The sequence below is a fragment of the Belliella marina genome, assembly GCF_042682445.1.
Taxonomy (GTDB): Bacteria; Bacteroidota; Bacteroidia; order Cytophagales; family Cyclobacteriaceae; genus Belliella; species Belliella marina.
The window spans coordinates 173,015-288,357 of sequence record NZ_JBHUHR010000022.1; the positions used below are offsets into that span (position 1 = coordinate 173,015).

Below are 115,343 nucleotides of genomic sequence, written 5' to 3' on the forward strand. Positions count from 1 at the left end.
GTTTGGCTAAAAGTGACTGATCAGGTACATGTCGCCACATGGGGGACTTACATCACCACTCCGGATATTTCTGGGAAGGAAGCTAAAGTCAATATCGCTACGACTATTGATAACGCTACTCAAAGCCCGGCGGAAGTTTTGGTGGAAAACCGGATTGTTGACGAGCAGGGAAAGAAAGTTGCAGAGGGAAAGTCTAAACTTGAGATCGGTAAATCAAAGCAAGAAACGCTACAGCAATCTTTAAAACTCCGTGAACCCCGGCTTTGGTCAATAGAAGAACCATACTTATATAAGATGGAAACCACCGTAAAAGTAAACGGTAAAACGGTGGATAGTTACACCACTCCGTTTGGTGTCAGGGAAATAAGGTTCGATCCAGATAAGGGCTTTTTCCTCAATGGAAAGAATATCAAAATGAAGGGCATGAACCTTCACCCGGATGCCGGATCTTTGGGTACAGCAGTGCCCGACAAGTCATACCTGCGCAGGCTTCAAATACTCAAGGAATATGGAGTCAATGCTATCCGTTGCTCCCATAATCCTCCCTCTTCGGAGTTTCTGGACATGTGCGATAGCCTGGGCTTTGTCGTGATTGATGAAGCATTTGATAAATGGAAAAGCATGTATTATGAGAAATACTTTGAGGACTGGTGGCAGTGCGATATGGAGGCTATGATCCTTCGAGATCGGAACCACCCTTCTATTGTTCTTTGGAGCATCGGAAACGAAACAGATGAACAGTACGATATAAGTGGGGAAGGTACAGCGCGTGCCATTATGCTAAGGGATTATGTCCATGGTCTGGATCCCAGCCGGTTGGTTACGGCAGCACTTCGGCCAGATCAGGAGAGAAGGCATAATATAAATGATTTTGCTCAAAGCCTGGATGTGGTTGGCTACAATTACCAGGAACCATGGTTGAAGGATGAAAAAGAACAATTTCCAGATCGGATTATCTACGTATCTGAAGCCTTTTCTTATTATCGCGGAAGAAAAGATAAGTTCAAAGCTTTTGACCCTGTTAATCCGTGGTATGATGTGGCAAACAATGATTTTGTGTTTGGCCAGTTCCTTTGGCCTGGGGTTGATTATTTGGGTGAAAGTAGAGGGTGGCCCAGCATCGGGCGAGTGAATGGTCTTTTTGATGTCTGCATGTTTGAAAAACCTGCTGCTGCATTTCACCGGTCCGTCTGGAACGATGAACCCATGGTAAGGATCGCAGTAGCCGATCAGTCATTGGATATGGACACAGGAAAACCTCACTGGAGCTGGCCTTTTCTGGCAGATCACTGGAATTTTCCCCAATACGAAGGGCACATCATCAAGGTAGAAACTACCACCAACTGCGATAGCGTAGAGGTAATCCTGAATGACGAATCTTTAGGTATTCGAAAAACCACTGATTTTCCAAACAATACAATTGAATGGCATGTCCCTTATGAAAAAGGCAAAATCGTAGCCAAAGGATACATGACTGGTCGGGAAGTAGCTTCTTATGAGTTGAAAACGGCCGGAAAACCTGCACAAATCCTACTGTCGGCAGATCGTACACAAATTTCCGCTGATGGCCAGGATTTGTCTCACATAGCGATCAGGATTGTGGATGAGAAAGGCGTGGTAGTTCCGGATGCGGACCGGACAATTACGGTAGAAGTATCCGGAAAAGGAAAGCTATTAGGTCTGGACAACGGAGACCTGAGAGACCCTTTTACCGGGAACTCCATTTCAACCTATTTCGGAAAAGCCCTGCTTACTGTTCAGTCTGACCGATCAAAAGGGCATATAACGGTAATTGTAAGATCTGAAGGTCTTCCGGAGACAATCTTTCGAATAACAACAGAATAACATGAAACTTACCGCAAACTCTAAATGCCTGATTTTCATGTTGGTTTTTGTGTTTTTGACATCAGGCATGTCATGGGGACAAAGTAGGGAGTCATTTGTCATTGCTTCGCCACAGACAACATCTCAGATAATTTTGGACAAGGGAGAGGAGTTGGTAGTCAATACAGCGGCAGAAGTATTTGCCAAGGATGTTTTCAATGTTTCTGGGGCATTACCTCAAATAGTACAAGCTGGATCGGCCAAATACCAGATAAAGGCAGGCACTTTGGGGGTAAACAATTCATTTGATCGGGAGTGCAGGGAATCAGGAATTGAGATAGATGCCCTCAGACCAAAATGGGAAGCTTATTGCATCAAAGGGAAAATAGATGCTGCCAATGGAAACAAGATACTGTATGTGGTGGGAAGTAATCCTAGGGGGACTGCGTATGGATTGATGGAATTAAGTAGGATGATAGGAGTTTCTCCATGGTATTGGTGGGCAGATGTGCCTGTCAAAAAGATGATGACTTTAGAAATTTCGGATAATGTATTTATCGAAGATTCACCCTCAGTAAAATACAGGGGGATTTTTCTCAATGATGAAGGTTGGGGCTTGTGGCCATGGGCCAAAAAAACCTTTGATCCAGAATTTGGGGATATTGGACCAAAGACATATGAAAAAATATTTGAATTGATGCTTCGTTTGCGGGCGAACCATATTTGGCCTGCGATGCATCCCAATACAAAATCATTTCAGTTGGTGGCAGAGAATAGGGAAGTGGCCAAAAAATTCGGAATCGTGGTGGGCTCAAGTCATGCTGAGCCTTTACTATTCAACAATGCCGGCCCGGAATGGGACTCCAGACGTGATGGTCCTTGGGATTATAACCGGAATAAAAACAAGATATTGGAAGTCCTCGAAAAACAAGTCGAAAATGCGAGTGCCTTCGAAAACATCTATACGATGGGCTTAAGGGGAATCCATGATTCGAAAATGCAAGGCATTGACTCCCCGGAAGAAGGAGCTGTCCTTTTGGAAAAGATATTTGAAGAACAGCGGAGCTCCGGTTTCAGGTACTGGACCTTGGTGGTAAAAAGTTCTGGATCCACTATAAACTACGGGTCATAAGTTAAACTAATGACCCGTTAAAAATCAGCAATTAATTTAATTTATGAGATATTTGATTTTATTAATCTTTCTTTCCTGTTCTGGAAAATCTGATCAGAATTCATGTGGCTATTTTTCAGAGCATGAGATTTCTATTGACACAATTCGAATTGAGGCAAATAATGAGATTTTGTATTTGAAAGGGGATATAATAGGTGCGGATGTAAGTAAAGACAAGAAATATCTCTACAATTTTAATCCATACGACCATACACTTGAGGAAATTAATTTAAATGAACATAGGTTAGATTGTAAAATCCCCTTTGACAGGGAAGGCCCAAATGGTACAGGTCAAATTACAAGTAGAATTCAAGTTTACGGAAAAGATAAAATTGTAATTCAAGGCAATGTTTTTTCAATGGATGGACAAAAGTTAACATCTGTAAACCCAAGAGATCTGTTATTAAATTGGGCTAATGGAGATTATCCTATTTCAAAGCCAATCTTTAATGATGAAATGGATAAACTTTTTACGGTGATCAATGATTTTGAAAATAAGAGAAATGTTTTAGGGATTATTGACATAGCAGACCAAGAGGTTTACGAGATACCGTTGGATAATTTCAAAGACTTCAAAAATTTTACTTTTACATTGCAGGGTGGAAGTGGAAGTGTGAGAACAACACCAAACCTTGACATGGATAAATTCGATTCAAAATTAGTAGTCTCCAACCAAGTAACGAGTACATTATTGGTGTATGATATTTCTTTAGATACCATGCATACAAAAAAATACCAGACCTCCTTATTTAATAATGAAAAGATAAATTCATATAAATTAACCCATGAAATTGAAGCTTGGGAAGATTACCAACTAGAGTATTCAAGATTTTATCAAGAAATAAATTTTCTAGCTCCATTTTGGGATGAGAAAAACCAAATCTATTATAGATTTTCTTTTAAAGAATTACCAACTGCCTCTAAAACAGTTGATCATATAAAATGTAAAGTTTACATCACAGCTTTGGACAAAGATTTTAACTTATTGGGTGAAATTGAAGTCCCAAAATTCACAAAAATCCCTATTGAAGGTACGTTTAGGAAATTCCCTAAACATTTTGCCAAAGATGGTAATATCTGGATTTTTGAGAATCTTATGGATGAAATGGGTTTCGTCAGAATAAACTTGAGTGAATCCTAAAATGTACTATATTGCAAACTGAATAACTAAAAGACCTGATATTACATCTATCAAAATGAATAAGATTCTGAGCTTATTTTTTTAAGTAATTCAAAAATATGGCAACAAGCACACCATTCTGCAGATACCAAATTTGGTTTTAAAACTTAATTTTATGAATCAAACCAGAACCCTTTCTCTACTTCTATTTGTACTCCTCTTTTCTTGCGGGCAAAAAGCGACAGATGATTTACAAAAAAACTTTTCCTATAAGCTGGACACAGTTCTGGTTGACTCCAAAGGGAAAAATCTGGATCTGACCAGATATATAACCAATTCAGATTTGGACGTTCAAGAAAGCGTTATCTATTTGTTCAATAAGTTTGATCATTCAATTGATGAAGTCAACTTGGATAAGCTTGAATATGTACAAAGCATCCCTTTTGAAAAAGAAGGCCCAAATGGCACTAGCTATATCAATTATATCTATGCGCTGGAGGATGACTTATTTTTTATCAAAGGGTCTGCTAAATCTGGAGTTTTCAATAAAAATGGGAGCATCCTGCAAAGTGCGGATTGGTCGAAAATAAATGGTGGGGAGGGTTTTCAAATGCTCAGAAACGAATTGGTATTGGAATATAGCGATTCTATGAAGGTTTTTGGATTAGCTTATGACTTAGATAGGAATGTTTATCTCGATGTTTTGTCCACTAGCGATAACACGAAAAATCGATTTGACATTGATCTAGAAAAGGCATATCAAGACAATGTTTTGGAACTTGATGATTCCGGAAACTATTTCTATATAGATCCCATGGTTCATCTTAAGGCAGAAAATGGTCATGCCATAGTCAGTCATGATTTTTCCAATGAAATTTACATCTTCAATACATCAGGGGAGCTTGTGAAAAAAGTCAGCTATGAGCCAACCATGACCCCTAAAAGTGTCAAGCAGATTGATAAAAAAGAGATCGTTTCAAGAGATGTTATAGAAAATACTTATCAGGGTTTTTTGGAGCAAATCAAATTCAGTGCTCCAGTTTGGGATAAATTAAATAAGAGGTATCTGCGCTTATCTGCCCAAAGGGTGTTTACTGATACTAAATTGGAAAATGCTTTCTTGCCTCAAGTAAAAGAGACGAAGATATTCCTTACGGTTTTTGATGAGGACTTCAACCTGATCTCGGAAGGGGAAGTTCTTGAGTTCAACTCAGAAAGCGTGAAATACTTTGCAAAAGATGGTATGCTTTGGTTCTTTACAAATGTGGATGACGAGTTGGGTTTCGTAAGGCTGAGCTTGGGAAATTAATGCCTCACTCAGGGCGGGAATCCCTCGCCTTTAGGCGAAGACTCTAGTGTATTTTTCTTTGTGAACTTGGTGTTTTTACTTGGTGATCCTTGTGGTAAAAATTAAACCACTAAGATCACCAAGTTTTTCACAAAGAACACTAAGTCTCGGATGCACTTTAGTAGCCTTTAGGCGAAACCAAACGTATCGGACTTTAGCCGATAGTAGTTTAGTCTCCACAAGCTTGTCTAATTCTCCTGCAATCCGCCCAAAAAATTCCGTATAACTTGATTCTTGCAGGGACTGTGTTGGCTTTGCTCAGGCTTTCTGAAGATCGTATTGTTAAGCTTTTTTTTCGGGGAGTGGTTGCCCTCCATCTTTTTTGCCCCTGTTTTGATGTTAAATCCATCTTGTCATAAGGGTTGTTTTTGAAAGAATAAGCCTATAATGGTACGTTAGCTAACTTCCTGCAGATGGTTGATTAAATTCAAACCTTAATATTTAGTGGAATTTGGTGAAAGTTTGCTTTTTCAGTAAATAAGTTTTAGTTTTAATGAAAACAAAAAAACTCAACCTTCGGGATGAAAGCTACGAAGTATAGCCTTTTGGTCTTATCAAGGAGCTTTATGTCTTACCTCATAGCATTTCTTTTTATGTATTCTTTAAATTTTGAAAATATGAAACTGTCTACCTTTCCAATTTTGTTTGCCCTCTTCATATTGATTTCATTTTCATGTCAACAGGGGAGTGTAGAAGAAAATAGTCAAGTTTTAACTTATTCCGTAGATACAGTTATCATAGATTCGAAAGGTAGAATTTTGGATGTGTCGGGGTATATGGTTGTTTCAGATCTGGATGATCATAAAGGAACCTTTTTTCTGTACAATCATCATGATCTTTCCATTGATGAAATCAACCTCGATAAGAAAGAGTTTGTCAAAACAGTTTCCTTGGATGCTGAAGGTCCCAATGGTGTAGGACCGTATATATTTGGGCTACAGTTTTTAGGGGATAACCTTTTGTTTGCCAAATCAGTACCATTTTCCTCAGTCGTCGATAGAAATGGTCATGTGGTTCAAAAGGTGAATTGGCTTACCACGAAGGATACGAATGGTATCCAGTTTGAAACCCCTCCGCCGAGATCAGAGTTGGTGGTGAACACTAAGGATTGGACGGTAGTTGGAACCAATCTTGACTTTAGGAAAAAGACTGCTTTTTTGGTTTTTTTTTCAGTCAAGGATAATCAGGTGAAAAATATAGATATAGATCCTAAGAATTCATTCAAAAATTATTTTTTGAGTGCTGATAACAGCTTTTATGATCCTTGGGTATTCCTTTGTTCTGATGAAAATCACATTTCCGTAAGCCATCTATATTCCAATGAAATAATCTTGTTAAATACAGAAGGTGAGATCGTTAAAGTAGTCAATTACGAACCAAAAATGACACCCAGTAGGGCGGATGTTCCCGAAACTTTGACGGGTACGCGCCAAGAAATTGGTAAGGAACAACAAAAACTTCTGGAGCAAGTCCGTTTTCAGGCACCGGTGTGGGATAGCAAACACAAGCGCTACTTCCGTTTGTCCGCAAAACGGATCTTCACGGACGAATCAGGAAATGTTGAAAATTCCCGACTTTCTAGGACTCAGGTTTTTTTGTCCGTGTTCGATGCAGAGTTTAACCTTATTTCGGAAATGGAACTTGTGGAGTTGTATGACGAGAATTACAAGTATTTTGCCAAAGACGGGAAGCTCTGGGTGTGTCAGAATTTCTTGGATGAACTTGGCTTTCTTGTGTTTGATTTTTAAAATATATTCACCAATTATTTCTAAATCCATGTCTATGGTTACATGATTTATTGGTTAGTCCTGCAACTGATAATGAATTATTTACAACTCAGGTGGCATTCAAATCAACTATAGGCTAAAAGTATATCTGGAAGAGTTCGGTACAAAAGTGATTTTATCAAATGAAGTAACGAATACGCTAATGTGGTAAGATGATGGGTTGGATTCTTAGTTTATAAAATCATACGATTGCCAAATACTATAGGAATTAAAATTTTAATAAAATGAAAATGCTAATTGTACACATTCTATGACATACAACTCCCGCTTTTCATAGACTCCGCAACTGTAGGACTAAAGCAGTTTTCAAAAAAATATTCATCGAACCGACTTTCTAATATGAAATACACTAATTTGATTTTGCTGGTTTTTTCCATTTCCCTGTATACGAATTGTGGAAATAAAAGTGATGTAGATTCGACAGCGGTTACCAATATTGTTGAGATCCATAAGGATTTTTTGTTTGGTGATTCGCCGGAATTTCAGATTGAAATTCTGGACACCATAAACCTTGAGGCTCCGGGAAATCCTGCACTTACCACCATCCAGGACTTAGCCTTCTCACAGCACTTTTTTCTCCTATTGGACAGAATACAGGGACTTTTAAAATTTGACAACAGTGGTAATATCCTACGGACAATCGGTGAAAAGGGAGAAGGACCTGAAGAATATATTATGCCCTATGCTATTCACTTGGATGAAAAGGAAAATGTTGTCCTTGTGGCAGATTGGGAGAAAAGGATTGTTATCTCCTATGACCTTGAGGGAAGCTTTAAAAGCTCAAGTCAAAGATTACCAGCGCACCCGATCTCTTTTTACAAAGATGATGATAACCTATTGGTAATTCAGGAAACCTTGAATGGTTCCAAAGAAAAAACCCGTCAGGTTTTGGTAAGTTCGATTGAACCAAAAAACCTTGAAGTCAAACATCAGGAAAGCCCACTTTACGGCTATCATTCAAATTACACAACTATCAATTCAATCCCCAGGATATTAAGTTGGGTAAAAAACACAAGCTTGTTTTATTTGCCAATTATTTGGGGAGACATATCATCCCATAGTGGCACGGATACGATCTTTAGAAAAGTGGATGATGACCTGGTCCCGGAATACCTGCTTGATTTGACAGGATTTGACAAGACACTTCAGTTGGGAATAAACCATGTCGTGTTGTCCGATAGTTATGCGTTTTTGCGTATTGTATATGACAATCGTTCCTATTATGTGGTAATTGATTTGGAGAACAACCGCCCCCTGATTCATTTAAGGCAACTATTTGGTAGGGAGTTGACAGAAGAAATCATTCCAAAGCCATTGAAAGGGGATCTGTTTTATTCCATATTACGTGACGAGGAAAATACAGTGGAGAAAAATCCACTGATTGTGTTTTATCGTTTGATATCTGCCCATAATTAGATTATTCGATTGAAGTATTGCATTTTGGAAGCAAGCAAATGAACTTTCCAATGAGAGAGTATGGGTTTCCTATGATAATTTGCTTTCAAAAATGCTGATTCCAAGATACTGGGTTTTATCACCAAATTGTTGTTAAATTTGAATCTTCCGCAAAGCTTGTTTTGCGGAAGATTTTGATTTCAAATGTGAAAGAGAGGATGATACCAAAGATATATTGCCTTATTGTTTTTTTGATGCTTCTTGATCTTTGTGCCAATGCCCAATACACTAATTTAAGGTTTGAGAATTTTTCCACAGTAGAAGGTTTGTCCAGCAGCACCTGTGTTGAGATATTTCAAGATAGCGAGGGCTTCCTATGGTTTGGGACCATTGATGGGCTGAATAGATACGATGGTTACGGGTTTGAAGTGTTCAGGCCTGTTTTGAATGATGCAAATTCGATAAGCAACAACAGGATCAATTCAATTGTAGAAGATAGCAGGGGCAATCTGTGGATAGGAACGGGAAATGGGCTCAATGTATTTGACAGGGAGACAGAGGGATTCCATAGAATTGAATTGCACAAAAGGAGGGCCAGTTCCAATGATACAAGAAATGTGGTCAACGACCTTTTTTACGATGCTGAGCATGAACATTTATGGGTAGCTACCAAAAATGGTTTAAGCCTGCTCAATTTGGGTGATGTTTCATCAAAGTCGTATACGAACCTGCTCTCGGGACATTATATCTCAAAGGCCAATGATCCTTTTTCTATAGATGACAATAATGTGACCAGTATTTTGAAGGATAAAGAGGGGGCTATTTGGATTGGTACAGATGGGCGGTACTTAAACAAGTATATACCGGAAACTGATAATTTCGAAAGAGTCCTTGTAGATGTCCCCAGTTCCTTTGACCTTGACCATCTCCCGAAGGTGGTTATGATTGACAATGGAGGGGATTTTTGGATAGGAAATGACCTTTCTCGATTGATCTTGTGGGATAGGAAAACCAACCGGTTTGTGAGTATCAATCCAGTGAACCATCATGTCCCGATCTTTGATATCTATCAGGATAAGAAAGGTATGATATGGCTTGTCACAGATGGTTTTGGTATATTTCTTTATGACAAACAAAGTGGACTTGTCCAACATATAGAACATAACCCTTCGGATCCTTTTTCTCTTCCCAACAATCAGGTGTCCACGATTTTGGAAGATAGGGACGGTATTTTTTGGATTGCTACTTACAATAAAGGGGTCAGTAAACTGGCACTTTCCAAGTCAATATTTGGACATTATTTTTACCAGCCCGGGAATCCAAATACCTTAAGCACACAGATTGCCCAATCGGTATTACAGGATAGCAAAGGAAACATTTGGATAGGTACTGATGGAGGAGGGCTGAATCTTTTTGAGGAAAATAGCAATACTTTTACACATTTCAGGTCAAAACCCGGAGATCCAAATACCTTGAGCTCTGACAAAATATTGTACTTGCTTGAAAGTTTTGATGGGAAACTGTGGGTCTGTACCTGGGATGGTGGCCTGAACAAGTTTGATCCGACTACAGGAAAGTCAAAGTTTTATAAACACACACCGGAAAACCCAAACAGCATAGGTCAGAATACAGTCTGGTGTGCTGCCGAGGATAGTTCGCATCGGGTTTGGCTGGGAACCCAATCGGCTGGCCTAAATTTATTCAACCCGAGCACAGGACATTTCAGCAAGTTTACCCATTCTCCGGGAGACAGCACTAGCATAATGAGCAACTTTGTCTTTTCTGTTTTTATAGATTCCAAGCAACGGTTGTTTGTAGGGACTGCCCTTGGGCTGAATGTTGTAGACTTGGACAAGCTGGATGGTTACATACCTTCCAATATACGATTTGAGGAAATAAGGCAACCGAATCTTCATGGAAACCGCGTTAACTATATCACAGAAGACAGTAGTGGGAATATTTGGATCGGTACTGATTTGGGCTTGCACAAACTCAACAACAGTCTTCAACTGATAAAATCCTATTCTACCCAAGATGGATTGTCCAATAACCTTGTCCTAGGCATAGTTGAAGACAAGGACAGATTCATGTGGATCACCACCAAAAGTGGCCTGTCACGTTTGGATCCTGATTCCCATGGTTTCAAAAATTTCAATATCCATGATGGTTTGCAGGGGATGGAGTTCCAAAGCAAGTCGATTGACAAGACCAGAGACGGTAGGATTATTGCCGGAGGGATTAACGGCTTCAATATTTTCCACCCAGAAGAAATACATCAGGGAACTGAAAAAGTTACCCCCATTATTACGGAATTTCGATTACTGAATAAGCAAGTGAGCGCTGGGGACACTGTCAATAACAGAATACTGTTAAAACAATCTATTGCCAACACAAAAAAGCTTGAGCTGAAACACTACGAAGGCCATGTTCAGTTTTCTTTTGTCGCACTGAACTATCAGAATCCTGAACGCATCCATTATGCATATCGCATGAAAGGGCTGGATGAGTCATTCATTGGAGTTGGACAGAACCGGACAGCAAATTATTCCAACTTGTCTCCGGGAAACTATGTATTTGAGGTAAAGGCTGCGGAGGATGGTTTATGGGGCGAGGCAACCGTAACCAGTATTATTATTTCTGTACTGCCTCCACCTTGGAAGACTTGGTGGGCATATACAATATATGTGATATTGTTGATCTTGGCTTTTTGGCTGGCAATCAGGTATTATACCCGCTTGGTAAAAGATGAAAAAGAGCGCGAGTTGGATCAAATGAAACTACGTTTTTTCATCAATGTTTCCCATGAATTCAGGACTCCTCTTACACTTATACTTAATCCGGTGGATAAGATCCTCTCGGCATTCAATGATCCCGAAGAAGTGAAGACTTCAGCCTATACCATCCAAAGAAGTGCTAGAAGATTGTTGAATTTGGTCAATCAGCTTCTTGATTTGAGAAAGATGGATCTGGGAAAAGAGCGGTTGCATACACTGAATGGGGATATTTTGAAATTCGGCAAGGATATTTTCTTATTGTTTGAGGATCTTGCCAACCTAAAAAACATTGATTTCAGGTTTGAAAGTGGTTTGAAAGAACTTCCTGCTATTTTTGATCCGGACAAGATCGAAAAAATCATCACCAATCTGCTTTCCAATGCACTCAAGTTTACCGAACCCGGGGGAAAAGTGGTTCTATCCATTTCCAAGCTGGGTCATGAAAACCGACATCAAAAGCTCAATATTTTTAAGCGGTCGACAACCCAGGAGATCATTGAAATCCGGGTCAAAGATACAGGTATAGGCTTTAAAAGAGAACATCTGAAAGATGTGTTCAGTAGGTTTTTTCATGTCGATAGTACCAAGACAGGCACAGGTATCGGGTTGAATTTTACCAAAGGGCTCGTGGAACTACACGGTGGTGAAATCCTGGTGGAAAGTGAATATCAGATCGGCAGTACTTTTATAGTCCGCCTTCCCTTAGAGCCAAAACTGAAGAAAAATCAAAAAAGCAAAATGGAAAGCATGGAAGTGGAAACCTACGGGTTTGACTTGAATGCAGTAAAATCGACAGAGTACGAGCTTTCGATTTCGGACAATGGAAAATCGGTGGAGACTGAGGATTTGACAAAGGGAACAACTGAAAGTGGGGGCAGGCCGGTTGTATTGATAGTCGAAGACAACAGGGAACTCAGGATACACCTGAAAAAGGAATTGAGTCGGAATTTTAAAGTCAGGGAAGCCAACAATGGAGCGGTGGGGCTTGAAAAAGTGTCCAAACTTTATCCTGATGTCATTATCAGTGATGTGATGATGCCGGAAATGGACGGGTTTGAGCTGTGCAGAAGGGTAAAAACAAATTTTGAAACCTGCCATATCCCGGTAGTCCTGCTTACAGCCAGAAGCCTGGAAGAGGACAGGATTGAGGGTTACAATACAGGCGCAGACGAATATTTGCCAAAGCCTTTTAATATCAATGTACTCCAGGCAAGGATTTTCAATTTACTGGAATCAAAAAAGAGGCTCAGGGACAAGTTTACTTCCGTCGGTGGCGTTTTGCCTTCCAGTGAGCTGACGACCAACAACCTGGATGAGGTTTTTCTAGATAAGGCTACCAAAGTAGTGCTTGAGAATATTGATAACCAAGATTACAGCCTGGATGAGCTTCTTGTTGAAATTGGCATCAGCCGGTCACAATTCTACAGGAAAATCAATTCCCTTACTGGGCAAAACCCCAGCAAATTCATCCGAACCATACGGCTGAAGTATGCTTCCGAACTGCTGTTGCAAAAACAGTATACTGTCAAAGAAATAGCATATATGTCTGGGTTCAATTCTACAGCCTATTTTGGAAAGACCTTCCGGGAATTGTTCGGCCAGACTCCCAACCAGTTTGTGGAAGCAAATGACAATCAATAGGAATGTGGCTTTAGCCAAAATTGAAAGACATCATTCAAGAAGATGGATTTGGTTTGGCTAAAGCCGGGGAAGATTTGGATTTATTTTTTCTCCAGCAATAGCAGGAGGCGATTAATGGGAATGAATGATTTTTTCTGCCAATGGTAACCAAATTCCCGAAGGATTTGACAGTCCTTCTTTTCACACACTCTTCTTCGGTACTCCATGCATTATACCATATGACTTGCATGTTGTTTTTTGGTTAGAAAATCCGATTTTCCTTCCAGAAGCTTATAAATCAGCTCTTTTGAATGAAAATGGATCATGGTTTATCAATCTTGAATTTTAATTTATATCCCCAAAATTGATTTCTCCCTAAAATTGTGGAAGCACTTTGGTGCGTTGAAAACAAAATTTAAATGAATGAATAAACCTTTAATTAACCATTAACCCAAAATAATTAATTATGAAAAGATTTACGCAATTGGGTGTAATCATGCTGTTTCTTATAAACATGCATGCCTTTGCACAAGAACAAGTCATAACGGGAGTTGTTCTTGATGAACATGGCCACAGCTTACCCGGGGCTACCGTAGTAAATAAAGGTACTACGAAGGGAACTGTCACCGATATTGACGGTAGTTTTCGCCTCGAAGTAGAAAAATCTGCCATACTGGTGGTTTCGTTTGTGGGCTATAAGCCAGAAGAAATAATTGTAGGAAATCAGACGGTTTTCAACATATCTCTTGAACCAGACATTTCCAGCCTAGAGGAAGTGATTGTAATAGGTTATGGTGAACAAAACAAAGCGACCCTTACGGGGGCAGTCGAACAGGTTTCCAGCAGAGTTTTTGAAGATCGTGCGGTGACAAACCCTGCACTTGCCCTTCAGGGGCAAACTCCCGGATTGGTAGTGACCCGTGGGTCTTCCAGACCCGGAAGGGAAGGGATCAAATTGGAGATCCGAGGAGCCACATCCGTCAATGGCGGATCACCATTGATAGTAATTGATGGGGTTCCGGCTGTGAATGACGAGGCTTTTTATAACATGAATCCGGATGATATAGAATCTATAAGTGTCTTGAAAGATGGTGCGGCTTCTATTTACGGATCACGGGCAGCCAACGGTGTACTCTTGGTGACTACCAAGCGAGGTACAGCCGGTGAGATTAAGGTGAATCTTACCAGTAATTTTCGGGTAAATACCATTGGAATCAGACCCGCTGTTCCCGGGATGAGAAAATATGCCGAGATGAATTTAGAGGCTACCGACGAGGACCTGGCATATGCCGGTACTGCATGGTATTGGGGCTGGGTAGACAGGGAGACGCTTGTGAGGATGCGGGATGAAGGTCCGGGAATATACACCACCCAATATTGGGGGGATATTTTCCTCGGAGAGGGCAACCGATTTGATGATATGTATGGTGCATCATTTTCACAGCAGACAAACCTGAGTGTTTCTGGGGGTACAGAAAGAGCCCAATACCGGATTTCTGCCGGATTTGCTGAAAACTTGGGCAACCTGAAACCAGCCTACGATGGGAAAGAGCAATATAACCTGAGATTTAACCATAACTATAAGATCTCTGATAGGATAAGGATTGAAACCGGTATGTCTTACTTTAGGTCCCGTATATCTGGACCTTCAGGAGGTCTTGGGATTACTTCTTTGGCTCAGGATCCTCCATTGTTCCCTGCCAAAAACCCATTTGGACAGTGGTACGCCAATTTTGGAATTGCAGGGAATAGGCATTCTGTAGCCAATGTCATTGATGGTGGTCGGGAAAACGCTTATGCCGATCAGCTAAAATTATCCATGGCGGCCACGTTTGATATTACCGATGACCTGAACTTCAGGGCAACAGCCAGTTTGGACAAGGAATTCTGGGACAGGGAAATATATAAAATAAATGTGCCCACATATACTTGGTTTGGTGAAAGAGCACCGGAGTCTGTCAATACAGTTTCCTCATTCGAGAAGATAAAGAGGGAGATTAGTTACGGAAACTATGGGGGTTTTCTGAATTATAAAAAATCTCTATGGAACGATCACCACATAACTATGATGGTAGGAACCACGGCGGAATTGAGGAAAACCGATGAGTTGCAGGGGTATAGACAGGGGTTTGAGGATAATGGTGTTTTTAATCTGAATGTGGCATCTCCTGAATTTAATGTGACCAATAGGGGGGCAGCCTCAAATTGGGGATTCCTTTCGTATCTCGGTCGATTCAATTACAATTATAAAGACAAATACCTGATGGAGTTGACAGGTAGGAGAGATGGATCCTCAAAATTCCACCCAGATTACCGCTGGTCAAACTTTGGCGGCGCATCTGTGGGCTGGGTCGTGACAGAAGAGTCATTTATGCAGGATGTCGGCGCCTTGGATTTTCTTAAGTTCAAAGCCAGTTATGGCGAAATGGGAGGACAGGTTGGTATAGGAAACCATGATTTCGCTTCTGCGGTAATATTGGGCTCAACCATTTTTGGCAGAAGTGCTTCCCTTCAGACAACTGCGGGAGTTGAAGGGCTTACCAGCCTTACCCGTACCTGGGAAAGGATAGGTGTGGCCAACTATGGGGTTGAATTTAGACTTTTGAACCATAGGCTTACAGGTGCTTTTGACTATTTCACCAAGAAGAATGATGGGATGCTGATCGCTGTAAACTATCCTGCCATATTGGGAGGAGCTGCACCAAAAACAAATAGTGGAGTCTTGAAAGTAAAAGGTTGGGAAGCAATGCTTTCATGGAATTCAAATGTTGGCGATTTCCAATACAATGTGTCTGTTAATATGAGCGATGCAAGAAATGAACTGCTCAGCATGGAAGGAGTCAATATATACAATGCGGGACTTAACAGTACCATACAGGGATATCCTTTGAACTCTTATTTCCTTTATCAAACAGATGGTTTTTTTGCCAATGAAGGAGAAGTGACGGCTTATTACGAACAGTTTAATAATGGGGGAGAGATTCCCAATGCCGATAACCAGGCCATACGATTACGCCCTGGAGACACCAAAAAAGTCGATCTGGATGGCAATGGCATCATCAGGGGACCCGGAACAACGGTGGAAGGTGACGGTGATGTCAAATTCATGGGCGATGCTGCCCCCCACTACACCTATGGCATTAATCTAGGTTTTCAATACAGGGGCTTTGATTTTGGTACTTTCTTTCAGGGAGTGGTTAACCAAAACGTTGTGAGAACTGACGGTATGGCCTATCCATTTGTCACAGTAGGAAATAACCAAACTACAGCGTACCAAGGCAAAACGTGGACGGAAGAAAACCCGGATGCAGCCTACCCAAGATTGACCCTGAATTCGGCCAGAGCCAATTGGAACTGGAGAAATAATGATTTTATGTTGCAGAACAATCGCTATATCAGGATGAAAACATTGGTCATTGGTTATACTTTTAGCAAACTGAATGTAGGTAAATACGCGGTGGATAGAGCCAGGGTGTATTTTTCAGGAAATGATTTGTTTGAATTGACAACTGTGAAAGATGGCTGGGATCCTGAGTTCGGTTCCAGTAGCAATAGCTCCTATCCTTTTAACAGGACTTATTCACTTGGTCTAAATATCACATTCTAAAAATTGAAAGCGATGAAAAAATTTAATTACATATTGATGCTGTTTGGGATTTTTGTTGTGACAGCTTGTGAGGACAAATTCCTGGATTTGGAAAGACCGGACGCATTGTCCGAGTCATCTTTCTATAAAACTGCAGAGCATTTTAGGGCCGGTGCCAATGGCTTATACAATGGCCTGTGGAGTTGGAGCTGGAATGTGGGCAATGCCCAACAGCTTCTTTTGGATAGGGGCTCTGACCTAAACCTATTTACGACTGATTATGGAAGAGGTAATATTTTTCCCGGAAATAAAGACCAGGTTTGGACCGAATCCTATAAAAATATCAGGGCGACCAATATCCTATTGGAAAAAGCCAATCAATACCCCGGAAACCCTGAGGAGATAGTGGAGTATGTTGCGGCAGCTAAATTTTTTAGGGCATATCATTATTTCTTTCTCCTTCAAAGGTTCGGAGGTGTACCTGTGGTAACAATCGTACTGGATGTTGATTCCCCCGAACTAATGGGTAAGAGGAACTCCCGGTATGAAGTGTTCTTCCAGATGAAAAGTGACCTAGAGGAGGCGATTGATGGCTTGCCCAATGAAGCCAATATAGCAGCGGATGATAAAGGACATATAAGCAGGGAAGCCGCACAATCTTTATTGGCCAAAGCGCTTTTATTTGAAGCAACTTGGGAAAAATATGTAGGAACTTCTACTGACGGAAATGGAACAACTGAAGGTGCGGGGTCTACAAAGCCAGCTGGATATCCTTCTATGGATGAAATGTTGCAACAGTCAGCGGGTCTATCAAAAGAAGTGATGGACAGTGGCAGTTTTGGGTTGTGGAATTACAACAATGAACTGAATAACTTGACCATGTACTATCTGTTTAACCTGGAAGATGCAGGCTCGAACCCGGCAGGCTTGGACAAATCCACTAATAGGGAATTTATATTTTATAGTAAATATGACTTTGTTCTACGCCAAGGAAGAACCAATATTAGTCACGCTTCTTATTACTCGTCTATCAACCAGAATTTTATGGACATGATACTCTGTACAGACGGGCTGCCGGTGGACAAATCTCCCCTGTTTCAAGGATATCAGACGGCTGAGAAGCAGTGGGAAAACCGTGACTACAGGCTATTTGCATATTCGGGCGGCAATGAAGACGAGGTCGTATTGCCAGATCCACCTACCTTGACGGAAACCGATGCCTTTCCAAATTTTTGGAATCGCAAGTTTAGGTCATATGATTACCCGAATTTCAGGGAGGCGAGTACGGAATCATCAGATTTCCCACATATCAGGTTGGCAGAGGTGTACCTGATCTATGCAGAGGCACTGTATGAACTGAATGGGTCTATCACTGATGCACAACTGAATGAGTCTCTTAACAAAGTGAGGGAACGCTCAGGTATAGCTCCTTTGACGAACCAATTGGCTACTGATTATGATCTGGATATTTTAGAGGAGATCCGAAGAGAAAGAACAGTGGAGTTGTTTCAGGAAAACAGCAGATTCAACGACCTAAGAAGATGGGGCATAGCAGAAGAGGTGCTGAATGCGCCAATTTTCGGACCTATTATAGAAGGTACTGATTATGAGGGCAACCCCGATTTGTACGATCCGTCGAAGTATCAATTTGGAGAAGCTGTAAAACAATATACTGCTGAGGGACCAAGGAGGGCTTTGGTAGTGGATCCGAGTTCGAACAGAAGCTGGTCCCGTGCAAATTACCTATTCCCTATTCCTGTAGAGGAGACCAATCTGAATAGAAATATTTTGCAAAACCCAGGTTATTAGATTGTTAATCAGAAGGTTTGCTTTTGGTAGGCAAAACACAACCTGCCATAAGCAAACCCTTAAAACATTCAAATCATAAAATCGACATTGAAAATTCAGACCGGAGCTTTAGGCTGACCGGGGATGGGTTTTTGATCAAAGATTCCAAAGTCTGCCCCAAGTATTAGGGGTGATCGTTGAAGAAAAACATTATACACAGATGAAAAAGAATAACCTAAAATATTATAAAGGATACCTGGCCTTTGTGCTGGGCATTGTCCTGACGACATCATGTCAGCCGGAATATGAACCGGAGATATATGCCTATCCTGAAATAGAAATTGATGCCGTTAGTCCGGCGAGTGGATATCCGGGAACAATCGTCAGGATCACAGGCAGGAATTTTGGAACACATCAGGATGCTGCACATGTAAGTTTCAATGGTGTGCCTGTAACAGAGTTTCTCAATTACGAAGATGGCCTTATGGAAGCAGTAGTCCCACCCTTGGCCAAGTCAGGCAAAATTTCAGTGCAAGTTTGGACACATTTAAAGGATTCTGTGGCTTCATACACAGTAATCCCACTACCCATAATTGAATCTGTTAAGTCTAATAGCATATTGGGACCTAACATTGCTCTTCCAGGAGATATCATCACTCTAGCAGGAAGTGGGTTTGGGACAGATGCATCTCTGTTTACCATAACATTTGCTGGTGATGTTGAAGCGGAAGTTATTCTTCCCGTAAAAGATGATGAGATTAAAGTTATAGCTCCGGAAGAATTCTCTACTGGAAATGTGTCCTATCTAGTTGGAAGTGTAAGTGTTGTTGGAAACCCAGTAATTATCAATCCCAATGCACCTGGAGATATTACCCCTTATTTTCTTGGCAATACCGGGGATATAGAGGGAGGCGGTCTATTTGTTCGTGGAGATGGAAAAGATGGTAGATGGGGTACCCTTGGGGCTCCTTGGATTACCAATACTGCAGCGCTTAATAAAGTAGAACAAGGATTGTCTGTAGGAGGATATGGAAGAGAGCAATGGAATGGCCAGCCCGGATACATTGCCTTTGAAACTTGGGGTGATACTCCGATTGTAAACGGAAAGGTTTATCAACCGACTTCCTTTGAATTGCCGGTTGGAAGCTATACGGTTTCATTTGAATACTATTCGGAAATTCAGACGAATTCATTTGTTCACTGTGTGGTGGCAAGTGGAGATAGTGGAATCCCTTCTTTGGCAGATTTATCCTCATCATTAGGATATGTAGAATTGGAGAATGATGCTGTTATTGGTGCATCTGCCCCCAGTGTAAGCGGGGTGAAGGAATTTTCTTTTGAGCTCGAAACTTCACAAAAGGTTTCGCTTGGTTTCTTGGCGAATATGAAGTGGAATGGTGCTGATCCTGGTAGTTATTGCATAATTAAATGGATTAAGTTAGTTAAAAACTAAACGAAAAAACAAAGGTTTTTTCAAAAGTATAGTGTTGAGTTATGTGTAGAATGATGTAAAGGGTGCTATTGTTTTTGCTCTTGGAGATGCAGAAAATATGATATTAGCTATAGCTATTTGACTATTGGATGAAGTAGCAGAAGTCAATAAAGACAAAACTTAGGATGTTGGAATACACCTAACTCAACACTGATTAACAGGAAACGTTTCCCCAAAATATTTTTACGGGAGAATGGTTCATTATCGCTTCACCATGCCTACAAGAGAATAGGTCAGTGTGAAGCAAGATTCAAATAATTTCACAACAACTACAATTTAAATTTTATGTTATGAAAAGTTACCTTACTACATTCATACTGTTAATTATTTTTATGGGCAATGCTTTATCACAGACATTTGTCCACCCAGGAGGCTTGCATACACTGGAAGACCTCAACCGAATGAAAGAAAAAGTCGCAGCAGGGGAGAGTCCCTGGGTAGAAGGCTGGAATACATTGGTTTCCGACTGGAAATCGAGTTCTACATATGGTATATCTGGCGGGGTTTTGGCAAATGCAAACCAGCGTCAAAATATGAACAGAGACGGACAAGCGGCTTATTTGAATGCGCTTCGCTGGTACATCTCAGGGGACGTGGCCCATGCGGAGAAGGCAATAAGCATATACAATGCCTACGCCAATACCGTCAACCAGATACCCTCTGGAGGAAATACGGATATCCTGGGGCTGGGAGGGATAGGTTTTACAGCTTTGGCCATGGGTGCTGAGATCATGAGGCTCTATGAGGGCTGGGCACCGGAAGACTTTGAGAAGTTCAAGTTCATGATGAAGGAGTATTTCTATCCTGTAAGTCACGACTTTCTTACCAATCACAATGGCCGCTGCCCTACTTATTATTGGGCAAATTGGGATCTGAACAATATTTCTGCCCTTATTGCCATCGGTATTCTGGTGGATGATCAGGATATATTCAACGAAGGGATTGAGTATTTCAAAAATGGGATCGGTGCAGGCAGCATCAAAAATGCTGTTCCTTTTGTTCAGGGAAATTTTGGTCAATGGCAGGAATCAGGTAGGGACCAGTCACATGGCCTGCTGGGTATCGGGTTGATGGCCAATACCTGTCAAATGGCCTGGAACCAGGGAGTGGACCTGTATGGCTACGATGACAACCGCTTTTTGAAAGGTGCCGAATATGTAGCCCGTACCGGTGCACTTTCGCTAGAAGCGCCGTTTTTTGAAGAATACAATAGCTGCAATAACCGGAGGCACCGCTGGGTAGCCATCAATGCCCTGGGAAGATATTTTGACCAGCCTGTTTGGGAAATAGTCTATAACCATTATGTGGTAAAACAGGGACTGGAAGCACCCCATGTCAAGGCCATGGCACTAAACATGAGGCTTTCCCAAAGTAGCAATGATCAATTGGGTCACGGTACGCTCACTTTCACTCTGGACAGTGATCAATCTCCACTGGATTTTGTGGCACCTCCCGGTCAATTGGATGGGCTCTTCGCAAATGAAGGTATGGGTAGGGTATATCTGCGCTGGAATGCACCTGAAGGCATGGATGCCAAAGGGTACACCATCAAGCGTTCCACTACCCCCGGTGGGCCATATGTAGAAATATCAAGTGGAAGTGGTAGCACCAACCCCCGGTATACCGATTCAAATGTGGAGAACGGCACGACGTACTATTACGTGGTTTCTGCGAATAACCGTGCCGGTCATGGACCGGACTCAGAAGAGGTCTCCGCTACCCCTGTGGAAGGAGGAGAAATATTGCCTATTGGATGGACCCGTGCAGACATAGGCAATTTGAGCATTGAAGGTGAGGCTGTATATGCTGAGGTCAATACCGGACACACTTTTATCACCACGGGAGCAGGTAGCGTTGGCGGAACTTCCGATGCTCTGGGATTCACCTATGGAATTGCTTCGGGGGATGTAACGCTCACCGCAAGGGTAGCAGACTTCGGAGGTTTGCAAAAAACAGGGATCATGATTCGTGAGTCTTTGGATCCCGATGCTAAGACCGTACTGATGAAAATAGGTGACGCGGGCTGGCGTGTCGCTGAAATGGGTGTGCGTACAGGAACAGGAACAAGTATGCAATGGATAGGTGGAAATCGCTATACCTGGCGTCCCGAAATATGGTTCAGAATATCCCGTACCGGGAATACTTTTACAGTGTATGAATCAAATAACAAAGATGTGTGGTTTGAAGTAGGCAGTCGCACCATAGAAATGGGTACTGAAGTCTATGTAGGTCTTTTCAATAGTTCCGGAAATACTACTTCATTGAACACTACCCGATATGAGCATGTCTCCATCACAGGACTTGATGGGGGCGTACCTGAAGCACCTTCCAATTTATCTGCATCATCTGGCAATACCCAGATTGAGCTGGATTGGGACGAAGTGATCGGTGCTTCCAGTTATACCTTAAAGCGCTCTGTGGCAATTGGAGATCCCTATGAAGTGTTGGCTACAAATCTTAATATTACCCAGTACACAGATAAAGGGTTGGAGAATGGGAAAACCTATTATTATGTGGTTTCTTCCAGCAGTCTTTCAGGGGAAAGTTCTGATTCCGAAGAGATAGCTGCCGCCCCGCAAATAGATATTGCACTGGCACCTGAAGAAGTAATAGCCAAATCGATATCAGGACAGCAAATCAACCTTTCCTGGAATGAAAGCATAAGTGCTACCAGTTATCATGTAAAGAGGGCGACAGAAAGTGGAGGTCCTTATACGAACATTGTCAGTGCGGATACCACTTCATTTAGCGATACCGATGTAAATTATCCTACCACTTATTATTATGTGGTATCAGCCATAAATGAACTGGGTGAATCAGAGGATTCTGAAGAAGTCAGGGCAACTCCCGGACAGTTGGCTTATTGGGAATTTGATGAAATGCAGGGCACTATGGCTGCTGATTCCTGGGGCAATAACGATGCTACATTGGGTTCAAGCGCATCATTTACAACCGGGCTTATAAATAATGGGGTTAAACTGAGTGGAAGTGACGGGTATGTGACGCTCCCTGAAGGGCTCGTAAGCCACTTGACGGACTTTAGCATCTCTACTTGGGTAAAGCTTGATCAAATAGCGAATTGGTCGCGTGTGTTTGATTTTGGCTCAGGAAGAGACAGTTTTATGTTTCTTACACCAAGCAATGGTGCCAACGGCAATTTGCGTTACGGTATCAATAATGGGGCAGGTGAACAGCTAGTCAATATTTCTTCTAGATTGGAAACGGATAGGTGGCATCATTTGGCACTTACCCAATCTGGCACTATAGCCATTCTATACTTAGATGGTGTAGAAGTAGGTCGTAACGAAAATATGACACTCAACCCATCTAGTCTGGGGTTTACTACACAAAACTGGATTGGCAAATCCCAATGGCCTGATCCTTTATTGGTAGGGAATGTAGATGATTTTAAGATTTATAGCAAGCCATTAAGCGTTAGTGAAATAAATGATATTGTTTCTGGATACCTTCCGCCTGTAGCACCAAAAAACCTGTCATTTGTTCCAGGAAATAACCAGATTACGGTAAGCTGGAATGACTCTGATGGAGATAGTTACAATGTGAAAAGGGCTACTGGGATCGAAGGTCCTTTTGAATTGATTGCAAATGTAACGGACACCACTTATACGGATACTGATGTGGTTAATTGTGTAGATTACTTTTATACTGTTTCAACTGTCAATAGCATCGGTGAGAGCGAGGATTCGCGACCTTCAAGTCCATTATTTGGTATGAAGCTTACAGGACTGTTAATTGGGACAAATGGATCTTGGGGCAATAATCCTGCAACAACCAAAGCAGCAGCCGTAGATGGAGATTTGGGTTCGTTTTTCGATGCTCCGACAAGCACTGCTTGGGTAGGGTATGATCTGGGCGTTGATGGTATGAGTGTTATTAAGACGATAAGGTATGCTCCCCGACCGAATGGTTACAATGTCCGCATGCAAGGTGGTCTGTTTCAGGGAGCTAATTCTCCTGATTTTAGCGATGCAGATACCTTGTTTACAGTCACCTCTGCTCCGGCTACGGGTGTGTATACCGACCAAGTCATTTCATCTGAAAAAGGATATCGATATGTTCGGTATTTATCTCCAAACGGATCAGGGAATGTATCTGAAATTGAATTTTGGGGGTTGCCTGCCATTTTACCGGAATTTAGTGGCGAGAATGTGATGGAAGGTACCTTCGATTCGGAATTCCATTATCCAATTGAAGCTTTGAACATGACCAAAGAATTTGAAGTAACGGGATTGCCGGAGGGTTTAAATATAGACAACTGTACAGGAATTATTTCCGGTATACCTAGTATGACAGGGGTTTTCCCGGTTGTCATTACAGCTACCAATTATTATGGTTCCACCACAGATGAGTTTGAGTTGACTATCAAAAAAGACCAAATAATCAGTTTCGATTCTATTCCTGCAACATACATTGGTAGCGCTGATTTCACACTTACTGCCGTTGCGAGCTCAGGTTTACCGGTCACTTTCAGCAGTTCAGATACCACAGTGGCTACCATTGTTGATGGAAACAAACTGCATATCAATGCGCTTGGTACGAGTGTTATTACGGCTTCGCAGGTAGGTGATAGTCTTCACCATCCTGCCATGGATGTGGACCAAAGTTTTTTATCTATCCCTTTAAACATTAGTGTCTTGCATAGAGATGGAGGGAATAATAATACAGCAAGCCAAAGCATTAAACCCCATCTGAAAATTGTCAATGAAAGTGGGGTAAATCTGGCAATGAATGAACTTACTGTTCGCTACTGGATTACACCGGAAAATTTCGCAGGAATCAATACCTGGGTAGATTATGCAGAAATGGGCAAAGAAAACATTGACATGGAGTATATCCCCCTTGATCAACCTCATCAAGATGCTTTCGGATATGTCGAATATCGATTTGATTCTTCACAGGATACATTGCTTGCAGGAAGTAGCTCTGGAGTAATCCAATCCCGTCTCAACAATCAAGACTGGTCTGACATGGACGAAACAAACGACCATTCCTACAAACCGAGTTTATCCTTTGAAGAAAATGAACACATCAGCATGTATAGGAATGGACATTTGGTGTGGGGAATTGAGCCTGAGAAAGTGGATCCAGAAACCGACCTACAGGTATATGCCAACCATAAAAAAGGTAAAAAGCATATCGGATTGACACTGGAAATTGCCAATAAAGGAAATATTCCCGTCAACTATGGGGAACTGAAATTCCGGTATTGGTTTACCAAAGAAGGTTCTGGGGATATGGTGGACGCAATTGATTATGTTGAGTTGGGAAGTGGGAATCTAAGCGGTCAGTTTATTGCCATGGATCCTGTAGCAAACCAAGCCGACCACTACTTTGAATTGGGTTTTGACCCGGTATTGGGTGCTTTCCACCCATTGAGTCAGACTGGGGAAATACAGCTCAGGCTATATGATTCCAACTGGTCGGTATTGGACCAAAGCAATGACCACTCCTACATGGGAAATAACCAGTTGGAGCTCAATGACCACATTACTGTTTACTATCAGGGACAATTGGTATTTGGTGTCGAGCCAATTGGGAATGTAGCGTTGACTGTATCAGAGCAGACCACTTATACCATCTATCCAAACCCACTCCAAGACGTGCTGCATATTGAAAGCAGCCAAATTCCACAAGGTGCTGTAGAAATCCTTATCTATAATAACAATGGAGAGGTCAAGGTAGCTATGGAGATGGATGCACAGCATATTGAAGTGGATGTATCCCGGTTGGGCAAGGGGATTTATGTACTTACCATACAGGATCAAGAACAAGTGCTCACCAAAAAACTGATCAAATAGCCCAATAAAACCAAGACTGGGATGAGCATCAACTAAACCAGCTTCTCCTGAATCAAACTTGTATGGAGACAAGTTTGATTCGGGAGAAGCCATTCCGACCTTTGGCACATGACAAGTTATGCTCATTGAAAATGAATTATAGATATATGAAAGAGGAATTTAGTACGGATTATCTATGGAAAGCTTTTTGTTTCCTTTTCCTTATTCTTCAATTAGCAGGAACAAAAGAGTCTTATGCACAGGATATGGGTGAAAAATATGCCTCCCAAGTATGGGTCAGTGACCAAGGGGACGGTACTTTTACCAATCCGGTGTTGTATGCGGATTATTCAGATCCAGATGTGGTTCGAGTCGGGGATGATTTTTACATGACGGTGTCTAGTTTCAACTGCATGCCGGGATTGCCTATTCTCCATTCCAAAGATTTGGTGAATTGGACGATTATCAACCATGCAGTACACAGGTTGATCCCCTATGAGGTTTATGAAGTCCCCCAACACAGCAAAGGAGTGTGGGCACCAACCATTCGCTATCATGAGGGCGAATTTTATATATACTGGGGCGATCCTGATTTTGGGGTATTTATGGTCAAAACGAAGGATCCGAGTGAGAAATGGTCCGATCCGGTTTTGGTATTGGAAGGAAAAGGGATTATCGATCCCAGTCCTCTGTGGGATGGAGATCAGGCATATCTTGTCCATGCGTGGGCAGGTAGTCGTGCAGGTGTCAACAGTTTGTTGACCATACGTAAAATGAATGTGGAAGGTACGAGGGTTTTGGACGAAGGGAAAAACGTATTCAGTGGACATGACAACCACCATACCGTGGAGGGGCCGAAGCTCTACAAAAAAGATGGCTATTACTATATTTTTGCCCCTGCGGGAGGAGTGGAAGAAGGCTGGCAATTGGTGCTAAGATCCAAAGATATTTATGGACCCTATGAAGAAAAGGTGGTCATCGAGCAAGGAGGGACGGACATCAATGGCCCCCATCAAGGTGCTTGGGTGAATACCCAAAATGGAGAAGACTGGTTTGTCCATTTTCAGGATCAAGGGGTCTATGGACGTGTTTTGCATCTTAATAAAATCAACTGGTCTGAAGGATGGCCACTCATGGGCGAGGATTTGGATGGAAATGGTATTGGTGAGCCTTTGAAATCCTACCAAAAACCTGATGTGGGCGGGGATTATCCCAAAGCCACTCCCCAAGAGTCTGATGGGTTCAAAGACGGAAAGCCTGGGCTCCAATGGCAATGGTACGCCAATCCATCGGTGAAATGGAGTGCCCAAATCCCGGGTACGGATTATTTGAGACTGTTTGCGATGAGTAAGAAAGAGTTGCCTAACCTTTGGGATCAGCCCAATCTTTTGTTGCAAAAGTTGCCAGCTCCAAGCTTCTCAGCCAATACCAAAGTCAAATTGGGTATTGAATGGAATACAGCTGGAAAATCTGCCGGCTTGATCATGATGGGACAATCCTATGCCTATGTGGGCATTACCTATAAAGATGGCAATTATTATGTGCAGCAAGTCAATTGTATGGCTGCTATTGATGGAAATCCGGAAAAGGTCATCGAAGAAAAAATGCTCTCAGCCAATGAAGTCTATTTAAAAATGGATGTAAGGGCTCCTGATGCAACCTGTTATTTCAGTTACAGCGAGGATGGTGAAAACTATACTTCGATCGGCCTACCATTTAAGGCGGAAAAAGACCTTTGGATTTCTGCCAAAATGGGGCTTTTCACGGTCAGTGAAGCGGATGTGAGAATGGGAAGCTATGCAGATTTTGATTGGTTCAGTGTCAATGGAGTAGGAAAAGAGTAAAATACAGTCATGGTCCTCTTCCAAGACCTTCCAGGTTTCCAAAACATGGAAGGTCTAAAGCTTAAAATGGTATCAGGCAACCACCCAAGGTGCCAACCTTTATTTGGTTTCTTTTGGTTGGTATGTGCAAGTTTCTTAAAAATAAAGTGTAAACGAATTATAAATTTCAGATTACCCATGCTCAAATTTAACCTAAAAACATTTGCGATCATCATCCTATTCATAGGGGTTGTTTTTGAAGGAAAGTCTCAGACCGTATTGGAAGCGACCCGAACTTCCATTTCCTCCCCCAATGGGGATTTCAAAATGGAGGTTTACCAAAAGGAACTGTCTCCGGGAAAGAAACAATTGTACTATGTGGTTCATTTTAAGGGGAAGCCCATTATTTTGGAGTCTGAGCTGGGGATGCTGATCGAAAACCAACTGTTTGAATCTGCTTTGGACATTCCAAATGATACCGCTGATCTATGGAGCGAAAATCTGGATTTTATGGGGGTTAGTAATGACCAAGTGGATGAGGAGTGGAAGCCTTTATATGGTGAAAGGAATCTGATAAGAAACAGATACAAGGAACTTACACTGCATTTTCAGAAATATGGCGATCCGAAAGACGGGTTGGAAGAAGGGCATTCAGGAACGTTTTATGATAAGCGACAGCAATACAGAATGAACCTGGTGATCAGGGCTTACAATGAAGGAATCGCTTTTAGCTATCATTTTCCTGAGACCAGCAATGGCCTTTTTCTACATATTACGGGGGAGCAGACTTCCTTTACCCTGCCTGGGGAAACCATGGCTTATTATGAACGCTGGGCACAGGGGCCGTATGAACTGAGACCACTGCGTGACTGGCCGGATGAAAGTGAAAGACCCTTGACCCTGACCTTGGAAAATGGTTTGACAGTGTCACTGACCGAAGCCCGTCTGGTTGATTTTGCTAGAACTAAGTTCCGGTTGAGTAATAGCAAGGCGAACACCTTGGAAACCTCCCTGTACAATAAAGTGGATGTGATCAGCCCATACACTACACCGTGGCGAGTGATTATGGCAGCTGATGAACCTGGGAAGCTTTTGGAAAACAACGATTTGATCCTCAACCTGAATCCAGAAAACCAAATAGCCAATACCTCTTGGATCAAGCCGGGGAAAGTTTTTCGGTCTGACTTGACCACAGAAGCCGCAATAAAAGCGGTGGACTTTGCCGTAGAAAGAAACCTGCAATACGTCCATTTGGATGCGGGATGGTATGGTCCAGAAGTGAAAATGTCCACTGATGCAAGCACCATTGATCCTGACCGAGACTTGGACTTACAGGAAGTCATCAATTATGGAGCTGCCAAGGATATAGGGATTTTCGTCTATGTCAATCAAAGACCGCTTTCTTGGCAGTTGGATGAATTACTGCCTTTATATCAAAGTTGGGGTCTCAAAGGGATCAAGTTTGGCTTTGTACAGGTAGGTTCGGACAAGTGGACCAGTTGGATGCATGAAGCGATCCGGAAGGCTGCGGATCATCAACTGATGGTCAATGTACATGATGAATATAGACCAACTGGATACAGCAGAACTTACCCCAATCTTATGACTCAGGAAGGCATCCGAGGCAATGAGGAAATGCCGGATGCTACCCACAATACGATCCTACCATTTACCCGATACCTAGCCGGGGCAGGAGACTACACCATTTGTTATTACAATGACCGCATCAAAACCACCCATGCCCATCAATTGGCTCTTTCTGTGGTGTATTATAGCCCATTGCAGTACATGTATTGGTATGACAAACCTCATTTGTACCAAGGAGAAAAGGAAATTGAGTTTTTTGACAAAGTCAAAACTGTTTGGGATGATACCAAAGTGATCAATGGTGAGATTGGCGAATACATCAGTGTAGCCAGAAGGTCGGGAGAGGATTGGTTTGTGGGAAGTATTACAAACAATGATGGCAGGAGATTGTCAGTTCCACTAGACTTCTTGGAAGAAGGACAGCTATATGTGGCCCATATTTATGAGGATGATGAGAAAGTTCAAAGTAGGACCCAAGTGAATATCCATCGGTATGTAGTTGACAAGAATGATGTTTTGAAGTTTGCCTTGAAAGCAAGTGGTGGGGCAGCCTTTCATTTGGAACCTGCCAATGAAGCAGATATGAAGCAATACAAAAGACTGCCCAAAGGTAGGTTTTGATAGATATTCACCTAAAACATACAGGGCATGGAATACAAAGGAAAAAATGAGATCCCAAGGAAGACAAAATCCATTGCGTCGCATTCGAAACCCGTGAAAAATAGTTCTATATAAATTGATTGCTAAGAATGAAAAGCATTGGAAAAGGAATTCTTTTACTTTGGATCGCATTGGTATACAGTTTTGCTGCTGTGGCACAGCAAAGGCAATACCTTTTGCATTCGGATCAGAACATCGCCCGTCTCAAAAGACAGGTCGAACAGGATCGGCAGGTAGCAGAATCCTGGAAAGTGAAATTGGGCCAGGCAGAAAGACTGATGGAAAAGGATCGCTGGTCTGCTCCGGATTGTCAACTATTGTCTTTGGTCTATAGGATGACTGGTGATAAGCGTTTTGCGGAGGCTATCCGAAAAACCCTGTTGGATTATGCCGGACGGGAAACCTGGGAAGGGCATGATCTCCTGAATAGAACCCCACCATGGAAGGGTGGTTTGGAAACCGCCCACACCTGTTTTTACATGGCCTTGGGATATGATGCAGCATATGATTACCTGTCCAAATCTGATAGGCATATCATTGCAGAAGGTATAGTCCGTGTGGGAATCGAACCCCTGATGGGAGACTGGCTAGATCCACAGACCAGCTTCCATACCCTTGATACCATGGGGCACAACTGGTGGAGCGCATGTGTGTATATGGCAGGGTATGCAGCCATGGCAGTACGAGACGAAATCCCGCAGGCCAAAAATTGGGTAAGACAGATATCTGAGACAGCACCGGAATGGGTCAATTATTCCGGGAGTGTCCTGCAAAATAAAATCCCCCATTTTGATCAGGAAGGTGGATTCTACGAAAGTATCAATTATGCAGCTTTTGGAGTGTCCCAGTATTTGTTTTTTCGCTATTCCATCACACATGTGATGCCGGAGATCAAACAGCCCGAGCTCCCTGTTTTGGAAAAAATGGCTGACTTTTTCATTTATACCACCTACTACGTCAACGAGGGAAAACCCCTGTCGGTCAATTTCGGGGATAGCAGAATTGACAAAAATGGGAATGCCTGTGTAGTGCTGTTGTACAATATGGGATATCAGAAGGAACGCTATGCATGGTACCTCAAGCATTCCAGTACTGGTGCTGATAGGGAAGGGCTTCAGTTGGACTCACCCAATGGGCTGATACTTTACCCGGAGTTGCCGGAGCTGAAAAATGATTACACGCCGGACCTGCCGTTTTCGAAGTTATATCCGGATATGAATTGGGCGACACTCAGGAATTCATGGGAAAAGGATGCCACAATGCTGGCCGTAAAATCCGGTTTTAGCTGGAATCATTCCCATGCTGATGCAGGCTCTTTTATCCTTTTTCATAAGGGCAAAAACCTGATTATCGATTCTGAAAATTCTTCCTATGCAAATCCCCTGTACACGGAATATTACTGCCAAAGTGAAGCACATAATGTTATCCTCTTCAATGGAGAAGGACAGGATAGGAAAGATCCCTATTTCGGGACAGTAAACCATGGATCTCTACGCCACCTAATCGAAGGGAAAGATTACAAATATATCCTGTCCGATGCCACCGGACCTTATGCGCATATATTGAGGAGGAATTACAGAAGCTTTCTCTGGGTAGGGGATGTGATCTTGGTGATTGATGATCTCCTAGCCCACAAGGCAGGTGGTTTTGAATGGTTGCTACATTATAATGGCGAGTCCGAAAGAAGGGGGCTGGATCTTTCCATAAAAGAGGGAGATGCAGAGGTGTTGGTACATCCTTTATTTCCAGAGACATTCCCCAATGGTGGTCTACCCCATGATTTTCCGGAACAAATGAGACTGAAGGAGAAACAAGGCTATAAAGGCCATCATCCTGAAAAGCCGGAGCCTTACTGGTCTATCAGCCATTTTGAAGAAAAGTCCAGGGCTAAATTTATCAACGCCATTTTGCTGAAAGGAGATGAGAGGGAATTGCCTAAGGTCGAGCGCTTTGAAGGGAAAGACTTTTTGGGAGTAAGAATCATCCAAGAAGGAAAAGTAACAGAAGCATATTTTAATCTGCTTGCCGATGGGAGGTTGAAACACCGGAACAGTACCAATGTGATGAATGGTTGGGAAACAGATGCTTACCTATTGGCTTTGACTTTTGAAAAAGGTGATAACAGGAGCAAAGTAGAAAATGTCGAAAGCATATTTATAGGGCATGGAAGCATTCTTAGAAGGAACGAAAAAACATTGATCCATTCCTTGTCCAAATTTTATGGAGAACTGAATGTTGCCTCCACTTTATCACTTTGGATGGACGGCCAGAAAGCGGCTAAAGTCAGCCTAGGTGTTTTGGGGAATACCAATCTCCTTCAGTTAAATGGAAACGAAGTGTCACTTGAAAAGGATAAAAGTACAGGACTGTCTTTTTTTCGGTTTGAAAATAAGCTGAAATAGAGCCTTCCTACCGGACAGACATGACTGTCACACTAAGGCATGATTATCATCTGATCCGCCACGACGGACACATGTCAGAAGACCGGAGACCGAAGCAAATGTCATAGACCTGCCAGGTTTGTTTAACGAGTATATACAAACCTGGCAGGTCTGCAGATAAATTATATACAGATAAATAAAGAACCAATTAAACTAAAATCAATGATACAACTTAGAAGAGGGATGTTTGCGGGAGGCTTGCTGTTTATCTTGGCCGCTTGCGGCATTCAACAGGGAAAAGATGTAAATTCCCCAGATGTATTTGATATTGAAGCCCAGTTGGATTACTGTCTGGCTCAAGCTACCAAAACACTGGAACTGATCCCGGAGGATTCGATATTTCCCCGCACCATCAATCAGGGAGAAAAGGACTGGAAATTTGTCTCGGTGGAGGATTGGACCAGTGGCTTTTGGCCTGGAATCTTATGGTATCTCTATGAATATGACCAAACAGATGAATGGAAAAATACCACTGAAAAGTATACGGGTTTTTTAACTCCACTTTCCCAGCGTCCGCCTATGGACCATGATATTGGATTCCAAATATTCTGCAGTTTTGGGAATGGTTACCGCTTGACAGGGGATTTGGAATACAAACAGGTGATCCATGATGCTGCAAAACAACTGACTACTTTGTATAATCCAAATGTAGGGACCATATTGAGTTGGCCTAGAGAAGTACCCAATATGGAATGGCCGCAGCACAATACCATCATGGACAATATGATGAACCTGGAGCTGTTGTTTTGGAGCTCCAAAAATGGAGGGGACAGCAGCTATTATGATATTGCAGTAGAACATGCCGAAACCACCATGGAAAACCACTTTAGGGAGGACCATACTTCCTATCATGTGGTAGTATATGACAGGGAATCGGGAGAAAAGATCAAAGGTGTGACCCACCAGGGCTATGCGGATTCCACCATGTGGGCGCGTGGGCAAGCTTGGGCAATTTATGGCTACACACTCGTCTATCGGGAAACGAAAGATAGAAAGTTTTTGGATTTTGCCCAGAAAGTCACCGATGTCTATTTGGATCGGCTGCCTGAAGACCTGATCCCTTACTGGGATTTTTCTTCTCCCGGAATTCCGGATGTTCCTAAGGACGCTTCAGCGGCTGCGATTACTGCTTCAGCCTTGTTGGAACTGGCGGGTTATGTAGGTCAAGAAAAAGGGGAGAAGTATAGGGCATTGGCAGAAAAGATGCTGGTAGAACTCTCTTCCGGGCGCTATCAAAGTGGCGATGCCAATTCGGCTTTTTTACTCCATTCTACAGGACACTACCCGGCAGGATCAGAGATCGATGCTTCCATCAATTATGCTGACTACTACTATGTAGAGGGATTGATCCGGTTGAAAAAACTCAAAGAAGGTAAATTGGTATTGGACAAATTGTAAATTGGCAGCCAAGTAATTTATCGATAGTACTAAAGTTTAATTTGTTTTGTTTAAATAATGATATCTATGAATATTGGTAGGATTTTATGTATTGCAATAGTTCTTTTGATTGGGCTTTCGATCAACGGCATATTTGCCCAGGATATAAAGGATAGCCTGGTTGTCTATGAGGTACCGAAGGCACTTTTTTATTCCATGCACAACGATGATTTTACCGTACAGGTCAGAAATCCAGGGGGGAGATGGGAGTCCCTTTATGAGTATAATGTAAAGGTGGATATGGACACAGAGTCCAATGCTTCTATGGTCTACTTTGACTTTTCGGGAACTGTGGAACTGAAGATCCGGAAAAACAATGGAAACGTAGGGAAAGTGGCAGTCCGGCCATTGTCTTATGGGATCACTCCTGAGGTGAATGAAAACATGATTTACCTCACCCTTGACAGGCCCAGGAATATTTCCATTGAGGTGGATGGCGACAGATTACATAACCTACATCTGTTTGCCCAGCCCATTGAGGAAAGCCGTCCGGATCCCAATGACCCCAATGTCATATATTTTGGACCGGGTGTACATGAGGCACCGGATAAGCCGGGGAATGTATTCCAGATCAAAAGTGGGCAGACCGTGTATATCCACGGTAGTGCTGCCATCAAAGGGAAATTGCTTTGCGATAAGGTAAAAGATGTGCGGATTATCGGAAGAGGCATGATTTTGCAGTCGGAGCGGGGGGTGGAGATTCGGCATTCGGAAAATGTGGAGATTGATGGGGTCCATATTGTGAATCCCAAGCATTATTCTGTTTTTGGAGGAGAATCGAAGGGGTTAAAGATCAGGAATATCACCTCCTTCAGTTGTGGTCCTTGGACGGATGGAATAGACTTGATGAGTTGCTCCGATGTTGAGATTGATGGTGTCTTTATGCGCAATTCAGATGACTGTATTGCCATCTATGCGCATCGCTGGGATTTCTATGGCGATGCCAAAAACTATAAGATCACCAATTCCACGCTATGGGCGGATGTTGCGCACCCGACCAATATTGGGGCGCACGGCAATACGGAGCATGAAGGGGATACAATTGAAAATATTATCTTCTCAAATATTGACATATTGGAGCATGATGAAGATGATCCATGTTGCAAGGGAGCCATGGCCATCATTGCAGCGGACAACAATCTGGTTCGAAATGTGACTTATGAGAACATCAGGATAGAAGACATACAGGAGGGACGTTTATTTGATTTGCGTGTGCTGAATGACCCAAAATACAATACCAAATCAGGAAGATCAATTGAAAATATCCATTTCAAGAATATTACTTATAATGGCTTAGACATACTCCCCTCCCAGATCATTGGGTTTGATGAAGACCGGAATGTCAATGGTGTGACATTCGACAATGTGAGAATCAATGGCGAAAAGATAACCAATGCCGAGCAAGGTGATATCATCATCGGAGAATATGTAAAGAATATAAAATTCAAAAAGTAAATAGTATGCTACAAAATATGAATGCATCAAAAATCCTAACCGTGATCAGCGCATGTGCGCTTCTGACAGGAATATCAAGTTGTGAAAAGAAACATACATCAGAGGCAGAAGCTTCTGGAGAATCCAAGGTCACTGCTGAGCTGGTCAACCACCCCATCTCAGACATATCCTGTGCGGATCCTTCATTTGTAAAACATGAGGGTAAATATTATATCTATGCCACGGTGGATCCATGGGGAGGGGAAGAGCTCGTGGTACTGGAATCGAATGATTTTAAAAACTGGGAGCGAAAGCATATCAATTGGCCCAATTTGGAAGACTGTACCAGTCCCACATCAGGGAAAGATAAAGTGTGGGCACCAGGTGTGATCAAGGGTAAAGACGGGAAATTTTATATGTATGTCACCGTGCACAACGAACTGTGGGCAGGTGTGGCTGAGCATCCACTGGGTCCTTGGGAAAATGCTAAACAGGATGGTACCCCATTGGTCAGGGGCGATATGTTTCCTGAATATCACATGATAGATGGGGATGCATTCATTGATGAGGATGGCCGGATCTATTTGTATTGGGGTTCAGGGCTGGATTGGGTAAACGGGCATTGCTTCGTTGTAGAGTTGGAAGACGATATGGTGTCTTTCAATGAGGATGAAATAAAAGACATTACCCCACCTAACTATTTCGAGGCTCCCTATATGATCAAGAGAAGCGGGAAGTATTACCTGATGTATTCCAATGGGAAATGTACCAATGCAACTTATGAAGTCAGGTATTCTGTGGGAGATACTCCATACGGACCCTGGACTGAAGGTGCAGAAAGTCCAATCCTTACAAGCACGCAGGATTCTACCACATTGGGACCTGGACATCATACGGTGTTTTCGGAGAATGGCCAGGATTATATATTGTACCACAGAATTAGGGATAACACCGGTCCATTGTTGAGGGAATTGGTAATTGATAGTTTGAATTTTGATACATCGGGAAATATTAAAAAGGTAATCCCGCAGGGAGTTTATAACTTCACTCGGTAAATAGTCCTATCATTATTAAGAGTATGGAATATACCGGGATTTTGGAAAAATAAGCAGTATTGCTCCGGTTTCATGTTGATTTTTTTGAGTAAAAAAAGGAATTGTTTTTATAACCAGGGTTCTTCCGAGAGTTGCATCAATAACTCTCGGAAGTTTTTTTGCGAAAATTTGTCAAATATTTTGAATGCAACATGCATGCGTGTTCTTTTAGCGCTTGAAACCCCAGTTTTGTCTGCGATTCTTACCCAATTATTCAGAAATCTTTTCCCAAGAGATATTTATGTTTGAAAGGTCTTCAGGTATTATGATGGTGATGAAATCTGAATCCAACTCCTCTGACGAAATATTTTCTTTGCAGGAAATCGAAAAAATGAATATCACCAGAATAGGAAGAGATTTGATTGTCATCAGAGGGTTTCTATTAGGAAAAGTTGGTTTCATAATCTCATTTGGTTGAGCTATTTTAGTTTGGGGAATCAAGAACCACCTCTATCAAATAGTATGATTCCAAATCTTCTTCTTTAGATAAATATTGATCAAAAGGACTGTCCCCTTCCACAAAAAGCTTTAGAATATACCCTTCCAAAACACTTACATAACGGTTTTCGGCTGCATCGACTGTATGAAAAAAAGGAAGTATCAAATTGTACTTTTTTGATTCTTTCAAAAATCTTCCATTTCCAATGATTTCACCTGCTTCTTTGTCATAAAGCGTTGAGAACTGTTCATATTCAGTATCAAATGAAGTGAAGATTACAAAATCCATGGTTTCAAACCAAGGTCCTCTAAACCCATTGTATCCTTTGAACACTGACTTCCGGGCATCATAATCAGAGGAACTGGATTTGAATACCGGGAGATGCTCTTTGATTACTTTTTCTTCAAAATTTTCAGGAAGGGGATTGGGGAAATAATCCAGATGGTATTTTTTTTCGAAATCTCCGGATTTCGATACATTATATACATAGGGGTCAAAATCCTGAAAGAACCTGACTTCTTCATTGTTGATTTTCAAAAATGGATTTATGGGAGAGGAAATTAGTGTTCCCCTGAATTCCTTATCAAAATGGAATGTAGTCTCTTTTAGAATAAAATTTTCATCTAACCTAGCTACCTTATAAGAATTGTTGTTGAATTGAGGGTTCAAATCACTATAGCCATCATATCCGATATACAATCCATCGAATTTGTAAATAGAGTTAAAGAAAAGATGATTTTCGCATTTGATAGCCTTTATGGGATTATAGTCACTGTCCAATTGTAATATCTTCCTTAATCTGAAGTCATAGAGCTCAAGCAAACCATCTTCATTGATCCAACAATCATTGATGTTAAGGACTTCTTTTGGACCGTCACCAGTGGCGAAAATATTTTTGACCAACTGCCCACCCTTATCAAATACCTTGATGCATTTACAGGAATATCTGTCAAAAACAATATAATGATTCCCACTTAACAGTACCTTCCAAGCTTCGGTCATATAATTGCCATCTTCTTCCAACCGAACTATGCTGATCTTGCTGATTAAATCCGAAACGTCTACGGTATCCTTGATAGCAGAAGCATCGATTTGAATTCGTTTGATGTCTTTATCCAGTTCAGGGACCTTTCTGTCAGATACGTTACATGAACTTATTAATAAAGTTAATGTCAAGCCTGCTATTATTTCTGTTTTCATTAATTGTTTTATTAAATAGGTTTCTATTTTTTTTCTAATCCAAATCAAGCTTTAGGTCATCCTTAAGTGTGTAGATAAATAAAATTGGGTTGGAATCCTTTTTCAGCTTTAATCGAATTGATCAGTCTCCCAGTGTTGTTATAAAAATGAATTGCTTCCGAAAGCTTTTTGTCTAAGATGATGATTCTTTCATCAGTAATCAGCACATCATTCACCTCAGCTACCAATACTTCCGAGTCATTGTCCAGTTCAATAATTCTCAAGTCCTCGAAAAGATCTGAATAATTCAGGGTAATCTCCTGACCCAAATCGACGAATATAATGGTGTCTTCTGAATGGTTCTCGCAAGAGAGAAGAAGTAAAAATGCAAAATACAGGGAAATAGACCTTAAGGTTTTTTTGGGGGAGAGCTTGCTTGTTTTTGGCATGGTTGGGAAGTAAGAAAACTTAATGCTTATGGTTATCAATAAAAATCTTAAATCAATTTCAAATATAAAACATAGGAAATCATCCTGTTGTGTCCTGTGTTTTAATGCCTCGCTCTGGGGGGAAATCCCTCATCTTTAGACTAAGATTTTAGTGTTTTTTTCTTTGTGAACTTGGTGTTTTACCTTGTGATCATTGTGGTAAAAATCATAACATAGGAGATCACAAAGTTTTTCACAAAGAACACTAAGTCTCGGATGCACTTTAGTCACCTTTAGACGAATTGAAGATGTAAGGGTATAAGCAGGAGCAAGTGTCCAGACGCCCGAATCATCCATCAAAAAGCTAAAACTCTTTGCATGATCATCTTTTGGTTTTTCTGCCTTATTTGAAATGTTCTGGGTGAATGAGTTGGTGCAGGATACCTCCATTCTGTCTTAAATACTTCCATCTAATTGGGGTCATATGGTGATTTGCAAACGTCTAACTTTTAGAAGCTGTTTTATTAAAACTTTAATTCTAATATAATCGAAATAACCAAACCCAAAATAAACGACCATGAAAACCTACAACCGATCCAAATGGCAACTAATCATGTTTAGCCTTGTTTGTTCTTTTGCCTTTACAATCTATGGCTGCGATCAGTCTGTTGCTGACCCAGACATCAAAGATGAGGAAGAAGAACCATACGATGGTCCATTCGACGCATTTCCGGGAGCAGAAGGCTTTGCAAGGGAAATCACCGGTGGAAGGGGAGGTAAAGTATACAAAGTGACCAAACTTTCGGATGATGGTACAGAAGGGACTTTGCGTCATGCTGTGGAGAGTTCAGGCAAACGCTACGTGGTATTTGCCGTGTCTGGGAATATTGAATTGACTAAAAATCTCCATATCCGCAATGGAGACATCACCATAGCAGGGCAGACTGCTCCAGGTGGGGGGATTACACTCAAAAACTATTCAATGTTGCTCAGTTCAGATAATATCATCATCAGGTTTTTGAGGTTCAGGATGGGAGATACGGGAGCACAAGAAGCGGATGCCATAGAAGGTAGGTATGTCAAAAACATTATGATAGACCACTGTTCCATGAGTTGGTCTACAGATGAGACAGCCACATTTTATGCCAATGAGACATTTACCATGCAGTGGTGTATCATTTCCGAAAGTCTGAGAAACTCTGTACATGAAAAAGGTGCCCACGGCTATGCGGGGAACTGGGGTGGGAAATTCGCCACTTTTCATCATAATCTGATAGCGCACCATGATAGCAGAAATCCTAGGCTTGGGGAAGGGTCGGGATCTGCATTTGCCTTGGAGAGTCTTACAGACTTGCGGAACAATGTAATCTATAACTGGGGAAACAACAGTGCCTATGGTGGGGAAGCGATGAATGTCAATATTGTCAACTGCTACTACAAACCAGGACCTGCCAGCCCTTCTGGAAGCAAAAGAAACAGGATCATGTCCATTGATAAAAACAGAAATGAAGGTACAGACATTTACGATATCTGGGGAAAATTCTATATCAACGGCAATGTAGTGGAAGGTAGTTCCCAGACTTCCCAAGATAACTGGACTTATGGTGTGTACAATCAATTCCACGGTAGCTATGGGGTGGTGTCGGAAGAAGACAAGCTGGCAATGCGTGTCAACGAAGCCCATGATATCGAAGACAATACCACTACTCACAGTGCCCAAGAAGCTTATGAAAAGGTATTGGAGTATGCTGGAGCTTCATTAAGCCGGGATGCTGTCGATGAAAGGGTGGTCAATGAAGCCAAAAACGGAACCTTCTCTGCACATGGATCCAGGGGCAGTACCAATGGTATAATCGACAGTCAGGAGGATGTTGGAGGATGGCCGGAATTGGAGTATTCGCCTACACTCTTGGACAGTGATGGAGATGGAATGCCAGATGACTGGGAGCTGGCCAATGGGCTAGACCCCCACAAATATGACCCAAATGGTAAAGACTTGAATAGATTCTATGACAACATTGAAGTTTATATCAATAGCCTGGTCCAAGGTATTGTCGATAATCAAAACTGATATGCAAAGTAAGAAATCAGGTAAATTGATTGCATTATCCGCAGGATTATTGTTGGCTTGGTTGAGTGTGTCCTGTACCAATGAAAATAAACTGCCACCGAAGCCTATAGATGAAGGGAAAGAAAATGAAATCACCTTCAAATATACAGTTGACCCAACTGGTAATGCGGATTATTCAAAGGTCCAAGATGCCATTGATGCTGTTAGGGATGGATTGGAGGAGCATACTTATATATTCATCAAGAATGGAATCTATAAAGAGGAAATAATTGTCCCCAAGAACAAAAATTATTTGGTCTTAGTAGGTGAAAGTTTAGATGGGGTCATATTGACCTATGATAAGGCTGCTGAAAAGATCAACCCAGATACAGGGAGTAATTACGGGACAAGTGGTTCATTTAGTACCAAGGTCGATGGGTTGGGTTTTGCAGCGGTCAATATTACTTTTGAAAACAACGCAGGAAGGGATTTTGGCCCTGCCTTGGCTATCTATATTGGTGCTGACAAGGCTATATTTCTTAATTGCCGTTTCTTGGGGAGACAGGATACATTTTTTGGAGGACGGAGCAGGATCTATGTGAAAGAGAGCTATATAGAAGGGACTGTGGATTTTATATTGGGTCCAGCAACTGCTGTATTTGAAGATTGTAATATCCATTCTTACGGAGGGACTTCCATTACGGCTGCTTCCACAGAATATTATGTAGACTATGGATTTGTTTTTCACAATTGTAAACTCACTGCAGAACCGGGTGTACGCACAGATTTGGGAAGGCCATGGAGGCCTTATGCCGCAGTGGCTTATTTAGGTTGCACGATGGGTGGCTTTATCAAACCTGCCGGCTGGAATAATTGGGGAAAAGTGGAGAATGAAGAAACGGCTCGGTTTGTAGAATACCAAAATAACGGTGAAGGATCAGAAACCGATGGCAGGGTAAGTTGGTGTAAAATTCTGACCAACAAAGGTGAAGCGGATAAATTTGAGCCACTGGAGATTTTTAAGAAGAATTATGCGGAAATTCCAATTGAAGATAATTGGAATCCCTACAAAGTGGTAGATAAAATAAATACTCTTGTAAGTAAAAAGTGAGATCTGAAATAAATGGCGAATACGCAGGTAAATCGCTTTTAACACTTTCATAGCGAGGAATTTTCGAGGGTTATCTAATTTTAAGTAGGTTGGCATGTGGAGGTATGGGTCAAGATGATTAAACTCTCGAAGATTCTGGCTAAAAGCAATTTCCCTTAGAGGATACGAATTAAAATAAACTCAAAAATGAAAAATTATACCTTGTTATTGGCCTTCCTCTTTTTGGTCTGGAGTAGTTGTGATTCATCGAACAGATCATTATCCCTAAATAGCCAAGATGAACTCAAGTTATGGTATGATCAGCCAGCCAACAATTGGAACGAAGCACTTCCTTTGGGTAATGGCCGATTGGGGGTGATGGTGTTTGGGACGCCTGGACGTGAAATCCTGCAGCTCAACGAAGAGACTGTATGGGGTGGAGAGCCGGGGAACAATATTGTGCCGGAATTTAGAAGTATCCTAGGAGAAGTGAGGGGATTGGTTTTTGAAGGGAAATACAAAGAGGCTCAGGAACTGGCTAACTTAGAGATTCCACGACAAATCAAACCAGGAAGGAATTATGGGATGCCTTATCAGACCATTGGAAATTTGTACATTGATTTTCCAGGCCACGAGGAGTTCACTGATTATTACAGGGATTTGGATATAGCAAATGCTGTGGGACATGTGAACTATCAAGTAAATGGCGTTGCATTCGAAAGACAGATTTTCACCTCCTTGGTTGATGACGTCGTGATCCTAAAATTGAAGTCAAGCGAAAAGGGTAAGTTGACCTTTAATCTGGGTGCAGACTCTCCCCAAAATGTTTTCCAAGTTTCCACGGAAGGGGATAGGTTGATACTATCAGGTACAAGTGGGGATTTTGAAGGAAAAAAAGGGAAAGTTGAATACCAAACATTAGTCCAAATACTTCCTACAGGAGGGAACAAATTTGCTGATGACAGATCAATTGGGATTGAAAATGCAGATGAAGCCTTGGTTTTGATTTCCACAGGAACCAATTTTAAAAATTATCAAGATATTGCCGCGGATCCCTATCAAGCAGCAAAAACCAAATTGGAAGCTGCTTTGAAAATCCCATATCAAATGGCATTGGAGCAACACGTACAGAAATATAGATCGTTTTTCGACCGTGTATCCTTGGATTTGGGAACTACCGATGCGGTTGGGAAACCTACGGATTTGAGACTGAAAGAATTCGCACAGGCAGAAGATCCTGCATTGGTCTCTTTGTATTTTCAGTTTGGAAGATATTTGTTGATTTCCAGTTCACAGCCGGGAGGACAGCCTGCAAACCTTCAGGGGATTTGGAATGATAAGGTTTCGCCACCTTGGGACAGTAAATACACTGTGAATATCAATACCGAGATGAATTATTGGCCTGCAGAGGTTACAAACCTATCAGAGATGCATGAGCCACTATTTTCTATGTTGGAAGACTTGTCAGTATCTGGTCAGGAAAGTGCCAAACAGATGTATGGTGTGCGAGGTTGGAACATACACCACAATACAGATATTTGGAGAATCTCCGGGCCGGTTGATGGGGCATTTTATGGACTGTGGCCTATGGGTGGAAGTTGGTTGAGCCAACATCTTTGGCAGCATTACCAGTATAGTGGAGACAGGGATTTTCTTGAGAAATATTATCCGGTACTCAAAGGGGCAGCACTATTTTTAATAGACGTATTGCAACAGGAGCCTGAAAATGAGTGGATGGTAGTGGTGCCAAGTATGTCACCTGAAAACTCCCACCAAAGTGGAGTTTCCATCGCTGCCGGAACCACCATGGACAATCAATTGACATTTGATGTGCTTTCAAATTTTATCCAAGCTTCCGATGTATTGGGAAGAGACGGTGATCTTGCCAAGGAAGCCAAAGTGAAACTCCAGCAATTGCCACCGATGCAGGTTGGGGAATGGGGACAGCTTCAGGAATGGATGCACGATTGGGATAGGCCTTCGGACAGGCACCGCCATGTCTCACATTTGTATGGATTGTATCCAAGCAATCAGATTTCACCTTTTCAACACCCTGAGCTATTTGCTGCCGCGAAGACTTCTCTGCTTGCCAGGGGAGATAAATCGACGGGATGGTCTATGGGTTGGAAAGTAAATCTTTGGGCTCGACTGTTGGATGGTGAAAAAGCCCTCCAGCTTATCCATGAGCAATTGCGTCCGGCTATCACTGAAGAGGGAGAGTCTGGGGGGACATATCCGAATCTATTGGACGCACATCCACCTTTCCAGATCGACGGTAATTTTGGCTGTACATCGGGAATAGCAGAAATGCTTGTCCAGAGCCACGATGGAGCTGTACATTTGCTTCCTGCAATCCCTGAAGCATGGGGTAGAGGGAGCGTAAAAGGCCTTAGGTTGAGAGGTGGGTTTGAAATTGAATCCATGAGCTGGGAAAACGGAAAAGTTACAGGTCTAAGGATAATTTCTAGATTGGGAGGAATCCTCCGGTTGAGATCGCCCAATGAACTTCATACTAAAAATGTGGAGTTGCAACAGGCAAGTGGGGATAACCCTAACCCTTTTTACAAAATTGCAGAGATCAAAAAACCTTTGGCTTCTATAAAGGCTTCATTGCAATCTGCCAAAATTCCTGAAACCAGTTTGTACGAAATCCAAACAGTAAAAGGAAAATCCTACGGCTTCACAGTAAAATAAGAACATGGATTTTTCTATGGTGAATTTCCTAACCCCCAGTTTGCAAGCTGGGGGTTTTTTGATGTCATGGGAATTGAAAAACTCGGTATAAAGTTGTCGTTTTCGGGTGGGAATATATTGTTGTTTTTCAGTTTGTGAAAAAAACAAAATATTTTGGGGTCATTTCATGTATCTATACCGTCATTATATTGAAAATGATAATAGGGCAGAATAATTTTCATAGACATGGCTTTGTTCATGTCGGATTTATCCAAAATTTCCCCAGTGAAATTGACAACCAAAACTAACTGTAAATATGGAAAAGGAAAACACTTCTTAGTAGGTAAAAATTATGCGCTTCAGTATAGGGGCTTAAAGTTCAGGCTTTGGATTCTATGCTTTTCAAATTAACATCAACCCAACCAACCTAAATTATGAAGCAAATTATACCCAAAAGAATTCGTCTTTGTACCAAGTTTATCATGATCATAGTCATGATGGCAGGCAGTTGGTCGACGGAAACTTTGGCATATCCCAACACTTTCCAAAAAGAGAGCCTGAAGGACATAAAAGTGTCAATCGTAGCCCAAAAGTGGGAATTGACCAAAGTTTTTAAATCTCTTGAGTCTCAATCAAGTTTAAAATTCAGTTATAACGAAACTTTTCAAAGGATTGAGAAAAACAAAGTAACGCTTGACCTTCCGAATACCAGTATGGAAGAAGTACTCATGAAAATAACAGAGCAGTCCAACTTGAAATTTTTACGGATCAATAACAATATCCATGTCGCCATAAATGATTCTGAAGGCCAAGCGGTCAAAGAACTCGACGAAAGTGATGCCATGGCTGAGATCACCGGGGTGGTTTTTGATGAAGATGGTGTAACATTACCCGGGGTGACAGTTCGTATAAAAGGGACTACCAGGGGTACTGTCACGGATGTAGATGGAAGTTTTAATATTTTGGCAGATGAAGGGGAGGTGTTGATTTTTAGCTATGTAGGATTTCTTGCCCAAGAAGTCACCATCGTCAATCAAACAGATTTTAGGATCAGATTGGAGGAGGACAAATCTGCATTGGACGAAGTCGTGGTAATCGGATATGGTACGGTAAGAAGGGAAGACCTTACAGGATCTGTATCTTCGATCAATATGGAAGAGCTGAAAGATCTCCCTGTCACCTCTCCACTACAAGCCATTCAGGGTAGAATGGCAGGTGTCCATATTACCGTTACGGAAGGTTCACCGGATGCAGATATCAAGATCAGGGTTCGGGGTGGAGGCTCCATTACCCAAGACAATTCCCCTCTGTATGTTGTCGATGGCTTTGTGGTCAACAGTATCAATGACATACCCCCTCAAGATATCAAATCCATCGATGTATTGAAAGATGCCGCTTCCACAGCGATATATGGTTCCCAAGGAGCCAATGGTGTGGTCTTGATCACGACCAAGAGTGGCAAGCCTGGGAAACCGGAAGTCTCTTTCAATACTTACACAAGTATGAAAAGAGTATATGGTCTCACAGATGTGTTATCTCCCTATGAATTTGTTTATCTCCAAAAAGAACTGGATGCTGGTGCTTCCATAAATACAAGTTTTTATGGCATGTATGGCCTTTGGGAAGATGTTGATATCTACCGGTCCAGGGAAGGCATAGATTGGCAAAATGATCTATTCGGAAATACTGGGGTACACCAAAACTACAATGTTTCGGTCTCCGGTGGAGGGGAATCAGTCCGTTATTTGATAAATTATACCCGGGATGATGAAAAATTTATCATGCTGAATTCTGCCTACAAGCGTGACAACATCAGTTTAAAACTCAACAAACAGATCAGTGACAAGATCAGCATTGATTTTTTCTCCAGGATGACCAATATGGTCATCACAGGACCCAGCGTATCAAACGGAAGAATGCTTCGTGACGGGGTGAAGTTTGCTCCGACAAGGAGTCTCACTTTTATACCCGAAGGTTCATTGGCAGGAATAGAGGATATCAGTTCGGCTGAGGCTTTGAGTTCACTAAATGATCCTATCTACAATATCACCAACGAGCATAAAGTACAGGATAGGTTCAACCACTTTTACAATGTTGGTTTGAATTGGGAGATAGCTAAAAACCTTGAATTTAGTTCAAAAGGGACTTATGGTTTTGAAAATAACCTCAATGACAATATCTGGTTAAGCAATACAGGCCAAGCCAGTGCAAACGGTGGGCAGCCAGTAGCAAGACGGGAAGATATAAAAGGCAGCAGGTGGTCGGTCCAAAACACCCTGTCCTATGATTGGAAGTCCGAGGATAAAAACCATGACCTGAAATTATTGGTCGGCCAAGAAGTATTCAATTTCCAAAACAGATCTACACTGGTGGAATCCAAATTCTTTCCGAAAGATTTTGATGCAAATGATGTTTTGGCTATGTGGAATTATGGGGTTCCTTCCCCTACATATACCAGGATCAATGAACCAACCCGTACCTCTTCGTTTTTTTCGAGGGCCAATTATATGCTGGCAGATAAATATATCCTTACTGTCACAGCAAGGGTTGATGGCAAAAACGTGTTTGCACCCAATAATCGCTGGGGATTCTTCCCGGCTGCAGCATTTGCATGGAAGCTATCCGAAGAAGGGTTTATGAAGAATGTAGGGAGTTGGCTCAGCAGTGCCAAGATGAGACTCAGCTACGGTGAAGTGGGGAATGCGCGTGTTGGATCCTATTGGAGGCAGGAATATTCTTTTGTCAATGCGGCCAACAGGTTGATCTATATCAATGGTGAGCCACAGAGTTCCTTACAGCCTTCGACTGTGTTGAGAAACGAAAACCTGACATGGGAATCTACGGTATCACAAAACATCGGGTTGGATTTTGGATTGTTCAACAACAGAACTACCGTAGTGCTTGATGTCTATAAAAACACGACAAAAGATTTGATTTTAGCTGTTAGGTTACCTTCCAACTCCGGTTATGCCACACAATTTCAGAATGTGGGAAGTACTTCAAATAGGGGATTGGAAATCTCCACTTCTACCAGTTTGATCAGTAATAACAATTTCCATTTATCGGGGAATTTCAATATTTCCTTCAACAGAAACAGGATTGAGCAGTTGGATGGTTCTGATTATCTGATTGCTTCATCTGGATGGGGCCTTGGTTTGGGATCGGATGATTTTCGGGCGGTAGTCGGTGAGCCATTGGGACAGATTTATGGCTATGTCAGTGATGGTATGTATTCATTTGATGATTTTACTTTCGATGGATCTACCAATAGATGGATCGTCAATGAAGGGGTTGCTGATATCTCATCGATCATCACGACCTCGGGCAATCACTTCGGTCCGGGACATATAAAAGTCAAGAAGCTTGGTGGAGAGGGAGATAGGATTTCACCTGACCATGACAGGACAGTGATCGGCAACACACAGCCTAAGCACACTGGTGGCTTTGGGTTTAATGGCGGTTTCAGGGGTTTTGATTTCAACATTCTGTTCAACTGGTCTTATGGGAATGATGTGTACAATGCCAATAAGATTGACTATACCACCTATGCGAATTCTAGGAGGTATAACAATATGAGCAGTATCATGAGTCTGGAGAATAGGTTTAGTACGATTGATCCAGTGACTGGAAATAATGTCATGTTTGGGAATTTTGCAGATCCGGCCAGGTTGCAGGAAATAAACCAAAATGCCTCTATATGGCATCCTATCAGCAACCGCTCTTTATTGACAGACTGGGCTATAGAGGATGGTTCATTTCTTCGCTTGGGGAATTTGACTGTAGGATATACGCTGCCTTCCCATATTTCCCAAAAAGTGTTTGTCAAAAACCTAAGGGTATATGTTGCTGGGTATAATTTGGCCCTTTGGACAAACTATTCGGGACAAGACCCCGAAGTGGACACAAGAAGATCACCATTGACCCCGGGGGTAGATTATTCGGCTTATCCCAAAGCAAGAACAGTCTTGGGGGGAATAAACATCACATTCTAAATCAGGGAAATATGAAAAAGTTTATAAATTATATATTGGTTTTGGCATTTACGTTTACATCATGCGATGATTTTTTGGATACGTCATCACCTTCTTCTATCAGTTCGGAGACTGTCTTCCAGACTACTTCCATCACCAAAGCAGCCCTGATGGGTGTCTATTCCAAATTGACAGATGCCAACATTTACGGGCAAAAACTATCAGTCAATTGGCAAGGAGTGTCGGATATCGAAAGCAATGGGACTTTCAGTGTGACGGAATACAACTCCTCAACGAGCGATTTTGGTGCGGGGAATTTCTATGATGACAGCTTCAACAACACCACAAGGTGGTATAGGATTTTTGAATTGGTAGAGTTGGCAAATTCTACAATCGATGGGATTAGAAACTCCCCAATATTGGAATCCTCGGGAGCAATCATGAAGGGCTACTTGGGGGAGGCATTGACGATGCGGGCGATGGCTTATTTTGAATTGGTCCGCTATTGGGGGGATGTTCCGTTTAAGAGTGAGACTTCCAGATCTGACTTGACTAATGTCTATATGGAAAAGACCAATCGGGATGAAATTTATGCCCAATTGGTTTTGGATTTGGCTGAGGCAGCAGAATATTTGCCATGGATGAATGCCCACGCGGAGTATGCTACCAGTGAGAGGATTACCAAAGGCTATGCAAAAGCACTTTTGGCAAAAGTGGCATTGTTTGCAGGTGGTTGGTCATTGAGGGATGGCAATACTTTTCCTGGTTTGGATGTAGAGAGACATCCTACGATCCCGGAGCAAAATGGCTATTTTGTCGGAAGGGTCAAAGACTGGAGGGATTATTACGAAATCGCAGCCAAACATACCGCAGAGATCATAGGAAGTGCTGATAATCCACATGCCCTTGATCCCGAATATGAAAACATCTGGAGGACAGTTTGTCGCCAGCAGCGGAATCCATATAACGAGAACCTTTTTGAAGTGGCTTTTGGTCTTGGAAACAATGGAGACATTGGTTCATTGATGGGGTATAGTGTTGCCGCCAATACCAAATATGGAACCAGGGGTTTTGGAGGGAGTTATGTGACTTCTACTGCTTATTATTTTTATTCCTTCGATCCCGAAGACGAAAGAAGGGATGTCACCTTGTCTTGGGTAGGATATACAGGTGAAAATAAGGAGGCTATCAATACCAATCCCTTGGATGTGAAATTTGCCAAGTGGAGGATTTATTGGATGAGTGATGCCTACTTGAGCCTGCATAGGACGGCCAATTCAAGGGTTTCAACCGGAGTAAATTGGATATTGATGAGGTATTCAGATGTATACCTGATGTTTGCTGAAGCTACCCAAGGTCTGGGCAATGCAAATGCTGCCCATCCAGTGGCAGGAATGTCTGGAATGCAGGCACTGGAAAAAGTGCGGGAAAGGGCATTTGGGGTCGGTTCTGGCAAAGTAAGCAGTTACGATCCAGATTTCTTCAAAGCAATAGTCAATGAGAGAGCATGGGAATTTGGCTGTGAATCTATCAGGAAACAAGACTTGGTAAGATGGGGGCTTTTGGATGAAAAGGTTGAAGACATGAAAAAAACACTTTGCCTGATGTTTGATAACCAAAAGCCAGTTAAAATTTTCGATAAGATTTACAATCCCTCGGACTTTCCGCAGCGGGTATTCTACAAATACTTGGACAGTGAATATATTGATCTCAACTCCATCAATTTTTATGGAGACCTTCCTGCTGATCCGGGAGGTGAATACCTTTCGGCAAATTGGTTTCCACTTGCGGCGGCGAAGCCCGAAACTGGAAATAATGTGAACTATATAGAATGGCCGGTAAGGACATTGTTGGCAGCCACAGGCTTAAACCCCTCATATGATTACAGTTCATTTTTGGGGGAAATGCAACATGGCTCAGAGATTCAAGCTAGGTTAAACCAGTTCAACATGGGTAATGGTGTGTGCTATTACAGACACCCATTTGCCATTTTCTATGAAGATATATATGAATCCAAAGGGTTTCTACAGAATTCATTTGGCTATTAAACTAAAAATATCAAAAAGACACCAATCACATGACTAATAGGATAATTTTATTTATAGCAGTATGTATCACATTGTTTTCTTCGTGTGAAGATATAAACCAATGGGAAGTGGATCCAACCTATGATGGGTTGTTCAGGCCTTTGGTATTCGAAACAGTAAATATCAATTCCACTTCGGTAGAGATAAGATATACCAAAGTGCTGGAGGCAGAAAAGTACATCTTTGAGTTTAGTGAAGACGAGCTTGAGTTTAGCGAAATCGTAAAAACGGTTGAGGTACTTGCAGATACCCTTACTCCTTTTGCAGCTTCGACAAACCAGACAAGAATTGAGTACAGATCGTTGTTCGAAGGACTGAATGGCCCTACTGGATATTCCTTGAGAATGTATGCAGTCAATGAAAGAAGCGGGCTGAAGTCTGATTATACCCAATTGTATTTTGAGACTTCTGAAGAGCAGTTGTTTACAGGGGCAGTTAGCTATTCCAATAGGATACAGATTTCATGGACACCTACTGATATGGTCAGCACCTTGATGGTGACTATTCCCTTGACTGGTGAAGAGGTCTTAGAGAAGACTTTAACACCCCAAGAGATTGCAGAAGGTACTGCATTGGTCGAAGGTCTAACTCCGGGAACTACTTATCATTTTGGTATTTTCAATGAGTCTGTCATGAGGGGTAGGATGAATGTCAGGACATCAGGCTTTTCTGACGGAATTATCATGCCTGTAACTCCCCAGGATAATTTGATTGCGCTGTTGGAAGAAGCAGTGATGGATGGGAATAGTGTGATTACGGTAGTTTTCAGTGGCCAGGAGCTATATGATCTGGGTAACTTGAGCCTTCCTGATGGAATCAACCGAATCAGCTTCACCGGAGAACCCATGCCGGATGACAGCAAACCCCATGTGTATATTCAGGAATTCAGAATATCTGATATGCTTTATGAAAACATAATTTTCGAAAACCTTGATATCCAAAGTAATTCAGGACGGCATTTTTTCTTTATCTCACACAATGGTGTAGAAATCGGACAGATTTTGTTCAAAAACAGTAATATCAGTGAATGTACAAGTTTGATCAGGCTTGGCAACAATGATATACAGATCAAAAAACTTAATTTTGATAATTGCCAAATCAAGAATACGGGTGGATGGGGTGTGATCAATATTGGTGGAAACAATGTGAAATTGGATTCAATGTCATTTACGAACAGTACTTTGACCGAAATGGGTACCCAACTGATGGATGTGAGGGCCAGTGTAAGGGATATCTTTTTAGGCAACTGTACATTTGTCAATCGGTCAAGGGCCTGGTCACAGATGTTCCGTTTTGACAACAATAATCTTCCCCTGGCTGTCCGTACAGAAAACCTTATTATTGCAGGGACTAACAGTGGAGCTACAGTCAATGCATTGAGTTTTGATATGACCCAAACTGCTCTGAACGTTTCTTTTGCAGGGAGCTATATTACAACTGATATGGAAATCAACAGGTATCCTTTTTCCGAGATTACTACTTTCCAGGGGACAACTAGTGATTTGTTTGTCGATGCGGAAAATGGGGATTTCAGAATCCAACCAGACTCTGGTTTTGGGGGCTTGGGAAGAGTAGGGGATCCACGTTGGTTTGATTGATTTGACCGAGTACTAAATATTTCAATATATAGATGGGGGTGTTTTGGCCAAGTCTCCCGTCTATATATTGAGCTACATATGATAAACCGAATCATGCATGAGCAATACCCAAAATGACAATTTAAAGCAGGATCAAGATGGTGGGGTACACCGTCTTGATCGTGTCAAAACCCTAAACTACTACAATGAAAAATCTGATTTTGATGTTTGGGGTGCTTTTAAGTTAGGGAATGAGGATGCTTTCAATTTTATCTATCGAGAGTATATGCCTGCCCTGTATAACTATGCTTACCAAAAGACAAAGGATAGAGACATTGCCAGGGAGGTGATCCAAACGATGTTTATAAAAATAAGGGGGAAACGAAACAAATTGCCAAATGTACAAAACATCAAAGCTTACCTGATGAAGATAATGTATAGGCTGGTTTTGGATGAGTATGAGAAAAGAAAAAGAAGACCGGAGGTCATTGCCTTCAGCCAAGATAGCCATTTCCCCATAGAGCTGTCGGCAGAAACCAAGATGATCAATTTTGAAATCACAAATGAAAGGAAAGAGAAATTGGAAACAGCTTTGAATTTGCTTTCTACTAGACAAAAGGAGGCTGTATTACTCAAATACCATGAAAATTTGTCTTACAAAGAAATCGCAGATGTAATGGGTCTAGAACACGTGAAATCTGCCAGAAAGCTAATTTATAGGGCGGTCTCTAGCTTGAAGGATTTCTTTCATGTCTAGCTTGGTGCAATTGGGAAACTGTTAATGGCTTATGTGATAATTGGATTATGAAAAAATACAAAGGATACGAATTGGAAGATTTCTTGATGGATGAATACTTTATCAGTTGGGTAAAGTCTTCTGACAACGAGGCTGAGCATTTTTGGAAAAGGTGGATAGAAAACAATCCTTCCAAAAAGAAAGTGGTCATGGAAGCTTACTATATCATCAGCTCCATGAATTATGGTGATCCTATCCGGATTTCAGATGAAGAACATATTGAAATTTTCGAATCGATTTTGAAGCATGACAAAGAAGACCAAAGGACTGGCCTGTTTGATAAAATCAACTTACCATTCTTCTTTAGAAATGTAGCTGCAGTACTCTTGATTGTTTTTTGTGGTTATTATGGTTTCCAGATTATCAATTTTGGTACTTCTCCAACTGTTGAAGAAATTCAGGATAGCAGACAGGTAGTCAAGATGAATCCTGCCGGCCAGAAGTCACAGATCAGATTGAATGACGGCACAACTGTATTCTTAAATTCAGAGAGTAAACTTACTTTCCCCGATCGGTTCAATGACTCGGTTCGCATAGTACATTTGGAAGGGGAGGCATACTTTGAAGTACAAAAAAACGATGACAAGCCATTCGTTGTAATGTGTGACGATGTTGAGATAAAAGTCTTGGGTACTTCTTTTAATGTCAAAAATGATGGAGATGTAGCGATTGCCCTTGTTACCGGAAAAGTACAGGCCAAGAAGAAGGAAGGGGAAGAAGTCATGCTTTCTCCAAATGAAATGGTTACATACAATCACAATGGGAAATATACCAAGTCTGAGTTTGATCCGCTGGAAACTTTAGGTTGGAAAGACAGGTATTTGGTATTCAAAAAAGATGACTTCAAAAGTGTGAAAACCAAACTTGAAAAATGGTATGGAGTAGAGATTGTTCTTACTTCAAACCTTGGTAAAAAATGGGAATATACAGGGCAGTATTTTCATGAAACACTTGAAAATGTATTGGAAGGCATAGCTGCGTCATCAGAAATCGACTTTAGGATTGACAAAAACAAAGTTTATATCTCCCAGAAAACAAAGTGAAGCCCAATCATTTTCTTTCTGTTTTCTATTCCAGGTTGACCAAAGCCAAGGTCTCCCAGCCACTGAGGTCTTTGTTGTGGTCTACTTTTTCCATGGCTTGGAGGATTTTGTTCTTGAAGGCCCAGCAAGTCTCCCTTCTCAATTCCAGGATTTCTGAAAGCTCATTCAGGGAAAGGTTGACATCTTTTCGATTGGATAAGTATAGGATGTAGAAGGCCTTTTCCATTGGAAACTTGATGTTGTGAAATAGGGTGTCTACCGTTGCAGATTCAGTATAGTTACAGTTTTTGCATCTTTTGCCATAGTTGGGGGCATCTATGGACTTGTTATAATTGCATTTTTTGCAATGGTATTTGTTCCTCCATTTCAATTCGGATAGAAATTTCAGACAGGAATCCTTATCAGGGAAAATATTCTTGAAATCCTCAAAATCAAGCCCCTTCATGAGAGCTAAGTCTTTGGTAGCTTCATTTACATTGGTCTTGAGTGTTTCATTGTTTTGGGAAAGGTAGTTGTTGATTTGTGTTACCTGAGAGTTGAGTTCTTGCAGCTTCACGTTGGTAGTCTGCAATTCCACATTCTTTTTGGCTAGGTCTGAAGCCATTCTCTCGATTTTTTCAGTCCTTGCCCTTACTTTTTCCTTAAGCTTGGAGTTGAGCTCATTGGTCAGTTGGTTGTTTCTTTCCAAAGCCAAAGTCTTTTCTTTGTTGGCCTCCATAAATTGGTTTTGGAGGAATTTGAGTTGGTTGAAGATCGAAAACGAAAACAAAACCATTTCCAAGAAAATCACCGGGTAAACAAAATACCAGTTGAGTACTGAATTGTCGAAAAGCTGTATGGTTTTGGAATAGGAATACATGATCACCAAAAACAAACACATATAGGCAAAGATATATGACCAGGAGTAGATTTTTGCCTTTATCAAAGCATACAAGCCAATTGAAAAAGGAATTGATAGGATTATAATCGTGATGATGATATAAGTGATGTAATTGAATTTATAAAAAACGGATTGGCTGATGAACAACAATATTTTAAGTGAAATAGCCAAATAGGTAAAAGTCAAGACTCTTTTGCTCTTGGTATATTTTTGGACAAATCTGTCTGAAAACAATAAAGTCGCCAAAATGATGATCAGTTCAATGATCTTTTCATTGTTGAGCTTGTTGATCCAGGGGGTGTTAGGCCAGAGATACTGGAAACCCAAGCCGTCCCTACCCAGGGAAAACCAGATACATGCTATAATCAGACATGGGAAATAGAGGTATAATGTGTCTTTCAATCTGAAAAAAAGATAAAAATTGAAAGTCAAAATAATTGTTAGGACACCGTAATAGATTCCCAGAAGAAAGTATTCGTTTAGTGAATGCTTTAAGAATTCCTCGTTTGTCCTCAACTGAAAGTTGAATTGGTGGTTATAATTTCTCTTGACTTCCAGGTAATATGTTTTTGTTTCGGAAGGTCTCAGGTCAAGGTAATAATTGAAGTTTTTATGTTTGACACTCCGATCACCAAAGGGTTTTTCAAAACCAGCGGAGGAAGTTGCATAGGAGCCATCTGGGTTGGGGAAATGGAATGTGACATTTTTGATATCAAAACCCCAAGATTCCAGATACCACGAATGGTCATGCACCGTCTGCTTGTTATGGATGGTGAACCGCATCCAAAGTGGGGAATCCAGGTAATCATACAATACATGGGAGTTGGTGGTTTTCTGAAAACGATCCCTGAACCCTTCACTGGAGATGTCTTCGATCGTGTATTTGGAAGCAGTGTCCAAGAAAAAATCAAATGAAGTATCTACTTTAAACTTGGAGATGTTTTCGTTCAGTTCTATAACCGTAACGCTTTTGGAATCGGCAAAAGATTTGGGTAGGATGAAAGACAATAATACCAATGAAATGCCAAATTGAAATATCTTCACGAATCCCAATTGACGTATAATCCGATACAATTTTTTGGATAGAATTTTATTCATAAGCTTTCAATCTAAACTCCCCAATTTAAGTTGAAGTGAATCACACCATTTTGGAATAGGGTATATTCTAAAGATAAGGGTGAAGACGAGCCAATCATTTGGCAATCTACGACCAAAATTGGTCAATTAGATAGGGTTTATGATCTGTAAAATTAAAAATTTTACTTGGCTGTCTTCTTCCAAGATAGCATTTTTTGACTCAAGGGTTTAATTTTCCGCTACTTGAACCAATGCTTCTATGATATCTTTTTTTTCCTGAAAGTTTCTATCGATCACCAGGGGATAGGCTGTCCTTCCCGGCATGGGCCAGTTGTTTAGCCAGCTTCCTCCATCATGGATACCCCAGAATGTCACCCTCGTGATTTTATCTTCATGTCTTTTGAATAGTCCAAACAACTCTCTATATCTATTTGCGAGCTTCTCCTGAATATCCTCAGGCAAGCCCTCTTTGTAAATGTTGTAACTTTCATCCGCCGGAAAAGTCGCATCTATATCAGCGCCATGTCTGTTGACGGGATTTGGCAAGACATCGATGTCAACCTCTGTGAACATCACTTTGAAACCTGCTCTTGCGATTTTTTCTATAGCCGTTTCTATGATCTCAAGGCTTGGTGAATCCAAACCATAGTGTCCCTGCATTCCTATACCGTCTATCCGGATGCCTTCTTCCCTTAGTTCTTTGGCTAGTTGAATGGCGGCATCCGTTTTTTCCGGTTTCCACATATTGTAATCATTGTAGTACAATTCTGTGTCAGGATCTACTTCATTTGTTTTGATAAATGCTCTCTTGATAAAGTCTTTGCCGGCAGTCCCAAACCACTTTGATGTTCTATACTGACCATCATCAAAAAACGCCTCATTTACTACATCGTAACCATATACCCGTCCTTTGTATCTTCCCACTACGGTTTCGATGTGGTTTTCCATCCTTTCCATCAAAGCCTCTTTTGATAGACTGGCTCCACTTTCATCTTTATATACCCAATCTGGGGTTTGGTTATGCCATACGAGTGTGTGTCCCACAACTCTGGCGTCAATCTTCTCTGCCAATTCCACCAATCTATCCATTGGCTCAAAATTGTATTGGTCTGGTTGGGGGTGGATAGAGCCCCATTTCATGAGGTTCTCAGGTGTTAGGCTATTGAAATGCTTCTCCAAAATGGCAAAGGCACGTTCTTCGGTACCATTTGCTTCCCTCACCCCAAGAGCAGCGCCAATGTCAAAGTATGGAGAGTAGCTTTTTTTCAGGGATTGGGCATTCGACCCTGTTATATTCAATATAGCTATCATTCCTGAGAGCAATAATATTCTACAATTGGAATTCATTAGGTTTATAGAGTTAGGTTTAAGTTGATTCTAAAATCCAATAGAGTTTCCTCCGTCCACGGCCAAGCTTGTTCCAGTCACATAATCAGATGAGCTGGTGGCAAAGTAATATACAGCTTCAGCAACATCTGCAGGTATGCCGAGTTTGCCCATTGGAGTCCTTCCCAATACTTTGTTTTTCCTTTCGGGATCAGCATCCAATGCTTTGGAAGACATGGCTGTAAATATAAATCCAGGAGCAACACAGTTAACCCGAATTCCAAGTGGAGAGAGTTCTACAGCCATCGCTTTGGTCATGCCTTCTATGGCAGTCTTGGCAGCTGTGTAGGCTATGACTTTTGGGATGCCATATTTGGCAGCCATGGAAGAGATCATGATTATAGATCCATTTCCCTGCTCTACCATTACCTTGCTTACTTCCCTGCTGATGGCAAATACTGAGAACACATTGGTATTGATTACATGGAAGAAATCTTCATCGCTTACTTCCAAGAAGTTTTTCTTCATATTGATTCCAGCATTGTTTACCAAAATGTCGATTTTACCGAATTCCTTTTTGATTCCATCGATCAATTCTGGGATTTTCGCCAGATTACTTAGATCAAAGGAAATGGGGAATGCCAATTCTCCCAATTCCTTTTTGGCATTTTCCAACTTTTTTGGATCCCGTCCGATAATGATTGTTTTGATTCCTTCATTTACAAATTTCTGGCTGGTAGCAAGGCCAAGCCCAGAACCACCTCCTGTAACGATGGCAACTTTTTGAGACTGTTGATTCATTCTTATATATTTTGTTTTTGTTTATTTTAACTTTTTGTAGAGACGAGAAACGAGAGGTTAGAAGCGAGAAACTAGATATTAGAGACAAAACCTGACCATGCCTGAAAATAGTTGACACTTTTTTATACTTACTACCTTATTTTATAGAGTCATATCGAATTTACCTCACCATAGGGAGGTGAAGTGAGGTATCTCCCTGCCGATCCTGATTTTACTTGACACTTTTTGTAATCACAATCGTCATTTGAACTCAACCCTAAATTTATCGCCGAACTTGTCTTCCGTCAGGAAGAGGCTTTTATCTATTTATATCGCGAAGCTTATACCGATTCTTTTGTCTCACATGACACTTGTATCTTACATCTTGAATCTCACCTACCTCGGCAACTTTGTGATCTCTGCGAGAGAAAACTTCTCCCCTTAACCTTTCAACTTTAAAACCTTAAAACCTTCCAACCTTATAACCAATAGCCAATCAAATTCCCGGGACATTTTTGGGATTGTAATTGATATAATATTCCAAGTTATGCAATGGTTGCTCTACACCTTGTGGAAGTGGCATTTTTGAAAACTGGCCGAAATAGAGTAGGCAAGCGTCTCTCCACCACTGTGCCTCTTCTGCCTGGATTTTCATAAACGATAAAGTGTGCGCAAACCTTTCCCCATCGATTTTGTTTTTTATGGATTCCCATGTTTTTATATTGGATCTTGCTTCATCGACACCTTTCTGATAGTGCTTTGCAAGCCCTTCCCAGAGTGTGTCCCCATTTTTCAATTGGTGGTCCCATGGTACGTGGTGAAACCATAATAAATACTCTTCCGGGATGCTGTTTAGATTTCCCCAATTGGTTTGTAGTTCTTTGGCGTACTGGGCAAGGGCATTGCTGCCTGAGCTTGTTCTGTCAAAACCAATACCCTGTTCCGATGCCTGGTGATAATAGGTGGATGTCCAATCTGCTCTTGATCCTCCTGTTACCCAGGGGCCAGGTCCATAGTGGTGGCTTCTAGCCATGATGTGGTGAAGGCCTAAGGGAGTCATGTAGTTGACGACCATTTCCCTTGAACCAAGCATGATTTTTCTGATCGGGGTGACGAAATCATCGTCATTTGTAAAAGTCAGTCTTAACCATTCATCGGCTATTTTTTCAGAGCTTTCATTTGGATTCCAGGCCAAACGGCCATAAGCAAACCAATTTGCCTGATGAAAATGATGTCCTGTCCAGTTTCTGTCTGTGCCAATATTAGCCACACCAGCCATGGCCGTGATGGAATTGGAGTGAAGGCTTCCATCTATCACTTTCGAAACTTCACTTCCTTTTCCATTGGCAAATGTATCTTCTCTCAACACCTCTTCATACATAGGCGCCAAAAATGCCATGTGTGTATCGTGCCCCAAGTATTCCTGGGTGATTTGGAATTCCATCATCAAGGGAGTTTTTGGCATCGCTCCGAACATTGGGTGAAAAGGTTCTCTGGGCTGGAAATCTATGGCGCCGTTTTTTACTTGGACGATGACATTGTCTCTAAACAGGCCATCCAGTGGCTTGAATTCATTGTAGGCTTGCTTGTGTCTGTCATCGGGAGTGTTTTCGCTGTAGACAAAAGCTCTCCACATCACAATGCCCCCAAAAGGTTTGAGTGCATCTGCCAACATGTTGGCACCGTCCGCTTGGGTTCTTCCATAATTGTGTGGACCAGGCTGCCCTTCCGAGTCTGCTTTCACTACAAATCCCCCAAAGTCAGGGATGTATTCATATACTTCTTTGGCTTTATCTTTCCACCAGTTTTGCACTTCCCCGTTGAGAGGATCAGCAGTACTGAGCTTGCCTATTTCTATAGGGGATGAAAATCTTGCCGTCAGGTATACCTTGATTCCATAGGGTCTAAAGACATCTGCCAAAGCTTTCACTTTTTCCAAATATTCTGGTGTCAATACGAGTGAGTTTGCATTCACATTGGTCAATACTGTCCCATTGATGCCGATGGAAGCATTGGCTCTTGCGTAATCATGGTACTGTTGGTCTATATGCCTTGGAAGTCTGTGCCAGTTCCAGATACTGAACCCGGAATATCCCCGCTCTACAGTCCTGTCCAAATTGTCCCAATGGTTCAATACCCTATGTTGGATTTTTGGGGATTGGAAAACACCCTCTTTGGGGACTGGTGTATTTCTTTGGATCATTTGTAGCAGATGAAAAGTCCCATACAATAAGCCTATATCTGTATTGGCTGTGATCAGAGTCGTCTTGTCGTTTTGTTTATCCCCAAGCTCCTGGATGGCAAAGCCATCTGGACCTAGTTCTTTTATTTTATGGGAATCCAGCAAGAATCCTTTCTGGTCAAGGTCCGAAATTTTTGAAATGAGCAGTTTTGGGTTTTTGGAACTACCCTCAGGCTTTGGACTAAAGAAGCCTTGGCTTGCCCTTTGGATTTCACCTTGGATGATGTCCAGTGTAGGGGATGAACCATTGACCTTATATTGTGTAAGCTTGTCTATTTGCCACGATTGTGGGTTGTCGATTTTATAATATTGTAACCACAGCTTGTAACCATCATTGGAATAGACAGTAAAAGAAAGGAATATCAATAATAGGTTGAGGGATAAAAATTTCATTTTGGCAATAGGTTTTTGGTTTTGATTGGGAAAATTGTTTTTATTCTATGAACAAGTATTTTCAAAAATACCACATAATAATTCTTGTTCAAAGCAAAATATATGAAATCGGTTACATATTTATTTCCTTCTATTCTGAATACTTTTGTAATTGAAATTTTGCTTGTTTTTTTATAGTTTACTAAAATAAATATCCAGGATTATCTGTTGATAAACAGAATAAATACACTGTTTTTTATTGGTAAACATACTGTTTAGATTGTTGTTTTTAATTGGGTGAATTTCAGTTAAGGAATGATATTTCAGACCAAATTTGTTTGATACGGTGCCCTATAATGTGTATTTTTCTTGTTTATTGACTTGGATCTAATTTAATAATTGAAAATTAAATGAAATCGATTGCATTTAATATTTTTTTTTAGGAGGTTTATAATACCATTTAGTTTATTCGGCTTTGTCTGACCATAAAGCCCATTTTAAACGAATGATTACAAATCAATTTATTATACTAACCCTCAAAATAATCGAAAGTATGGATTTAACATCTGCCAGACTTACCGGAGTGTTTCAAAATGCAACAGCGGGTAATTGGCTAATTCGCATGGTGGCGATGCTGGTAATTGTTTTTGTCAGCTTATCGTCAATGGCACAAACAGTAAGTGTATCGGGAGTAGTTCTCGATGAAAATGAAATGGGTCTACCTGGAGCATCGGTACAGGAGAAAGGGACCAATAACGGAGTGGTGACTGGTTTGGATGGGGATTTTAGGATCGATGTCCGAGAAGGAGCTACTTTGGTAGTTTCTTTTATTGGTTTTGTCAAGCAAGAGATATTGGTGGGGAATCAGTCTTCGATCACCATCAACATGAAGCCTGATGTCAGCGCACTGGATGAAGTGGTCGTCGTCGGATATGGTACCATGAGGCAGGAGGCGGTGACAGGTTCGGTGGCATCCATCGGTGGAGATGTAATGCGGGAAGTAGCTTCGGCAAATATCACCCAGGCACTTCAAGGAAGACTTCCCGGTGTTGATATTTCACAGACATCATCCCAGCCAGGCGCAACAATGCAGATTAGGATCAGGGGCAATCGCTCACTTACTGCAAGCAATGATCCATTGATTGTACTGAATGGGATTCCATTTGCAGGATCAATAGCGGATATAAATCCTGAAGATATAGAAAGCATTGACATTTTGAAAGATGCTTCTGCTACTGCTATTTATGGTTCTAGGGGTGCAAATGGTGTGGTTTTGGTTACCACCAAAAAAGGATTTAAAGGGCAGAAGGCCAAGATTAGCTACAGTGGTTTCCATGGTCCCCGGACGGTTTTTTCCCCATATCCGATGATGGATGGTCCTGAGTTTCTTGCGATGAGAGAAGCCGCTGGTTTGTTTGAAAACCCCGGTGCAAGCGAATCAAATGACGTAAATACAGATTGGCAAGGATTGTTTTATCAGACTGGTACAATGTCTAGTCATGATGTAAATGTCTCTGGTGGTGGAGAAAAAAGTACTTATAGCTTTGGGCTGGGTTATTATCATGATGAAGGTGTCGTTCCAACCCAACAATTTGATAGGATTTCGATGCGTGCCGCTATAGATCAAGAGATTGGAAGTCATTTGAGAATTGGTTTCAATAGCAACAATAACTTCAATACTACACAAGGATCTCAAGTGGGGTCTTATGGTATTCTAAGTATGTCACCGCTTGCAAGTCCATTTGATGCTGATGGTACTAGAAGAAGGACTATCAGTATGCCAATGGATGATACTTGGGTTGGAACTAGGGAAGTGCTGGAAGAGTTGGATGGGCAATGGTTAAATGAAACCCGTACTTATGCAACTTACAATGCCCTTTATGCCGAGTTGAAAATTCCGGGCATAGAAGGTTTGAAATATAGAGCAAATTTAGGGTTGGATTATAGGCAAACCAATAATGGTGAGTTTACAGCCCGGGGAGTCAATAGTCCGAATCCAGACACTGAATCATTTGCAGCTGTTGGGAATTCCCATAATTTTCATTGGATCATGGAGAATTTGATTACTTACGACAGGATTTTTGCCGATAAACATATTGTCAATGTGACAGCCCTGTATGCCAACGAACAAAATAAATTCTATAGCTCAAGGATGTGGGCAAGAGATATTGCAGCTAATCAGTTTCAATTCTATAACTTGGGACATTCAGATGGTGAAATTCAAATCAATCCCAATGATCAAAATTACCAACTTTGGGGTTTGAGCTCATTGATGGGGCGTGTGATGTATTCATACGATGATAAATATATGATCTCTGCAACCCTCAGGTCTGATGGTTCTTCTAGACTTGCTCCTGGGTTCAAATGGCATACATATCCTGCCGTCTCAGTAGGGTGGAATATTGGCAAAGAATCCTTTATGAGTAATGTCTCGCAAGTAGATATGCTTAAACTTAGATTGGGTTATGGTCAGACATCAAATCAAGCGATTGCCCCTTACGCTACTTTGGGAGGTTTGGGAATACGGCCTTACAATTTCGGGAATGAAGCTTTCTTGACAGGGTATTTTGTAAATTCATTACCCAATCCAAATTTGGGATGGGAATACTCTGAGACTTACAATGTAGGTGTTGATTTTGGATTTTTTAACAATCGTTTGACAGGTAGCTTAGAATATTACATTACCAATACCAAAGATATATTATTGGGAGTAAATCTTCCAGCTACCTCTGGTGTTGGCAGTTATACTGCAAACATAGGTGAGACTCAAAACAAAGGCGTGGAGTTGGCCTTAAACGGACTCATTTTCGAGAACAATGACTGGAGTTGGGAAGCTGGAGTCAACATATATGCAAATAGAAATCAGTTAGTTTCTTTGGCTTCTGGGCAGGATAGAGATGAAGGGAACTGGTGGTTTGTCGGACATCCAATCGATGTGATTTTTGATCATCAATATGTTGGGTTGTGGCAAGAAGGTGATCCGCATAGGGATATCCTGGAGCCTGGAGGAAATGTTGGTATGATAAAAGTGAAATACACAGGTGGCTATGATGACGAAGGAGTTCCTACTAGGGCAGTTGGCCCAGATGACCGTCAAATCCTTGATCTCCAGCCAAATTTTATGGGCGGTTTCAATACTCGTGTTGCGTACAAAAACTTTGATCTAAGTATTGTAGGTACTTTCAAAAGCGGCGGAGTATTGATCAGTACACTGCATTCTTCATCAGGGTATTTGAATCTGATGAGTGGTAGGAGGAACAATGTGTCTGTAGACTACTGGACACCAGAGAACACAGAGGCTAGGTATCCTGCCCCAGGTGGTTTAGCCAGTGGTGACAATCCAAAGTATGGGAGTACTTTGGGGTATTTTGATGCTTCTTATTTGAAGATCAGAACCATGACGTTGGGTTATAACTTTGACAATGCCAGCAATTGGATGACTAAGGCGGGTATGAGTAGACTAAGGGTATATGGAGCAGTCCAGAATCCATTTGTCCTGTTTTCCCCATTCAACAGAGAAACAGGTTTAGATCCTGAGACCAACTCTTTTGGTGATCAAAACGCAGCTATTACTAATGCAATTCCCAGTAGGTTATTAACCATCGGTACCAATGCACCAGCTACACGGAATTTTATCATAGGTCTTAACTTGACATTCTAAAAACCATGAAAAATATACAATTATACTTAAAAACAATCAAGGTATTTCTGTTGACTGGTTTGCTTTTCGTTTCATGTACAGACATTTTGGAAGAGCAACCAAGGAGTATCTTTGAGCCGGGTTTTTTCCAAACTGAGGAAGGAATATTAGGAGGCATTACTTCAATGTATGCGCACTTAAGGTATATCTATGGCCAAGCGTATTATTACAATACCACCTTGACAGGAACGGATGAAGCTACTTATGCACAAAGTGCAGATCAAAATTTCCTTGTAATGGACTTGAGCGGTCAAGGTGATATAGACCCTAACAACAGTAGGGCAGATGCACTTTGGGGAGCCGCATTTTCCAACATCAACACAGCTAATGGAATTATTGAATTTGCTCCAGAAGTTGGAGTTTCTGAAGCTCTGGTGGCAGAAGCAAGGTTTTTCCGGGCATTTGACTACTTCTTGTTGGTGCAGACTTTTGGAGGAGTCCCTTTAGACTTGGGTTCAGGCGAATTGGCCTTCAATATAGAACCTTCTAGAACTTCTGTCAGAAATACAGTGCCTGAAGTCTACACAAGAGGTGTTTTTCCAGACATGCTTCAAGCTATCGAAGACTTGCCTATTGCACCGCGTTTGACAGGTACTGCTACCAAGACCTTGGCTAGGCTGTACCTTGCAAAAGCTTATTTGACATACGCTTGGTGGTTGGAGAATCCCAATGATATTCCTACTTACCCGGAAGCGCAAAGGGTGGACCCGGATGGGCATGATGCGCAGTGGTACTTTCAGCAAGCTTACAATATAGCCACAGAGGCTATTGACAATCCCGGTGGTTTCGGCTTACAGGAGACATTTTATGATGTAAACCTTGCACAAAATGACCGTAACAATGAATTGTTGCTATACGCTGATCATACTGAGACGAGTGAGTTTTACAATGGAGGAAGCCTTACTTGGGGAAATGGCGGAGCGCCTGATAATTTTGCAGGTTGGATGATGACTTGGAACTATACTGTTTTGAGGAGTAGCTCTACGTCTAGTACATGGACTGGGAATATCGAATCTGTAAGGAGAGAAGCGATTCAAGCGACAGGTAGGCCTTGGACAAGAATGGCACCTACGATCGGCGCCATTACCAATACCTTTGCTGACAAGACAAACGATTCTCGGTATGACGGAACCTTTACTACAGTCTACAGAGCCAATACCGATAGGACTCCAGTAATAGGAGGCCCTATGTACAATGCCAATTTGGTAGAGGTGCAGGCTGGGGATGCAATCCTGACATTTTTGGATGATGAACCGGATCAAGCCATCAATTATCCGACTCCTGCTAGCCTAGGAGGAAACATAGGAGCTGGAATCTTGCCTGGAAGGTCTGATTTTGTGATATCGCCAAGAGGGATCAGCAGAATAGTGTATCCTGGGCTCTGGAAACTGGGTCCTTATCGGACAGATAGTGGTACCGGACTTGGAGAGCCTAATGCAGGAAGTACCAGACCTTACAATATCGCAAAGTTCTCTGAATTATACCTGATAGCAGCCGAAGCCGCAGTCAAAGGTGCTACCGGTTCACGAAGTGCCCGTGATTTGGTCAATGTACTCAGGGCTAGGGCAGGCGTTTGGCGTTGGGACAACAATGGAAACCAAGAAAAAATCGTTGACAACAGTGCCGAAATGGTTGCTGCCACTCCTGCAGTGATCGATATCAACTATATCTTGGCTGAGCGTTCCCGTGAGTATTATGGGGAGGGGTACAGATGGTATGATCTGATCAGGACACAAAAATGGGAAGAATTGGCAGGTACATACCAAATTGGAGGCATGAACTATGGAGATCATACTCCTCAGACCATTACCAGGACGATAAGGCCTTTCCATTACCTGAGACCCATTCCAATAAGTCAGATTGATGCCATGGAGGGTGATAAGGTCCTCTATCAAAATCCAGGTTATTGATTTGGTTGACAGTAGGCAATAGTTTTATGATATGACTGTGCCTAAAAAGTCAATATTTAGATTGTTTCGCTGGATATAATTTCTCGAAGCATCTTAATTAAGGTCAAAGGGAAAAGGAGTAGTTTCTTTTCCCTTTGACCTTTAATTTTTGAAATATTGTTTTTGACGTTAAGGGAGCGTTGCTTACTGGACACCCTCTTTTTTCGATTACTTTTTCTTAAGCGAAGATTCCCTGATGATCAATTCTGATCTGAGTGTGATTTTGTTTGTCTTGCTGAGTGGACTTCCGGATGTCCCTTCCAGGTGATTGATCATGTTTTTCATGGCAACTTCTCCCATCTCATAGCCGGGATAGTTGATGGTTGTGATTTTGGGTTCCACCAGTCTTGAGATTATTTCATTGTTGAAACCTACTATCGCCATGTCTTCCGGAATGCGGATTCCTTTTAGCTTGAGGTGGTTCATGCAGCTTGCCGCACAGGCATCATTGGAAATGAAGAGGCCGTCAGGCAATGGGTCCATCTGCATTATTTGTTCTACGATTTTTTCTCCGGCTTCTTCATTGATGTCGGAGAGTATGATGACAAGTTCCTCCTCATAGGGGATGTTTTTGTCTATCAGTGCATATTTGTAGCCTTTCAGTCTTTCGGCGTATACACTTACCTTGATACTTCCTGAGATATGTGCAATTCGCTTACAACCTTGTTCGATTAGATGGTTGGTTGCGATGTGGGCAGCTTGGATGTTGTCAATAGCAACTCCCGTGCTGTCATCACTATTGGCGATCCTATCATAGAAGATCACCGGGATTCCTTTTCTATGGAATGGGGTGAAATGCTCCAAATGCTCTGCATCACTTGCCAATGATACCAATAGGCCATCCACCCGGCTGTTGAACATCGACCTTGTATTTGCAATTTCCTTGGCACTTGATTCAAGGGATTGGCTGATGACCAAGTTGAAACCTGCGCCATTGGCGACTTTTTCCATACCAGCCAATACAGATGCTTGGAAGTTACTGTTCAAACTCGGTACGATGACCCCAATGTTATTGGTTCTTTTACTTCGTAAATTTGCTGCAAAAATGTTTGATTGGTACCCCATATCCGAAGCAGCTTGAAAAATTTTCTTCTTCGTTTTTTCTTTCACAGCAGGGTGGTTGTTCAAGGCCCTACTTACCGTTGTTGGAGAAACCCCTAGGTTTTTAGCTATATCGTAAATTGTAATGTCTTTTTCCATTTCTCGATTTGTAATTGGTATTGCCAAAATATGAGGTGTTCCTTCTTTTTATCAAATCGTAAAAATACAGGTTTATCCTATAAATTCTTCATTATTTGAATTTAAAGTCTTAAATTGAAATCGGTTGTTTTAATTAAAATCAGATATTCAGGCTTCTTTACATCAATTTCCAAAGTGCACAAATAGATTATGATTGATAAAATCATAAAAAATAATGAAATCGGTTGCATTTTTATTGGATTATCTGCAAGTTTATGGTTCGAAAGAGGAAAGCTGTCTTTGGTTTACCAATTCAGGGATAAAAGATTGAAGCAGAAAACACTTCATTCGCATTCCCTTTCGCAGGATTTAACTTTGGTGCAAATGATGATTCAAGTTTTGGATCCAATTTGTTATTCATAGTTCAATAAATATTAGGGTTTATTATTCATTACCGGAGTTCCCTCTGGGGACTTCCGGTTTTATTTATGTCTAAAAAATGAGCTCTTCCAATTTGCGTTTTTGTCTGGTTGAATCAACATTTAGGCAAGTTTCGGATTTATTGAAAAAACCAAGGGTTAGTTGATCTAGGAAATCAGTGGTAATGTAGAGTAGTATATAGAAATTGAATGAGAAATAATCTAATTCAAACTTGGCGTTGGTATGGTCCAAATGATCCAGTAAGTCTGAAAGACATCAAACAGGCAGGTGCTACAGGCATCGTTTCAGCCCTTCATCAAATACCCCATGGCGAAGTTTGGCCCTTGGATGAAATTTTGGAAAGGAAAAGGATTATTGAGGCTGCTGGTTTGAAGTGGTCAGTTGTAGAATCTGTCCCTGTACATGAAGCAATCAAAACCAATAGTGCTGAAGCTCCCAAATACATAGAAAATTACAGACAGTCCCTCAGAAATCTTGCACAGGTAGGGTTGAAAACTGTTTGCTACAACTTTATGCCAGTATTGGACTGGACCAGGACTGATTTGGCATTTGTGCTGCCAAATGGTGCCAAGGCATTGTATCTTGATTGGGCGGATTTGGCCTATTTTGATATCTACATCCTCAAAAGGGAAGGGGCACAAGCTGATTATAGCAAGGAAGTATTGTCCATTTTGGAAAAAAGGTCTGACACATATTCCTCCGAAAAAAAGGATGCGCTGGAAGCAATTATCTGCATGGGAGTGCCAACCGAAGGAAGTGTAAGCTTGGAGCAATTGCATAAAAGCCTGGAGATTTATAAGGCGATCGGCAAAGATGGATTGAGGAAAAATCTAGCACTTTTCTTGGAAAGTATTGCCAATGTCTGCGAAAGCAATGGCATGAAAATGAGCATTCATCCTGATGATCCACCTTTTCCGATATTGGGCTTGCCAAGGATTGCTTCCTGCCACGAAGACTTTACTTGGATCTTGAATGCCGTAGACAAACCATTTAATGGTGTTTGTTTTTGTACAGGATCCCTTGGCGCGGGCAGTTTCAACGATATGCCATCAATTTTGAAGGAAATTGGTGAGCGCGTTTATTTTGCACATTTGAGAAATGTCAAAAAAGACCAGTTTGGCAATTTTTATGAATCAGATCATTTGGATGGAGATGTTGATATGTTTGCCGTCATGAAAGAATTGGTCAAATTCAACAACAATAGAAATGAACCGATCCCTTTCAGACCTGACCATGGACACCAGATTTTGGATGATCTACACAAAGAAACCAATCCAGGCTATTCTGCCATAGGAAGGCTCAAAGGCTTGGCTGAGCTGAGAGGTTTGGAGATGGGGATATCGCGGATGGTTCTTGAAGGATAATTCAATTAAGCCTAACCAATAAACCTAAACCATCACCTATGCATTACTACATCAAATCATCCATAATCTTTTTCTGTTGTGTTCTACTCTGGACTCCTTTATTCTCTCAGATGGGATATGAAGGTTTTGTGTCTGAAACCAAATCATTCAAAAGCTTTCCGCTGGTCGATGGATCGGCAGCACCGATTGTGTTTGATGGTTCTGATGAAGGGGTGTTGCTTGCGGTGGAGAATCTTCAGGGAGATATTCAGACTGTGAGTGGCCAAAAGGCTGCTTTAAAGACTGGGTTGATCGGAGAAAAGAAGGTGGTGATTATTGGGCAGCTTGGTCAAAGCGAATTGATAGATAAATTGGTGAATGATGGGAAAATCAATGTTTCTTCATTGGCAAACAAATGGGAGACTTTTCAGATCCAAACCCTGGAAAACCCACTTCCCGGAATAGATCAGGCGCTGGTAATCGTAGGAAGTGATAAGCGAGGGACAATATTCGGGATCTATGAATTGTCAAAACAAATAGGTGTCTCACCTTGGAATTGGTGGGCTGACGTACCTGCCAAGGAAAAGAAAACAGTCTTTATCAATCCAGGGGTATATTCCAAAGGTACCCCAGCTGTCAAATACCGAGGGATATTTATCAATGATGAAGCTCCGGCATTGTCTGGTTGGACACAGGAGAAATTCGGAGGATTCAACCATAAGTTTTATGAAAATGTATTTGAGTTGATCCTGAGATTGCAGGGGAATTACCTGTGGCCGGCCATGTGGGGAAGGGCTTTTTATGATGATGATCCATTGAATGGTGTCTTGGCTGACAAATATGGGATTGTCATTGGGACATCACATCATGAACCACTGATGCGTGCCCATGCCGAGTGGTCAAGACATGGTAAAGGTGATTGGAACTATCAGACCAACAAGGAGACTTTGCAGGACTTTTGGAGAACAGGCATGGAAAGACAAGGAAGCATGGAAGCTACAGTTTCCTTGGGTATGCGAGGAGATGGGGATGAGCCCATGAGTGAGGAAAACAACATTGCCCTACTTGAAGAAATCATCGATGACCAGAGAAGGATCATCGAGGAAGTGACCGGGAAACCAGCTTCCGAGACACCGCAATTTTGGGCGCTTTACAAGGAAGTGCAGGAATATTACGACAAAGGCATGCGTGTGCCGGATGATGTCACTTTGTTGCTTTGCGATGATAACTGGGGGAATGTAAGGAAGCTTCCTGCAATAGGAACGAAACCAAGGAAAGGTGGCTATGGCATGTATTATCATTTTGACTACGTGGGAGGTCCCAGAAATTACAAGTGGGTCAATACCAATCCATTGCCAAAGATTTGGGAGCAGATGAACCGTACTTATCAGCATGGGGTGGATGAGCTGTGGGTAGTCAATGTAGGAGATATCAAGCCGATGGAATTCCCCATTTCCTTCTTTTTGGATTTTGCATGGAATCCAGATGCCATTCCTGCCTCTGCAATAGAGGATTATACCAATACTTGGGCAGCTTCACAATTCGGAAATCAATATGCTCCTCAAATCGCTACTTTGCTTTCAGGATTTGGGAAATTGAGCGGGAGGAGAAAGCCGGAACTTTTGGATCATAAAACCTACAGTATCCATTACTATGGGGAAATGGAATCAGTCTCCAAGGAATGGGAAGAACTTGAGAATTTGACGGAATTTGTAAAATCCAAACTTGATAAAAAGTACCATGCAGCATTTTACCAATTGGTAGAACATCCAATCACAGCTTCGGCAAATCTTCATAGATTGTATGAAAGTACCGCGCTGAACCATCTTTATTTCAACCAAGGTAGGGTATTGACCAATAAGAAGGCGGATGAAGTCAGGCAATATTTTGAGAAAGATTCATTGATTTCCCATTTTTACAACAACAAGCTGTTGGATGGGAAATGGTCACATATGATGGACCAAACGCATATAGGCTATACAAGTTGGCAGGAACCAAGAAGAAATAGAATTCCAGAAACCAAAAGCTTGGAAGCCCCCAGTTCGGGTTCATTGGGTGTGGCAATTTCCCAAGGCACTTCATTTTACCCGGAAGTAAAACAATTGAAAACCGTAACACTTTCACCTTATGATGTTCAGAAAGTGAAGTTGGAGCTTTTTAACAGAGGAGCAAAACCAGTGGATTTCAAAATCAAAAACAAGTCAAAGTGGTTGAAAACAGCAGTAGAATCGGGTCAAGTTGATACGCAGATGGATATTGCTGTTGAGATTGATTGGTCATTGGCACCAAAGGGGAAGCAGCTTGCAAAGATTGAAATAACCAGTGGGAAAGATAAAGTGGAAGTCCAGGTTCCCATCAACAACTACGCTATAGCAGATTCATTTATAGGTTTCATAGAATCATTTGGGACAGTTTCTATCGAAGTTGATCATTTCACATCAAAGCATGAAGTGAATCCCGTGAGATGGCAGATTGTCAATGATCTAGGCAAAACAGGCAATGCAATCATGGCGAGACCCGAAATAGCATTTACTGAGTCTGATTCTGTACAGGGGAGCTATCTGGTTTATGATGTTTGGATGAATGAAGGAGGTGAGTATGAAGTCAGTGTCATGACGAATCCGACATTGAATTATCTAAATTCAGAAAAAGGTTTGCAGTATGGTTTGGCTGCGAATGACAGTGAACCGATCTTGGTATCCATTCACGAGAATGAAATGCGTGGTTGGGATGCTTGGGTCATCAACAGCATCAATGTCAGCAAAAGAAAAATAAAGTTTGTGAAGGGGAATAACCAACTCAGGTTATATTTGGTAAACCCCGGAGTGGTATTCCAGAAAATAATAATTGACACAGGCGGATTACAAAAGAGCAACCTGGGGCCGAAAGAGAGCTTTTATAAATATTAACCTTGATTTGGGACCAAGAAAAAGAAAATATAAGATAACAGTAGATTGAAGATGAGGAAATTATTAATAGGGTATGATATTGGGAGTTCGTCCGTCAAGGCGACATTGCTTGATTCGGATACGGGAAAGGCAATTGCATCCCAGGGATTGCCAAAGGTAGAAATGCCGATCCATTCCCTTCATAAGGATTGGGCGGAGCAAGACCCAAGTATGTGGTGGCAATATGTCTTGGAGGCCACCCATGCGATTGTCAAGGCTGGCAATGTCCAAAAGGGTGAATTGAAGGCAATAGGAATATCTTACCAAATGCATGGCTTGGTCTTGGTGGATGAGCATCAGGATGTGATCAGACCGTCGATCATTTGGTGTGATAGCAGGGCAGTTGATTTTGGGAATGCTGCGTTTGAGGCATTGGGTTCAGATTACTGCCTGCCACATTTGTTGAACTCTCCAGGTAATTTTACTGCTTCCAAGCTGAAGTGGGTAAAGGAAAATGAGCCTGCTAATTATGCCAAAATCCATAAGATAATGCTTCCGGGCGATTATATAGCCATGAAGCTTTCTGGTGAAATCCTCACTTCAGAGTCAGGTCTTTCGGAAGGGATCTTTTGGGATTTCAAAGCCAATGGTTTGTCACAAAACCTATTGGATTATTATGGAATAGATAAAAACCTGCTACCTGATGCAGTACCTTCATTTTCCCATCAGGGAAAAGTCAGTGCGGAAAGCGCAAACTTATTGGGCATAGAAGCAGGTATCCCAATAACCTATCGAGCAGGTGATCAACCCAACAATGCTTTTTCACTCAATGTGTTGAAAGATGGTGAGTTGGCTACTACTGCCGGTACCTCAGGGACTGTCTATGGTGTTGCCAACAAACCACTGTATGATCCAAAATCAAGGGTGAATACTTTTGTCCATGTGAATCATTCCCAAGAAAACCCAAGCTATGGCGTACTGCTTTGTGTCAATGGAACTGGGATCTTGAATTCTTGGACCAAAAGATTACTTGGTGGAGATAGTATTTTCTATCCTCAGATGAATGAAATGGCTTCGGAAGTACCCGTCGGCTCTGAAGGGTTGAGTTTTGTCCCCTTCGGAAATGGAGTGGAAAGAATCATGGAAAATAAGCATGTCGGAGCACATTTGAATGGTTTGAATTTATTGAAACATGACCAGCGGCACGTTCTTCGTGCAACACAGGAAGGAATTGTGTCTGCGTTGACGTATGGGTTTGATATCATGAAAGAGATGGGGTTGAATCTGAATACCGTAAAAGCAGGTCATGCTAACATGTTTTTGAGTCCATTGTTTCGAGAGACATTTATCCACATGAATGAAGTAGCCTTGGAATTATATGACACGGATGGCTCCCAAGGGGCGGCCAGAGGTGCCGGAGTGGGGCTTGGGCTGTATAATTCCACAGATGAAGCCTTTGTAGGCTTGGAAAAACTGGCTTCCTTGGAACCCGAACCTAACAAATTGGAAATATATAAAGAAGTCTACGCCAATTGGCTCGCTAATTTGGAGCGTATTATCGCTAAATAAAATAATCTCAACAAAAGTAAACCTATAAATTATGTCAAAAACCTATTTCCCAAACATTGATAAGATCAAGTTTGAGGGCAGAGAGTCCAAAAATCCATTTGCATTCAAATTCTATGATGAGAATAGAGTAGTTGCAGGGAAACCAATGAAAGACCATTTTAGATTTGCCATTGCCTATTGGCATTCATTCTGTGGTACCGGTGGGGATCCATTCGGACCTGGTACGATTGTACATCCTTGGGATGCAAACGAAGATGCTGTACAGCGGGCGAAGGATAAAATGGATGCTGCATTCGAATTTTTTGTAAAAATTGGTGCATCATATTATTGTTTCCATGACGTTGATTTGATTGATGAAGGGGCTTCTATCGAAGAATACGAGGAGCGTATGAAGATCATCACGGACTATGCCTTACAAAAGCAAAAGGAGACTGGGGTGAAATTACTTTGGGGTACTGCAAACGTATTCTCCAATCCTAGGTATATGAATGGCGCTTCGACCAACCCTGATTTTGATGTGTTGGCTTGGGCAGGTACACAGGTGAAAAATTCCATCGATGCCACGATCAAGCTTGGTGGGCAGAATTATGTGTTCTGGGGTGGTAGAGAAGGCTATATGTCTTTGCTAAATACCGATATGAAGCGTGAGACATCTCACCTTGCGCAGTTCTTGACCATGGCTAGAGATTATGCTAGATCAAAAGGTTTCAAGGGAAATTTCCTGATCGAACCAAAACCAATGGAACCAACCAAGCACCAGTACGATTACGATGCCGCAACAGTAGTTGGTTTCTTGAGACAGCATGGATTGGATAAAGATTTCAAATTGAATTTGGAAGTAAACCATGCTACATTGGCGGGGCATACATTCCAGCATGAATTGCAAGTAGCTGTAGATTCCGGGATGTTGGGAAGTATAGATGCCAACAGGGGCGATTACCAAAATGGATGGGATACCGATCAGTTTGCTATCAATCTCCAAGAACTCACCGAATCTATGTTGGTGATTCTTGAAGGAGGAGGAATCGATGGTGGAGGTGTAAACTTTGACGCCAAGATCAGAAGAAACTCTACGGATATGGAAGATCTTTTCCATGCACATATAGGAAGTATGGATGCATTTGCAAGATCGCTGATCATTGCTGATGAGATTTTGCAAAAATCAGATTACAAATCCTTGAGAAAAGAGAGATATGCTTCTTTTGATTCTGGAAAAGGGAATGAGTTTGAAAGTGGAAAATTGACTCTTGAAGACCTTAGAACCCATGCACTTGCTGTGGGTGAACCTAAGAAAACAAGTGGAAAGCAAGAGAGATATGAGAATATCTTGAATCAGTTTATATAAAAACCTATTTCACCTAAGAGCTTGTTTAAATTTTGCTTTTGAAATCGAGATTGATGCATCTTTCTTACAGTTAAGGTTCGTTTTCGGGTAAGTATCCACCGCTATATTCTCGAAAATAACCTAAAAGTGGGAGGAAGAGGAGAAATCACATATCAAAGGATGGAATTTAAACAAGCTCTATATACAAGTTTTAAGTATCCAACAATCATTTTACTGGAAGGATATAAGAATCCGGATTGTCAGCATGTCAAAATACCTAAATATATTGATCGCTATACTCGTTTTTTCTTGTAATTCTACAGAGATAACTGAAAGTATGGTGGAGACAAAAACCTTTGTTCTGGATCCGACTGATAATAATAAAATTCCAATATCAGAAGTCATCGAAGAAGTCATTTTTTTGCCATTGGAAACTACAAATGAATCTCTAATTGGGGATATCAGGAGTATAAAATACTTTAACAATAAATATTTCATCCATGATTATGAAAAGGTTCTTTGCTTTAATGAAGATGGGACATTTCATTCAAAATTAGGAAGTTTTGGCTCTGGTCCTGATCAATATTCAAGTTGTGATCAATTTATAATAGATGAAGTTAATGGTTATTTAATGATCAATAGCCAAAGAACAAGGATGGAATTGTTAATGTATAATTCTACTTTGCAGTTCTTGTCAAAAAGAAAATATTCTGACCCTTTAGAATCAATTATACCAATTGATGGAAAAGGTTTTTGCTTCTATTTGGGAAATAGAAATTCTGAATCCAACAAGCATTATGTAAAAACTTTTGACTATGATTTTAATGTTCAGAATAACTATATAGAAAAGAGTTTTACGATCGATCATTCTATTACATCACCTTTTTACAGTAGCTATTCTTATCAGAACAAAGCATATGTATATCCGATGTTTGAAAATGTCATCTATGAAGTTGACATGGAAGGCTATGTTCCTAAGTATCGTTTTGATTTTGGAAATTATACAATCACGGAAGAATTTCTTAAAAGTATTGAGAGATTGTCTTTAAGAGATCAGTTACTTGCCTTAAAAGAATCAAAATATGTTTACAATATTGATCGTGTTTTTGAATCAGATAAATGGATGTATTTCCAATATAATAGTGGAACTGAAGGTATGCATAAAGTTTTGTTTAATAAGGAATTAGATAAGGTTTATGATACGCGTGGCTTTACGCATATGGCTGATTTTGGTATGATGAGTCTAATGTATGGCATGGACGGTGACGACATATATTATACATTAGATCCAAATCTACTGCATGGAACTTCTGAGGAAGCTGTTAATTTTCAGAAGTTTATATTATCCAAGAATGAAGCAATAAGAAAACTGAAGGATAAAACCGAAAATGGTGATAATCCCATTCTTGTAATAGGAAAATTAAAAAGCAATTGATTGATAGAATCTATGTTGGTTTTCGGAAATTTGTTGGATGACGTAATCAGCAGGCTTTAAAATATAAAAACCCTTCCAGTTAATATGGAAGGGCTTTTTGATTCATAAATGTTTAATCAGTTTTAGGATTTGTCTGAAAACAGACGCATATTTTTTTATTTAAGAAATACGTATAATTGATCATCTTTTAACCAATAACTAATGACCGGTACAGCAATTGATACTTATTATTAACAATTGGCATATTCTGCAGAAAATTATGTTATTCCAAAATCGGCTCAATTGTCTGGATTGTGCCATCGGAATTGTGGGTCAATTCTGTCATTTTCACATTTCGAAGATGCGTGTCCCCCGAAAGCTCGGTGTCATGATAGAATATGTACCATTTGCCAGCTACTTCCACAATGGAATGGTGGTTGGTCCAGCCTTGGACAGGTTTTAGGATCACGCCTTGATAGGTAAAAGGTCCATAAGGTGAGTCTCCAATCGCATAGGCGATATTGTGTGTGTCCCCAGTGGAATAGGAGAAGTAGTATTTTCCTCCATATTGATGTACCCATGCAGCTTCGAAAAACCGTCTCTCATGGTCACCAGCCAAAATAGGCATACCATCTTGATCCAAAATTTCTATTTTCTTAGGAGATTCACCAAATTCCAGCATGTTGTCACTGAGTTTTGCAACCATTGGACTGATGGCAGGTTCGTCATCTGCAGGTTCATCGGCATAGGGAGAATCTCCGGTTGATAGGTATTCACCAGTTCTCCATTTTTGAAGCTGTCCACCCCAGATACCACCCCAATAGATGTAGTAGTTATTTCCATCCTGGAACACAGCTGGATCAATGCTATACGAACCTTTGATTGGTTCAGGTTGTGCCTCAAATGGACCTTCTGGATTGTCGCCTACCGCTACCCCCAACCTGAAAATGTCATCATGGTCTTTGGCAGGGAAGTATAAGTAGTATTTTCCGTCTTTTTCAGCAGCATCTGGTGCCCACATTTGTCTTTTTGCCCAAGGAACATCATCTACGTCAAGTGCCACTCCATGGTCCACCGGTTCTGAATCAATGGTCTCCATGCTGAATACATGGTAATCCCGCATATTGAAATGTGCGCCAGAGTCATCTTCTTCCACTACAGAGGCTACATCATGTGATGGGTAGATATAGATTTTTCCATTGAAGACATGTGCCGAAGGGTCAGCAGTATAAATGTGGCTGATCAATGGGGCTGATAGAAAACTGCTCTTTGTTTCTTCAACAGTCTCGGTTTCTTCTGCTTTTTCTTGTTTTCCACAAGAAGAAAGCAATAGTATAGAGGCCGTCGATAACGCGATCAAGCTTGTTGATGACTTTAGGTTCATAGGTTTTGGTTTTTGTGTGTTTTATTTTCGAAAATCTAAAATAATTCAAATGAAATCGGTTTCAAAATTAAAATCCATAATTTATGATATATTTTTATGGGAATTTGTGATTTTCGAAAGTGTGTGTTTTGCTATGGTTTCAGCCCTTCGATTTTGGGATATGATCACTCGGGAGTTTTTAGAAAGCGTGTGTCCATTTTTTCCAATCCAAAGCTAGAAGAGTAGTTTAGCGGTATCGATTTAGTTTGGTATAATAATTTTGTAATATTTTATAATAATTACGTAATACTTTATTCGTCGTTCATTCTCAGCTTTGTGTAAGTAGTAATGCTTGTGAAAGCTGAATAATTAACAATACGATGAATAAGATTTTCAAAGGACTTATAGCAGGTTATGGTGCCAAAAAATTTGGTGGTGGGTGTTTAGGGACAATAGTTGTCTTTGTAATCATTTACTTTCTTTTAGGCCAGTGCAGCTAAGCAGCTGAATGGTATTGTCTAAGTCATATTTATTTAATCCCAAACAATTTTAAAATGGAAAATTCAAAAAATCAAAATGAAGCAGTAGTTGATGTAACTTCTGAAAACAGAGTGCTTACAGGTATGTTTCGCGACCGTGAAAGCACCGAAAAGGTTTACAACACCCTACATGAAAGAGGCTATCCAAAAGAGGAAATCAACTTGATCATGTCTAATGATACAAGGGAAAGACATTATACGGATGAAAAGTCGGAGCAGACTGAAATCGGAACCAAAGCTGCAGAACATGCAGGCAAAGGTTCGGCTATTGGAGGAACAATAGGTGCTATTGCAGGGGTGGTTGCGGCGATAGGAACGAGTGTAGTGATTCCTGGACTTGGGATTTTGATTGCTGGTCCTATCGCTGCCGGGTTGGCAGGAGCTGGTGCCGGAGGACTTGCCGGGGGAGTTATTGGTGCTTTGGTCGGTTCTGGTATACCTGAAGCTAGGGCAAAGTTGTATGAATCTGGAATCGAAGAAGGGAATGTTGTCATTTCGGTAAGACCCAAAAACGATGCAGATGCCAAGTATTTGGAAGAAAACTGGAGAACAAACCGCGGTGAAGAGATTCACTGGTAGAAATCAAATAATGTCAAAATGCTGGGGGCTATTAAACACTCCCAGCAGAATTCAATAAAACTAAGCCAACTATTTATTATGAAAAATGTAATCAATTTTAAATCAGTCCTAGTCCATACTTTATGTTTGGCAGGACCAATTTTCTTAGCGTCTTCATGTTCTGAGAATAAAACTGCCGATTCAAGGGAAATTGCCAAAGAAGAAAATATGGCAAAATTGACCACTGACGACAAAACGATCATGGTTGTGAAAAATGAAAATGACACCCGGTTTTTGATGGACGTAGCAGAGATGCAATTGGAAGAAATCAAATTGGGCAAATTGGCACAACAGAATGGTGATTCTGAGCATGTAAAAGAACTGGGTAAGATGATGGAAAGCGATCATACCAAATCCCATGCTGAATTAATCGCACTTGCACAATCAAAATCAGTTTCAATTCCCGCCACGGTTACAGAAGATTCGCAAGATACTTACGATAAACTTGCCGATAAAAAAGGGAATGAATTTGGGAAAACCTATAGTAAAATGATGGTGTCTCATCATGAAGATGCCATTGAATTGTTCGAAAAAGCATCTACTGATTCGGAAGATCCTGAAATCAGAGCTTGGGCTACCAAAAAGCTTCCAACCCTAAGAGCACATCTTACACATGCAGAAGCATGTAAAGAAAAATGTGAAAAAATAAAATCTTAACTAAACACTTATCGGCTAAAGACCGATAGGTTTGGTTTCGCTTAAAGGAGACTAAAGGGAATCCTAAACTTAGTGTTCTTTGTGAAAAACTTGGTGATCTTTGTGGTTATAATTTTTACCACAAAGATCACCAAGTAAAAACACCAAGTTCACAAAGAAAAAACACTAAAGTCTTCGCCTAAAGGAGAGTGATTTCCCCCCAGATTGATATATTAAAGGATTTCTATCCAGAATATTTAAGAAGATTGAAGGTTTTAGATCTACAATCCAATACCCCAAAGTTAACCGAAAGAACATTATTAGGTAACATAGAATATACATTAAAAGCCCATTTTTGTTGATGAAACAAAATGGGCTTTTATATTTATTTTTTCTTTTTATCATACCTGGATATAGTTTTCAGGTAGCAGAGAAATCCACCGTCCCTTCCGTGAAAATTGATTCGTTGATAATACTCGGGAAACAATTTCAATATACCCATCCCGATTCGAGTTATTATTTTACTTCTGAGGCACTTGAGGTAGCAAAAAAAGAAGGCTTGAAATTGCAGGAAGGAATCTGTCAACAGTTTTTGGGAGAAATACTTTTTCAACAGGGAATCTATTCGGAAGCAGCCGAAAAGTGGATTGTTTCGGAAGCAATCATGCAAGACATCAAGAATCATGATGGTTTGGTGAATAACTATAACTTGACAGGCAGATTGTTTTACAAGACCAAATCAGCGGATCTTTCATTGGAATCCCACCAGAAAGCTTTCGATTTGGCAGTGAAAACCGGGAATAAGCTGGGGCAGGCGGTTTCATTGGGATGGATAGGTGCGATCCATGAAAAAAGTGGAGATTATTCTTTGGCTTTGGACTGTCAATGGAAAGCACTGAAAATACTTCAGGACGAAGGTTTAGACGATCTTTCGGCAGATATCAAAGAGAATTTGGGGAGTATCTATGAAGATACAGGTTCTTACGATTCCGCATTTTATTATTTCAAGGAAGCATATTCCCTCAACCTTCAAACAGGAGATAGTCTCATACTCATCAACAATATCAATAATCTGGGGGACATCTATAGAAAAAAAGGACTGTTGGATTCTGCATTGCTGTTTACCAACCAGGCTCTGGAGATGAGTAGAAGATATCAAGATATCTACCAGTTAAGCAGTGCCTACAGGGATATTTCCAAGATTTATTATGAAGCGAAAAACTTCCAACAAGCTTATACCTACCTCGATAGCAGTAGGATGTCCTACCAGGAAATCTACAGCAGTGAGTCTGCACGGCAGATGGCTTTGATGGAAGCCTTATATGATGTTGAGTTCAAAGATCGGGAAATCATCAAATTACAAGAAATCCACTCGTTTGATAGAAAGGTGAAGATATTGTTGATTATTTTGGTTCTGGTGATTTTTGGTTTAAGTGTGGTGATTTTTAGTAGGCAAAAGCTAAAGGCAGCAGCAGCCGAAGCGCTCATGCTTTATCAGAAAGAGGGTATGGAAACCAAGCAAAAACTGATAGAGACAGAATTGAACAATGTATTGCTCAAAGAGCAGCAAATGAAGCAGGAATTGGAGTCAAATACCAAAGCCTTGACAGCCGAAACCCTGCATGTGATAGATAAAAACAGATTGATGGAGGAGATAAGGGAAAAACTGAAAAACACATTGGTGGATGATTTTCGGGAGCAGAAAAAAAAGATCAGAAACCTGGTAAAAATGATTGACAACAACTTTGTCAAAGATACCGATTGGGATGATTTCCGGAACAATTTTGAAAAAGTCCACGAAAAATTCTATCAAAATCTCCAGGAAATCTCCCAAGAGCTGTCTCCTGCTGATCTGAGGCTTGCTACTCTGATGAAGCTAAATTTGAACTCAAAAGACATTGCCTCCACTTTGAGTATTTCCCCCGAAAGCCTCAGGATTTCGAGGTATAGACTTAAGAAAAAACTGAATCTAAAAAAATCAGATAGCCTACAGAATTTCATTCTAAGTTTATAGGAAACAATTTGTTAATCTATTTTTAATCTATTTTAAATATCTTAAAATGAGTCGTTTAAGTTTGTTTTTTCAATGCCCTGTAATCGTTTTGTTAACGTTTCATTTTTCACATGTTGCCTTTTTGATAACGCTCAGTTGTAGTTTTTAAGCACAGGTCTAGGCTACCTTTGACCAAACAAAAAGCAACAAAAAAAATGTTTAAAAATTCAATTTTCAATGTTTTGGCCTTGCTTCTCTTATGGGGTTGTCAAAGTACACAAAACTCGCATTCAGGGGAAGTCACAGATGAAGAAAGAACAATTCAACCTGTTTACGTAACTGATACACTTAAGCATGATTCTGATGATCCAGCAATTTGGGTCAATCCGAAAGACCCTTCGAAAAGTCTGGTAATCGGAACAGACAAGGATTTGGATGGAGCACTCTATGTTTTTGATTTGGAGGGAAAGACGATTGATTCACTGGTGGTCAGGGATCTGAAAAGACCCAACAATGTCGATGTTGGTTATGGGTTTCAATTGGGAGACCAGAAAGTCGATTTTGCTGTGACTGGAGAAAGATTTACCTCTAAACTCAGATTTTACAGTCTTCCGGATATGAAGGAAATAGTACAGGGAGGAGTTGAAATTTACATTGGTGAAACTGGTAATGAATACCGGGATCTTATGGGGGTTGCAGTTTACCACAACCCAGATTCAGGCAGGCATTATATCATCGCAGGAAGAAAAAATGGACCTACAGACGGAACCTATCTTTGGCAATATGAAATGCTAAACACACCAGAAGGGTTGAAGTTAGAGCTGGTTAGAAAGTTTGGCAAGTACAGTGGCAAAAAGGAGATTGAAGCCATTGCTGTAGATCATCAGCTGGGCTATATCTATTATTCGGATGAAGGAGTCGGCGTAAGGAAGTATTATGCAGATCCGGAAAAAGGAAATGAAGAATTGGCACTTTTCGCCCAAGAAGGGTTTACCAAGGATCATGAAGGGATATCGATCTACCAAGTAGACGAAAGTACAGGCTATATTTTGGTTTCAGACCAAGAAGCAAATTTTTTCCATGTTTTTCCAAGGGAGGGGACACTTGAAAATCCCCATCAGCATCAACTGATCACCAAGATTCCTTTGGCCACAGTTTCCAGTGACGGCTCGGAGGTTATCAATTTCAATCTCAGTCCAAAGTTTCCGAAAGGGTTGTTTGTTGCGATGTCGGACAATAAAACCTTCCAGCTTTATGATTGGAGAGATTTGGAAAAATATATCAAGGAGTCAAAATAATGCATTCAAAAAATAAACTTCATATGAAAAACAAATTACTGATTTCAGCAATATCCTTGTTCATGCTTATTGCACAGGATATATATGCACAGGCGATTATAAGAGGTAAAGTCATAGACAATCAAAACTTATCCCTCCCAGGTGCAAATGTGATTTTGGAAGGTACTGGCAAAGGTACTGTGACAAACCAGTCGGGGGATTTTTCAGTATTGGGAGTACCTGCTGGCAATTATAATCTTATTGTTTCTTATTTGGGATATAACGGATCTACAAAAGAAGTTTCGGTCAAAGATGGGCAGACACTGGAACTGAAATTTCAGATGGACCCAGGGACAGTAGACGGTGTTGAATTTATTGTTTTTGGGGATAGGCTCAAAGGACAGGCGAGGGCATTGAACCAGCAGAAGACCAATTCCAATATCAGCAATATAGTTGCTGCGGATCAAATAGGTCGATTTCCGGATGCCAATATTGGAGATGCGATCAAAAGGATTCCTGGTATTACCATGCAGAATGACCAGGGGGAAGCTCGGGACATTATTATAAGGGGAATGTCTCCCGAGCTTAATTCTGTCATGATCAATGGCGAAAGGATTCCTTCGGCAGAAGGCGGAAATAGAAGGGTTCAGATGGATTTGATACCCGCTGACATGATCCAGACGATTGAGGTCAACAAAAGCGTACTTCCCGATATGGATGCTGATGCCATAGGTGGAGCTGTAAACCTGGTGACCAGAAAGGCGCCGAATGGACTGAGGGTGTCTGGAACTGCAGGGACGGGAATAAACCTGCTTTCTGAGAAGCCTATTTGGACTGGTGGCCTGATAGTGGGTGATAGAATTGCCAATGGTAAATTGGGGGTTATTTTTTCCGGATCATATAACAACCATAATTTTGGATCTGACAATTATGAAGCCAGGTGGGTAAGGACAGAAAACCAGGACCATCCGGTAGTGGTAGATAGATTTGATCTTAGAAAATACAATGTGCAGCGGGTAAGAAGAAGTACATCCTTGGCATTGGATTATGATATCAATGAAAACCACTCGATCGTCTTCAATGCGATGTATAACTGGAGAGATGACTGGGAAAATAGATGGAGGATGAGGGTCGATCGAATGGATCAGCCTTTCAACAATGGAAGCTTTACAGAGCTTCAAAGCAATGTCTATCAATTGCGGGGTAGGGCGGCAATACAGACAAAGGGAGGTATAGACAACAACAGGGTGAAAGGCACCAGATTGGAAGACCAAAGGGTTCTGAATACCACCCTATCTGGTACCCATCTGTTTGATAAGCTCAAAATGACGTGGAATGCTACCTATGCAAAAGCTTCCGAAGACAGGCCAAACGAAAGGTACATCACCCATAGGGGAAATGCCGACATGGTTTTGGACATCAGGGATCCTTTCAAAGTGTTGACAACCTTTGCTAACCAAGAAAGTGAGTTAGGCTTGGGATTGAATGAAATTTATGAATCCAACAACCATACTTTTGAAGAGGATCTTAATGCTAGATTGGATTTTTCCCTGCCTTACGCCTCTAATCATGGTATGTTGAAATTTGGAGGAAGATTGAGGTCAAAATATAAGAACAGAACCGATTCATACGATCTATATGATCCAATCGGAAATCTTGGTGCCAATGGAAATAATTTGGGAGACTTGCCATTCTCATTTCAAAACGATAGGGTTTTCCTAAATGGACCGCAATATGTGCCTGGCAGATTTGTAGACAGTAAATATATAGGAGGCTTGGATCTTAAAAACCCCAATCTCTTTGAGTATGAGGATGCGGTTGCTGAATACATTACGGGTAATTATCAGGCATCAGAAATGATATCTGCCGGTTATGTGATGACTGATTACCAATTTACTCCACAATTGTCTGCCATTTTCGGTGTGAGGCTAGAGAATACAAACCTTGAATATCGGGGTTATGAATTCGATGAGGATGAAGAGGTTTTCAACCGATCTGCCGCTGTGTCTGACAATTATACCAACCTCATGCCGGGGGCACATTTCAAGTATGATATTACAGACAACAGAATCCTGAGGTTTGCTTGGGCCAATACCATTGCAAGGCCTAATTACTTCGATTTGGTGCCTTATTCTATCTATAGTCCAGACAATGAGACTTTGGTGAGAGGCAATCCAAACTTGGTACCGACTACCTCAATGAATTTTGATTTGATGTTTGAAAATTACTATAAGTCTGTGGGGATTTTCACTTTTGGTGGATTCTATAAGGATGTGAATAATTTTATCTATCAACGTACAGACTTCAATGTAGTCGATCCTGTTTTTGGGGAATTGATTTCAATTACGCAACCTGAAAATGGTGGGACTGCCGATGTTTACGGATTTGAGACGTCTATCCAGAGACAGTTTGACTTCTTGCCGGGCATCTGGAAAGGACTGGGGATTTTTATGAATTACACCTTTACCGATTCCAGGACTACAGGGATAGAAGGCCGTGACAATGAAGATCTCAAGTTGCCGGGAACAGCCAGAAACATGTTCAATGCTTCCCTTTCTTTTGAAACAGAAAAACTGGTATTAAGAGTATCCGTAAACCATGCAAGTGGTTATATAGATGAATTGGGAGGGGAAAGTTTCAATGATATCTATTATGACAGGCAAACCTTCTTGGACGTAAATGCCTCCTATGCTTTCACACCTAATTTAAGATTGTTTGCCGAAGGGAATAACCTAACCAATCAGCCGCTCAGGTATTATCAGGGTGTGCGTGCAAGGACTGCCCAAGAAGAGTTCTACAATGCAAGAATCAATGTAGGTTTGAAATTTGATTTGTTCAAATAATCTGTTCTTTAGAAGAAAATATTCAAATAAGTTTAACACCACTGAAGGGTTTTCAGTGGTGTTTTTTTTAAATAATCTGTTCTCTTTTCTTTAACCACGGAGAGCACATAGTTTTCCACAAACTGCACTATCGATGTCTTCTTGAAACATGGTTTGTCAATTGATTCCTAGTGTCCTCTGTGAAACCCTGGTGTCCCTAGTGGTTAAAAAAATCAGATTACTTTGAATAAACTTGTCTCAAATATTCTTCTGCATTGAGAGGTTTTCTTTTGAGAAGTTTTTCCAAATCAGACTTGTCTGTCTCAAATTCTCCTTCGCTGATTGCTTGGGAAAATCCTGCAAAGATGCTGATGTATCCCGCTGGAACACCAGCTTTTCCCAAAGTGCTTTCATATTCTGATCTGGAAGGATTCACATAATTTACAGTCTTACTGGTCAGCCTGCTTAGGATGGCAGCCATTTCTGCAATTGAAATGTTCTCGACATTGCTGATATTGTAAATCTTACCTTCGTGTCCATTTTCCATAAGTATGTTTGCATTTACTTCTGCCATATCTGCTCTTGAGGCAAATGCTCCCTTAGCTTCACCTGCAGGAAGGTATATGCCGGTGTCCAAGACATTTTCCCCAAAAAATATCGGAAGCATTTCTAAGTACAAGTTGTTCTCTAGGATGGTATAAGGGATTTGACTCTCTTTGATCAATCCAACAGTATACTTGTGTGATTCACCAACAAAGCTGATAGGGGAAGTTTCGGTAGGATTGTTGCTGAAAAAGCTGGTATATAGGATGTGTTTGACTCCTGCGACAGTAGCTGCATTTACTGCATTTTTATGTTGCTTGGCCCTATTGGCTACATCCGAACTTGAGATCAAGAGCAGTTTTTCTATACCAATAAATGCTGATTCCAATGATTTGGGATCATCATAATTGCCCTCTCTGATACCTATACCTTTTGCTTTAAGGTCATTTGATTTGGATTCGTCCCTAACCAAAGCGATGATTTTTTGTGGATCAACTCCTTTTCTCAGTAAATACTCGATAGTAAGCTGACCTAGTTGGCCAGTAGCGCCTGTTATTAGTAGCATGTCGATTCTTTTTTGGTTTTGATTTTATTTCCCTACAAAAGTAATCCAAATATACTTCTTAAAGTATAGTGGTATACTAAAGTATAGTGATTAAATTTGTACTCTGAAAAAAGAATGAGACATGACATGGAAGAAATTTTAAGCATCAAAGAAACCAAATCCTGCCCGATTCTCTATGTATTGGCTATCAATGACACTTTGAATGTGATCAGCGGAAAATGGAAATTGCCCATATTGGGATCCATTCTATTTGGGAAAAATAGGTTTACAGAAATCCAGAGAAACATTTCCAAAATTACCCCAAGGATGTTGAGCAAAGAATTGAAGGAGCTTGAGCTGAATGGAATTGTGGTCAGAAAGGTTTATGATACCACACCTGTGTCTGTGGAATATGAACTGACAACTTCCGGGAAGAATATAGTGGAGGTTTTGGATAAAATGGTGGAATGGGGTTTGTCCCACAGAGAGTTTGTGATGGATTCCAAATAGGCTAGTTTGGTTCTTTCCCTGTCAAAAAATCCCTAAACTCCTTTGTGTCAAAATTGCTCATCCCTTCCTGATAAAAGATGATCTTCCCTTGGGGGTTGATGACCAAGGTGGTGGGAATGGAATTTGACTGCAAAGAATTGTTGAGGCCATGACTTGCATGGACTATGGGGAAACTCCAACCTTTGTCTTCATGTAGTTTGATGCTTTTTTGGAAATCGTTATCCAAGGCAATCATCAGGAATTCCAGGTTTTCTGTGTCTTTCACTTTTTTATACAATTCCGAAATATGTGGCATCTCCGCACGACAAGGAGGGCACCAGGTAGCCCAAAGGTTGATAAAAACAGTTTTGCCCCGGTATTCTTCCAGTTCTATTGCTGCTCCAGCCATATTTGAAAATCGGCCTTTGTAATCAAAATCCAGATTTTCTTTGTCGACCATGGTGATTTTAGGTTTGATCAATCCAGTGGAAAGTAGAATGGATTGTACCCCACCCATGATGGGTGTTATCAATCCTGTGAAATATAAAAATGCGATGAAAGCAAGGATAAGTCCCCAGCTTTTGATTTCCTTTCTCCAATCGGTTTTGTTGGCCATGATTTTCTGTCTTTTAATTTTCAGAAGGTTCTTAAGTTTTTTTGAATGATTGAATTGAAATACTTCACGTTTAGATTACTTTGTCTACTACTACTATCTGCTTTTAATATATAAGTATGGACTATGAAAGTTGGACATAGATTCCAAACCAATATCTATCAATGTCACTTTTAGTATGGACTGTCAGAATGGAAACCCCAAAGCAAGCTAATTGAAAAATCCCCATCAAAATCTGACATCCAAATTTACCTACACATTTCCAATACCTTAGTGATAATTGCTACAATAACTGATATTTCTTTTTTCTTACCAATCCTGAATACCCTAAATTGCAGCTTCTATTTTGAGGTTTTAAATCGATAAGATGAATATAGATCATTATTTGAAAATAGCTGAAGAGCTGAATATCAAACTCAAGCAGGTGACAGACACCATTGCATTGTTGGACGAAGGTGCTACAGTCCCTTTTATTTCACGATATAGAAAGGAAGTGACAGGAAGTTTGGATGAAGTCCAGGTAGCTGGGATTCGTGATAGGGCTTTGCAGTTGAGGGAATTGGACAAAAGGAGGGAAGCAGTCCTCAAGTCTATCAAGGAGCAAGGCAAGCTTTCGGAGGAGTTGGAAAAGAAAATCAATGCAGCCGAAACCATGTCACTATTGGAAGATCTGTACTTGCCTTACAAACCGAAGAGAAGAACCAAGGCGACGATTGCCAAAGAGAAAGGTTTGGAGCCATTGGCAACTTTGATTTTTGAGCAAACTTCGATAAACCTTGATTCCGAGGCTGAGAAGTATGTAGATGAAAGCAAGGAGGTGGTTTCGGTAGAGGAGGCATTGCAGGGAGCTAGGGATATCATGGCCGAATGGATCAATGAGAATGTGGACCTGCGGAAAAAAATGCGTGATTTGTTTATCAATGAAGGTACTTTTGTTTCCAAGGTTTTGCCGGGAAAAGAAGCGGACGCAATCAAATACAAGGATTATTTTGACTGGTCTGAGCCTATCAAAACTGCACCTTCGCACCGTGTTTTGGCAATGAGAAGAGGGGAAAAGGAATTGTTCTTGATGTTGGATTCTTGTCCTGATGAAATTTCCGCCATTGCATTGATGGAGAGGATGATTTTGGAAGGTGCAGCCAATACATCTGTGGATCAAGTAAGATTAGCCATCAAGGACTGCTATAAAAGACTGTTGAAGCCTTCGATGGAAACAGAGGTCAGATTGTTTACCAAAAAGAAGGCGGATGAAGATGCCATCAAGGTTTTTGCCGAGAATTTGAGACAATTACTTTTGGCAGCACCATTGGGGGAAAAATCAGTGATGGCGATAGACCCAGGCTTTAGGACAGGTTGTAAGACTGTCTGCCTAGGTCCACAAGGTCAATTGTTGAGTTTCGACGCCATATATCCAAATGAACCCCAAAAGCGTACAGCAGAATCAGCTGCCACAATCAAACATTTGGTAGAAAAACACCAAATCCAAGCCATTGCCATTGGAAATGGTACTGCAAGTAGGGAAACTGAGGCATTTGTGAAGGCTATAGGTTTGCCTAAAAGTGTCATTGTGACCATGGTCAATGAAAGTGGAGCTTCCATATATTCTGCCTCCGATGTGGCTAGAGAAGAGTTTCCTGACCAGGATTTGACAGTGAGGGGAGCCGTTTCCATTGGGCGGAGATTGATGGATCCATTGGCGGAATTGGTGAAAATCGATGCCAAATCCATTGGTGTAGGACAATACCAGCATGATGTAGATCAGTCGGCATTGAAGAATTCATTGGATGACACCGTCATGAGTTGTGTGAATGGGGTAGGTGTAGAGATCAATACTGCTTCCAAGCAATTGTTGACTTACGTTTCTGGATTAGGACCTGTTTTGGCTCAAAACATTGTGGCATACAGAACTGAAAATGGTCCATTCAAAAGCAGGTCTGAAATCAAGAAAGTGCCAAGGTTGGGCGACAAGGCATATGAACAGGCAGCAGGTTTCTTAAGGATCCGTAATGCGAAAAACCCGCTGGACTCATCGGCAGTGCATCCAGAAAGGTATGACTTGGTAGAGAAGATGGCCAAAGATATAGGTGTGAAATTGACTGATTTGATGACTTCTGAAGAATTGAGGTCAAAGATTATTCTGAAGAATTATGTTTCCGAGACAGTTGGTTTGCCCACGCTTCAGGATATTATGGAAGAGCTTTCCAAGCCTGGACGTGATCCAAGGGAAGGTTTTGAGTTGTTCAGCTTTCAGGAAGGTGTCAATGAAATGAAAGACTTGAAAACAGGGATGAAGCTGCCGGGGATCATTACCAATATCACCAAATTTGGGGCATTTGTCGATATTGGAGTCCATCAGGATGGTTTGGTGCATTTGAGTCATTTGGCCGACAAATTCATCAATGATCCCAATGAAGTAGTCACAGTCAATCAGAAAGTGGAAGTGACCGTGATGGAAGTTGATATCCAGAGGAAGAGAATAGGGCTAAGTATGAAGTCAGATCCATTTGCAGAACGAGGCAAAGTGAAGTCAAAAGAGAAAAAAGAAGATCCCCAAGTGGCAGAAGGGGATTTGGCAGCGAAGCTGGCCATGTTGAAAGGTAAATTCAGGTAAGGAAGAAGCCTCCAAGAAAGTCAATCTTGGAGGCTTTTTTATAATCTGGAGAGATCCTTAGAAATGGTATGAAACCCGCAATGCTTTTAGAGGGACTAAACTCAATCCAAAATACCCCCCTTCTTTGTTTGATATTACAGGAAAGTTGCCCCGGTTGTCTCCCGATGATTTATCTCCGGCCTCTAAATAGAAGAAGTCAAACCCAGTTTCTGCCGAGAAACTGATCCTGGAGTTGAAGTGATATTTGAATCCCCAGAAATTATTTATTCCATACACTCTCGTATAACCATTGAAATATCCTTTATTTCCTTCAGGAAAATCAATCCTTTCTCTTAATCTTTCACTTTCCATCTGAAATGACAAGTCAAAGCCTCCATATCCTATAAATTTTTCATTGAGGTGTTTTTGCCTTTCCAATCCAATGCTTAAACCAAGAGTATGTGTATAGGATTTTTTATAAGTATTCCCATTCATGGAGATTTCATTGTTGCTAAAACTATTCCTGAAAAGCATATTGGAACGAAACCCCATAGTCTTACCTTTTGGTCCTACATAATTTTTTCTGTAGAATAAAGAAGGTGAGATATCTCCAGAGAGCAAAGGTCTTATGTCTACAGCCAATTCATGTTTCGTTTCAGAATAGTCAAAAGCTCTTTTTTCATTTTCATTACCAATCTGTGCAAAAGCAACAGGGCTGTACAACATCGTCAATAATAATAGGTGTTTGATTTTCATGTAGTTAGGATTGTATTAAAAATTTATTTTACTGAATTTAGTTACGTATTAAAAGTTTTTTTCAAATAAAATATTGGTGAAATTTTCATTAACAGTATTATATATATAATGATTGTCAAATCTCCAAAGGCATTTAAACTCTGTGATCCTTTTGCTTAGAGACTTAATTTTCAATAGTCTTATTATCTGTTTTTAACCTGTTCTTAGTACGTTTATTTTAGATAAGAACTGTCTCATATTCCCTAAAATTCACTTGTTTTGCCACACATTATTCAATTATTTGCTATGTATATACGCTACTTTGCCACAAGCCAAACAAAGTTTCTCCAACAGCGGATTTTCATTACTGTTGACTGTCGTCCGTTGACACTCGTGCGCCGTGGCGTAGTAGACGATTATCCGCAACATGATGGTTTGCTTACGTCATTACTGGCGAAGTAGCGGATAATCATATTATTTGCTCTACAAATTTCAAAATAAAACGACAACTTGTGTCATTATTGTGTTTGTTTTATAAACATACTGTTGTTATTTAAAATAACATTTGTATATTAGCTCCTGTTAAATCAACAAAGCTATGGAAGACATCACTAAAATCAGCCTCACACAAAAGACCTTGCCTTCAGGGAATTGCCAAGTGAAATTTTTTATTGAAGATGAGCAAAAGCCACAGTATGGATACCTGTTGGTCAATGAGCCAAAATCAGTTGGAGAGATTTTGGAAGAAATCAAAAGCAGAATGGAACAAAGAAGGATGGCTAATCCTTTTTCGGTCAAGCAGCTGCAGAAAGACGACCATAATTTTTATCTTTATTCAGCCTAACCAGAGAAATATGCTGCTTTCCAAAAACCTCAAACATCTACGTACTTCCCAAAACCTCACACAAGCGGAGCTTTCTGAAAAATTGGGAGTGCAGCGGACGATGATCTCGGCCTATGAGGATGGTCGTTCGGAACCGAAGCTTACAGCCTTGACAGTGATGGCAGAGCTTTTCAATGTTTCCATGGATGAATTGCTGTATCATGATATAGAAGAAAAGGGGAGAAAGGCAGTTCAAAACAAGGCTACCAAGATCCTCACTATTGCTGTTGATGCCGATGATCGGGAAAGCATCACAATGGTGGGGCAAAAAGCATCAGCTGGATATCTGAACGGCTTTGCAGATCCGGAATACATGGAGTCCCTGCCACAGTTTAGATTGCCCAATTTGGCTAGTAACCAAACTTACAGGGCTTTTGAGATTGCTGGAGACAGCATGTTACCTTTGGTGCCTGGTACCCTGATTGTTGGTGGATATGTGGAGCAGTTGAAGGATATAAAAAGTGGAAAGACATATATACTGGTGACAGCGACTGAAGGGGTTGTATACAAGCGGGTATTTAATTATTTGGCAGAAAATGGGAAGTTGTTTTTGGTGTCTGACAATGAGCATTATAAACCTTACGAGATAAAAGGAGAAGATATCATGGAAGTATGGGAAGCCAAAGCATTTATCAGCACCGATTTCCCCAACCCCAAAGACCGGAACAATCCCATGACCATTGAGGATTTGTCCAAGATGATTCTGGATTTGAAGTCAGAGATTATAAAGATGAAGGTGGATAAACAATAGTTTGAGGTTTCTTCCCTTTGCCTCCTAAATGGGAATTTATTGATGTCTAGCATGTCGAAATGACCACTAAGTCACCTCGACGTTAGAAGAGGTCTCAACCCGTCTTTGAAACATTAAAGTGTATATTGAAGTTGGAGTGTGGATTTCGGTACGAGATTTCTCCCTCTGCCTCCTAAATAGGAGATAAAGTCGAAATGACCGCTAAGTCACCTCGACGCTAGGAGAGGTCTCGTCGCGTCTTTAAACATGAAAGTGAAGTTGGAATAAATATTTAATTTTTAAACTTGATACTTATGAGTTTTAAAACTATGTATGTTTATTTTTTAACCAATAAACATAAAACAGTCCTTTATGTAGGTGTTACTAATAACTTGGAAAGAAGGATAGCTCAACATCGGGAGGCTATTTTAAAAAATGCAAATACTTTCTGTGCAAAGTATAATTGTGGGAATCTTGTTTACTATGAAACATTTAAGAATTCATTAGATGCAATTTCACGAGAAAAGGAATTGAAAAAATGGAGTAGATTGAAGAAAAACACATTGATTGAATCTGATAATCCTAAATGGGAGTTTATTGATGTCTAGCATGTCGAAATGATCGCTAAGTCACCTCGACGCTAGGAGAGGTCTCGTCCCGTCTTTGAAACGTTAAAGTGTATATTGAAGTGGTAGTGTGTATTTCGGTATGAGATTTCTCCCTATGGTCGAAATGACCACTAAGTCACCTCGACGTTAGGAGAGGTCTCGACCTGTCTTTGAAACATGAAAGTGTATATTGAAGTTGGAGTGTGGATTTCAGTACGAGATTTCTCCCTATGGTTGAAATGACTGAGGAAAATAAAAAAGCCAACTTTCGCTGGCTTTTTTCTTATAGTATTTGTTGAAATCAATCTTTGATTTCTCCTTTTTCTGCTTTGTCAACCAATTCGTCATTGGCGGTGATGAGGATTTCTACCCTTCTGTTTTTGGCTCTTCCTTCGTCTGTTTCATTTGAAGCTATAGGTTTGTCAAAAGAATAACCTAAGGTAAGCATTCTGGCATCCTCGATACCTTGCATTTTTAGGTAGTTTTTCACTGAAGCTGCCCTTCTTTCAGACAATCCTAAGTTGTACTGGTATGCACCTTTGTTATCGGTATGACCTTCGATGGAAAGATCCGTATCTGGATATTCTTTCAAGATTTCGGCAAACTTCATGATGTTTTCCTGTGCATCAGGAGTCAACGAATACGAATCAAAACCAAACAAAATACCTGAATCAAAAGTCAATTTGATGGATTCACCGACTCTTTCTACTTCGGCATCTTTTACTTCTTCTTCAATTTTTTTTGCTTGCTTATCCATATAGATACCAATTGCAGCACCAGCAGCACCACCTACGACAGCTCCGATTGCTGCCCCTTTGCCGGCTTGCCCACTTTTGTTCCCTATTACGGCGCCTATAGCGCCACCGGTACCACCACCGATTGCTGCCCCTTTTTCTGTATTATTCCAACTTGCGCAGCTGAACAAAAATACAGCCCCTAATACCTGAGCAAAAATGCTTTTGATAGATTTTAAATTTTTCATAATAAATAGTATAGCTTGGTTATAATTTTAAAAACCCTTCCCTGATTTTTGATACTGCATCATAGGAAGAATCTATATTGTATATACCTTTTCCAAATTCATGCCAAAAGCCATCACCACAGTCGATATAAATACCCCTTTTGCTAGGTTTGCCTTCCCTGGCCTTGTCGTAGTCATAATCAGGTAAAAAAACATAGGATAATAATTCCTTTGTTTTCTCCCAATTCAGATCTTTCTCTTGCCCGTTGATTGTAGCGAGCGCTTTCCTAATGGAAAATTTCATCGTCAAGGAAATTTCCAAAACATTATCATGATCGATTTTCAGGAAATTTATGATGAGAGGAGCTTCTTTTTTACTTGTTTCATAGATGGCTTGGATAATTTCTTGGGCCGTATATTGCCATTCTTCTTGATTCAAAGGGACAGTCCGGGTGATTTTCCCATGAAGATCTTTAGCCAAGACTTTCACGCCACCTTCCTCTTCATCCAATTTCTTATTGGCCCATTTTGAATTGATGTATAGGGATTTCAATGGTTTCTCCCATGCATGGTGCAACTCTCCCACGTAATTGAAATTGCCGTCCAACGGAAAGCCTTCATCCAAGATTTCCTCGTCTGTCAATTCCTCACGGTGGGTATATTCTAGGTCCAATTGTGTATTCAGAAAGTTCTTTTCAAAGCTAATTTTCAGTTTGAAGAGGTGGCTGAATGGTGGTGGTATACTTCCAGAGTCAAAATCTATTTCAATTCTGGTAAGGTCTTCTGATTTCAAATGCATATTTTAATAAGTTGTAAGGTTGGTTTGATAATAAGATTGTTGTAAGGTTGTAAGGTTTTAAAGTTTCGCAAATTAAAATACTAAAATCTCATATCTTGTGTCTTTAGTCTCACATCTGAAATGTTTTCGACGAATTGGCTAACATTCCCCTGATTTCTTCCATTTCATGCGTACTCAAATCCCTCCATTCCCCAAGTGGAACATCCAGCTGAATATTCATGATTCTTACTCTTTTCAACCTTGTGACTTCAAATCCCAAATACTCACACATTCTGCGGATTTGTCTATTGAGGCCTTGTGTCAAGATGATATTGAACTTGTTTTTGCCAATTTTTCTCACCTTGCATTCTTTGGTTACAGTATCCAAGATGGGGATTCCATTTGCCATTTTTTCCAAAAAATCAAAGGTTATTGGTTTGTTGACTGTTACAATATACTCTTTTTCATGATTGTTCCCAGCCCTGAGGATTTTGTTGACAATGTCTCCGTCACTCGTCAGCAATATCAACCCCTCGCTTGGTTTGTCCAACCTACCAATAGGGAATATCCTTTTAGGATGGTTGATGTATTCAATTATATTGTCTTTTTCGGCTTTGATATCGGTAGTACAGACGATCCCGACAGGTTTATTGAAGGCAATATAGACAAAATCATCTTTTGGGGGACTGATCAATTTCCCATCTACACGCACTTCATCTCCCGGAATGACTTTGGTCCCCATTTCAGGAATCTTGCCGTTGATCGTAACTTTACCCTGCTCTATCAGTTTGTCGGCACCTCTTCTTGAGCAAAACCCTACTTCACTAAGGTATTTGTTGACTCTTGTAGCTTGTGATTCGTCCATTGATGCAAATTTATGCCTATTTTCAACAAATTCTGAATTTTGGATAAGAATACCTAAATTCAGGGAAGATTCACATTGGATGAAGTAGGGAAAGCTTTAGCATTCAGGTGTTTCAGTCTATGGGTATATTAATTTTTGAATAATAATAAGAAATGTTTATATTAATTCGTTCTAATTGTAAACTAATCTAACTATGGAAAAGATGAATTATAAATCCGTTGGAGTATGGCTTGATCAGTCTAAAGCACATTTTATTGGATATCAAGATGGTGAGGCAACATTCATAGAATCGCTTATCTCCCCACATGAAAGAATAAAGAGGGAAGATGGTGAGGAAAGTGATACGGCCCGTTTTTCTCCAAACCCTTCTGTACTCTCCAACAATGAATACCGCAAAAATAACATCGCACAAAATGAGCTGAACGAATATTATAAGATGCTTGAGGATAAAATTGGCAAGTTTGAGGATGTCCTTTTGTTTGGTCCTGGCACAGCCAAAGATCAGTTCAAGAATCGGATAGCAGAGAATAAAGCTTTTAAGAAAAAGTGGATATCAGTTCAAAATGCTGATAAAATGACAGACAACCAGCTGCTGGCTTTTGTCCGGGATTTTTATAAGAGTTGATTGATTCTGGAAATCAAAAGTTAAAAGAGGCTGTTTCGATTGATGAAATAGCCTCTTTCTTGTTATGATGATTTTTGGTTATCAAGCATGGTATTTTGAAATCAGTTTACTTCCCTTTTTTCAGTCAATTTCAATTTGTAATAAGTGTTCCAATCTTCTTCTCCCAATAGTCTTTGGTTTTTGTGTACAAGTATATGTCCATCTTGCGTAAGAATTGGGGTTGATAATGTTCCCGAAGGCAATTCAATATTGTCTTGGAGTAATTTGTATTCTGAATCAAAAACCGCAGCATATTTTGGAAGGGATTGAAAAAAATCTTCCCATTCTGATTGATTCTCTTTGTCATAGTTTTGAACAATATTTTCTCCAGCGCCCTTTCTATAGATCAAAATTATTTTATCATCAAAAGCATATAGTTGCTCTATCATCGAACTGACAACCTTATCAAGCTTTGAAAACAATTCGTAGGGATTTTTCATGCTGGCACTGGGGAAAGGGATTTGATCTTTAAAATTAAGACTGACGCTTTCTTTAAAAATCAATTCTTCTCCTTTTTCTTCATAGACATAAAACTTCATTTCAGCCATCAGAAACAAATACCAAATTTTCCCTCTTTTAACGATTTGTGGATAAAATACAAAATGGAAATCCCCGTCTTTGTACACAGAAGTTTCAGGGATTTCCATTTTCAATTTGGTTTCATTTGTTTTAGGATCTAGTACTTCAAGTATAGGTAAGTTGTAAATTCTTCTATAGAATTCTTCCGGTTTTTCCCAATCACTCATATCTCTTTCTGGTCGGTAGTAAGCTAATTTGTCGCCTATAGTAAATATGGGTTTATTGAAGGGGTTTAAATAAATATAATCTTCAAGTATGGTGAAATTTTTGATGATATTTCCCTCATCCGAAAATTGAATAATTCCTTTTTTTCTGTCCATTATTGTAAATTTCCCCTCAAAAAAACCTTCTGAATAGGACATGTTTATCGCATTTGGACCATCAGTCTTTAGTTCTATTTGTGAATTGATATTTCCTTTTTCATCAAAAATCACATAGGTTGATGTAGCTTGGTTTTTTGCTAAGATCCTTCCATCTTCGATATCTACCAATGTCAATTGCTGAAGGTGATTGACTTGGATAGAATCTGTGATTACTAATTCATAATCAATGGATGTTGATTGGATTTTGTTATTGTCTTTTGAACAAGCTACCAATCCTACTAATAAAATTATGTATAGCTGATTTTTCATTCTCAAAACTAACATATTGAAAAATCATTGGAACGTTAAGATATGTTAGTTGAATATACTTAGTCTTAATTTTCCATAAAAGCCTTATGGGATATCCGTTCAGAATACTGTTTTCCAATTCTACTTCAACTTTATTGTAATATGCTTTGCTTCTTTGGAAAGCGTGAAGGCCGCTTTTTCAAAGCTGGGAGGACCTATCATTCCCATAGCATTATTGGAAAAACCGTAGCCATCTTTTGGGATCCCAAGTGCATTTGTCCTTAGTTTCCCGGTGTTTCGGCTGTCATGAAAAAGTGAAATGGCGTAGGTTCCGTCTGGAAGATTCCTGAAAGTATGGACTGCTGAATTGTTGGTGATTTTGATAGAGGCATTTTGGATGGCATATTCAGGCTGGTCAGGAAACCCTTCCTGCCCCTTAAACACCAAAACCCTGATTACGCCATCTGGGTTTTTAATGTTTTCTACCTTGAGTGTCAATTCATTTTTGCTGTTTTGATCAGGACTTGCAACCAACATCAATAGAAATGAAAAGAATATATTCAAAAGCATAGTTGGGCAGTTTTGGTTCTGTTGATTTTTCCGGAAGTTGTTTTTACAAATTCTTCAATGAGAAATACTTCCTTTGGGGAATGATACTTCTTCATTTTGTCCTTCAGAATACCGAGCAATTTTTGCGCCTGATGTTTTTGTGAGGCTGATGTTTCCAAAAAGAGCACCATTTTTTGCCCCAGTTTTTCATCTTCCTGGCCAAAAAGAAAATAGGCAATGTTTCCGAAAACAGAAGCGACATATTTGCTTATTTCAGCTTCCAGTAATTCAGCTTGGATTTTTATCCCTCCGGAATTGATCGTGAAATCAGCTCTTCCAATCCACCTGAATATTCCGTCTCCAACTATTTCGACCAAATCATTGGTTTGAAGTCTTTTTTCTTTCGCCATCGGAGCTTCTATCCAAAGCCTCTTTTCCTCGTCAGTACCTATTGTTACATTCGGTAAGGTTTGGTAGCGCAATTCTTGGCCATCTATTTTTGCCAAAGCGATGTGCGAAACTGTCTCTGTCATGCCATATGTCTGAAAGGCATTTATCCCATTGGATTTTATTTTTTGCATCAATGAATCAGAAGCAGGAGCGCCACCAATAATCAAAACCCCAATTTTGGATAATATTTTGGAAGAAAAATCCTCGGCAAGACAAGCTTCCACTTGCAATGGCACCATTGCACAAAATCCAATATTCAGTTTGGGAGATATTTGGTTAAATGGGTTGGATTCAAGTAAGCAGAGGTGTATGTCTGCATGCCAGCATAATCCCCTTACAAGCATCATTTTGCCACCAATCATCTCGGTATTGATACAAACCAACAAACTCACTCCTTTCTCTATCTTGAAAAATGCTTTTGTTGCTGCTGCAGATATCTCCATTTGGGATCGGTAGAGTGTTAGTTTTTTTGGCAGGCCTGTAGAGCCTGAAGTTTGCATATCAAACTCCTGTTTGCCATTTAGCCAATCTTTACAAAAGGTTAGGCTTTGGACAATGTATGGATCGTTTTCCTGCCACTCACCAGCTTGGATTTGTCCAAAAGTATAAATTTGATCTTTGAAGATTAATTTTCCCATATTTTTCCAGAGTGCAAGGTAATGCCTTTATCAAAATTCCACAAAATTCAAGCAAGCCATATATATATGATTCTTGACTAAAGAGTGTTTTTGTCCAAAAATCAGTTCGCATAATATTGTAATATTAGAATTGGATATGTATATTTGTTAATAATAGTGCTCTTAGCAACGTATTCTCAATTTTCTATACCATAGAGAGGATGCCGACCTTAGAGCTTTTTTTATTTTACTCGAATATGAAAAAGAGAACCGCAATTTTAGTGGATGGAGGCTTTTTTCTAAAGAGATACCGTTCAATTAATAGAGTTAAAAATCTTGATCCTGTAAGAACAGCAAATGATCTTTGGGAAATGTGTCTAAAACATTTGACCCAAGCTAAAAGCGAGACTTTCGACCTATATCGAATTTTTTATTATGATTGCCTACCATATGATAAGAAGCAACATAATCCTGTTTCAGGTAAATCTATTGACTTCTCAAAAACAGACCAATACAAATTTCAATTAGATTTTTTAGAGGAGCTTAAAAAGAAAAGAAAGATTGCTTTACGTCTAGGTGTTTTGGAAGATAGAAGGCGTTGGATAATTAGACCTTCGATAACTAAGGAATTGTTGACAAAAAAATTGATTATTGAAGATTTAACAGAAGATGATGTACAGTTCGACCTGTCACAAAAGAGGGTTGATATAAAGATAGGGCTTGATATTGCATCCATGTCTTTGAAACACCAAGTAGATCAAATTATTCTAGTCTCAGGCGATAGCGATTTTATCCCAGCATCAAAGTTGGCAAGAAGAGAAGGGATAGATTTCATACTTGATCCAATGTGGAATCCAATCAAACCACATTTATTTGAACATATAGATGGAATGGTTTCAAAAATAAAACGACCAACAACGTAAGTTAGATGTAACGTTGATCAGATGCTATGTTTTACTCATTATTTAATTTAGATTGTAAAAAAAACGAAATATGACTATCAACTGGAAAACCGCAAAGGAATACGAAGATATAACTTATAAAAAATGCGATGGTGTCGCACGGATTGCCTTCAATAGACCCGAAGTCAGAAATGCATTTCGTCCAAAAACAACCAGTGAATTGTATGATGCTTTCTATGATGCCATGGAAGATACCTCCATTGGAGTTGTCTTGCTTTCGGGTGAAGGGCCTTCTCCCAAGGATGGGGGATATGCTTTTTGCTCTGGTGGAGATCAGCGTGCCAGAGGCCATCAAGGTTATGTAGGTGAGGATGGATACCATAGATTGAACATTCTTGAAGTTCAAAGGTTGATCCGGTTTATGCCAAAGGTTGTCATAGCGGTAGTACCAGGCTGGGCAGTAGGAGGGGGACATTCGCTGCACGTAGTGTGTGACTTGACTTTGGCAAGCAAGGAGCATGCGATATTCAAGCAAACAGATGCTGATGTGACAAGTTTTGATGGTGGATATGGTTCAGCCTATTTGGCAAAGATGGTGGGCCAAAAGAAAGCCAGAGAGATATTTTTCTTGGGGAGAAATTATTCAGCCCAAGAAGCCTACGAAATGGGTATGGTCAATGCAGTGATCCCCCACGGAGAATTGGAGGATACAGCATATGAATGGGCACAGGAAATCCTTGCCAAATCACCTACTTCCATCAAAATGCTGAAATTTGCATTCAACTTGACTGATGATGGCATGGTTGGGCAGCAGGTATTTGCCGGAGAAGCTACCAGGTTGGCCTATATGACCGATGAAGCTAAAGAAGGAAGGAATGCATTTTTGGAAAAGAGAAAGCCGAATTTCAAAGATGTGAAGTGGATACCTTGAGATATGGGAGATAAGAAACTAGAAACAAGATACAAGAAGCGAGAGACGAGAACATGCCCTGAAAGGGCTTATGATCCAAGCATCGGGTCATGACCCGATGTCAAAAAGAATTCAGTTGAATGTTTGCCCTGAAAGGGCAATTGAATAGTTATCGGAATTATAGATAAATCAATAGAAATAGTGTCAACTATTTTCAGGACGTGACAACAAAGCTTGAAGAGCCTGTCCTGAATAGGGAGGTTGAATTTTGTCCAATTAGATATAAAAAAGAGTCAAGCAAATTCAGTACGTGACATTCAATATCATTCTTCTACAATCTTAACTCTACAATCTAAAATCTACAATACAAATGAAGCACTTAGAGACTAGTTATACGACGCATGACAATAAGGAGCTTTACCTCCAAGCGTGGATGCCTGAAACCCCAAAAGCCGTGTTGTTGGTGGTGCATGGACTGGGAGAACATAGCAGTAGGTACAAGCATTTTGCCGAAAAGTTGGTACAGAAGGATATTGCGGTATTTACTTTTGACGGTCGGGGGCATGGAAAATCTTCTCTGCCCAAACCGACAGCTTACTTTTCCAATTATGGGGATTACCTCAAGGATATCGATGCTTTGATGGGTAAGGTGAAATCCTACTGCAAAGGTGTTCCCGCTTTTGTATTTGGTCATAGTATGGGTGGTGGGTTGGTTGCCAAATACATCATCGATTACCAACCTGAGTTATCAGGTGTAATACTCAGTGCAGCAGCACTCAAGCCTTCGGAAAGCTTATCGAAAATATTGATTTCCATCTCTGGATTGGTTAGCAAATTAGCACCAAAGTTGAAGGCAAAGAAGCTGGATAGCGATATGATCTCGCATGATCCACAGGAAGTAAGGAAATATAATGAGGATCCTTTGATTTATTCAGATGCAATTCCAGCTCGGACTGGCTATGAACTGCTTCGCATGATGCGCGAGATAGCGTTGGGGCTGGATAGATTTAAGCTGCCTGTATTGCTGCTGCATGGTACAGGTGATCAACTCACCAATCCAGAGGGCAGTGAAATGCTGTTTAGAAAAGTTGCGGTGGAAGATAAGACCTATATCCGGTACCCTGATTTGTACCATGAATTGTTGAACGAGCCTGAAAAAGAAAAAATAATGGATGATATATTGAATTGGTTACTGAAAAGAATGTAAGAAGTTGTCACTTCAATACCAACAATGGAACAGAGCTATGATAGGCCATTTCCAATGAATCGCTGGCGTTGAACAAGTACTCGAAAAAGGATTTTTTCTTGTAAAACATGACCAACATGCTATTTGGTTTTTCCTTTAATTGGAAATTGATTCCTTCTATGATACTTTTTGCGTTTTGTCGGCTTGCGGTAAAGACAACTTCAGGAAACAATTCTTTAAAGAGTAGTTCAAAATCTCTTAGGGAAATCTTTTCTTCAGTTGCGCTTTCCAATTTCAGGTTTACAAAATGGTAAGGAAAACCTAATGGGAAAGTCAAACCAATCAGTTTTTTGTAAAAGGACTTTTCTCTGTCGTCAAGCTCTATGCCGACAATAATCTCCTTTACCATTTCCCAGCTCGAATGGGCCGGAATCGCCAAGACAGGGACTTGGCTGTCTTTGATGACATGGCCAGTGTTGGATCCAAATAAATTCTTTTTGAATCTAGAAGCCCCATGGGTTCCCATTACAATCAAATCATAATCTTCTCTATAGGCTTTTGATGTTACTGAAGTCGCAACTGTCCCCTGTACAATTTGATAATCTATCTTTATCCCTTCACTTTGTGATTTGGTCACTGCTTTTTCCATGGCTTTTTTGGCATCGGTCTCAATGCTGTCGATGATTTCTATAGCATGCGCAGCAAAATCATACACGGCATAGTATGCAAAAATCAATGTAATCTGTACATCATTTCTATCCTCGCTGATTTTTTTGGCGAATGAGAGTGCATTGTTTGCATTATCGGAAAAGTCGGTAGGAACTAATATTTTCATGGCTTGGATTTTGATTATCCCCAAGATACAAAACTTTATATGAGCTTGCTAAATTTTTTGGAAGCAGGAAAACTATCTTTTGCTGATTTTGTTGAGGGTAATGGATCTTTGTTGTTTGGTTCAAAAGCAGCCAGGAGTGATAGAAGCAGCCAATGGGATGTTGAATTTTCACACAGTTCCGAATAGATGGCCTTGAGAGGCTAGTTTATTGTTAAATGAAAATGGTATGATATGGCCTGTGGGACACAGGCCATGGGGTGGGTTGGAATAAAAATAGCATGGCCTGTATGGACACAGGCCATGGTTGATTTTTTTTATGAGGTTAAGAGTGAAGGTTTTTCTAATTATCTTCCAGGTTTATAAACCACCCTCGCATTTTTCAAAACATCTTCTTTGTAATAGTTCACGTCCTTAAACTCTCCTTTACTGTAGATTTCTGCCTGATCTACAAAATGTGGAGAGAATGGGTTTCCACTCTGGCCACCTGCTAGGAGTGACTTGGCTTTGACTTTCTCACCGAATTCTACAGCGGCCACAAAGCTGTTGCCGACATTCCCGTACCATTTTTTTGTATTTGGATAAGCCCTGCTGCCATATGCAGCAAGAGATCCCCATAGGGAAGAATTGTATCCAACTGGTAAGCTTGGCAACTCATCATAAAACTTCCCCTGGATTTCATTGGTCACACGCTGGAATCGGTTGATTTCTCCCCATGGTGTATTCCATGTCCCAAAGTCTTCGGTCAATCTTTCCAATGCTTTTTCCAAAGCACTTAGCTTTTGTTCATCGCTTGTTTCTGAAGCCAAAAAATCAAAAATATAGGTGTCCCAAGGTTTTTCCATGCTTCTGCCCGTTGCCATCATTTGATTTCCCCAAAAAACAGCCAGGGAAGTTCCCACAGAATTGATACCTGTTTTCAGATCCCAACTGGACAATACTCCCATAGGCTCTTTCAATTTTTCTTTTCGTGGGTCATTTTCAGACAGGTTTTCAAATGCCTTTTTCAAGGCAGGAATCATCGGTTCGAAGGCCATCAAAGTTGGTTCATAAGCCACATCAGAGATCAATTTTTCAAGTGTCAAATTCTTGATATCAGAAAGGATCCTGACAGCATTGATCCCTCGGGCATTTTCGGTATCCCAAGCGATGTAAGGAGGATAGTCATCCCGGCTGGGACTGTCTTTTCCCAATGCATTGAAAGGGTCGGAATTACAGTGCTGAATCCAACCATTTTCGGGGTTTTTGATATAGAGCATTTCTTCCACTTCATGTAGGCCCTTCCAGTCTGTAGCGGGATTACTGCCATCTACAACATTTCTCCAGTCGAATTTCGGGTCTCTCACAGGGATGAAATTTCCGTGGTAATAGGCAATTGTTCCATCCCTGTCTGCATACACGGTGCTGTTCGAAGAGTTTGTTTTGAGATTCATATTGGCATGAAACTCAGCATGGTTCTTCGTTTTGGTTCTGCTGTATGATTGGGTGAGGGCTTTTTCCCGCTCTACCATCAAGGCAATCGCAATCCACTTTCCATCCTCTTCACGAATCACAGGGCCATGATGGGAATAAAAGGCTGAAAATTCCTGCTCAAGCATTTGATCATTATCTTTGTATTTGACAATGATTTTTTTCTCGGTCAATGGCTTCCATTTATTCCCGAATTTATAGTGGTATTTTCCTTTTCGGTTTTCTACAGTCAGCGCAAAATGGTCTATGGCATCTGCTTTGGCGGAAGTATGCATCCAGCCATTGTATTCATTGAACCCCTGATAGACGAAAAATTGCCCCCAAGTCACAGCACCATAAGCATTGAGGCCTTCTTCGCTGACCATGTGTACTTCTGGACGGAAATAGAAAGAAGTGTGTGGATTGATCATCAAAAGTGCATTGCCATTTTGTGCTAACTTTGGAGCAATGGCAAAACCATTGGATCCACGGGGTTCTTCTTCCCAGTCCCTTTCGGAGTAGGATAAATAAGCATGGGGTTTTTCACCATAAAATTCCTTCAAACCATTGGGTGAGATCGTCTCTATATCACCACCTATACTTCCCTCACTAAAGGTCAGGGCCATCCAAGGTTCGAATTTTGCCAAAAGCTTAGGTTGTACTTCTGGGTGGGTGTGGAGATAATAGTTGATACCAGCTGCCCAAGCATCCATCAGATCTTTGAGCCATTGCGGGCTATTTTCGTATTCTTTTTTGACCACTTCCGGGGCAATGTACAGCTTCATTCGCAAGTCAGTATAAAGTTGCGAGATGCCTTCTACCTCTGCCATTCTACCCATGGCATTGATGAAGTTCGTTTCTACCCGGTTGAAATCGTCTTCGCATTGGGCATAAATCATCCCAAACACAGCATCGGCATCTGTCTTGCCATAGATGTGCGGAATTCCCCATTGGTCTCTGATGATCTCCGTGTTTTGGGCATAGGATTCCCATTGTTGGATTTCATTTTGGGCAAATGATTGGGATGATAGAGAAAACACAAAAAGTAGCAGGTAGAGTTTTTTGGCCATGATATTCGAGGTAGTTTGTTTTGGAAATAGCTGACAATGAAATTGGGAAGCTTGGAATAACTTTTCCAAAGTTTTGGACTTTAGAAAAGTTTCTAGCAACTATAAATGTTATGTTCAATCATGCAATCTGATCTTATTTCTTTCAAAAACCTGGTTGATAAACAAAATGTGGAAAGGCAGTGCATCTGTCCAATAATCCCATGTGTGGGCTCCTGGACGCTCTGTGTATTCGTGGGGAGTGTCATTTTCGAGAAGCAATTGATGAAGCTGTCTGTTGGTTTCGATCAGAAAATCATCCACTCCACAGTCGATTAGAAGTGCAATGCCATTTTGCTTCATTTGGTTGACCAAACCTACAGCTGTATAGGGACTAAAAGGATAATCATATTCAATTTCACCCAGCATTTCCCGTTGACTCTTCCGACGTTCTTCTTGGGTACTTTCGTTGCCTACCCAAGTACGTACATCGATATTCATCACCCCACTCATCGACCCGGCAGCAGAAAACAGTTCTGGATGCTTGGCTGCGATCATCATCGCACCATGGCCACCCATGGAGAGTCCCGTGATGGCCCGGGCATTTTTGTCCTTGATCGTTGGGAAATTTGCATCCACATACGGGACCAATTCTTTGCTGATGTAAGTTTCGTACTGCACGGAATCCATCAGAGGACTGTCATAGTAATAAGAAAATGGTGCAACTCCCGGTGTGACAAGGATGATTTGATAGAGATCGGCAAGTTCTTGAAGCAAATTGTTTTTTTTGACATTCTTATGCCAATCCAGATAATTGCCCCAAGCTCCGTGAAGTACGTACACCGAAGGGAATTCATGGTCCAAACCCTCGATTCCCGCAGGTTTGATCACAGTGGCTTTAAGGGATTTGTTCATGGCTTTGCTAAAAACTTCAATTGTATCTGTCTTTGCCTGAAGGAAATTGCTGCTTACTAGCAACAGAAATATAGTGATTTTCAAAAATTTCATAGGGTATTATTGTTTAGATAGTGCCAATTTAAGGAATCGAGATTAAAGTTTAGTAAAATCAATTTACTTTTAAGAAGGTATATGATTTCAGAATATTTTAGCTAATTATTGCCCTGAAAGGGTAAAAGCTTAAAACAATGGGTGCAGCCCATTGCGTATAAAGCTGCCATAATCAGTGTTGCCCTGTATGGGCAATTGAATGAAAATGATCTTATAAGGTAAAGATAACCCGATCACTCCCATAAAACACAAAGTTGAATACGATGAAAGATTTGTCTGGGATTGAACTGGTTAAGTCAATTATTCTTCGGCCATTTCAGGGCATGAAGGATGGGGGAGTTTTCTTTCTTGTCATTGGGTTTCATTGTTGGGTTGTGTAACTTCCCGATGTTCGGGACAGGTATTTCAGGGTTGATTTGAGCATGTGTTTAGAGATTTTTTAGGGATTTAGAATTGCCATCTGAAAGCGGCGTTAGCCCTGTTGTCTTCGTGGAAAAATGGAATGACCAGGATTCCAGAGGGGAGTAGCACTGAAATCTCTTTACACCAATCTAGCTAGGTTATAGGGTCAGAAATCTGGACATCGTCTAGGTGTAGTTTCAAACTACACCAAAATATTTTTAAATTGTTTCGAAGGATCAATAGTGGAATTTCGGATTCCGTTGATAGAAAAGTGTAGATGCAATCAACGCTTAAATCCCAATTACTTATTGAACTTCCTAAGCAAAAAAAATACTTTTTTAAGAGGATTTTTTAATAGGATTGGTATTTATTTCTAAAAAACAGAAAAAAAGATTGAATGTTTTAAAATTATTGAAATCAAAAAATTAAATTTTTATCATGGATGTTTTATGTTTCCTCTTTAAAATTATATTTTGTTTTGTTTCTTTGAAAAATACAATTGGAAGTTGTTTTTAGTCCATTGACTAAGGGCTGTTTTGGAATTGTAGATTTTCGAAACTATACTTACAAAATGTATTTATTTTTTATTAAATGGTATTTAGATTATTTAAATGGTAGAATATGCGAGTATATAGGTTAGGGCTATTGTCAATTAGTAGAGTTGTTAAGTTTTATTTTTCTTTGGTTCCAAAGAAATTTAGTTTCTGATTATTGAGGTTACAGGTTTTTTAACAACAACTATTTGATTATGAAAAATGATGTTTTTCCACAGGCTATTATTGAGCAATCTGTGGAGGTTTACGATTCCCGTATCAGTGTGCAATCCAAGGCAATTTATCTTTTGTTTCTTGGGGTTTTATTGGCTGGAATCATCGCACTCCCATTGATCTATGTAGATGTGGCAGTGCAGTCCAGGGGGACTTTTCAGTCAGCTTTGCAGCGAAACTCCCTGATGAGTTCTGTAAGTGGGAGATTGGAAACATGGAATCTGAAAGAAAACCAAAAGGTCAAAAAAGGAGATATCCTGGCAGTGGTAAGGGGGGAGGTTTTGAATCTGGAAATGCAGGGGTTGGAAGAAAGATTGACAGTTTTGGACGAATTTATCCATGATCTCAACAAACTTCTCCAATTGGATCTTTCGAGCTACAGCATGGAGCCGGTATCTTTGAGGTCAAAGTTCTATCAAGCCTCTTTGCTCGAATACCAGACCAAGTTCAACAACCAGGATGCGGCAGTCCAAAAGTTGGAAAGGGACTTTGAAAGAGCACAAACGCTATTTGATGGCAATGCCTTGGCTTTTGCAGATTATGATATAGCTGATGTACAATACAAACAGGCAAAATCACAGCTCGATCTGATCAGGAAACAGCAGAGGAATCTGTGGGAGCAGGAACTGGTCAACCACCAAAATGAAAGGGTTCGCTTGCTAAATCAAAAAAGTGTCTTTTCTGAACAAATGGATCAATATAAAATCATTGCCGGTACCAACGGGACTTTGATCAATGTATTGAACCTTAATGAAGGTGACTTTGTCCATCCCCAGCAAAAATTGGCGGAAATCTCTCCCGATACCACATTGTTGGCAGTAACCTACATCTCCCCAATAGATATTGCATTTATAGAGAAGGGGCAAAAGGTGAGTTTTCAGATCGATGCATACAATTACAACCAATGGGGCATCGCTACTGGAAAAGTGGTGGACATAGCTGATGACTTATCATTACTCAATGAGGGGGAAGCTGGTTTTTTGGTTACCTGTGCATTGGATAGGCCATTTTTGACTTTGTCAAGTGGGCAAGAGGGCCATGTCAAAAAAGGGATGACTTACAATGCCAGGTTTGTTATTGCACGGAGATCGTTGTTTCAATTATTATATGACAAGGTTGATAATTGGCTCAATCCTCAAGTTCAAAGTTTAACTTAATTTTTTGCGACAATGGGAATAAAAATCAAACAAAGGGATATTACGGATTGTGGTGCGGCATGCCTCGCTTCGGTAGCTGCTTTTTACAGATTGGAAATGCCTGTGGCCAAAATCCGTCAGATGGCATCTACAGACCAAAAAGGAACAAATATCCTTGGGCTGATCGAAGCTGCTACCAAGATGGGGTTTTCGGCGAAAGGGGTCAGAGGTGATTTTGATGCATTGAAAGATGTACCCATGCCTGTCATTGCCCATGTGATCGTGAAGAAAGTCTTGCACCATTTTGTAGTCCTTTACAAAGTGAATGACAAGGCCGTAGAGTACATGGATCCTGGTGATGGGCAAATGCATAAGGTCAACCCAGATGCTTTTAAGGAAATGTGGACAGGGGTATTGGTCCTGCTGATGCCCAATGATGAATTTAAGGCGGTTAGCCAGAAGGTAAGTACATGGAGTAGGTTTTGGTATTTGGTCAGACCGCACAAGGGCGTGATGGTCCAATCTTTGGTTGGGGCGGTGATCTATACCATTTTGGGATTGTCTACTTCTATCTATGTACAAAAGATCATAGACCATGTCTTTATCGGAAGAAATACCAACTTGCTGAATCTATTGTCAGTAGTGATGATTGTTTTGCTCTTGTTGCAAATAGTGATTGGTGTATTCAAAACCTTGTTTATCATCAAGGTAGGCCAACGGATCGATGCCCGGTTGATTTTGGGTTATTATAAGCATTTGCTCACTTTGCCCCAACGGTTTTTTGATACCATGCGTGTGGGTGAAATCATCTCCAGGGTCAATGATGCAGTGAAAATCCGTGCTTTTATCAATGATGTATCCATTGGATTTCTGGTAAATATCTTTATCGTCCTATTTTCATTTGCGTTGATGTTTACTTTTTATTGGAAATTGGCTTTGGTGATGTTGCTGGTCATACCACTTTATGCGATTATTTACTGGGTTACCAATAGGCTGAATAAGAAAATAGAAAGAAGACTGATGGAAGAATCAGCAGAATTGGAGTCCCAACTTGTAGAATCGATAACTTCAGCGGGTACGATCAAAAGGTTTGGGGCTGAAGACCACGCCAATATCAAAACAGAGGTAAGGTTTGTTTCCTTGCTGAGGACAGTTTACCAATCTGGCTTGAACAATATTTTCTCAGGAACCTCTTCCGAAGTAATCTCAAGGCTTTTTACTATCATCCTTCTCTGGGTAGGTGCAGGCTATGTCCTGAAAAATGAAATCACACCCGGCGAACTGATGTCTTTTTATGCCCTGACAGGATACCTGACTGGTCCCGTTTCCAGCTTGATCGGTATGAACAAAACCATTCAGAATGCATTGATAGCAGCAGACAGGCTTTTTGAAATTATGGATTTGGAGGTAGAGAGTTCTGCCGATACATTTCCCATCAAAAAGGAAAATGTGGGAGACATCATTTTCAAAAATGTAAAATTCAGATATGGATCAAGAGCCAATGTTTTTGAAGACCTTAACCTTACTTTTCCGAAAGGTAAAATCTCGGGTGTAGTAGGGGAGAGTGGCTCGGGCAAGAGTACCCTGGTATCCCTGCTCCAGAATCTTTATCCACTCCAATCAGGCAATATCCATATTGGGGAGCATGATATCAAATTTATAGACAATGCCAGTTTGAGGCAAATCGTCTCCGTGGTGCCGCAGCGTATAGACCTTTTTGCAGGGAATGTATTGGAAAATGTGGCTTTGGGGGATTACCAACCTGATATGCAGAAGATCGTCGGTATTTGCAACAAGCTCGGGATGATGGATTTTATAGAAAACCTTCCCAATGGTTTTGGGACATATCTGGGAGAAAATGGGGCATCACTCTCAGGAGGGCAAAAGCAGAGAGTAGCCATCGCAAGGGCACTGTATAGAGATCCAGAGATCTTGATCTTGGATGAAGCCACTGCTTCCCTAGATCCTGATTCGGAGCAGTTTGTACAGCAAACGATCCGAATGCTCTCCACAGAGGGCAAGACCATCATCTTCATAACCCACAGACTGGCAGCAGTACAGGAATTTGACAGATTGTATGTATTGGACAAAGGAAAACTGATCGAAGAAGGTACCCATGCGGAATTATTGATGAAGGAGGGGAAATATTACCAGATGATCAGAAAACAGCTTTTGGTGCTTTGAGACTGTACAATGTATGGAGTACGAAGTACCAAGTATGATGAATAATGAATGGGGGAGTGGGATTTATAGTTTAGAAGTTTAGCAAAGGGAATTGAAAGCCTAACCTTCTAACCTTCCAACTTTCTAACCCAATTAACCAATAATGAAAGTTTAAGGGTTAATAGTTTAAAAGTTTAAAAATGGGGATTGCAACCCTAGCCTTCTAACCCTATAACTTTCTAACCTTTTAACCTATTAAACTAATTAACCAATAATTTAATAAAAAAACCATGGAATTTATCAGACAAATTGAGAGATTGCAGCTGTTGAACAAGCTGGTAAGGGAGCAACGGACGGGAAGTCCTGAGGAATTTGCGGAGAGATTGGGGGTGAGTAGGGCGAAGTTGTATTTGATGCTGGATGAACTGAGGGATGAGGGGGTTGAGATTAGGTATTCAAAGCGGTCAAATTCGTTTGTTTATGAGAATTGTGACGGAGTATCTGTGGTTTTTTCTCTAAAGGTTCTTGGGGTAGATGAAGTTCGAAGTATTTCTGCTGGAAAAATTTCAAATTATTTTCCAACGTCTAAAATTTTAGACGGAACTATCTTTTCTTTGGTTTATGATCAATCAGCAAATCAACATGCTAGCTAATTCGATGTGCTTGGGAGAGATTGGGAGTACCTGATGCCCGGAAAAGGTTGGGAAAAAATGAAAATTTATTTAGATTATGGAAAATTTAAAAGAATTGAGTTTTGAGGAGATGGTGGAGGTAGATGGGGGATGGCTGGTTATTGCTGGAATTTTTGCGGTTGCAATATTGACAGATATGGCTATGAATACAGGAGAAACAATTGAAGTATTTAAAAGAGGATTTGAAAAAGGAGCTGAAGATGGAAAAAATTAATTTTGAAAATTTTAATGATTTGAGTAAAGAAGAATTGCTTCAAATCGATGGAGGGGGTCTAACTGAATTAACAGAGGCGGTCGTTGAATGTGCTGGTTACATTGTTGGTTGGTTAAGTTCTAGAAAGATAACTTCAGCTCACGAATCAGCTTTATTAGGTCCTAACGCTAGACCTACTGGTTGATTTAGAAGAAAGGTTGATGCTGTCCTTTCTGGAAAAAGGATTAGCATCAATCTTTTTAATAGATAAATATCAAATTTATTTATGTGAACAAAATGGTAATACATAAACCTCAATTAATACATTTTTTTAAAATCATAGTCCTTTATTTATTGGGATATATTCTAGCAAGTCATTACCGGCCTTTTCAAAATAGCCTTGGTTTCTTTGATTTTGGGTTGGCAGATTCCGGTGTTGGGTTGGTATCTATTATTGCAGTTTATTTGATATTCACACCTCCAAGTAAATCAAGAGCACAAGCAAGAAAAAATTCATTGTTGGTATTATTCGCTTATCTTAGCCAAGAGATTTATTGCTACTTTTTTCCCGGTTTTGTTGGGACTTTTGATTTTAAGGATTTAATCTATTATGTTTTAGGGTTTGTACTTGTGTATTGGTTTGATGTAAAGGGGAGGTGGGTAATTTGAAGTCAGACTGAATTATGGCATGAAGTGGGCCATTGTTTTCCATGGTGTTTACAATGCCCTTTTGGTCATCCCAGCTATATATTTTCATGAAGTATAGCTATTGCTTATATATCGTCCGTCCCTACGGGACTTTCACCGAGTTGCGGGTTTCTTGGGTCAGTGGGTTGAAACCCACCGTTACTATATCGGTCGTGCCGCTGGCACTGGAAAGCAGGTGGTGTATTGGCAGATAATAGGGGAGTTCCCTATCAGCTCCGTAGGAGCGACGGATGTATTAGTCATGGATTTCAATCCATGACAAGGGGGTAGCCATGCTATCCACAAGTCCCATAGGGACGAGAGATATGTTTGATGATCAATCAGCAAGCCAGCATACTAGCTAATCCGGTTTGCATGAAAAAGATTGGTGGGAAATAAAAAATTAGTTATTTTAGAAAAAGAATTGAAAAAATGTGGTATGTGCACCCTACTAACAATCTTTTTTAACAAAAAATCGGTTTATGGAAAAGACGAATAAGTATCTAATTCAGCTTTTGATTGTGCTGAGTATATTGACTGGAAGTTCTTTGTTTTACGTTTTCTTCAGTTACGGAGAAAAATTAGGGAAGCATTTGGCAGGTATATTCTGATATGAAATACCTAAAATACGTTTTTTGGATTTCGATGGCTTTGCTAGGTATTTGCCTTATCTCAGCTGGACTTGGATATTTAAGTGGTATGATCGAGTGCCGAGAAATCTGTAATCGTTGATTAATTGAATGATGTTATGTTTAAGTTTAGTGTTTTATGATGAGAAAAATTGTTTTAATATTATCGATGTTGGTTTTTTTGTTCTGGTCACTTGCATTCCTGCATACTTTGTATTTTCATGATCCCAATTGTGAAGTTAAGATTCTAGGAGCATTTCCTGCCAGCAAAAATTCAGCTTTATTGGTATATGCAATATTTATTGGTCTACCTTTATTTAGCTTTCTTTCTTTTTTCAAGAAACGGTCTACTAAATTAGAAAAGTAAAATGCTTGATTTTTTTTCTAATATGCTTTATGCTTTTCGCCAGTTCATCAGTTTTCTCAAAACCCCTTCATTGACCAGTGAAAAATTCACATTAAGGGAGTTTGGGTTCATTTTGTTTGTGAAGGTAATACTGGTAATTATTCTATTTTCGCTTTTTGAATTGTTCAATTTAGACTTTGAAGAAGATCATAAATATGGGTTGGAATTCTTTTTAAAAAACCCAATAGCTGTTATGATTATGGGCAGTGTTGTCGCTCCTTTGTTAGAGGAATCTCAGTTTCGATTGCCCCTTTCGAAAAAAAGAAACGCATTAATTCTTCCATTTTTCATTTCACTTATCATGGTCATTGTTAAGTCTTTAGATAATGCTGTATGGATTGAGACTTTAGTCTATACTTCCTATTTGATTTTTTTACTAACATGTTTTACCTTTCATAAAAAATATGTGTTAAAACCCAAAATAGCCATTTTCACTACAACCATTTTTTTTTCTTTAGTACATGTGTTCAGTTATGAATTGCATGAACCTTCATTCGCAACACATCTTTTAACTCTATTGGCAGTTTCACCTCAATTTATCGGTGGATTGATGTTGGCATACATCAGGATCAAGTTTGGTTTTTGGTATGGGGTACTGTTCCATGGGATTTGGAATTTTTTGATTGTTTCATTTATATTAATCCCGTTGGTGTTATTTGAAGAATCCTTATTGTAAAAGTGGTTTTTAGGGTCATTTTCATATAGGACATTATAATTGTTCTACTATATGATCAACTTAATACCGTTTTTTATGAAAAAGGTTAATTTATATTGTTTGGCATTTGTGTTAGGTTTTGCATCTCTTTTATCATGTAGTGAAAAAGAAGAACCTATATTGTATCCAGTTGGCGATGATGAGTCTAGACAAGTCCTAAACGCATTTTTAGGAGGAAGCCCACAAGAAAAGCCCGATGCTTACCATGACGCTTCCCCAATCAACTTTATCAGTACAAATTCCCCAAAATTTTTATTGCTTCATGGCAGGGAAGATATGTTGGTTCCTATCTCCCAAGCAGAAAAATTCCAATTAGCGTTGCTGGGCAAGAATGTTGAAGTAGAGACGGTATACTATTCAGGAGGCCATGGGATTCCCCCTGAACGTATTGACCAAGCCTTTGAGGCTATCAAAGCATTTATTGAATAGATATCGTCATCAATCCTTTGCGATTTTCTGATAGGACGCCAAGACACCCCTTACCATTGCAGATGAGAACCCCTGGTGTTCCATTTCATTGAGGCCGACGATGGTGCAGCCTTTTGGTGTGGTGACTTTGTCAATGGCTTCCTCTGGATGCATGTTTTTTTGGATCATCAGCTCGGCTGCTCCCTTGACGGTTTGGTTTACAATCTGCGAAGCTGTCTTCGCATCGAAGCCAATCTGAATGCCTCCCTGGATCATCGCACGCATGAATCTCAATACATAGGCAATCCCGCACGCCCCAAGAACTGTAGCTGCTTCCATGAGTGACTCATCTATGGTAATGGAGAAGCCTATGCTGTTGAATAGGTTTTTCACCACCTCATCTTTTATTATGTCATTGTTTCTGCCACAGATACATGTGATGGATTCATTGATGTCTGCGGCTATATTTGGCATCGCTCGATATACGACCATTTCAGGATCCACCACGGCATACATTTCATCCAAAGTAATGCCGGTAGCCAAGGAAATTATGGTGTGGTGATCTTTGTCAAGAGCCGGTTTGATCTCTTTCAGGATTGTAGCTACATTGTAAGGTTTGACACCCAAGATAATGATATCAGATTCTTTGGTGGCAATCAAGTTGTCACTGTGTACACGAACTCCCTTGTCTTGAAGATAGAGTAGGTTGGAAGGGTTTCGCTTTGTGATATGAAGGTTTTGTGCCAAAAAATCCGCTTG

77 protein-coding genes (2 of these 77 running past the window's edge) are annotated in these 115,343 nt (G+C 40.6%); 54 read left to right on the plus strand and 23 right to left on the minus strand.

What is annotated here, in order from left to right; all coding sequences use genetic code 11:
* The 4 genes from ACFSKL_RS08140 to ACFSKL_RS08155 form a co-directional block, all read left to right on the plus strand.
* A protein-coding gene (locus ACFSKL_RS08140; RefSeq protein ID WP_376885187.1) for a glycoside hydrolase family 2 TIM barrel-domain containing protein crosses the window boundary here: on the plus strand, positions 1-1,845 show its 3' portion. Its footprint begins 522 nt before the window's first position; 1,845 of the gene's 2,367 nt are visible here — the last part of the coding sequence; its start codon lies off the left edge, out of view; its stop codon occupies positions 1,843-1,845.
* Position 1,846: 1 nt separating this feature from the next.
* Entirely contained in the window at positions 1,847-2,956 is a 1,110-nt protein-coding gene (locus ACFSKL_RS08145) for a glycosyl hydrolase 115 family protein (RefSeq protein WP_376885188.1), read from the plus strand.
* A 43-nt stretch (positions 2,957-2,999) separates the two neighbouring features.
* Positions 3,000-4,136 (plus strand): DUF4221 family protein, encoded by a 1,137-nt coding sequence (locus tag ACFSKL_RS08150; protein WP_376885190.1) that lies wholly within the window; start codon positions 3,000-3,002, stop codon positions 4,134-4,136.
* 154 nt (positions 4,137-4,290) lie between these two features.
* A complete protein-coding gene (locus tag ACFSKL_RS08155; RefSeq protein ID WP_376885192.1) occupies positions 4,291-5,424 on the plus strand; it encodes a DUF4221 family protein in 1,134 nt (377 codons plus the stop codon).
* A gap of 227 nt (positions 5,425-5,651) precedes the next feature.
* Here ACFSKL_RS08155 and ACFSKL_RS08160 read toward each other — a convergent pair whose 3' ends face one another.
* Positions 5,652-5,780 (minus strand): DUF1456 family protein, encoded by a 129-nt coding sequence (locus ACFSKL_RS08160; RefSeq protein WP_376885193.1) that lies wholly within the window; start codon positions 5,778-5,780, stop codon positions 5,652-5,654.
* 300 nt (positions 5,781-6,080) lie between these two features.
* Between ACFSKL_RS08160 and ACFSKL_RS08165 the strand changes: the two genes are divergently transcribed.
* The 13 genes from ACFSKL_RS08165 (at position 6,081) to ACFSKL_RS08225 (ending at position 36,140) form a co-directional block, all read left to right on the plus strand.
* On the plus strand, positions 6,081-7,211 hold the full coding sequence (locus tag ACFSKL_RS08165; RefSeq protein ID WP_376885195.1) for a DUF4221 family protein: 1,131 nt from the start codon (positions 6,081-6,083) through the stop codon (positions 7,209-7,211).
* A 378-nt stretch (positions 7,212-7,589) separates the two neighbouring features.
* Entirely contained in the window at positions 7,590-8,666 is a 1,077-nt protein-coding gene (locus ACFSKL_RS08170) for a 6-bladed beta-propeller (RefSeq protein ID WP_376885197.1), read from the plus strand.
* A 197-nt stretch (positions 8,667-8,863) separates the two neighbouring features.
* Positions 8,864-13,060: a hybrid sensor histidine kinase/response regulator transcription factor gene (locus tag ACFSKL_RS08175; protein WP_376885199.1), complete on the plus strand. Its 4,197-nt coding sequence runs from the start codon at positions 8,864-8,866 to the stop codon at positions 13,058-13,060.
* Between the two features lie 445 nt (positions 13,061-13,505).
* On the plus strand, positions 13,506-16,646 hold the full coding sequence (locus ACFSKL_RS08180) for a SusC/RagA family TonB-linked outer membrane protein (protein WP_376885201.1): 3,141 nt from the start codon (positions 13,506-13,508) through the stop codon (positions 16,644-16,646).
* Positions 16,647-16,658: 12 nt separating this feature from the next.
* A complete protein-coding gene (locus ACFSKL_RS08185) occupies positions 16,659-18,434 on the plus strand; it encodes a RagB/SusD family nutrient uptake outer membrane protein (protein ID WP_376885203.1) in 1,776 nt (591 codons plus the stop codon).
* A gap of 199 nt (positions 18,435-18,633) precedes the next feature.
* The gene (locus ACFSKL_RS08190; RefSeq protein ID WP_376885207.1) at positions 18,634-19,866 is read left to right on the plus strand and encodes a DUF5013 domain-containing protein; all 1,233 of its coding nucleotides are present in this window, start codon (positions 18,634-18,636) and stop codon (positions 19,864-19,866) included.
* 329 nt (positions 19,867-20,195) lie between these two features.
* Positions 20,196-25,724 (plus strand): cellulose binding domain-containing protein, encoded by a 5,529-nt coding sequence (locus ACFSKL_RS08195; RefSeq protein WP_376885209.1) that lies wholly within the window; start codon positions 20,196-20,198, stop codon positions 25,722-25,724.
* Between the two features lie 62 nt (positions 25,725-25,786).
* Complete coding sequence (locus ACFSKL_RS08200) at positions 25,787-27,547, plus strand: glycoside hydrolase family 43 protein (protein WP_376885210.1); 1,761 nt, start codon at positions 25,787-25,789, stop codon at positions 27,545-27,547.
* A 177-nt stretch (positions 27,548-27,724) separates the two neighbouring features.
* Positions 27,725-29,734, plus strand: coding sequence for a glycoside hydrolase family 97 protein (locus ACFSKL_RS08205; protein ID WP_376885211.1), 2,010 nt, complete (start codon positions 27,725-27,727; stop codon positions 29,732-29,734).
* Between the two features lie 128 nt (positions 29,735-29,862).
* A complete protein-coding gene (locus tag ACFSKL_RS08210) occupies positions 29,863-32,175 on the plus strand; it encodes a heparinase II/III domain-containing protein (protein ID WP_376885213.1) in 2,313 nt (770 codons plus the stop codon).
* A 201-nt stretch (positions 32,176-32,376) separates the two neighbouring features.
* Positions 32,377-33,612: a glycoside hydrolase family 88 protein gene (locus tag ACFSKL_RS08215; protein ID WP_376885214.1), complete on the plus strand. Its 1,236-nt coding sequence runs from the start codon at positions 32,377-32,379 to the stop codon at positions 33,610-33,612.
* 66 nt (positions 33,613-33,678) lie between these two features.
* Positions 33,679-35,106 (plus strand): glycosyl hydrolase family 28 protein, encoded by a 1,428-nt coding sequence (locus ACFSKL_RS08220; RefSeq protein ID WP_376885215.1) that lies wholly within the window; start codon positions 33,679-33,681, stop codon positions 35,104-35,106.
* A 5-nt stretch (positions 35,107-35,111) separates the two neighbouring features.
* Positions 35,112-36,140 (plus strand): family 43 glycosylhydrolase, encoded by a 1,029-nt coding sequence (locus ACFSKL_RS08225; RefSeq protein ID WP_376885217.1) that lies wholly within the window; start codon positions 35,112-35,114, stop codon positions 36,138-36,140.
* Positions 36,141-36,389: 249 nt separating this feature from the next.
* Here ACFSKL_RS08225 and ACFSKL_RS08230 read toward each other — a convergent pair whose 3' ends face one another.
* The 3 genes from ACFSKL_RS08230 to ACFSKL_RS08240 form a co-directional block, all read right to left on the minus strand.
* Positions 36,390-36,581, minus strand: a complete 192-nt coding sequence (locus ACFSKL_RS08230) for a hypothetical protein (RefSeq protein WP_376885219.1) — start codon at positions 36,579-36,581, stop codon at positions 36,390-36,392.
* 22 nt (positions 36,582-36,603) lie between these two features.
* Positions 36,604-37,818 carry a 6-bladed beta-propeller gene (locus ACFSKL_RS08235; RefSeq protein WP_376885220.1) on the minus strand — a complete coding sequence of 405 codons (1,215 nt, stop codon included), beginning with the start codon at positions 37,816-37,818 and terminating at the stop codon, positions 36,604-36,606.
* 62 nt (positions 37,819-37,880) lie between these two features.
* The gene (locus tag ACFSKL_RS08240; RefSeq protein ID WP_376885222.1) at positions 37,881-38,246 is read right to left on the minus strand and encodes a 6-bladed beta-propeller; all 366 of its coding nucleotides are present in this window, start codon (positions 38,244-38,246) and stop codon (positions 37,881-37,883) included.
* Positions 38,247-38,802: 556 nt separating this feature from the next.
* Between ACFSKL_RS08240 and ACFSKL_RS08245 the strand changes: the two genes are divergently transcribed.
* The 8 genes from ACFSKL_RS08245 to ACFSKL_RS08280 all read left to right on the plus strand — a co-directional run bounded on the left by ACFSKL_RS08245 (position 38,803) and on the right by ACFSKL_RS08280 (position 53,512).
* Positions 38,803-40,296, plus strand: coding sequence for a pectate lyase (locus tag ACFSKL_RS08245; RefSeq protein WP_376885224.1), 1,494 nt, complete (start codon positions 38,803-38,805; stop codon positions 40,294-40,296).
* Position 40,297: 1 nt separating this feature from the next.
* Positions 40,298-41,386, plus strand: a complete 1,089-nt coding sequence (locus tag ACFSKL_RS08250) for a pectinesterase family protein (protein WP_376885226.1) — start codon at positions 40,298-40,300, stop codon at positions 41,384-41,386.
* A gap of 186 nt (positions 41,387-41,572) precedes the next feature.
* Positions 41,573-44,059 (plus strand): glycoside hydrolase family 95 protein, encoded by a 2,487-nt coding sequence (locus ACFSKL_RS08255; RefSeq protein ID WP_376885227.1) that lies wholly within the window; start codon positions 41,573-41,575, stop codon positions 44,057-44,059.
* A 413-nt stretch (positions 44,060-44,472) separates the two neighbouring features.
* Positions 44,473-48,030, plus strand: coding sequence for a SusC/RagA family TonB-linked outer membrane protein (locus ACFSKL_RS08260; RefSeq protein ID WP_376885229.1), 3,558 nt, complete (start codon positions 44,473-44,475; stop codon positions 48,028-48,030).
* Positions 48,031-48,041: 11 nt separating this feature from the next.
* On the plus strand, positions 48,042-50,057 hold the full coding sequence (locus ACFSKL_RS08265; protein WP_376885231.1) for a RagB/SusD family nutrient uptake outer membrane protein: 2,016 nt from the start codon (positions 48,042-48,044) through the stop codon (positions 50,055-50,057).
* Positions 50,058-50,086: 29 nt separating this feature from the next.
* Complete coding sequence (locus ACFSKL_RS08270; RefSeq protein WP_376885234.1) at positions 50,087-51,694, plus strand: DUF5123 domain-containing protein; 1,608 nt, start codon at positions 50,087-50,089, stop codon at positions 51,692-51,694.
* 97 nt (positions 51,695-51,791) lie between these two features.
* The gene (locus ACFSKL_RS08275) at positions 51,792-52,430 is read left to right on the plus strand and encodes an RNA polymerase sigma factor (protein ID WP_376885237.1); all 639 of its coding nucleotides are present in this window, start codon (positions 51,792-51,794) and stop codon (positions 52,428-52,430) included.
* Positions 52,431-52,477: 47 nt separating this feature from the next.
* Positions 52,478-53,512, plus strand: a complete 1,035-nt coding sequence (locus ACFSKL_RS08280; protein WP_376885240.1) for a FecR family protein — start codon at positions 52,478-52,480, stop codon at positions 53,510-53,512.
* A gap of 25 nt (positions 53,513-53,537) precedes the next feature.
* Here the strand turns inward: ACFSKL_RS08280 and ACFSKL_RS08285 are convergent, their stop codons facing one another.
* The 4 genes from ACFSKL_RS08285 to ACFSKL_RS08300 all read right to left on the minus strand — a co-directional run bounded on the left by ACFSKL_RS08285 (position 53,538) and on the right by ACFSKL_RS08300 (position 60,210).
* Positions 53,538-55,490, minus strand: a complete 1,953-nt coding sequence (locus ACFSKL_RS08285; protein ID WP_376885243.1) for a 7TM-DISM domain-containing protein — start codon at positions 55,488-55,490, stop codon at positions 53,538-53,540.
* A gap of 207 nt (positions 55,491-55,697) precedes the next feature.
* Positions 55,698-56,816 carry an endo-1,4-beta-xylanase gene (locus tag ACFSKL_RS08290; protein ID WP_376885245.1) on the minus strand — a complete coding sequence of 373 codons (1,119 nt, stop codon included), beginning with the start codon at positions 56,814-56,816 and terminating at the stop codon, positions 55,698-55,700.
* Positions 56,817-56,846: 30 nt separating this feature from the next.
* A complete protein-coding gene (locus tag ACFSKL_RS08295) occupies positions 56,847-57,596 on the minus strand; it encodes an SDR family NAD(P)-dependent oxidoreductase (protein WP_376885247.1) in 750 nt (249 codons plus the stop codon).
* 475 nt (positions 57,597-58,071) lie between these two features.
* On the minus strand, positions 58,072-60,210 hold the full coding sequence (locus ACFSKL_RS08300; protein WP_376885249.1) for an alpha-glucuronidase family glycosyl hydrolase: 2,139 nt from the start codon (positions 60,208-60,210) through the stop codon (positions 58,072-58,074).
* A gap of 532 nt (positions 60,211-60,742) precedes the next feature.
* Between ACFSKL_RS08300 and ACFSKL_RS08305 the strand changes: the two genes are divergently transcribed.
* Both ACFSKL_RS08305 and ACFSKL_RS08310 read left to right on the plus strand, forming a co-directional pair.
* Complete coding sequence (locus ACFSKL_RS08305; RefSeq protein WP_376885251.1) at positions 60,743-63,850, plus strand: SusC/RagA family TonB-linked outer membrane protein; 3,108 nt, start codon at positions 60,743-60,745, stop codon at positions 63,848-63,850.
* Positions 63,851-63,855: 5 nt separating this feature from the next.
* On the plus strand, positions 63,856-65,799 hold the full coding sequence (locus ACFSKL_RS08310; RefSeq protein WP_376885252.1) for a RagB/SusD family nutrient uptake outer membrane protein: 1,944 nt from the start codon (positions 63,856-63,858) through the stop codon (positions 65,797-65,799).
* 207 nt (positions 65,800-66,006) lie between these two features.
* Here ACFSKL_RS08310 and ACFSKL_RS08315 read toward each other — a convergent pair whose 3' ends face one another.
* The gene (locus ACFSKL_RS08315) at positions 66,007-67,038 is read right to left on the minus strand and encodes a LacI family DNA-binding transcriptional regulator (RefSeq protein ID WP_376885255.1); all 1,032 of its coding nucleotides are present in this window, start codon (positions 67,036-67,038) and stop codon (positions 66,007-66,009) included.
* A gap of 608 nt (positions 67,039-67,646) precedes the next feature.
* Here ACFSKL_RS08315 and uxuA point away from each other — a divergent pair.
* The 5 genes from uxuA to ACFSKL_RS08340 all read left to right on the plus strand — a co-directional run bounded on the left by uxuA (position 67,647) and on the right by ACFSKL_RS08340 (position 76,017).
* Positions 67,647-68,822 carry a mannonate dehydratase gene (uxuA, locus tag ACFSKL_RS08320; RefSeq protein ID WP_376885257.1) on the plus strand — a complete coding sequence of 392 codons (1,176 nt, stop codon included), beginning with the start codon at positions 67,647-67,649 and terminating at the stop codon, positions 68,820-68,822.
* 38 nt (positions 68,823-68,860) lie between these two features.
* Positions 68,861-71,710: a glycosyl hydrolase 115 family protein gene (locus tag ACFSKL_RS08325; RefSeq protein WP_376885260.1), complete on the plus strand. Its 2,850-nt coding sequence runs from the start codon at positions 68,861-68,863 to the stop codon at positions 71,708-71,710.
* A 51-nt stretch (positions 71,711-71,761) separates the two neighbouring features.
* On the plus strand, positions 71,762-73,258 hold the full coding sequence (locus tag ACFSKL_RS08330; protein WP_376885262.1) for a xylulokinase: 1,497 nt from the start codon (positions 71,762-71,764) through the stop codon (positions 73,256-73,258).
* 31 nt (positions 73,259-73,289) lie between these two features.
* Positions 73,290-74,603, plus strand: coding sequence for a xylose isomerase (xylA, locus tag ACFSKL_RS08335; protein ID WP_376885264.1), 1,314 nt, complete (start codon positions 73,290-73,292; stop codon positions 74,601-74,603).
* 244 nt (positions 74,604-74,847) lie between these two features.
* The gene (locus ACFSKL_RS08340; protein WP_376885266.1) at positions 74,848-76,017 is read left to right on the plus strand and encodes a 6-bladed beta-propeller; all 1,170 of its coding nucleotides are present in this window, start codon (positions 74,848-74,850) and stop codon (positions 76,015-76,017) included.
* Positions 76,018-76,279: 262 nt separating this feature from the next.
* On the opposite strand, the gene ACFSKL_RS08345 is transcribed toward ACFSKL_RS08340, so the two are convergent.
* The gene (locus tag ACFSKL_RS08345; protein WP_376885268.1) at positions 76,280-77,380 is read right to left on the minus strand and encodes a glycoside hydrolase family 43 protein; all 1,101 of its coding nucleotides are present in this window, start codon (positions 77,378-77,380) and stop codon (positions 76,280-76,282) included.
* 533 nt (positions 77,381-77,913) lie between these two features.
* Here ACFSKL_RS08345 and ACFSKL_RS08350 point away from each other — a divergent pair.
* The 5 genes from ACFSKL_RS08350 to ACFSKL_RS08370 all read left to right on the plus strand — a co-directional run bounded on the left by ACFSKL_RS08350 (position 77,914) and on the right by ACFSKL_RS08370 (position 85,265).
* Positions 77,914-78,477 carry a hypothetical protein gene (locus ACFSKL_RS08350; protein ID WP_376885270.1) on the plus strand — a complete coding sequence of 188 codons (564 nt, stop codon included), beginning with the start codon at positions 77,914-77,916 and terminating at the stop codon, positions 78,475-78,477.
* Positions 78,478-78,555: 78 nt separating this feature from the next.
* The gene (locus ACFSKL_RS08355; protein ID WP_376885271.1) at positions 78,556-79,173 is read left to right on the plus strand and encodes a DUF4142 domain-containing protein; all 618 of its coding nucleotides are present in this window, start codon (positions 78,556-78,558) and stop codon (positions 79,171-79,173) included.
* A gap of 340 nt (positions 79,174-79,513) precedes the next feature.
* A complete protein-coding gene (locus ACFSKL_RS08360; RefSeq protein ID WP_376885402.1) occupies positions 79,514-81,166 on the plus strand; it encodes a tetratricopeptide repeat protein in 1,653 nt (550 codons plus the stop codon).
* A gap of 194 nt (positions 81,167-81,360) precedes the next feature.
* The gene (locus ACFSKL_RS08365) at positions 81,361-82,443 is read left to right on the plus strand and encodes a phytase (RefSeq protein ID WP_376885273.1); all 1,083 of its coding nucleotides are present in this window, start codon (positions 81,361-81,363) and stop codon (positions 82,441-82,443) included.
* 23 nt (positions 82,444-82,466) lie between these two features.
* Complete coding sequence (locus ACFSKL_RS08370) at positions 82,467-85,265, plus strand: TonB-dependent receptor (protein ID WP_376885275.1); 2,799 nt, start codon at positions 82,467-82,469, stop codon at positions 85,263-85,265.
* A gap of 217 nt (positions 85,266-85,482) precedes the next feature.
* On the opposite strand, the gene ACFSKL_RS08375 is transcribed toward ACFSKL_RS08370, so the two are convergent.
* A complete protein-coding gene (locus ACFSKL_RS08375; RefSeq protein WP_376885277.1) occupies positions 85,483-86,352 on the minus strand; it encodes an SDR family oxidoreductase in 870 nt (289 codons plus the stop codon).
* 126 nt (positions 86,353-86,478) lie between these two features.
* Between ACFSKL_RS08375 and ACFSKL_RS08380 the strand changes: the two genes are divergently transcribed.
* A complete protein-coding gene (locus tag ACFSKL_RS08380) occupies positions 86,479-86,841 on the plus strand; it encodes a winged helix-turn-helix transcriptional regulator (RefSeq protein ID WP_376885279.1) in 363 nt (120 codons plus the stop codon).
* A 1-nt stretch (position 86,842) separates the two neighbouring features.
* Here the strand turns inward: ACFSKL_RS08380 and ACFSKL_RS08385 are convergent, their stop codons facing one another.
* Positions 86,843-87,436, minus strand: a complete 594-nt coding sequence (locus ACFSKL_RS08385; protein ID WP_376885282.1) for a TlpA family protein disulfide reductase — start codon at positions 87,434-87,436, stop codon at positions 86,843-86,845.
* A gap of 364 nt (positions 87,437-87,800) precedes the next feature.
* Here ACFSKL_RS08385 and ACFSKL_RS08390 point away from each other — a divergent pair, with 364 nt between their 5' ends.
* A complete protein-coding gene (locus tag ACFSKL_RS08390) occupies positions 87,801-90,044 on the plus strand; it encodes a Tex family protein (RefSeq protein ID WP_376885284.1) in 2,244 nt (747 codons plus the stop codon).
* Positions 90,045-90,101: 57 nt separating this feature from the next.
* Here ACFSKL_RS08390 and ACFSKL_RS08395 read toward each other — a convergent pair whose 3' ends face one another.
* Positions 90,102-90,779: a hypothetical protein gene (locus ACFSKL_RS08395; protein WP_376885286.1), complete on the minus strand. Its 678-nt coding sequence runs from the start codon at positions 90,777-90,779 to the stop codon at positions 90,102-90,104.
* A gap of 577 nt (positions 90,780-91,356) precedes the next feature.
* Here ACFSKL_RS08395 and ACFSKL_RS08400 point away from each other — a divergent pair.
* The 3 genes from ACFSKL_RS08400 to ACFSKL_RS08410 all read left to right on the plus strand — a co-directional run bounded on the left by ACFSKL_RS08400 (position 91,357) and on the right by ACFSKL_RS08410 (position 92,979).
* Positions 91,357-91,602 carry a hypothetical protein gene (locus ACFSKL_RS08400; protein WP_376885288.1) on the plus strand — a complete coding sequence of 82 codons (246 nt, stop codon included), beginning with the start codon at positions 91,357-91,359 and terminating at the stop codon, positions 91,600-91,602.
* A gap of 10 nt (positions 91,603-91,612) precedes the next feature.
* A complete protein-coding gene (locus ACFSKL_RS08405) occupies positions 91,613-92,392 on the plus strand; it encodes an XRE family transcriptional regulator (RefSeq protein WP_376885290.1) in 780 nt (259 codons plus the stop codon).
* 293 nt (positions 92,393-92,685) lie between these two features.
* Positions 92,686-92,979, plus strand: coding sequence for a GIY-YIG nuclease family protein (locus ACFSKL_RS08410; protein ID WP_376885292.1), 294 nt, complete (start codon positions 92,686-92,688; stop codon positions 92,977-92,979).
* Between the two features lie 301 nt (positions 92,980-93,280).
* Here ACFSKL_RS08410 and ACFSKL_RS08415 read toward each other — a convergent pair whose 3' ends face one another.
* The 3 genes from ACFSKL_RS08415 to rluF all read right to left on the minus strand — a co-directional run bounded on the left by ACFSKL_RS08415 (position 93,281) and on the right by rluF (position 95,583).
* Positions 93,281-93,961: a YiaD family glycine zipper/OmpA-like lipoprotein gene (locus ACFSKL_RS08415; RefSeq protein WP_376885293.1), complete on the minus strand. Its 681-nt coding sequence runs from the start codon at positions 93,959-93,961 to the stop codon at positions 93,281-93,283.
* A gap of 19 nt (positions 93,962-93,980) precedes the next feature.
* A complete protein-coding gene (locus tag ACFSKL_RS08420; RefSeq protein ID WP_376885295.1) occupies positions 93,981-94,739 on the minus strand; it encodes a hypothetical protein in 759 nt (252 codons plus the stop codon).
* Positions 94,740-94,848: 109 nt separating this feature from the next.
* Positions 94,849-95,583: a 23S rRNA pseudouridine(2604) synthase RluF gene (rluF, locus tag ACFSKL_RS08425; RefSeq protein ID WP_376885297.1), complete on the minus strand. Its 735-nt coding sequence runs from the start codon at positions 95,581-95,583 to the stop codon at positions 94,849-94,851.
* A gap of 193 nt (positions 95,584-95,776) precedes the next feature.
* On the opposite strand from rluF, the gene ACFSKL_RS08430 reads away from it, so the two are divergent.
* On the plus strand, positions 95,777-96,208 hold the full coding sequence (locus tag ACFSKL_RS08430) for a hypothetical protein (RefSeq protein ID WP_376885299.1): 432 nt from the start codon (positions 95,777-95,779) through the stop codon (positions 96,206-96,208).
* Between the two features lie 101 nt (positions 96,209-96,309).
* On the opposite strand, the gene ACFSKL_RS08435 is transcribed toward ACFSKL_RS08430, so the two are convergent.
* The 3 genes from ACFSKL_RS08435 to ACFSKL_RS08445 form a co-directional block, all read right to left on the minus strand.
* Entirely contained in the window at positions 96,310-97,458 is a 1,149-nt protein-coding gene (locus ACFSKL_RS08435) for a hypothetical protein (protein ID WP_376885301.1), read from the minus strand.
* Between the two features lie 120 nt (positions 97,459-97,578).
* On the minus strand, positions 97,579-98,007 hold the full coding sequence (locus ACFSKL_RS08440; RefSeq protein ID WP_376885303.1) for a DUF2141 domain-containing protein: 429 nt from the start codon (positions 98,005-98,007) through the stop codon (positions 97,579-97,581).
* Positions 97,998-99,074, minus strand: a complete 1,077-nt coding sequence (locus ACFSKL_RS08445) for an AMP-binding protein (RefSeq protein ID WP_376885304.1) — start codon at positions 99,072-99,074, stop codon at positions 97,998-98,000. Before ACFSKL_RS08445 ends, ACFSKL_RS08440 begins: the two co-directional genes overlap by 10 nt.
* A 236-nt stretch (positions 99,075-99,310) precedes the next feature.
* Here ACFSKL_RS08445 and ACFSKL_RS08450 point away from each other — a divergent pair, with 236 nt between their 5' ends.
* The 3 genes from ACFSKL_RS08450 to ACFSKL_RS08460 all read left to right on the plus strand — a co-directional run bounded on the left by ACFSKL_RS08450 (position 99,311) and on the right by ACFSKL_RS08460 (position 102,072).
* On the plus strand, positions 99,311-99,976 hold the full coding sequence (locus ACFSKL_RS08450) for an NYN domain-containing protein (protein ID WP_376885306.1): 666 nt from the start codon (positions 99,311-99,313) through the stop codon (positions 99,974-99,976).
* A 70-nt stretch (positions 99,977-100,046) separates the two neighbouring features.
* Positions 100,047-100,886 carry a 1,4-dihydroxy-2-naphthoyl-CoA synthase gene (locus ACFSKL_RS08455; protein WP_376885308.1) on the plus strand — a complete coding sequence of 280 codons (840 nt, stop codon included), beginning with the start codon at positions 100,047-100,049 and terminating at the stop codon, positions 100,884-100,886.
* Positions 100,887-101,235: 349 nt separating this feature from the next.
* Entirely contained in the window at positions 101,236-102,072 is an 837-nt protein-coding gene (locus ACFSKL_RS08460; RefSeq protein WP_376885310.1) for an alpha/beta hydrolase, read from the plus strand.
* A gap of 7 nt (positions 102,073-102,079) precedes the next feature.
* Here ACFSKL_RS08460 and ACFSKL_RS08465 read toward each other — a convergent pair whose 3' ends face one another.
* The 3 genes from ACFSKL_RS08465 to ACFSKL_RS08475 all read right to left on the minus strand — a co-directional run bounded on the left by ACFSKL_RS08465 (position 102,080) and on the right by ACFSKL_RS08475 (position 106,386).
* Entirely contained in the window at positions 102,080-102,886 is an 807-nt protein-coding gene (locus ACFSKL_RS08465) for a universal stress protein (RefSeq protein ID WP_376885312.1), read from the minus strand.
* Positions 102,887-103,230: 344 nt separating this feature from the next.
* Positions 103,231-105,402: a penicillin acylase family protein gene (locus tag ACFSKL_RS08470; protein ID WP_376885314.1), complete on the minus strand. Its 2,172-nt coding sequence runs from the start codon at positions 105,400-105,402 to the stop codon at positions 103,231-103,233.
* Between the two features lie 114 nt (positions 105,403-105,516).
* A complete protein-coding gene (locus ACFSKL_RS08475) occupies positions 105,517-106,386 on the minus strand; it encodes an alpha/beta hydrolase (protein WP_376885317.1) in 870 nt (289 codons plus the stop codon).
* Between the two features lie 1,150 nt (positions 106,387-107,536).
* Here ACFSKL_RS08475 and ACFSKL_RS08480 point away from each other — a divergent pair.
* The 8 genes from ACFSKL_RS08480 to ACFSKL_RS08515 all read left to right on the plus strand — a co-directional run bounded on the left by ACFSKL_RS08480 (position 107,537) and on the right by ACFSKL_RS08515 (position 114,605).
* Positions 107,537-108,712 (plus strand): HlyD family secretion protein, encoded by a 1,176-nt coding sequence (locus ACFSKL_RS08480; protein ID WP_376885319.1) that lies wholly within the window; start codon positions 107,537-107,539, stop codon positions 108,710-108,712.
* Positions 108,713-108,724: 12 nt separating this feature from the next.
* On the plus strand, positions 108,725-110,875 hold the full coding sequence (locus ACFSKL_RS08485; RefSeq protein ID WP_376885321.1) for a peptidase domain-containing ABC transporter: 2,151 nt from the start codon (positions 108,725-108,727) through the stop codon (positions 110,873-110,875).
* Between the two features lie 269 nt (positions 110,876-111,144).
* Complete coding sequence (locus tag ACFSKL_RS08490) at positions 111,145-111,507, plus strand: DNA-binding protein (RefSeq protein ID WP_376885323.1); 363 nt, start codon at positions 111,145-111,147, stop codon at positions 111,505-111,507.
* A gap of 76 nt (positions 111,508-111,583) precedes the next feature.
* Entirely contained in the window at positions 111,584-111,760 is a 177-nt protein-coding gene (locus tag ACFSKL_RS08495; protein WP_376885325.1) for a hypothetical protein, read from the plus strand.
* The gene (locus ACFSKL_RS08500; protein WP_376885327.1) at positions 111,747-111,944 is read left to right on the plus strand and encodes a hypothetical protein; all 198 of its coding nucleotides are present in this window, start codon (positions 111,747-111,749) and stop codon (positions 111,942-111,944) included. Before ACFSKL_RS08495 ends, ACFSKL_RS08500 begins: the two co-directional genes overlap by 14 nt.
* A 964-nt stretch (positions 111,945-112,908) precedes the next feature.
* Entirely contained in the window at positions 112,909-113,037 is a 129-nt protein-coding gene (locus ACFSKL_RS08505) for a hypothetical protein (RefSeq protein ID WP_376885329.1), read from the plus strand.
* Positions 113,038-113,540: 503 nt separating this feature from the next.
* Positions 113,541-114,137, plus strand: a complete 597-nt coding sequence (locus tag ACFSKL_RS08510; protein WP_376885330.1) for a CPBP family glutamic-type intramembrane protease — start codon at positions 113,541-113,543, stop codon at positions 114,135-114,137.
* 75 nt (positions 114,138-114,212) lie between these two features.
* Positions 114,213-114,605 carry an alpha/beta hydrolase family protein gene (locus ACFSKL_RS08515; RefSeq protein WP_376885332.1) on the plus strand — a complete coding sequence of 131 codons (393 nt, stop codon included), beginning with the start codon at positions 114,213-114,215 and terminating at the stop codon, positions 114,603-114,605.
* Between the two features lie 9 nt (positions 114,606-114,614).
* On the opposite strand, the gene proC is transcribed toward ACFSKL_RS08515, so the two are convergent.
* On the minus strand, positions 114,615-115,343 hold the 3' portion of the coding sequence (gene proC / locus ACFSKL_RS08520) for a pyrroline-5-carboxylate reductase (protein ID WP_376885334.1). The gene runs 75 nt beyond the window's last position; only the last 729 of its 804 coding nucleotides appear in the window; its start codon lies beyond the right edge, outside the window; the stop codon is at positions 114,615-114,617.

Excerpts from the sequence above, each read along its gene's own strand:
- ACFSKL_RS08145 (WP_376885188.1), top strand. The coding sequence starts at position 1,847 with ATGAAACTTACCGCAAACTCTAAATGCCTGATTTTCATGTTGGTTTTT.
- ACFSKL_RS08150 (WP_376885190.1), top strand. The coding sequence starts at position 3,000 with ATGAGATATTTGATTTTATTAATCTTTCTTTCCTGTTCTGGAAAATCT.
- ACFSKL_RS08155 (WP_376885192.1), top strand. The coding sequence starts at position 4,291 with ATGAATCAAACCAGAACCCTTTCTCTACTTCTATTTGTACTCCTCTTT.
- ACFSKL_RS08160 (WP_376885193.1), bottom strand. The coding sequence starts at position 5,780 with ATGGAGGGCAACCACTCCCCGAAAAAAAAGCTTAACAATACGATCTTC.
- ACFSKL_RS08165 (WP_376885195.1), top strand. The coding sequence starts at position 6,081 with ATGAAACTGTCTACCTTTCCAATTTTGTTTGCCCTCTTCATATTGATT.
- ACFSKL_RS08170 (WP_376885197.1), top strand. The coding sequence starts at position 7,590 with ATGAAATACACTAATTTGATTTTGCTGGTTTTTTCCATTTCCCTGTAT.
- ACFSKL_RS08175 (WP_376885199.1), top strand. The coding sequence starts at position 8,864 with ATGATACCAAAGATATATTGCCTTATTGTTTTTTTGATGCTTCTTGAT.
- ACFSKL_RS08180 (WP_376885201.1), top strand. The coding sequence starts at position 13,506 with ATGAAAAGATTTACGCAATTGGGTGTAATCATGCTGTTTCTTATAAAC.
- ACFSKL_RS08185 (WP_376885203.1), top strand. The coding sequence starts at position 16,659 with ATGAAAAAATTTAATTACATATTGATGCTGTTTGGGATTTTTGTTGTG.
- ACFSKL_RS08190 (WP_376885207.1), top strand. The coding sequence starts at position 18,634 with ATGAAAAAGAATAACCTAAAATATTATAAAGGATACCTGGCCTTTGTG.
- ACFSKL_RS08195 (WP_376885209.1), top strand. The coding sequence starts at position 20,196 with ATGAAAAGTTACCTTACTACATTCATACTGTTAATTATTTTTATGGGC.
- ACFSKL_RS08200 (WP_376885210.1), top strand. The coding sequence starts at position 25,787 with ATGGAGACAAGTTTGATTCGGGAGAAGCCATTCCGACCTTTGGCACAT.
- ACFSKL_RS08205 (WP_376885211.1), top strand. The coding sequence starts at position 27,725 with ATGCTCAAATTTAACCTAAAAACATTTGCGATCATCATCCTATTCATA.
- ACFSKL_RS08210 (WP_376885213.1), top strand. The coding sequence starts at position 29,863 with ATGAAAAGCATTGGAAAAGGAATTCTTTTACTTTGGATCGCATTGGTA.
- ACFSKL_RS08215 (WP_376885214.1), top strand. The coding sequence starts at position 32,377 with ATGATACAACTTAGAAGAGGGATGTTTGCGGGAGGCTTGCTGTTTATC.
- ACFSKL_RS08220 (WP_376885215.1), top strand. The coding sequence starts at position 33,679 with ATGAATATTGGTAGGATTTTATGTATTGCAATAGTTCTTTTGATTGGG.
- ACFSKL_RS08225 (WP_376885217.1), top strand. The coding sequence starts at position 35,112 with ATGCTACAAAATATGAATGCATCAAAAATCCTAACCGTGATCAGCGCA.
- ACFSKL_RS08230 (WP_376885219.1), bottom strand. The coding sequence starts at position 36,581 with ATGAAACCAACTTTTCCTAATAGAAACCCTCTGATGACAATCAAATCT.
- ACFSKL_RS08235 (WP_376885220.1), bottom strand. The coding sequence starts at position 37,818 with ATGAAAACAGAAATAATAGCAGGCTTGACATTAACTTTATTAATAAGT.
- ACFSKL_RS08240 (WP_376885222.1), bottom strand. The coding sequence starts at position 38,246 with ATGCCAAAAACAAGCAAGCTCTCCCCCAAAAAAACCTTAAGGTCTATT.
- ACFSKL_RS08245 (WP_376885224.1), top strand. The coding sequence starts at position 38,803 with ATGAAAACCTACAACCGATCCAAATGGCAACTAATCATGTTTAGCCTT.
- ACFSKL_RS08250 (WP_376885226.1), top strand. The coding sequence starts at position 40,298 with ATGCAAAGTAAGAAATCAGGTAAATTGATTGCATTATCCGCAGGATTA.
- ACFSKL_RS08255 (WP_376885227.1), top strand. The coding sequence starts at position 41,573 with ATGAAAAATTATACCTTGTTATTGGCCTTCCTCTTTTTGGTCTGGAGT.
- ACFSKL_RS08260 (WP_376885229.1), top strand. The coding sequence starts at position 44,473 with ATGAAGCAAATTATACCCAAAAGAATTCGTCTTTGTACCAAGTTTATC.
- ACFSKL_RS08265 (WP_376885231.1), top strand. The coding sequence starts at position 48,042 with ATGAAAAAGTTTATAAATTATATATTGGTTTTGGCATTTACGTTTACA.
- ACFSKL_RS08270 (WP_376885234.1), top strand. The coding sequence starts at position 50,087 with ATGACTAATAGGATAATTTTATTTATAGCAGTATGTATCACATTGTTT.
- ACFSKL_RS08275 (WP_376885237.1), top strand. The coding sequence starts at position 51,792 with ATGAGCAATACCCAAAATGACAATTTAAAGCAGGATCAAGATGGTGGG.
- ACFSKL_RS08280 (WP_376885240.1), top strand. The coding sequence starts at position 52,478 with ATGAAAAAATACAAAGGATACGAATTGGAAGATTTCTTGATGGATGAA.
- ACFSKL_RS08285 (WP_376885243.1), bottom strand. The coding sequence starts at position 55,490 with ATGAATAAAATTCTATCCAAAAAATTGTATCGGATTATACGTCAATTG.
- ACFSKL_RS08290 (WP_376885245.1), bottom strand. The coding sequence starts at position 56,816 with ATGAATTCCAATTGTAGAATATTATTGCTCTCAGGAATGATAGCTATA.
- ACFSKL_RS08295 (WP_376885247.1), bottom strand. The coding sequence starts at position 57,596 with ATGAATCAACAGTCTCAAAAAGTTGCCATCGTTACAGGAGGTGGTTCT.
- ACFSKL_RS08300 (WP_376885249.1), bottom strand. The coding sequence starts at position 60,210 with ATGAAATTTTTATCCCTCAACCTATTATTGATATTCCTTTCTTTTACT.
- ACFSKL_RS08305 (WP_376885251.1), top strand. The coding sequence starts at position 60,743 with ATGGATTTAACATCTGCCAGACTTACCGGAGTGTTTCAAAATGCAACA.
- ACFSKL_RS08310 (WP_376885252.1), top strand. The coding sequence starts at position 63,856 with ATGAAAAATATACAATTATACTTAAAAACAATCAAGGTATTTCTGTTG.
- ACFSKL_RS08315 (WP_376885255.1), bottom strand. The coding sequence starts at position 67,038 with ATGGAAAAAGACATTACAATTTACGATATAGCTAAAAACCTAGGGGTT.
- uxuA (WP_376885257.1), top strand. The coding sequence starts at position 67,647 with ATGAGAAATAATCTAATTCAAACTTGGCGTTGGTATGGTCCAAATGAT.
- ACFSKL_RS08325 (WP_376885260.1), top strand. The coding sequence starts at position 68,861 with ATGCATTACTACATCAAATCATCCATAATCTTTTTCTGTTGTGTTCTA.
- ACFSKL_RS08330 (WP_376885262.1), top strand. The coding sequence starts at position 71,762 with ATGAGGAAATTATTAATAGGGTATGATATTGGGAGTTCGTCCGTCAAG.
- xylA (WP_376885264.1), top strand. The coding sequence starts at position 73,290 with ATGTCAAAAACCTATTTCCCAAACATTGATAAGATCAAGTTTGAGGGC.
- ACFSKL_RS08340 (WP_376885266.1), top strand. The coding sequence starts at position 74,848 with ATGTCAAAATACCTAAATATATTGATCGCTATACTCGTTTTTTCTTGT.
- ACFSKL_RS08345 (WP_376885268.1), bottom strand. The coding sequence starts at position 77,380 with ATGAACCTAAAGTCATCAACAAGCTTGATCGCGTTATCGACGGCCTCT.
- ACFSKL_RS08350 (WP_376885270.1), top strand. The coding sequence starts at position 77,914 with ATGGAAAATTCAAAAAATCAAAATGAAGCAGTAGTTGATGTAACTTCT.
- ACFSKL_RS08355 (WP_376885271.1), top strand. The coding sequence starts at position 78,556 with ATGAAAAATGTAATCAATTTTAAATCAGTCCTAGTCCATACTTTATGT.
- ACFSKL_RS08360 (WP_376885402.1), top strand. The coding sequence starts at position 79,514 with ATGAAACAAAATGGGCTTTTATATTTATTTTTTCTTTTTATCATACCT.
- ACFSKL_RS08365 (WP_376885273.1), top strand. The coding sequence starts at position 81,361 with ATGTTTAAAAATTCAATTTTCAATGTTTTGGCCTTGCTTCTCTTATGG.
- ACFSKL_RS08370 (WP_376885275.1), top strand. The coding sequence starts at position 82,467 with ATGAAAAACAAATTACTGATTTCAGCAATATCCTTGTTCATGCTTATT.
- ACFSKL_RS08375 (WP_376885277.1), bottom strand. The coding sequence starts at position 86,352 with ATGCTACTAATAACAGGCGCTACTGGCCAACTAGGTCAGCTTACTATC.
- ACFSKL_RS08380 (WP_376885279.1), top strand. The coding sequence starts at position 86,479 with ATGGAAGAAATTTTAAGCATCAAAGAAACCAAATCCTGCCCGATTCTC.
- ACFSKL_RS08385 (WP_376885282.1), bottom strand. The coding sequence starts at position 87,436 with ATGGCCAACAAAACCGATTGGAGAAAGGAAATCAAAAGCTGGGGACTT.
- ACFSKL_RS08390 (WP_376885284.1), top strand. The coding sequence starts at position 87,801 with ATGAATATAGATCATTATTTGAAAATAGCTGAAGAGCTGAATATCAAA.
- ACFSKL_RS08395 (WP_376885286.1), bottom strand. The coding sequence starts at position 90,779 with ATGAAAATCAAACACCTATTATTATTGACGATGTTGTACAGCCCTGTT.
- ACFSKL_RS08400 (WP_376885288.1), top strand. The coding sequence starts at position 91,357 with ATGGAAGACATCACTAAAATCAGCCTCACACAAAAGACCTTGCCTTCA.
- ACFSKL_RS08405 (WP_376885290.1), top strand. The coding sequence starts at position 91,613 with ATGCTGCTTTCCAAAAACCTCAAACATCTACGTACTTCCCAAAACCTC.
- ACFSKL_RS08410 (WP_376885292.1), top strand. The coding sequence starts at position 92,686 with ATGAGTTTTAAAACTATGTATGTTTATTTTTTAACCAATAAACATAAA.
- ACFSKL_RS08415 (WP_376885293.1), bottom strand. The coding sequence starts at position 93,961 with ATGAAAAATTTAAAATCTATCAAAAGCATTTTTGCTCAGGTATTAGGG.
- ACFSKL_RS08420 (WP_376885295.1), bottom strand. The coding sequence starts at position 94,739 with ATGCATTTGAAATCAGAAGACCTTACCAGAATTGAAATAGATTTTGAC.
- rluF (WP_376885297.1), bottom strand. The coding sequence starts at position 95,583 with ATGGACGAATCACAAGCTACAAGAGTCAACAAATACCTTAGTGAAGTA.
- ACFSKL_RS08430 (WP_376885299.1), top strand. The coding sequence starts at position 95,777 with ATGGAAAAGATGAATTATAAATCCGTTGGAGTATGGCTTGATCAGTCT.
- ACFSKL_RS08435 (WP_376885301.1), bottom strand. The coding sequence starts at position 97,458 with ATGAAAAATCAGCTATACATAATTTTATTAGTAGGATTGGTAGCTTGT.
- ACFSKL_RS08440 (WP_376885303.1), bottom strand. The coding sequence starts at position 98,007 with ATGCTTTTGAATATATTCTTTTCATTTCTATTGATGTTGGTTGCAAGT.
- ACFSKL_RS08445 (WP_376885304.1), bottom strand. The coding sequence starts at position 99,074 with ATGGGAAAATTAATCTTCAAAGATCAAATTTATACTTTTGGACAAATC.
- ACFSKL_RS08450 (WP_376885306.1), top strand. The coding sequence starts at position 99,311 with ATGAAAAAGAGAACCGCAATTTTAGTGGATGGAGGCTTTTTTCTAAAG.
- ACFSKL_RS08455 (WP_376885308.1), top strand. The coding sequence starts at position 100,047 with ATGACTATCAACTGGAAAACCGCAAAGGAATACGAAGATATAACTTAT.
- ACFSKL_RS08460 (WP_376885310.1), top strand. The coding sequence starts at position 101,236 with ATGAAGCACTTAGAGACTAGTTATACGACGCATGACAATAAGGAGCTT.
- ACFSKL_RS08465 (WP_376885312.1), bottom strand. The coding sequence starts at position 102,886 with ATGAAAATATTAGTTCCTACCGACTTTTCCGATAATGCAAACAATGCA.
- ACFSKL_RS08470 (WP_376885314.1), bottom strand. The coding sequence starts at position 105,402 with ATGGCCAAAAAACTCTACCTGCTACTTTTTGTGTTTTCTCTATCATCC.
- ACFSKL_RS08475 (WP_376885317.1), bottom strand. The coding sequence starts at position 106,386 with ATGAAATTTTTGAAAATCACTATATTTCTGTTGCTAGTAAGCAGCAAT.
- ACFSKL_RS08480 (WP_376885319.1), top strand. The coding sequence starts at position 107,537 with ATGAAAAATGATGTTTTTCCACAGGCTATTATTGAGCAATCTGTGGAG.
- ACFSKL_RS08485 (WP_376885321.1), top strand. The coding sequence starts at position 108,725 with ATGGGAATAAAAATCAAACAAAGGGATATTACGGATTGTGGTGCGGCA.
- ACFSKL_RS08490 (WP_376885323.1), top strand. The coding sequence starts at position 111,145 with ATGGAATTTATCAGACAAATTGAGAGATTGCAGCTGTTGAACAAGCTG.
- ACFSKL_RS08495 (WP_376885325.1), top strand. The coding sequence starts at position 111,584 with ATGGAAAATTTAAAAGAATTGAGTTTTGAGGAGATGGTGGAGGTAGAT.
- ACFSKL_RS08500 (WP_376885327.1), top strand. The coding sequence starts at position 111,747 with ATGGAAAAAATTAATTTTGAAAATTTTAATGATTTGAGTAAAGAAGAA.
- ACFSKL_RS08505 (WP_376885329.1), top strand. The coding sequence starts at position 112,909 with ATGGAAAAGACGAATAAGTATCTAATTCAGCTTTTGATTGTGCTGAGT.
- ACFSKL_RS08515 (WP_376885332.1), top strand. The coding sequence starts at position 114,213 with ATGAAAAAGGTTAATTTATATTGTTTGGCATTTGTGTTAGGTTTTGCA.